This window comes from Nocardiopsis sp. KDC1DS13DA1 (assembly GCF_055632325.1).
Window position 1 is genome coordinate 1 of sequence record NZ_JBVMUY010000035.1, and the last position, 110,524, is coordinate 110,524.

Here is a 110,524-nt window from a genome sequence, read left to right on the forward strand (position 1 = left end):
GCTCGCCTCGTCGTGCACCACCCTGTCGGCGCCCGAACGACAACCCCCTGCGGTGGCCGTTCCAGAAAACCGGCCCTAGCCGTACTGACCTGAGAGGTTCGCTTCGGGCAGCGCGTGCGAGCCGCCCCACGGCGGTCCGAACCGGGTGGGAGGCGTCGTCGCGCCGGGCACGGGGGAGGACGGACGCGGTGGAGCGGGGAGCGGCGACGGCTCCGGCGGGAGCGGGCCGCTCCCGCCGCCGGTCCGGGCCCCGGAGCCGCGGGTCACCCCGAGGACGCGGTCGATCTCGGCGGGGCTGAGCGGTTCGTCAGCCGTGGCCACGGCGATGAGTACCTCGGTGTACAGCTCGATCTCGTCCAGTGCGACGCGGTCGTGGAGGTGGAGCGCCTCGTGCGGGAGGGCACCGGGGTCGTGCTCCACGTGTGCTCACCTCCCGGAGGACTGCGGTGCCGCGGAACGGGTGACGGGACGCCCGGTCCGGTTCGGCGTGGTGCGGGCGCGACGGACCCGCACCACGGGGCGTGGGACCCCCCAGGGTACGCCGGGCACGGTCGGTCGCACATGACCCGTGCGGACCAGTGCCCCGCCCACCCGGTCTAGCCAGGAGTGGCGGATCACCCGCCCCATCGGTCCTACCGGCCGGTAGTCGGTCCGGTCCGGGCCCCGGCGCCCGGCCGGGGCGCGGACGGGTGTCACCGGCGCCAGGTGACGTCCCGGTGCTGGACGGCGTAGCCCGCGTACGCGGTCGGGGTGTACTCCAGGACGGCGCGGTCGTCGTCGTTCAACTCCCGGATCACCCGGCCCGGGACCCCCGCCCAGAGCGTGTCCGGCGGCACCGTCTTGCCCGGGGGAACCAGGGAACCCGCGGCGACGAGCGCCCCCTTCCCCACGCGGGCGCCGCCGAGGACGATCGCGCCGATCCCGATGAGGGCCCCCTCCTCGACGACCGCGCCGTGCACCATCGCCTTGTGGCCGAGGCTGACGTCGTCGTGCAGGATCGCGGGCTGGCCGGGGTCGGAGTGCATCCCGCACTGGTCCTGGATGTTCACCCTCCTGCCGACCACGATGTCCTCCGTGTCGGCGCGCAGGACCGATCCGTACCAGACACTGCTCTGGGCTCCGAGCCGGACGCGGCCGACGACGACCGCTCCGGGAGCGATCCAGGCGCTGGGATCGATCTCCGGCTCCCCGAACGGAGCCCCGCCGATCATCGGCCCTGTCGGGGCGCCGTGGGTCGTGCTGTCCATGTCGGGTCCTCCATACGTCGTTCCGGTGTGCGTGGTCCCGGTTACGGTCCGAACGTGTCGCACCGGGTGAATCGAACCGGGGCGCGGGCTGCGGCGGCCGGACCGGAGTTGACCGCTGAGCCCCGCACGGGGATGATCGCGCATACCTTAGAGAGGAACGTGACCAGGGTCCACACGGTGATGTACCCGTCGGGGATATTGACGGGGCGGTGTCACCCGGGTCTACCTTGGTCGTTTGGACGGTGTCCACGACGTGACGCTCCGCGCGTGGCCGGTGCCCCCATCCGGTCGGCGCGGCGAGGCGGGACCACCCGCGGGCGCGACCCGGTTCACGGGTCCGACGGGTGCCTCGCCAACAACTGGGTACGGGGCAACTCTCACCTTCTGCGACGCGCAGTCGGACGGTGTTAAGGACATGAAAGGCACTTGAGCGAAATGTTGCCGGGCGGCGGACTGCAACAGGACAGGTTTCCGACGGTGCGCAAGGGCGGTTACGACAAGGCGCACGTCGACGACTACTTCGTACGGATGGACAACCAGTTCAAGGACCTCCGCGAGCGCTTGCAGCGGACGGACGACGAGAAGGAGCAGTACAAGCGCGATCTCGCGATCGAACGTGAGAAGAACCAGGTCAAGCCTGAGCACGAGCAGATCAGCGAGCGCATGGCCGAGATCCTGAGGATCACGGAGGAGGAGGCCGCGGAGCGTCGCGCCAAGGTCGACGCCGAGGTCAAGGAGTCCCGCAAGAAGGCCGAGGAGGAGATCGCCAAGCAGCGCAAGGACGCCGAGCAGCACGCCGAGCGGATCGTCTCCTCCGCGCGCGAGGAGGCCAACGAGATGGTCTCCAGCGCCAAGAAGGAGTCCGACCAGCTACGCGACCAGGCCAAGACCGAGGGCGACCGCCGCCTGAACGAGGCCGAGGCGCGTGCCAAGAAGATCCACGACACGGCTGACCGCAGGCTCGCGACCCTGACGGCCACGCACGCCGAGGCGCTCCGCCGCCTCAAGGACATGCACTCCACGCTGGCCGACCTGGTGGTGGCCGAGGACGAGGCGGGCGCGCTGGAGTCCGGTCTGACCCGCGAGGAGACCACCACCGCACCCGACGCCACGGCACCGGCGAAGGCCGCTCCGGCCAAGGACTCCGCGCCCAAGGACCCCGCGGTCAAGTCCGACCCGGCCGGGGGCGCCGCTCCCAAGGCCGCTCCGCCCAAGGCCGCTCCCAAGGACTCCGCTCCCAAGGACTCCGCTCCCAAGGACTCCACGGCCAGGTCCGCCCCGGGCGCGGACGCCGCCGCGACGGCCGGGCCCGCCCGGTCCGCCAGGCCGGCGGACGCGCCCAAGAGCGCGGGCACCTCCGCGCCCGCCGGCCCCGCCAGGCCCGCCCAGGGCTCGGAGGAGCCGACCACGAAGCTGCCTCCGCTCCGGCCGGAGCCGGACGAGGCGACCGTGCGCATCACGCCGGTGTCCCAGCCGGGGCAGGCGCCGCGTCCGACCGGCGGCAAGGGTGACGGGGCGGCTCCGGGGGCTCCGCAGGCCGCGGCCGCTCCGCCCACGGGGTCTCCGGTCACCGGCGTCCCCGCTCCCGGAGCGCCGGCGCCCGGTGCCCCGGCTCCGGGCGGCCACGGCGGGCCGAGCGGACCGCAGCGTCCCGCGACCCCTCCCGGCGGTACCCCGGACACGGACATCACCGGTGTCTACAGCCGTCCCCAGCCCGCCCAGCCGCAGCAGCCTCCGGCCTCGGGCGAGGAGGGCGTGCGGATCATCCGCAACCAGTAGTGGCGACCAGCGGCGACCCACGCCGCACCCGGTCCTGGCGGCCGGGGGACAGGGGGCGGGACCACCGGTCCCGCCCTTTGGCGTTTTGTGGCCAGTTGTAGGGTGAAGTCCGCCTTGTCACAGGCTGTCGGCTACGATGCCGAACAGCCATGATGATACGCGCGGCCATCCGGTCCGACCTCGGTGCGATTCTGCGTCTGCTCAGGGAACTCGGCGACACCACCGACACGCAGAGCGCGCACGTTCGCATGTCCTCCGCAGCGGTGCGCGCCTGGACGCGGATGGAGAACGACCCGGACCGCACGGTCCTGGTCGCCGAGGAGCGCGGTCAGATCATCGGCACCCTGGACCTGCTCGTCGTCGCGAACCTGACGCACGACGCCCAGCCCTGGGCCGCGGTGGACAACCTGGTGGTCGACCCGCAGCGGCGCGGAGGGGGCATCGGCCGGGCCCTGATGGAGGACGCCCTGGACCGCGCGACCCGTGCCGGGTGCTACAAGATGGAGCTGTTCGCGCACGAGAGCCGTGACCGCGCCTCCGGATTCTCCGCGGCCCTCGGCTTCGACGCCTCCGCCGAGGGCTTCCGCCGCTACCTCTGAGAGCCGCCGCGCAGCGGTACGCCCCGGATGCACAGCACCGCGACCAGCCCGATCACGGCGACGGGCACACCCGCCATGAACACACCCTGCATGGCGTGGTCGAACGCGCCCACGATCACGTCCCGCACCGGTCCGGGGAGTGAGTGGACCAGTTCCGGAGAGCCCTGCGCCGACTCCGCCGCGCGTGCCAGCCCCGCCGACATGTCCTCGGCCGCGGCGGCGTCCGCCCCGCTCTGGGCCGTCACGCCCGCCCGCGCCGCGGCCGCCGCCTCCGCCAGTTCGGTGTCGAGCCGCGCGACCATCACCGCGCCCAGCGCGGCCACACCCGTCGACCCGCCGAGGTTGCGGAAGAAGGTGACCGTCGCCGTGCCCGACGCGAGGTCGGCGTTGGGCAGGGCGCTCTGCGTGGCGAGCAGCAGGAGCTGGAGGTTGAGGCCGATCCCGAGGCCGACCAGCGCCTGCCCGACGACCACCGTGGCCAGCCCCGGCAGCACCGCGCTCAGGCTGAGGACGGCGAAGCCCGCGACGGACAGCGCCATGCCCGTCACCGTGTAGCCCTTCCAGCGGCCGTTCCCGCTCACGGCGAACCCGGAGCCGATCGAGGTGAACAGGAAGGACACCACCAGCGGCAGGGTCATCAGGCCGGAGACCGTCGGGGACATGCCGTGGACGAACTGGAGGTACTGCGGGGTGTAGATGATGAGGCCGAACATCATCACGCCGACGCAGACCGACCCCGCCGAGGCGAGGACGAACGTGCGGTCGCGGAACAGGCGGGTGGGGACGATCGGGTCGGCGGCGCGCCGTTCGACGAGGACGGCGGACACGGTCAGGAGCACCGTCGCCGCCCCCAGGACGACGGCGGTCGGCGAGGTCCAGGGGATCTGGGAGCCGCCCAGGCTCAGCAGCACGATGAGCGTGCTGGCGGCGCTGAAGACCAGCCCGGCGCCCAGCCAGTCGACGGGGGCACTGCGGCGCGGCCGGGCGGGCAGGGTGAGCATGACCTGGATGACGGCGAAGGCGACGACGGCCAGGGGCACGGTGATGAGGAAGCACCACCGCCAGCCCAGCGGACTGTCCACGAGGAAGCCGCCCACCAGCGGTCCGAGGACGGTGGACACGCCGAAGACCATCCCGATCAGCCCGCTGTAGCGTCCGCGCTCGCGCGGCGGGACGACGTCGCCGAGGATGATGTTGGGCAGCGTGGCCAGCCCGCCGACGCCCAGTCCCTGGAGGGCGCGGGCCGCGATCAGCGAGTTGACGTCCTGGGCCATTCCGGCGGCGAGCGAGGCGACGATGAAGACGCCGAGCGCGATCTGGAAGAGGAGCTTGCGCCCCCACACGTCCGAGAGCTTGCCCCACACGGGCGTGGAGGCGGTCATGGTGAGGAGGGCGGCGGTGGCGACCCAGGCCAGACGGTCCTGTCCGCCGAGTTCGCCCATGATCGTCGGCAGCGCGGTCCCGATGATCGAGTTGGTGAGCATCGAGGTGAGCATGGCCAGGACCAGCCCGACCATGATCCGGCGCACGGTGCGCGGGGACGTCGTCCCGCTGGCCTCCGGGGCGGTGGGGCCGGTGGCCGTGACCGGGGATCCGGGACCTGTGCCGGGGGACGGCCCGCCGGCTTCGCGCTCGTCTCGTACCGACTGTCCCATGGGTCCCCCGAATCCGGACGCACGAAGAGCCCCGCGGCTGACCGCCGGGGGCGAACGTCCACGGTCCGGTATATGTAAACGCTGTTGACCTGTCAAATCGATATCTGTCCGACGAATCGGTATGCGATGCGGTGTCGGAAGTGTCAACCTGGATATCCGACAGTCAGTTCGCGGCCGCCGAAGGGTGTGCACATGGTCCGTCCGGAGGAAACCGGAGGCGGCTCCGCGCCAGCGCGCGGGCGCGAGGCGACGCGTGCCCGCATCCTGGAGAGCGCGCGGGAGCTGTTCACCAGCGAGGGGTACGGCGCGGTCTCCTCGCGGATGATCGCCGCCCACGCGGGCGTCAACGTCGCGCTGATCAACCGTTACTTCGGGGCCAAACGCGGTCTCCTGACCGAGATCCTGCGCGAGGACGGCGTCTTCCCCGGGCTGATCTCGGGCGACCCCGGCACCCTCACCCGCCGTCTGGCCGAGCACGCGGTCGGCCGCCTGTACGGGGAGGGGACGGCGCTCCAGCGCGCGCTCGACCACTCCTCCGGAGACCCCGACCTCCAGGCCGTGTACGAGGGGCGGCTCAAGTCCGCCATGCTCGAACCCCTCTCCGCCTACCTCGGGGGCGGGGACGCGCCGGTCCACGCCTCGCTGGTCGCCGCCGTCATGCTGGGTCTGACCCGGGTGCGGCTGATCGAGGGGGCGACGGCGCTGCGCGCGTACGACCGGGAGCGGCTCACCGACCGGGTCGAGGCCCTGCTGGACCTGTGTCTGGCGGACCTCGGGGCCGGGGACGGGTGAACCCCCGGCCCGGTGGCCCGCCGGGGGAGGCGGTTGCGTCGGGCGCGGTGCGGTCAGGCCCGTCACGGTGAACGCGATGGCGGGAACCGGCAGGATGAAGGCCCGGTACCGCACCGGCACGAAGAAGAACGTGTGCGCGTTGCGGTGGAGCACCGGTGGTCCGGTGGCGGGGTGGAGAGCCCGCCGGGGGCGTTGGGTCCTCTTCCGAGGGGGAAGACGGCGACCGCCGCGGTGAGCAGGGTGGTTCCGGCGCCCGTCGGGTCGCCGCCCTCCCCGGCGAGGGTCAGGGCGGTGAAGGCGCCCAGGCCGCCGAGGTGCGCCGCGATGAGCAGGACGAGAATGCCCCAGCCTCACCAGACGAGCATGGTTTCCTCGTGTTGGGGCAGGTGTGGAAGTTACGGGCGGTGCGTCACGCCAGCGAAGTTGCGCCCTCAAAGATGCACTTCACGTTGTTTGCGACCGCTTGTGGCCGCGAGGGGCACGTGCATACGCTCATGCCGGAGCCCGTGCCGACTCACAGGCCCCGGCGCCGCCCAAGAATCGGAAACAAAGTTATCCGTTTTCGGTGGCGCGGCGTATCTTGGGTCACACCGGAACACGGGCGGAGGCTCGCCGAACGGGTGCGGCGCGCACCCCGAACGGAGGAACAGTGCAGTCCGAGACCGTACTCACCGGCGGACGCGTGGTCGACGGGACCGGTTCCCCCGCCCGTGCGGCCGACGTCGTCCTGGCGCGCGGCCGCGTCAGCCACATCGTCCCGCCCGGAACCGCCAGGAGCACAGGGGAGACCGTCGACGTCGGCGGTCTCGTCGTCACCCCGGGCTTCATCGACATGCACGCCCACTCCGACCTCGCCGTGCTGGCCGACCCCGCCCACGAGGCCAAGGTCCTCCAGGGCGTCACCCTGGAGGTCGTGGGGCAGGACGGACTCGGCTACGCGCCCGTCACCGACGCCACCGCCGACGAGATCAGGTCCCGGATCGCGGCGTGGAACGGTACCCCGGACCTCGACCACTCCTGGCGCGGCGTCGGTGAGTACCTGGACCTCGTCGACCGGGGAGCCCCGGTCAACGTGGCCTGCCTCGTCCCGCACGGCAACGTCCGGATGGCCGTCGTCGGGGACGAGGACCGGCCGCCCACCCGCGCCGAGACCGAGCGGATGCGCGGGATCGTCGCCCGGGGCATGGCGGAGGGCGCCCACGGCCTCTCCACCGGGCTGACCTACACCCCCGGCATGTACGCGACCGACGACGAGATCGTGGACCTGCTCGACCCCGTCCGCGCGGCGCGCGGCTACTACTGCCCCCACCACCGCAACTACGGCTCCCGTGTCGTGGAGTCCTACCAGGAGTGCCTGGACGTCGCCCGCCGCGCCCACGTCCCGCTGCACCTGGCGCACTGCCACGTCAACTACCCGCGCAACCGCGGGCGCGCCCCCGAGGTCCTGGACGCCGTCGACGAGGCCACGGTCCGGTACGGGCTCGACGTCACCCTGGACAGCTACCCGTACACGGCCAGCGCCACGTACCTGGCCGCGCCCCTGCCCAGCTGGGTCCAGGAGGGCGGTGCGGCGGCGACCCTGGAGCGGCTGCGCGACCCCGCGATCCGCGCCCGCGTCCTGCACGAGGTCGAGGTCGAGGGGACGGACGGGAACCACGGCGTGCCGCTGGACTGGGCCACCGTCGCGGTCACGGGTGTGGGTGATCCGGCGCTGTCGTGGGCGGTCGGCCCGTCGCTCGCCGCCCTCGCCGAGGCGCGCGGAGAGAAGCCCGGGGAGCTGTTCCTCGACCTCCTCGTCGCGGACGGGCTGCGGCCCGGGTGCCTGATGGAGGTCGGCAACGAGGAGAACATCCGCACCGTCATGCGGCACAGCTCGCACACCGGCGGCAGCGACGGCATCCTGGTCGGGGACCGTCCCCACCCCCGGGGGTGGGGCACCTTCCCCCGCTACCTCGGCCACTACGTCCGTGAGCTCGGCGTCCTCAGCCTGGAGGAGTGCGTCCGCCACCTCACCTCGCGTGCGGCCCGCAGGCTCGGCCTCACCGACCGGGGCGTCGTCCACGTCGGGGCGGTGGCGGACCTGGTGGTCCTCGACCCCGACACGGTCGCGGCCGGTGCCACCTACGACGAGCCCCGCCGTGCCCCGGTGGGCATCGAACACGTCCTCGTGGGCGGTGAGTTCACCGTCCGCGACGGTCGGCGCACCGCCCGGTTGCCGGGCCGGTCGGTGCGCCGACGCGTCGGATAGCCGGCACTGCGGGTCAGCCGATCACGACCGCGCCCGCCAGAACCGGGTTGCCGAACCGCACGGTGCCGTGGCCCGAGGCGAGCGCGCGGCTGCCCTGGCAGCTGGTCCCGGAGAAGAGCGCGAACCGGACGCTGGCCTCGCAGTCGATCTCCACGACGCCTCCCTGCCCGGTCTTCAGCGTGCGGCAGCCGCCGTTGCGGACCGTCTGCTCGAAGCCCGACTCGAAGGTGACCCGCACCGTGGCGGCGTCGTTCTCCCCGTTCGACAGCCCGGAGACCGCTCCGGCGATGGTGGCGGACATGGTGGCGAGGTTGGCTGGGCGGATCGGCACGGGGTTCCCCTCTTCGGCCGCGCCCCCTCGCGCGCATAGGCGCGCTTCGGGCACGGAGACGGTTACTCTGTGTCATTTAGCTACAGGTTCAGGCGAAAGGGCGGGAGCCCCTGCGGAGTGTCGGGCGATTCGTGCGGTACGCGACAGCGGCACCGATCCGGCGGGCGCCGGGCGGGTAGGATCGGTGCGTTCGGGCACCCGAACCCGGGCCGAAGCCAGGCGGAGGCCCGCAGGAACACGGCGTGAGCGGAGGAGGTGACCACGGTGACCCTTCTGATCACCGTGTTCGAATTCCTTCTCCTGGGGCTGTTCCCGACCGAACTCGTGCCCCTGCCCGGTTCCCTGGCCCTGCTCGCGGCGGTCGGCGTGGCCCTGGCCCTCTACGTCCTGTACGGACTCGGCCCCTGGCCCGTCCGCGACGCCGCGACCACGGCGGCGCGGGCGATGCGTCGCAGGTCCGACCGCCTCCCCGTGCTCACCCTGTGTGACCCGGACGCGTCGGGCAGGCCCCGGCCCAGAGCTCCGGGAGCGGTCCCTCCGGCCGCTCTCCGACCGGTCCGCTGACCGGTCCCGCGCACCTTGGACGCGCCCCGCCGTGTGCCCGGGTTCCTCCCCGTGTGCCGTCGGCGTGTCCGAGCGCACCCCTTCCGAGCGGCCAGACGTCTGTCCCCACCCACGCAGACGAAGGGCCACACCCTTGTACGGACTCGGGCCGATCGCGGCCGCCATCTCCCTGATCTCGGCGGTGCTCGCCGCCCTGACCTCGTTCCTCACCCCGCTCGCCGGAGGGCTCGCCGCCGGGGCCGCCGTCATCACCCTGACCCTCCTGGTCCGCCTGTTGATCCTTCCCCTGGGTGTCGCCCAGGTCCGCGCGGAGAAGGCGCGGGCCCGGGTCGCGCCCCAGCTCGCCGAACTCACGCGTCGGCACCGGGACGACCCGTCCCGGCTGATGGCCGAGCAGCGGCGGGTGTTCGAGGAGGCGGGCACCTCACCGCTGGCGGGCTGCCTGCCGATGCTCGCGCAGACGCCGCTGCTCATCGCCGTCTACGGCGTGTTCACCGGGGCCGCCGCCGCGGACGAGCCGCTGTTGGCGCACACCTTCGGCGGCGTCGAGCTGGGCTCGACCATGGCCGCGAGCGCGGGCGGGGGCCTGGTCGCGCCGGTCTTCGCCGTCCTGCTGCTCCTGCTCGCCGTGGTGGCCTGGGCGTCGCGCCGTTACCTGGTGCTGCCCGCGATGACCGCCGCTCCGTCGGGTCGGCCGCCCGGTACGGCGGTGATGTCGTGGCTCGGGTTCACGACCGTGGTGATCGCGGCGTTCGTGCCGCTGGCGGCGGGGCTGTACCTGCTGACCACGTCGGCGTGGACGCTCGGTGAGCGGTACCTGCTGCGGCGGCTGCTGCCGGACTAGAGGCGCCCGTCGCCTCGCGGGCCCGCCGACCGGGCCGTGCGGGCGACCAGGAACAGGAACAGGCCGCAGGCGGCCACCAGGATCCAGCCCGGACGGGACGCGTGCGCGAGTTCCGCCGGGCCGGACCCGGCGACCAGGCCACCGGCGAGGGCGATGCCGAGCGCGGAGCCGAACTGGCGCGCGGTGGACGTGATCGCTCCGGCCACGCCCGCGCGGTCGGCGGGGAGCCCGCCGACCGCGGTGGTGGTGATCGGGGCGTTGGCGAAGCCGAACCCGACGCCGATGAGCGCGTGGGCGGTCAGCAGCAGCGGGACCCCCGTGTCCCCGTCGAGACCGACGAGGCAGAGTCCGCCCGCCGCGATGAAGCCCCCGGCCAGGAGGAGCGGAGGCCGCGGCCCGACCCGGCTGACCAGGTATCCGGACAGGGGCGCGCAGACGGTCGCCCCGGCGGCCAGGGGCAGGACCGTCAACCCGGCGTCCAGCGCTGCCCACCCCCGGGCCTGTTGCAGGTGGAGGGTGTTGAGCAGCAGGGTCGCGTTCAGGGCCACGAAGACGGCGACGGCGCCGAGGACCGCGCCGCCGAACACCGGACGCCCGAGCAGGCGCGGGTCGATGAGCGGTTCGGGTCGTCGGGACTCGACCCACGTGAAGCCGACCGTCACCGCCGCGGCGCAGGCGTACGCCGCCAGCATCGGGGGCGACGCCCACCCCACGTGCGGCCCCTCGATGAGGATCCCGACCGAGACCGCGATGACAGCGGTCAGCAGGACCTGGCCCGGGACGTCCAGCCGCCGGACCCGCCGGGCGCGGGACTCCGGGACGAACACCGCGCTGAGCGCGAGGGCGGCGACCACGACGGGAGCGTTGATCCAGAACAGCGAACGCCAGCCGAACGCCTCCACGAGCGCGCCGCCCACGACGGGTCCGGCGGCCATGCTCAGCCCGAAGACCGACGCCCAGACACCGATCGCCCGCGCCCGCTCCCTCGGGTCGGGCATCGCGTTCACCACGATCGCCAGGGCCACGGGGCTGAGCATCGAGGCGCCGATCCCCTGCGCGGCGCGGGCCGCCACGAGCGCGCCCAGCGACGGGGCGAGCGCACAGGCCAGGGAGGACGCGCCGAAGACGGCCAACCCGATCTGGAACACCCGTCGGCGCCCGAAGCGGTCCGCCAGGGCTCCGGAGGAGATCAGGAGGCCGGCCAGGACGAGTGTGTAGGAGTCCACGGCCCATTCGAGGCCGCGGGTCCCGACACCCAGACCGTGCCCGATCGCGGGCAGGCCCACGTTGACGATGGTGGTGTCCAGCCCCACCAGGAACATACTCAGGCAGCAGACGGACAGGACCGTCCACCGTCGTCGTGTACTCAGGGAGGGCTGGGCTGGGCCAGTGGTCGCGGTCACGCTGTGCCTCGCAGGTCCGGGAGCGTCGGTCCGGCCATGGTCGGGGCGGACCGGGCTCCGTGGCCAGCGAGCGTGCCGCGACGGCACATCGCCGGGGTCAGAACTCCACGGTCACGCAGGCGAGGCGGTCACCGGCGGTGCCCGCCTCGCCCGGTTCGGTGCTCGTGTGGCGGTCGTGGAGCACGAACGAGTTGGCCCCGCCCTCACGGAACTCCCACGGGACGGTGGTGGCCGCGAACCCGTTGCCGGTGTCGTCGCTGGTGAAGTCGAGCCACACCTCGTTCTCGGGGTTGGCGTAGGCGGGGTCGGACGACGGCTCGCCCTCGCCCGCGGCGGGGTCCGCCTCGTTCTGGTAGTGCGGCCCCGCGTCCGCCGGGTCGTCGCCGCAGGGCCGGGTGTGCACGTGGGCGCCGAAGTCCCGGTCGGGCTCCAGACCGGTACCGGTGAACTGCACGTACGTCTCACCCCCCTCGACACGGACCTGGATGTCGGAGGTCGCGCCCTGGGGGACGGCGGTCTCGTCGTAGGTGATGGCCGCCTCGCTCTCACCGGGCGGCATGAAGATCGACGCGGTGACACTGGGGGAGGCCGTCGGCTGGATGGTCGGCGAGTCGGTGGCGGCGGTGTCGCCCTCGCCGTTCCCCCCGGTGCCGGAGCCGTCGTCGGCGCATCCGGTGGCGATGAGTGCGGTCAGTACCAGACCGGCGGTGAGCGATGTCGTGCGCATGACGGGACTCCCGGAGTTATCGCTGTGGTCGACCGCAACGTTACCCAAGGTGCCCCTCGGATAACTAGGCGTGCTGATCGTGGTGAGTCGGGGACGGGAAGGGGGACCTGAGGTCGAAGGCCTCGGGGGAGGGGCCGTTCGTCCGCAGCAGGTCGAGCCGTCGCCTGCCCTCCTCGACTGTGGGGAGCGTACCGGTAGGAATCCACCACAGCACCACGTAGGCCTCGCGCATGTGCTCGAACCACTCGCGTCGCCGCCGCAGGTAGTCCAGGTGCTCCGTCCGGTAGGTGAAGTTCCACAGCGCGTCGACGTCCTCCCACACGGAGAAGTTGAGCAGCAGGTCCTCGCCGAACGGGCGCAGGTTGGTGGCGTCCTTCTCCCCGTCCTCGGCGAACCGCCAGACGAAGCCGGGGGAGGCGTCGGCGAGGGCGTTGATCGGGTCGAGCGCGTCGGTGAAGTCCTGCATCGACGGGTCGTCGAGCGGAGCGCGCATGACGGCGATGTTCAGTTGGGCGAGCTGGTACGCGGGGGCGGGGGCGGAGGTGTCCATGGGAGGTAGGACACCACGGACGCGGCTTCTATGTCAATCCTCATTGTTTTTGGAAACGACCACGCAGCACCGCCCCGGAGCCGGCTCCATCCGGGCACGTCCGCCGTCCTCGCCCCGCGCCTCCAACGCACCGCGCAGCAGATCCAGGTTGAGCCCGCAGGCCAGGGGCGGGAAGGTCTCGGCCAGCGAGTGGAACGGGCAGTTGCGCAGCCGGAGGCCGTCCCCGGTGTCCTCCGGCTCGTACCCCCGGCCGCGCAGGAACTCGGACAGCGGGGCGTCCCGTTCCTCCGCGCCGACCCGCCTCCCCTCCGCCCTGGCCGCCGCGTGCAGCGCCTCCTCGGCCCCGTGCCGGTCCACCGCCTCCGCCAGCACGCGCGCGGCGAGTTCGTAGTCGCGGGGCGGCAGGTGCAGGGACAGTTCCCGCTCCGAACGGCGGTAGAGCTTGGCCGGGCGGCCCGACCCGGGACCCTCGCGCCCGCTCACCTTGCGGCGGGTCACCTCCAGCAGCCCCGCGTCCACCAGCCGGTCCAGGTGGTGGGCGGCGAGCGTGCGCTGGAGTCCCAGCGCCTCGGCGGCCCGGACCCGGCTGACGTCGCCGTCGGCGGCGGCGACGTACTCGTACAGCCGGCGCCGTACGGGGTCGGCGAGGGCGTGGGCGGCGTCGATCGAGGCGTGGTCCATACGTCCATTCTGCGTCCGCCGCCCGAACGGTCGCGGGGGCGAGGGGTGGCAGACTGGAGTCCGACCCCACGACCCCTGCCGAACAGGCGACATGAGAACGATCAGACGCGGCGGCGAGCACGAGACCGAGATCCGCAAGTCCCGGTTCATCTGCGCGCTGGCCAGGGTGGACAGCGAGGACGCCGCCCGTGAGTTCATCGCCGGGCGGCGCAGGGAGCACTGGAGCGCCAACCACAACTGCACCGCCTACGTCCTCGGCGAGGACGGGGGGATCCAGCGCTCCAGCGACGACGGGGAGCCCGGGGGGACCGCCGGGGTGCCCATGCTGGAGGTCCTGCGGCACCGTCGCCTCACCGACACGGTCGCCGTGGTCACCCGCTACTTCGGCGGCGTGAAGCTCGGCGCGGGCGGCCTCATCCGCGCCTACGGCAGCGCCGTGTCCGCCGCCGTGGACGAGTTCGGGGTGCTGGAGCGGCGCAGGCTCCTGGTCGTGGACGTGTTCGCCGACTACGTGCTCGGCGGGCGGCTGGAGAGCGACCTGCGCGACTCGTCCCTGCTGGTGCGCGGCGTCGCCTACGAGGACCGGGTGCGGATCGAGGTGGCCCTGCCCGAGGCCGACCTGGCCGACTTCGGCGTCCGCCTGGCCGAACTGACGGGCGGCCGGGCGGAGTACGAGGTCAGGGGCGCCACGATCGTCGAGGTGGACCCGTGATCCCGCGGCGGACGACGTTCACACCTCCGTAACGAGTCGCCGCCCGACCGTGTCGGTGCGCCCGGGCGCGGCTTAGGATTTGCCGTAAACGTCATCGTTCGTGGGGAGTCACCGTCCATGCACAGCTCACGCGTGCCCCAGGTGCTGTCCTGTGGTCTCGCGGCGCTGCTGGTCGCGGGCTGTACCACCGACGCCGAACCCGAGGAGCCGCCCGCCCCCGCGCCCACGGGCGAGCCCACGCCGGTGCCGACCGCGTTCGCCGGGCAGGCGCCGCCTGGGGTCGACGGTGAGGTCCTGCGCTTCCTCCACGGGGAGCAGGCCGACGTCCACGACATCCTGAACGACCCCCTCGGGGTGCGGATCAGCCCCGTCGGAGCGGCCTTCCTCATCAGCTCCGGCGGCGAGGACCGGCACCTGCTGCACGACGCGGCCACCGGGGACACCCTCTGGGAGGGCGAGGCGAGGTTCCGCGGCTTCGACACCGACCTGGCGGGCGCCCCCGTCATGCGGATGACCGACGACGACGGCCCCTACGTCCTCGACGCGCGCGGGGAGCGGGTGTGGGAACCCGCGGAGGAGGGCGACGCCTACCTCGACGGCGTCGCCGTGCGCTACCCCGACGAGTGGAGCTTCGACCACCCCTGGGGCGGGTACGCGGTCCTGGACGCCGACGGCGCGACCCTGTGGGAGTACGCGTTCGACGCGCCCGCGGCGGAGCCGGAGGACGGGGAGCCCCCGGCGGACCCGGGCGCGGAGGAGACCGGGGAGCCGGACGAGGAGGACACCGGCGACCGCGCGGACGAGGACGTGCCCGTGGCGGGCGTCCCCGTGACCGCGTGGGACGACGGGGTGCTGGTGGCCCCCGGCGGCCCCGTCCTGCGCGCCGCCTCGCTGGACGCGGACTCGGCCGGTGAGGAGCTGTGGTCGGTCAGCGGGGTGGACGAGGACCTGGAGCGGTCCGCCTCGGCACCGGACCCGGTGCCGAGCGTGCTCGGCCGGTACGCGCTGCCCGGGGAACCGGACGAGGGCGCCGAGGGCGGCGGTCCGGGCGGAGAGGTCCTGGTCGTGCGCTGGGCGGGCCGTGAGGAGCCGTCCACGCTGGCCGCCTACGACCTCCAGGACGGCGGACTCCTGTGGGCCCTGGAGGAACCCGGCCCCAACCCCGTCGGCGACCCCTTCGACCCAGCGGAGACGGTGGGCAGCCTCTACGACGAGACCACGGGCACGCTGCTGCTTCCCCAGGCGAGCGGTGCGGCCACCCTGGTCGCCGTCGACCTCGCGGAGGGTGAGGTCCTGTGGGGCCTGGAGGAGGACGACGTGTCGATCTCCCCCGCCTTCACCCACGACGGACTCGTCTACGCCGACTCCCGCGCCAACGACGGCACGGACGAACAGCTGGTCCTGGAGGCGGACACGATGGACGTGGTCGCCGAGGACCAGCCCGCCTACGTCGAGGCGGTGAACGAGAGCGGTCACGCCATCCTCGTGTGGGACCGGCAGCGCTTCGTCTTCGGCCCGCCGCCGGAGGAGGACCCCTCGGCGGAGCCCGGTGACGGGGCCTCGGGCGACCCCTCGCCGACGGACGCGCCCAGCTGACGACGCCCCGGCCCGATCTCCCGAGACCCGGGAGGACGGACGGCTCCCGCGCAGGTCAGTCCGGCCCGATCACGCCCGTCCCCCGCAAACGAGCCGCGTGTCGCACCCGCGCCGCCCGTTCAGCCGCTGAGCCGCGGGCCCCGGGGCCGGGTCGGCACGGCTGCCCGCGGACCGGACAGCGCGGGGCGGGCCCCGCCTCTCCCCAGGACCGGGCGCCTCGGGCTGTCGAGGAGGCGCGGGCGGTCGCGCGCCCGTTCCCCGCCCGGCTCCTCGTGGGAGGAGCCCGCCATGGTGCGGATGTGTGCGAGCTGCCCGCTGACCGTGAGCGCCCAGTGCGCGGCCTCGAACGCCTTCCGGTCGACCACCGTCCGGCCGCGCAGCGCGCGGCTCCGGAGCAGGTCGCGGATCCTCTCGGTGTAGGCCCGCCTCAGGGCGCGTCCGGCGAGCGCGAACGACCGCGCGTACACCCCGGCGGCCCTCAGGCCGTCGACGTGGTCGCGCGCGGCCTCCATCGTCCGGGGATCGCTGTGCCCGTGGGCCCGGACCGCCGCCAGGTACAGGTCCTCGCGCAGCGGCACGGCCGCGTGCGCCGCGCCGCGCCGCTCCAGCAACCCGGCGAGCACCCTCTCGTTGGCGAGCATCCCCTCGGTGCGCACACCCCGGAAGGCGTTCTCGTCGTGGGAGAGCCGGTCGTGGATCTGCCAGGCGTCCACCTCGGCCCGGACCCGGTCCCCGGCGGCCAGGTGTCGGTCGCGCTGCGCGATGAGCCGCCCGGTGCTCTGGTACGCGGGCTTGTTGACGCCGTTCACGTTCGTGCCGTCGTTGAAGAACGCGCGGTTCTCGCGTGCGCGCCGCTCCCACTCCGCCGCCACGGCGACGGCGGTGTGCTCGGCGGCCCGCGCCCGGGCCACGTCCTTCGTCGTGAGGCTGACGTCACCCAACGTGCCGCGGAGGAGGTCCGCCGCGTCCCGGCACTCCCTGGCCGACTCGGCCCGCCCCGGATCAGCCGAGAACTTCTCGTACGCGGACATGTACATCGGGTAGGCCTCATGGGGCCGGCCCGCCTGTTCCAGCAGCGCCGCCGCGGACCGCTCGATCCCCGCCGCCTCCGGCCGGGTCGCGCGGTTCAGGTAGTGGGGGTCGCGTGCGCGTTCGACCTGGACCAACGCCGCGGCCAGCGGCTCGCCCCTCTCCACCAGGACGTCGGTCAGGTCCCTCAGGGCGGTGTGATCGTCGGCGCCGTGGGGGAACATCCTCCGCAGTGCCCGACCCGCGGCGTCCTCGGCGGCGACGAAGGAGTTCCGCCAGCCGTCGAACGCCCCTCGGACGAGGTTCGGAGAGATCTCGGAGAAGGGGACGTCCAGGTGGCGTCCCCGCCGGTCGGTCAGGGCGTTGCGGAGCAGGCCGGTGACGTGCTCGGCGACGCCGTGGAGCGCCGCACGGCGCCGCACGGCGTCGGGGCGCGGGGGTCGTTCCTGCATGGGGGTCCAATCCGTCGGGGGCGTCCGGGGGCTGGGGACGGCTTCGACCACCTGTTGAGGGGATGGTAGCCGCAGGAGGGGCGCCCAGCCGCCTTCTGCGTGCCGGAGCATGTCTATCGCGATCCGGCGGGTCGCACTACCATCGCCCCGGGCGCGACGGCGCGCCCGCGGCGGCGACGGTGCCGACGATGCGTGGAAGGGAAGGCCCCATGGCGAAGAAGGATTCCGGCAGGGTCCGTCTCAGGGATGTCGCCAAGGCGTTGAAGCCAAGCAGCCTGGCGGCGGCGAACAAGAGCCAGAAGGAGGGCAGGCTCTCCACCACGAGTTTGGACGCCACCGGTCTGGGAGCGGCGATCAGCGCGGCGCGGAGTTCCACCCGCGGAGGCGACGCCGGAACCTACATGACCGGAACGGCGAAGCAGCAGAATGAGGACAGGAAGAAGTACGGCCTGCGTGCACAGGCCCGTGCGTCCCGCGCCAGCCGGAAAAAGGGCCACACGGCCTGACCCGGTCTGACCTGATCACCCCTGACCCCGGTGCGCTCGACCCCCGAGGCCGGCTTCCGTGCCCTGGCCGGGATCCGACGCGCTACGCTCCCTGGACCGGATCGGTCAGTGACGCCCCCGAGAACTTCCCCGTTCCGCCGAGCATCAGGGACGTTGGTGGAACGTCGGACGGGGACGTCCGTGTCTTCGTGCCCCGTGGGGGCCTGTGGTCAGGAGGCGCAGCATGAGGAAGTACCGCCGTCGCGGGAAATCGACGTCGCCGGTTCCGGGCACGCACTCCCTGGCGACGCTGTACTGCGGTGGCGGGTCGGTGCTCTACCGGGGGCAGCACGAGTCCGTCGGCGCTCCCGTCGTGGTCAAGGTTCTGGAGCGACGCCCGGCCGAGGGCCGACGCGGCGAGGGCGACCTGTGGGACGCGCTCTCGTTGAGCCCGGGCGTCCAGCCGCTGCTCGGATCCGGCACCACGGAGACGGGGCGGCCCTACCTGCTGATGGAGTACGCCCCCGACGGGAGTTACGAGGAGATCGTCGGACGCGGTGATCCGGTCCCCGTGGAGGAGGCCGTCCGGGTGGGCACCACCGTGGCCGGAGCCCTCGCGGCAGTGCACGAGATGGACCTGCTGCACCACGCGGTGACCCCGGCCAACATCCTTCGGACGGACGGCGGACCGACACTGATCGACTTCGGTTCGGCCCTGCCGCGGGACCACCCCTTCCCCCCCGTCTACCACTCGCGGGCGACGCTGCGGCACGCGCCTCCGGAGGAGCTGCGCGGGTCTGCCCCCAGCCCGGCCTCGGACGTCTACCGGCTCGCCTCCGCGCTGTGGACCCTCCTGGAGGGGCGCGCGCCGTTCGACGACGATGACGCCCCCGTCGCGCTGGACGTGTACCGGGAACGGCTCCTCACCGCGCCGGTGCCCGAGATCACCCGTGAGGACGTGCCCGGCTGGCTGGCGGCCGTCCTGCGCCGGGCCCTGGCCAAGGACCCCGACCAGCGCATCGGGAGCGCGGAGGAGTTCGCCCGGGTCCTGCGGGCGGAGCAGGTGCCGCCGGGTACCGAAACCGCCGCCGGTCCCGTGTCCGCCGCCGACGAGGGCGACGGGGGCGCCGCGTCCGGGGCCGGTCCTGTCGTGGTCACGCTGGCCGAGACCGCGAAGGAGGAGGACCAGACCCCGTGGTGGGAGGACCCCGAGGCCACCGAGGGCGAGGACGAGGCGCCGACCGATCCCGGTGACGGGACTGCCTGGTGGGAGGACCCGGACGCGACCGAGCCGGAGGACTCCCAGCCCACGCCGGTGATCCGGCCGGTGGAGGAGACCGGCGAGGTTTCCTGGTGGGAGGACCCCGAGGCCACCGAGCGGTTGGGCGGGCCGTCGCCGGGGGGCGGCGGGTCCACGCGGGAGGCCGAGCCTGACGGGGACGGCGGGTACGGGGCCGGTGCGGTCGACACCGGGTCCGTACCCGCGGCGGAAGCCGGGCGGGAGGGGGAGACGGACGAGGAGGTCCTCTGGTGGGAGGACCCCGAGCCCGACCCCGATCCCGCCGAGCCCGACCCCGTGTCGGGGCGGCCCCCGCGTGCGGCCGCCGCACCGGAGCCCCGGGTGGAGGAGTCCCCGGAACCCGCCCGCGCACGGAGCGAGCCGGGCACGGCGGTGCCGTCCGGCCCCGCCGTCCCCGCCCCGTCCCCGCCGCCTCCGCCGTTCCAGCGCCCGGAGATGGAGCGGCCGAGGGTTCCGTTTCCCCCGCGGGCGACATGGGAGCCCGGGGAGGAAACGCCCTTCGGCGGTGGTGACGACCACGGCGAACAGGGTGGGCGGCGGAACCGGCTGACGGGTGTGCTCACCCTGGCGGGTCTCGCGGTGCTCGTCCTCGTGACCTTGGGAGCGGGGGGCTACGTCCTGGTCGGCTCGTTCTCCTCGGCCGACACACCCGAGGCCGGTCCGACCGACGCCGCCGGGGAGGAGAGTTCCGGTCCCTCGGCCGAGGACACGGCGGACCCGCCGGCCGAGCCGGACGCGGATATCGCTCCGACCGATGTCCAGGTGAGCGACGAGTCCATCCGCGTCTCACTGACGTGGACCGACAACTCCGGAGGGTCCACCCCGCACTTCGTGGTGGGCGGGCCGGAGGGCGGCGCGTCGTCCTCCATGGCCGACGTCGAGAGCGGCGTCGACACGGTGGAGATCAGCGGGCTCAACCCCACCGTCGAGTACTGCTTCAGGGTGGTCGCCGTCCAGTCCGCCGACGTCGTCTCCCCCTCCGCGCAGGTCTGCACCGACCGGGGCTGAGGCGGTGGTGCGATGCGTGTGGAACACCCTGCGCCCCGCGTGAACTGGGGTGATACGGGAAGCACGGTCGATAGGGGGACAAGTGGCTCGACAGACCCTATGATGTATCCCACCCCGCGCTTCACCCCCTGTTCAGCAAGGCTTTTCGCGGGGCACACTTCTCACACGTTCACCGGGATTCCCTGCCCTTGGCTCTGTGACGTGGACGGTCCGCCTGCGTTCCCGGGACGCGTGGAACCGGTCCGTTGTCGTTGACCGTTCGGATTGAAGGGCCTCCACACCAATGGAACTGGGGTCTCTGGGACAGCTCGGATCGGACCTGTGGACGATGATGTCGTCCTCGCCCATTTACATGAACCTCCTGGGCGGGGCGGTCGTGGGGGCGTTCTGGAAGTCGTGGCTGGACACCGTCATGGCCAAGAACGATCTCCTGAGCCATGAGATACAGGCCTTCAACGACGAGCAGGCCAGGGAGGCCCGGAGGCAGAAGGCGAAGAACGCTCCCGTCTTCCTCAGGGTCGCGGACCTCGACAACATCTACGTCCAACGGGTCAGCAGGGTTGCCACGACGATCCGCACCGCCGTGGAGAACGTCGGCCAGCATCTCGCCAATCTGTGGGCCATACCCTTCCACAGGAAGGCGATCACCAACTACCTCTCGAAGAAGGAGGGGCAGGACCGAATGGAGTCGTTCCGGGACAGGGAGGACGTCGCCATACGCAACGGTGTCACGCTCAAGGGGCAGCTCACCGCCGCGAGCGGCGGCGCCGAGAACAGAAGGTCGAAGATCTCGTGAGCTGTTCGGGTCCCCGACCCGGGAAGTCACAGTCGGACCAGTCGAAGGTGGGCCCATGTTGTTCGTGGTCTGTGCGGTCGTCCTGCTCCTGTACGCCGCCAGGATCGTTCTGACGGAAGTCCTGGGCAGTCGGGGAGTCCACCCCAGGAGCCTGTCGGACTTCCAGGAGAGCCTCGACGAGGCCGGCTGGCGTGAGTTGAGGGAGAACCCCCTGAGCATGGGCAGGAGCGCGGTGCGGGAGAAGAGCGCCCTCCTGGACAACATGGTCGGGGTCGTCAACTACCGCACGTACGCGGACGGGGAGGACCTCGCTCCCGACCTTTCCGAGCAGGCTGAGGCGCGGATCTCGGAGTACGCCGCCATCGTCGACCAGCTCGACGAGGAGATCGCCGACTCCGTGGCGCGGGAGCAGGAGAGGGGCTCCGCCGCTGGCGGGGGGACGGCCGAGGAGCGTCGGCGGGAACCGATGCGCTACGTCCACATCGTGTGCGTGGCCTCCCTCGTCGTGCTGTTCATCGGCTCCTTGTTCGTCGGGTGACTCATCCCGCTGGAAACGACCCGGGTATGACGCGGGAGGAAGATCGTGTTTCAGTTCTTGTCAGGTCTGGGCGGCACGTTGGGGACGGCGCTCGCCACCTTCGGGGAGACGCTCTCCAGTTTGGGAGCGTTCGGCTTCGGCGTGTTCGTGGCGAGGGCGACCAGTAGGTACCTTCCCCTCAAGAAGGCGAAGTCGGATCACCACCTCCATGAGCTGAAGGAGGAGGAACGTGTCCGCATCCAGGAGATCGCCCGGCAGATCAACACCGAGGTCTGGAACAGGCTCGAACTCCCCCTGACAGCGAGCGCCCTGAGGATGGAGGGTCAGGCCATCACCCTGGAGGCCTCGACCAACCTCCTCATTCTCGAACGCCAGATGGGGGTCGTGAACGCGGTGGTGGAGAACCTCCGCGCCCACGGTCTCACCGACCAGACCTTCGAGGAGATGATGCGTCCCGGGTCCACGATCACCATCAGGCCGCTGCGGCCGAACACGCCGATCCTTGCCGAAGAGGTGATGGATCGCCTGGCGAAGCGGACGGGGCTCGCCGCGGCCGAACTCCGAGGCCTGCTGCACGAGTCCAAGCTCTCGGAGCGGACACTGACCCTCATCGCGAACGGGGAGCGGTTCTCCAGGGACGATGCCGCTACTCTGGCGCGGGAGTCACAGGCGCCGACGGCCGTCCTGAGGGGCGTGGCCGGTCTGAAGCGGGGCGGGTTCCAGCGCAACAGCGTCTCCTCGGACGACATGAGGAGCTTGATCGAGGCGTCCAGGTACCAGCCTGAGGACCTCCTCTCCGTTGAGGAGGTCAGGGTCACCGAGCGCAGCATCGCCGCCGTCCGCGACAACCTCGATCTGGTGGACAGGCACATCAGGGAGGCCTACAACATCCTCGGATTCGACCTCAAATTCGGAGCCCGGGACGCCATCGCACAGGGCAAGCTGCCCGACTTCGAGAACTGGGCGAGCAACCTCCTCGCCGACTATCCGAAGACGATCGAGGACATCGTCAGGAACAACGGCTTGGCGGCCGGTGAGAAGGTCCTCGAGAAGCTCAGGGAGACAGGCCAGCTCACCCTTTCGGGGGCGCACGCCAAGGACTTCCGGGACGAGGTCGCCGCGGCACGGGAGAGCGGTCAGGAGGCCCGAGAGGGGCGGAAGCTCAAGTCCGTACCGGACCCGAGCGGGCTCATCGAGTTCCGCCGTGAGGGCATCCTGTCCAGGATCACCAAGCGTGCGGGCCGCTGACATGGAGGCTCTGGCCCCGACCCGGTCGATACCCGGTCCGGCAGGCCCGCTGATCGGCCACGCACTCCAGCCGCCCCGCCCGAAGGAACATCCTGATGGACATTGACCAGCTCGTCTTCTACGCCTTTTTCCTCACGGCCGCGGCCATCGCGGGGAACTCCTTCCTGAGGATCCGCCAACGCCGCCTCTACGACGCCGGGCTGGGCGTCCTCAACGAGGGAATGCGGAAGAAGCAGAGCATCTCCTCGACCGCGCTGCGCACGGAGGCGAAGCTCGCCGACCGCAAGCGGGAGATCGTCGCGGCTCTGGCACGGGACCTGTCCGTACCCACCAGCACCGAGGCCATCGCGGAGGAGGGCCGCCTCCGGCGCGAACTGGAGGGGCTCAACGCTTCCTTCGAGGACCAGCGGGCCAGGGCGGACGAGGAACTCGCACGCGTCGACGCGGAGACCGAGGAGGAGCTGGCGCGCTACCGTCAACGCCGCCGCACGGCGCTGATCTTTGAGGTCGTGCTCCTCGTGCTGTCCCTCGCCGCGATGGTCGCCCTGGTGGCCGCGGCGCTCCCCCTCTTCTCCTGACGTGCCGGGCAGCCGTTCGGACGACGGGACGCCGTCCGAACAGCTACACGCGCGTCTCTCCCCGGCCCGGGCGACCGGGTCAGGCCAGCCAGCGGTTGGTGATCGGCAGCCGCCGGTCCCGCCCCAGGTTCCGCTTGGTGATCTTGGGGCCGGGCGGGTAGTGGCGGCGCCGGTGCTCGGACCGGTCGACCAGGCGCACCGCGTGCCGCACCAGGTCCCGGTCGAACCCGGCGGCGACCAGCGCCGACACGCCCTGGTCGGTGCCGATGTAGGCGTCCAGCAGGCCGTCGAGCACCTCGTACGCCGGCGGTTCCGGCACCTCGGGTGTCCCCGCCTCCCACGCGCCGACCGGCTTGCGGCTCACGGAACGCTCGGGGATCGGTGGGATGCGCCCCTCGTTCGCGTCGTGGGCGTTGCGCCAGCGGGCCAGTTCCCACACCAGGGTCTTCCAGCAGTCCTTGAGCGGGGCGTAGGCCCCCACCGCGTCGCCGTGGTGGACGCAGGTCCCGGTCGCCAGCTCGGTCTTGTTGCCCGTGGCCAGCACCAGGTGCCCCTCCTCCCGGGAGAGGGCCATGAGCATCGCCCCCCGCGCCTGGGCCAGCCGTTCCCTCCGCCCGCGGTCGTTCACGGCGGTCGCCGACTCCAGCGCCTCGAACAGGCCGTCCACCGGATGGACCCGGCGGATCGAACCCAGACGTTTGACCAGGTCCTCGGCGTCCCCCAGGACGGCGTCCCCGGTGTCGGGGCCGGGCATGAGCAGGGCGTGCACGTTCTTTGAACCGACGGCGTCGGCGGCGATGGTGGCGGTGAGCGCGGAGTCGACACCGCCGGACACGCTCACCAGGACCGAGGTGAAGCCGTTCTTGCGGACGTGGTCGCGCACGGCCGTGACGAGTGCGGTGTAGACCTCGCCGACGTCGCTGAGGGGGTCGCGTCGGGGCGTGAGCACCGGCGGCCGCGCCTCGTACGGTGCTGGCGGCTGATCCGAGACCGCGTACCGGGCGATCCGGACACCGCCCGTCCGCTCCAGCAGGTGCGCCCCGGAGCGGGCCTGGGGCAGACGCATGTCGGTGACCAGCAGCTCCTCCTCGAACTGCGCGGCCCGGGCCACGAGGTCGCCGTCGGCGTCGACGATGAGGGAGTCGCCCTCGAAGACCAGGTCGTCCTGGCCGCCGGTCATGTTGACGTAGGCGATGGCGGCGCCGATCTCGCGTGCGCGCCGCTGGCACAGCCCGAGCCGCACGTCGTCCTTGTTCCGCTCGTAGGGCGAGCCGTTGAGCGTGATGAGCATGCCGACGTCGGCGTCGGCGCAGGCGGTCACCGGCCCCCCGTCCTGCCAGAGGTCCTCGCAGATGGCGAAGGCGATGTCGACGCCGTGCAGCCGCAGTACCGGAAGCGTGTCCCCGGGTACGAAGTAGCGGAATTCGTCGAAGACGCCGTAGTTGGGCAGGTGGTGTTTGGCGGAGGCCAGTCGAATGCCGCCCTGGTGCAGGACCGCCAGCGAATTCTGCGGGGCACCCGAGGGCTGGCCGAAGCGGGGTCCGGGCCCTTCCCGGCGATTCAGAAAACCGACGACGACCGGAAGATGTCCCAAACCTTCTTCGGAAAGTCGTTCGGCGAGTCGGTGGGTGGCTTTCGTGGACGCGGAGACGAATCCGTCCCGCAGGGCGAGATCCTCGACTGAGTATCCCGTCACGACCATCTCGGGAAACACCACGAGATGGGCTCCAGCGTCACTCGCCCGGCGAGTGTGCGCGACGACGCTGTCGCAGTTGCGTTTCAGGTCACCCACGGTTGGGTTGATCTGGGCCAGAGCTATACGAAGTTGTACCACAGCGAGGACGGTAGCGAATGAGTTAATGCCCCCGCAACATGTCTCAGATTAATAACAACACTTATCCGGCTGGTTGCCGAGAGTGTGCGGTCGACCGTTTCCCGTTATCGCGGGGTCATTGTGATGGTGATGCTCGTCACACGAAAATTCCGCTCCCGTGCGATGCGCCCGCGTGTGGTACGCCGTACCCGCGTACATGGAACGCGGTCTCGTTCCGGCGGGAAGTCCAGTTCATCCCGCTCCCCGGAGTGCCGGTGCGGTGGCCCCCGGCGTGCCCGCCGCGTCCCGGGGAGGCCGGAGTGTCACGCTCCGTGCGCCTGTGGATCCAGTGGTCTGGCTCATGCCCGACCGTGATCTGTCTTGCGTTCACGCCTGATTTGCCGTTTCCTTGTCCGCGGCCCGCACACCCCCCACGGGTTACCAGGTGACGCACGCCGATGACCTCGACGGATCGGTCACCTCCTGTCCGGACGAGCCAGACCACGCACACCCGCCCTGCCCCCCGCGGGACATGAAACCGGTCGCGGAGCGAGACAACGCCGTCTCCGCCGACGACGAAGGGAAAGTCCCCCTGTGGATGCCGTGAACGCGGGCATCGTCGCCTTCAACGACGTGTTCTGGGCCTACGTGCTCATCCCCCTCCTGATTATCCTGAGCCTGTACTTCACCGTGCGCTCCGGCGCCGTGCAGTTCCGGCTGCTCCCGGAGATGTTCCGCGCGATGCGGGGCGATCCCGGACTGGCCGCCGACGGCGGCAAACCGATCTCTGCCTTCCAGGCCTTCGCCGTCTCGGCGGCCGCCCGCATCGGCACCGGCAACATCGCCGGTGTGGCCACCGCGATCGCCCTGGGCGGCCCCGGCGCGGTCTTCTGGATGTGGGCCATGGCGCTGCTGGTCGGCGCCGCCAGCTTCGTCGAGTCCACCCTCGCCCAGCTCTACAAGGCCCGGGGCCAGGAGGGCTACTACGGCGGCCCCGCCTACTACATGGAGCGCGGACTCCGGGCCAGGTGGATGGGCGTGCTCTTCGCGATCATCATCACCGTGACCTTCGGTCTGGTGTTCACGAGCGTGCAGAGCAACACCATCTCGGCCGCCGTCTCCAACACGGTCACCACCGCGACGGGTGCCGAGGCCGCCTCCTGGATCCCCTACGCGGTCGGCGCGGTCCTGGCCGCCGTCACCGGCGTGATCATCTTCGGCGGCGGGCGCCGGATCGCCCAGACCGCCACGCTGCTGGTGCCCTTCATGGCGACGGTCTACCTCGTCATGGGCCTGGCCGTGGTCGCCATGAACCTCGATCAGATCCCGGCCGTGGTCACCGAGATCGTCACGCACGCCTTCGGCCTGCGGGAGATCGCCGCGGGCGGTATCGGCACCGCGATCGTGCAGGGCATGCGGCGCGGGATGTTCTCCAACGAGGCGGGCCTGGGCTCGGCGCCCAACGCCGCCGCCAGCGCCTCGGTCAGCCACCCGGTCAAGCAGGGCCTCGTGCAGACGCTGGGCGTCTACTTCGACACCCTCATCGTCTGCTCCACCACGGCCTTCATCATCCTCGTCTCCAACCCGACCTACACCGAGGAGGCCGGTCCGACGCTGACGCAGAACGCCCTGGAGGCCAACCTGGGCCCCTGGGCGCTGCACCTGCTCACACTGATCATCCTGCTGGTGGCCTTCACCTCGGTGCTCGGCAACACCTTCTACGGTGAGGCCAACGTGGGCTACCTGACCCGCAGGCCCGCTGCCATGACCGGGTTCCGGGGGCTGGTGATCCTGGTGACCTTCCTCGGCGCGATCGGCTCCGGCGGCCTGGTCTGGACCCTCTCGGACACCACGATGGGGCTCATGGCCCTGGTCAACCTCGCCGCGCTGGCCTTCCTCGCGCCGATCGCCTGCCGTCTGCTCAGCGACTTCGTCAAGCAGCGCAAGGAAGGCAGGGACCCGGTGTTCACCAAGGCCGGCATGCCCGAACTCCACAACGTGGAGTGCTGGGAGGAGCAGGACGTGGAGCGCTTCGCGGGGAACAAGACCGCGGTCTGACCGTCCCGGACCGCAGTTCCCCCCTCCCAGGGTGTGGTGTCACCCCAGCGGCACCACACCCGCTCCCGCCCTCCCGCTCGGCTCGGGCTGGGGCGGCCGCGGCCGGTCCGGTCACAGGAGCGCCGCCACGCCCGCGGCGACGGAGCCCCCCGCGACGAGCGCGGCGGCCCCGGCGCACGCCAGGTCCCACCACCGGGCGGCGGCGCGGCCGCGTTCGGCCCGTTCACGCCGGTCCGCGAACTCCGCGCGAGCCCGCCCGATGGCCCGTCTCTCCTCAGCGTCCAGGCGTGCCAGGTCCCGGTCGAGGTCCGCCACCACCCGCACGGGGTCGGCCGGAGCGGGGCCCGCCGTCCCGGGTCCGGGGAAGGCGCACTCCCGCACGCGCACGTCGGCCGCGCGGACCAACGCGTACCGGCGCCGCAGGAAGTCGCGCCGCAGCCCGCTCACCCGCTCCCGCTCATCACGGCCGAGCAGCGCCGGCGGGTGGTCGAACCGGTGGCCCCGGAACCGCCTGACCGACTCCGCGGCGACCAGGACGCAGACCGCCAGGGCCGCGACGGCGACCAGCGGTGTGACGACCTCACCCATGCCCAGCGTTCCCATGACGCTTCCCTCCCCCACGTCTCACGGCTTCGGGCCCGGCGCGCGTCCGGCCCCGCGGCGGACCTCCGCGACGTCGATGCGCCGCGGTGCCCTCGGTGCCGTCCCCTTCTCCGCCTGCCTCCTCAGCGCCTCGCGCAGGGTCGTCGGAACCCCCGTGAGCGGGTCGGGACCGCTCCCCGGCCCTCGTGCGGCCGCGCGGTCGCGCTCCTCGTCGGCCCGGTCACGCCGGTCCGGACCCCGGGTGAGCAGATCGCGCCCGAGTGCCGCCTCGTGTGCGAGCGCACGGAAGCGGGTCTCGTCGAAGCGGTCCGGCCGGCTCAGCCGCGCGTTGGTCGCCTCGACGTCCTGTGCGGTGATCGCGACCGGTACGGACAGCGGATCGAGCAGCCCGCTCTCCTCGCAGGCGGTCCGGCGCCGTTCCAGGTCCTGGAGCAGACGACCGAGCTCGGCGACGTCCTCCCGCGCCCGCGCGGCCGGACCGACGGCGCCGACCGTCCGCTCCGCGGCCCCCTCTCCGAGCAGCCCGTCCGCGCGGAGCCGGTCGAGCAGCTCCCGGTGCTGATCGACGCCCGCGGTGAAGGACTGCGCGGACCGGTCGGCGGAGGCCTGCGCGGCCTGTTGCCGCGCCAGGATCCCCGCGGCTGTCCGGCGCAGCGTTCCCGCCCGGAAGGCGCTCTCGACGCGCACACGAAGTCCGGGCAGTCTGACCTCGGCGTCCAGGAAGCGGTCGTTGGCGCGGGCCCGGGTCTGCTCCGCCTCGACGCGGACACGTGCCACCGCGGACCGCCCGCCCTCGCGCGCCTTCCCCAGACTGCGGCGGAACACGACGAGGGCGGTCCCGAAGACCGATCCCAGAACCGTCCCGGCCGTGATCAGCCACTCCACGGGCCCGCCCCTTCCGGTGTGCTCCCGTGCCGGGCGGGGGCGGAGGAGTCGCGGGTGTCCAGGTCGGTGAGCGCGGACCGGATCCGGCTCGCGGCCTCGTCGAACGCGCGCCGTCGGTCCGCCGGGTCCGCGGACTCCCCGCCTCCGGCGGAAACCCTCGACGCCTCCTCAGCGGTGTCGGACAGCAGGTCGCGCCACGCCCACAGGTGCCCCGTGGACGCACCGAGGTCTCCGGACAGCTCCAGGGCGCGCTCGGCGTCCGCCGAGGTCTCGGAGCTGCTCCGGCCCCGCGGCGGGTACACGCGGTGGGCCGTGCGGTGGACGGTGAGCGCCCAGCGGGCCGCGGCGAGCAGCCCGACCGTGATCGCGATCGCCGTAACCGTGGTCACCTGTGCGCTCCCTTCCCCGCCCGCGGCGCGGGACCGGCCGGGCGCCCGGCTCCGGACGGCCGTGCGAGCCGCCTGCGGGCGCTCCGCAGGGCGCCGCGGATCCCCCCGGGGTGGTCGTGCGCGCGCAGCCGCTCGGCGACGCGCCGGGCGTCCCCCAAGGTCTCCAGGTACGCCTGTACGTTCCTCGCGCGGGTCTCGGCGTTGCTCTCGGCGTGGCGGACCAGTTGTTCGCGCCGCTCCAGATCCTTCTCCACGGGTTTGTGCGCGGACTCGTAGGCGTGCAGGAGGGCTTCGAGGTACCTCACCTCCTGCACCTGCGGACTCCGCGTCACCCGTGCCTCGTAGTCCTTGGCCTCGGCGCGCAGCCGGTCCGACTCGCTGCGGCCCTCCCACCGCGCGCCGAGGGCGACCGAGGCGATGAGCACGCTGGTCGCGCTGATGAAGGCGGAGCCGATGGTCAGTGCCAGTTGGAGGGGTTCCACCCGTGCGCCTTCCCGGTCCGTCGTTCCCCGCGTTCGCGGGCCGGGTCATGTCTATTGGCGCGGATCGACGGAAGCGCCCTCCACCGGGAGCCGCGCGGCGACGGCCGGGTGAACAATCGAAAACCACGCGCAAGGGGCCGGCGGTGTTCTCTCCGACCCCTCGTGTCACGTCCCTTCCGACGTGATCACCACTCGTCCTCGAACCACCCCTCGGGCGCGGGGTCGGCGGCCAGCGGCCGGGGATCCTGGTGGCGGCGCGAGGTGCACTCCCGGAACGGGCCGGTGTCGCCGAGCAGGATGCTCATCTGGAAGTCGAGGTGGTCGCGGTACCAGACCGCCATGCCCGTGCCCGCCTCCCAGCGCAGTACCTCCCACGCGTGCCACAGGGCCTGGAAGCGCGAGACCGCCTCCGCGTGCCGCCACCACTCCTTGCACCAGCGGAACTGGCCGCCCTCGGGACGGACGTAGACCGGCAGGAACCGCAGGCGGACGAACTCCTCGACGTTCTTGAAGACCGGTTCCGGAGCGGGCTCGTCCTCGCCCTCCACGGGGTCGTCGGCGCCGTCGACCGTGCCGACCGCGTCGACGACCCCCGGCGCCTCACCGGTGAGCCCGGGAGGCCCCGGAGTCAGCCGCTCCGCGTACTCCGGCTCCCCCCACGCCTCCTCGGGCAGTTCCGTCTGCCCGCTGACCTGCTGGTTCTGCTCAGTGCTCATGTCCTGCGTCGTCTCTTCCCACGGTCTTGGTCATGCTCTGGGGGACAGCGGCCGGGTCACCGCACGGCGGCGCGGCGCGTCGTGGTGGTCGTCGCGGTGCGCCGATGCTTGTTGTACTGCGCCATCAGCCGCCGTCGGGCCGCCTGGATCTGTGCGCGGCGCCGGGGGAGCCCGGCGGCGGACTCGTTCCTGACCGCCCGGACGGTCTCACCCCTCCGGTACTGGACGCCCTTGGCGCCGGTGTGCCTGTTGCCCGCCGCGACCTGCGCTTTGTCGAGCCGTCCGACGCGTACGTTGCGTCCGTCGCGGTGGGCCCCGCGCGCGGCCTCGCCCCGCGGATACCGCACGCCGGACCGGTCGGCGGTCGCACGGGCGTCCGCCAGGGCCTCACGGGGACGGGCGACTCCGGACCCGCCCGCGACCTCCGCCGCCCTCGCCAGCTCAGGGACGTTCTCGGGCAGCCGGGAGTCCATGACGCGGCGGGGGTCCGCCATCCGCTCGGCCTTGTGCGCCCGCAGGTCCGCCCCGACCGCGTTGCCCGCGGCGATCAGCTCGGCTCGATCGCGCGGCGCTCGCACCGAGGGGTGGCCGCGAAGACCGTCGTAGGCGTACAGCACCGCGTCGCCCTGCGGAAGGTCGCGGGCGCGCGCCTCGTCGTACTTCTCCGCGAACCCCGGAACGTGGCGTTTGGCGTTCTCGGTGAGGTCGATGAGGAGACTGGCGGGGGCCTTGCCGTCATAGACGGCGGCGGCCACGATCTGCGCGGAGTCCCGGAGCAGATGCAGGTTGGCCCTGCGGTCGCTCGGCAGGGCGGGGGCCCGGGTGAGGTAGTCCTCGATCGGGACGGGGTGGAGATCCGCCTGCCAGGCCGAGGCCGCCATGACCGCGTTGACGTCACCCGCGGTGCCGGCGCGGTCGAGAGAACTCACCTGCGCGATCGCGTTCGCCTCGAAGGAGAACGCGAAGGGCTCGTGTTTGCCGTCCAGCGCCAACGCGTACCCCATGAGCGCGTCCCTGGCTCCGGGATCGGTCGAGTTGCCCGCGCTCAGCAGGTGCCGGGCCACCTCGCGGTGGTTCATCCGGTCGACGGCGCCCTCGTCCAACCCTCGGGCCCAGAGGTCCCCCGAGGCCGATCGCGGGGTCGTTCCCGATCCGTCGACGGCGGTGCGCGCCGCGTCTCCGATCCGCCCGGTCTTGTAGTCGGCGCGCAGGGCCGCGTCCACGTCCCGAGCGGTCAGGTTCTTCTGCGCCTCCTGGACGTGTCGGACCTCGGCTCCGATCGCCTGGGCGAGCGTGCGCGGGCTGCTCCTCTGGACCGTGCTGACGATCCCCAGGCTGACGTCCGGGGAGAACCTGACCTGGTCGTCGGGGAAGAACGCCTCGCCCCGACCCGCCATGGCGCGCTTGTCCAGCACATGGCGAGCGGACTCATGGACGAGGAATTCGGCGCTGCTGATGCCGCGGCGCCCGACCGGGGTGCGCATCGCCGCGATCAGCAGGGCCTCGGTGAAGTCCTTCCTCCCCGAGCCCCCACCGCCGCCGCTGCCGCCGTTTCCCCCGCCGCTGCCGCCGTCCCCGGACTCCGAACCCGCGGACTGCCGGGACGCGTCGAGATGGGCGGCGACGCGCTTGCGGGTCCGTGCCTCCTCGTCGTTGAGCCGACCGCGCGCCGACCCGTGTTCACTCATGTGTTCCTCCCTCTGCTCCGCGCGGACGCGAACCCACCGTCACGTGGTACGGCGACCGGCGCCCGACCTGCGCTGTCCGGCACGACGCAATCGCGCGATCCGGCCGCCGTTCGCGGTCTGCCCGGACGTGGTCTGGTTGGCGCGCTGCCGCGCCGCCCGCTGGGCTTGGCGGACCGTGTGCGCGTTGCCCGAAGTCACCGGTGCCGCGGTGGCGGGTGCCGTCGGGGTCGTCGAGGGGGTCCCCGCGGGCGTGGCCGAGGGTGCGGTGGCCGGGGACATGTTCACGGGATGGGCCTGGCCCATGTCTTCGCGGAGCCGCCTGTTCTGCGCCCGGGCCGTCCTGTGTTCCGTACGCATGATCGTTCGCACGTTGCGCGGTTCTGTTTCGAGCAGTCCGACCGTCATGTCCAGTCGATCGCCGACGGCGGCCACGTAGTCGGTGTACGCCTTGTCCGCGGCGGCTGTGGCGAGTCGGCTCCGTTCCCGTGCCTCCTGTTGGATGCGGTCCCGATCCCGCCCGGCCGAGCCCACCGCGGCGTCTCCTCGCCTCCGGGCGTCGTCGATCCGGTCACGGCCCGTCTGCTCAGCCGCCCCGACTTCGGCGTCTCCCCTGCGCACAGCGGTGTCCAGCGTCCTCCTGGCGGCGATGCGGGCCCGCTCCACGCGTGCCGTTCCCCGGTCCCTCGCCCTGTCCACCCCGGCGTCTCCCCGGGCACGGGCGTCCCGCTCGGCGACGGGCCCCTTGCCCTCCGCCCCACGGATCAGCCGTTCCCGTTCACGCTCGGCGCGCTCGATGTTCTTCCGGCCGGTCCGTCGCGCCTGTTCCACGAGGCGCTGACCGCGTTCCCGCACGGCCGCGACGCGGGCCGCGCTCCTGCGTTCGGCCACTTGAACGTCGGAAGCGGCCCGAGCGGTGGCTTGGCCGACCATCGTGTCGCGTCGGCGTTCCGCCGCCGTCACCAGGTCCTCGCCGCGTGCCGTCTCGCTTCTCAGGTACGCGTTGGCGCGTGCCCTGGCTTCGCCGCGAAGCCTTCCCGCCCTCTTCTCCGCCCGCTGGAGTTTCTTCTCTTTCCAGCGCGCGCGGGTCCGGCGCGTCGTCCTGAACCACCGGACACCCCGTCGCGCCAGTCCCGTGATGGAGCGCAGGACGGGACGCACGACCATCATGGCCAGGCCCATCAGGAAGTTGAGGGCCATCTGGAAGAGGCCCGACACGAAGTCCAGGACCTTCGAGGCGATGCTGGCGATCGTGGTCATGGCGCCGACGGTCTCCGAGGCGACGTCGCCGTTCCCACCCGCGGTCTGGGCCGGTGCCCCACCGCTCAGCGAACCCCGCCGGTGCGCGACGGCGGCGTTGGCGCTGTTGGCGGAGGTACCGGAGGGCTTCACCTCCTCGCCCCCCACCTGCGGGTCGGGCGGGGCGGGGGGAGCGGCGGTGGATGGAGGGGTGGCCATGGTCAGACTCCCTGGAGTTCGGGTCGGGTGTGTGCCGACGGCTGTGGCTCGTGTGCGGGAGGGTGCGGTGTCACGCTCGCGGTTCCTGTCCGCGTCGGTGATGCGCGCCCGGATGTCCGGCTCACGACTGAGTCCTGCCCCTGCGCTGCTGCTGTCTCCGCTGGGCCGACCTCGCCGCGCTGACGGTGGTCCGCGCGTGACCGCGCGCCTTCGGGCGAGGCGGCCCGTACAGGGTGGGCGTCGTGTGTGCCCGTGAGGCGTCCGGCACCGGTCGCGTGGTCGGCTCAGGCAGGGGGACACGCGCGATGTCCATGGCCTTCCCGATCGCCTGGGCGAACTCCTCCCTGTTCAGGGCCTCCTGACGCTGGTCCTTGACGAGGATGCCGCGAAGGAGCGTGTCCGTCCACTCCGGCCCCGGCCATCTGCCCCGGGCGTATTGGAGATCGTACTGACGCGACTCGATCTTCTTGCCGAAGGCCTTCACCGCCCGCTGCGCGTGTTCCACGGCCCGCTCACCACGCGACCGGACGGCGTCCAGGTGTTCCGGATGGTTGTTCCGCGCGTGTTCCTCGGATTCCCGAGCGGCCTTGTGAACGTCCAGGACCTTCGCATCTGCCGATGACCAGTCGGTCACAGTGTTGTTCCACTGCTGTTCGATCGCGTCGACAACCTCGGCGGATGGTTGCGGGGCCGGGGGTCGCGACCCCCGCTGTGATGGAGGAGTGGCCATGGTCAGGCTCCCTGGCGTTCGGGTCGGACGTGTGCTGACGGCTGTGGCTCGTCTGCGGGAGGGTGCGGTGTCACGCTCGCGGTCCCCTCTGCGTGCGGCTGTCGGAGACCTCCGGCCGGTGCGCCGCGGGTCCGATGGTCGATGGCCCGCGGGTGCGCGTGCGCGTTCCCTGACGCGGCGGCCGATCGTGCAACTCGGCACGCACTTCCGCCGTGCTCGCCGCCGGGTCCACGAGCGGATCCAGGGCGGGGTGCGCGTGCCCCTGCGCGGTGGACATGCGTCGCTCGAAGTCGTCCCGGGAGGTCCGCTCCCTGCGGGTGTCCTCTCCGATCGCCTTCTCGAGCCCGGCCACCGATGCCCGGTGTTCCCCCCGGCCCATGGCGTCGCGGAGTGACGTCGCGCGTTCATCGAGGACGGAGACGAAGTCGGCGTGCGCGCCGTCCGCGGCCGTGAGCGCCTTCTCCTTGTTCTCCTCCGCGACGGACACGTGATCCGGAACGGACAGACGCGCGATTCTCAGGTACCCGACAGCCAGGGCGCCGACCTCGGCGCGTTCCCTGTCCGCCGTCGTCCTGGCGAGGTCGATCGCGGCCAGTCGCTGCCTGGCATCCTTCATGAGCTCGTCGAGCCGCCGCGGTCGCAGCACGGCGTCCCGCACCCGAGCCAGGAAACCTGGTTCCGCCATGGTCTACTCCTCACCGGTCGGACAGGACACGTTCAGGGTGGTCGGCGTACTCACACACGCGGCGCCTGCCCGCTTCGACGGCCGGGGGCGCCGTCCCGACGGGGCACGGGTCTGGTCGCGTCCTGCCCGACGGCGCTCGTGGGGCTCTGGCCGGTCCCGTCGTGCGTGGGAGTGCGGGGCCGCGGAGTGGCGGCGGACACGGCCCGGTTCCCCGGACCGTCCGTCGCCTGGGACGCGAGGGCTTCGAGGGCCTTGTGGGCGTCGTTCATCTTCCCTCCGAACACCTGCGCGCGATCCGACGCCCTGGCCTGCTCCTGAAGCACGGTTGCCACACCGGTCCTCTTGTCACGGGCGAACGCGGTGAGGCGCGAGTGAAGGTCGTCGATCCCGCTGAGGTAGGTCTCGTAGTCGCGTGTCGCCCTGTCGAGTACCTTCTGGCCGTTAGCGGTCCCCAGAGCCGCGGCGCGTTCGCGGACGCTCCTGTGCTGCTTGCCGGCGATCTCACCGTCCGACATCGCCTGACGCCGAACAGTGTCGATCAGGGTGCGCACCAGCCCCCGTTCGTAGATCCAGGGAAGGACGCGGAGCCAGGAGGGAGGGTACTTCGGGTCTGCCATCGTCTACTCCTGGGGTCTTGTCGAACGGCTGCCGTCGGCTGCGGGCCGCGCACTCGCGGTCGGGTCGTCAGACACCTCTGCCCCCACCTTGCTCCGGACCCCGTCGGTGCTGGTGCGGCCTCTGTGGGGACCGCCTTGAAGGACTGCCGGCGCTGGAGCCCGGTCGCGCCGTGGGCGGTCGGCCCTCTCCGCGGATGAGGTCCCAAGCGTTAGGGGGTCCCTGAGGGCGCGTCGGAGCTGTTCGTGGGGCCCGTGCCCCCGCTCCGGTGTTCACGGGGTTGGCGAGACCCGGATAGGCGTCTTCCCGGGCCTGTGTGAACGCCCGTTCGGCGTTCTTCGCCCGTTCGGTCCGTTCGTTGTCGCGATCGAGGACCTCGCCGAGCCGCTGCGCTCCCTCAGCCGCGGTCTCTCTCCCCGGAGGCCGTTCCAGAGCTGAGGCGAGTGCCTTGGCGCGATCGTCGAGGATACTCACGTAGGCGTTGCGGGCGGTTTGCACCGACTTGACAGCCCTGTCGTAGGCCGCCGGGTTGACCGAGTTCGCTCCCTGTATCGGTCTGTTGAATTGCTTGAAGTGTTGGACGAGGTCATCGGCTGCCCCCCGCGCGGTTGCGATGCCGCGGAGTCGTTCCCTTGCTTCTCTGCGGAGTCCGGGTAGGCGGAACCGGGCCGTCAGGGAGCCCGCGGGCCTCCGAGACGGTGTGCGGCGCTCCTCGGGATTCGGTTCGGCCATGGTCCTGCTCCTTCACCGGTCGAATCGGACGGATGTCGGCGGGCGCCGATCACCTGCCGGTGGGTCTGTCGAAGCGCGCACGCGCACCGACGGTGATCTGCTCCTCCGCGTCCTTGATCGCGGCGCTGACGAGCTTGGCCTTCGGGGTCTTGTACCAGGGGCGCATCCGCAGCAGCGTGGGCTTGGCCGCCGTGGCGAAGAGCAGGCACTCGCCCTTGCCGATCTGCCGGATGTCGGAGCCCTGCATGATCTCCTGCCGCCTCAGCTGCACCGAGAAGTTCCCCCTGTTCTCGCCGTAGCTGAACGACGAGGTGGACACGTCGTGCTGGCCGATCAGCTTGGACAGCGCGTCCACGATCTTGTGGTCGTCCAGCCCGGCGCCGAACACCTTCACGGTCGCGGCGGACCACATGGCCTCCATGCCGTTCTCGGTCCACACGCGCACCCCCTGGCGGTAGCTCTGGAGGATGGTGACCGGGACGATGCCGCGCGAGCCCAGGTGGGAGTACATGTCGGGCAGGTCGGCGATCTTGCAGATGTTGGCGGCCTCGTCCAGCACGGCCACCAGTGGCGGGTCGAGCCTGCCGCCCTGCCCTTCCGACGCCTCCTCCCCGGCCAGGAAGATCGCGTCGGTGAGGGCGGCGATCAGCGGCGCGGAAGCGGCGCGCGACTTGCTGAGCAGGTGCAGTGTCTGCCGGGTGGTGACGAACTGGCGGGGGTCGAACTCCGGCACCGTGGGGTCCCTGGGCGGGGTCACCCACGCCATGATCGCGGGGTCGTCCAGGCACCGGGCGGCGGTCCGGGCCGTGGTGTAGATGCCGTCGCGGGTCTCGGCGACGATGTTCTGGGTCTCGCGCAGCGCCTCGGCGTAGGCCGTGAAGCCGTGGTCGAAGAGGAGGTCCACCGGTTGGGGCAGCTTGGTGTCGTGCAGCCACTCGCCGACCTTGGCCAGGTCCTGGCGTCCGAGGGCGGCGGCGAGCATGAGTTGGGAGAGCAGTGCCCGGGCCGCCGGGCCCCACATGTCCTTCTTGGAGTCGTCGTCGATGGTGAGCACGAAGTGCCCGGCGAGGCGGTAGGCGTCCTCGACGTTGCGGACGTTGGACAGCGGGTTCCACCACAGGTCCTGGCCCTGGTGGGTGATGTGCTGGGGGTCGAAGAGCCAGACCCGCTCGCCCGTCGTCCGCTCGCGGATCTTGGCCGTGGCCGCCCAGACGTCGCCCTTGTTGCTGGTCGCGAGCGCCGGTCCGGGCGCGTCCAGGACGTAGGGGATGGCCATCGCGGTCGTCTTGCCCGCGCGGGGTGCCATGTAGGCGAGGATCGTGTCCTCCCACGACGCGAACAGCCGCTGCCCCGTTCCCCGGCCCGACGGGTTCTTCAGGTCGCCGAGCACGAGCCCGACCTGGGACTCGGGCAGGAGCCGGCCCTTGGCGCCGCGCAGCGAGTGCTTGCGCAGCCGCACCGCCTTGTCGGCGGCCTCGGGGCGGGCCAGTTCGTCGACCGTCTTGTTGTCCTTGTTCAGCGCGGTGACGGCGTCGGGTTGCCCGTACAGCTTGTTCCTCAGCCACCGCAGGATCAGCCACACACCGGTGACGGCCACCGTGGACAGGACCGCGAACACCACGACGACCGCCGTGCTGGGCGTACCGGGCCACGCCGTGCCGGTGTCCCACGTGAGCAGCGCGACCACCCACCCCCCGCCGAACGTGCCGACGGTCCCCCCGGTGAAGGCCGCCACCAGCCGGGCCGACGACCAGAAGAGGAAGAGCAGGCCCACCGTGCCCCACAGGGCCAGCAGGATGAGCAGGGGCGGCGCGCCCGCGGCGGCCGCACCGCCGCGCACCTGGTACTTGGGTTTCTCACCCGCCATCGTCGGCCTCACTCTCCCCGAATCGCCTGGTCGGTGTCGTACAGGACGAGCTCGTCGCCCGTGAGCGTCATCTGGACCGGGATGCCGAGCCGCTCGGCCCCCGTCTTGATCAGGTACTTGCCGCGCCCGGGGTGGCGTGCGCCGGGCTGCCAGGAGTCCGGCGACGACCACGACGCCACCAGGCCCTGCTCGGGGGCGGTCATCGGGGTGATCCGGTTGACCGCGGCGAGCTCACGCGGGGGGAGTCCGGCCAGGACGGTGATGGCGGAGCGGTCGACGAACCCCCGGGCCTTGGCCCGGTCCTCCTCGGTGGCCAGCGCCTCCAGGTCGCTGAGCGAGTGCGTGACCATGATCGAGGCCATGCCCTTGGACCGGTTGAGCCGGGTGAGCGAGTCGGCGAACTCCACGAGTCCGGGGGCGCCGCGCAGGGCGCGCCACAGCTCGTCCATCACGCCGATGTAGGACCTGCGGCGGATGAGGCCGAGTTCGGAGAGCACGGCCGCCGCGTCGACCATGCCGAACCCGTAGCTCCACGTGCACAGCATGGCGGCGGTCAGCAGTTTGTCGCCCGCGGCGCCCACCCGCGAGATGTCGACGCTGATCCCCGGCGCCTCCATGTCGAGGGGCCGGGTGGTCTCGCCGTCGAAGACGCCCGCCAGGGAACCGGTGCACAGCAGGCGGAGGGTGAAGACGAGGTCGTCCACACGCTTGTCGTACTGTTCCCGGTCGTCGGCGCGGGCGAAGGACCGCAGCGACGCGGGACCCTCCTCGACGACGTCGAGCACGTCGATGACGGTCGGCTGCCGTCCCGCGAGCCGTTCGTCGAGCAGGTCCACCGCCGCGCCGAGCACGACCTCCTCGGCGTTGCTGATCCGGTCCTCGCGGATCAGGGTGCACAACGCCATCAGCAACGAGATCCGCCGCGAGCGGACCTCCCAGCGGAGCTTCTCCCGCTCCACCTCCGAGAGCCGGTCCATCACCGTGCCCAGGGGGCCCGCGTCCAGCGGGTTGATCCGGTCCAGACCCCGTCCGATCCGGATGACCTGGCCGCCCAGGTGTTGGATCAGCTCGGTGTAGTCCGGCTTGGTGTCGCCCAGGATGATGGCCTGGGATCCGAAGGAGACCGACCCGGTGACCAGGCGCTTCACGAACGTCGACTTCCCCGTGCCCGGCTGCCCCAGGACGAAGCAGCCGGGGTTGGTGATCAGCCCCGCGCGCAGCCAGGCCATCGGGTCGAGGCAGACGGCCTCCCCGGAGAGGAGGTCGCGGCCGATCGGGGTGCCGATCGCCGGTGGTTTGCTGCTCGTGACGAACGGGAACAGCCCGCACGCCTGGGCGGTGGTCGCCTGGTACTCGACCGCGTTGGGGATGTTCGGCGAAGCCCCGCCACCCCTGTGCTTCCAGCCGAGCAGGGGGGCGATGACCTCCCGGTCCCGCTCTTTCGAACGGTCGGTCCGACTCTCCTGGACCCGCAGCGCCTCCTTCTGCTTGAGGCGCTTGCGCTCAGCGCTCTGTTGGCGGCGTTCCTCCCGCCGACTCTGTCGATCGATGATCGCCACGTTTCCTTCTCCCTAGCCCATGCCGCGCTGGATGAGGAACGGCGGGCAGACTCCGAGGGGCAGGGTCGTGGCGAACGCGACGTCCTGGCTGCCCCAGGCCCTGCGCAACCGGATGCGGGACGTCTCCGCCGCCGACTCCGTGTGCGTGATCGCCTGCTTCAGCCTCTCCTCGTCGTCCACGGTCGCGGACGTGTACAGGCTCACCTGCACGAGGCCCGCGCCGCGCGTCTCCTCCTGGGCCGCCTGCCGTGCGTAGGCCAGGTCCTGGTTGTCCCGGGCGCTCACCCTGCGCCGCACCCGGAAGGACAGTTCGCTCTTGTACTGGGCCGCGGAGTTCTGCTGTTCCAGGGCGCGCGCCGCGGCGGCCGCGGGCCAGGGGCGGAACAGCAGTGTGGTCCGCTTGACCCAGCGGGTGGGGGAGAGCAGTTCGGCGAGCACGGTGCTCGTGACGTGGGTGCGCGGCGCCTCCTGCCAGATCCAGGAGACGCTCGTGCCGCCGTCGTGGGTGTAGCGGTCGTGGTGCACCTCGGCCTCGACGGGTGTGGCGTCCGTCCAGTCGAGGGTCCCGATGTCCTGGGGCTTCTCGTTCAGCACCGAACTGAGGTCGTTGACGACCGTCGGGTCGTAGGCACTGCGCACCATGGCGACGAGCTGCTCGGGGGTGGCCCGGCCCAGGACGGACACGCCCGTGCTGGCGAGGCTGGTCTCGAGCTGGTTGAGGTAGCCGTTGACCTCCACCGCCGCCTGCATGCGGTCCTTGGGAGCCACCGGGAACCTGCGCGGATCGAAGGTGACGCTGATGCGGGTCTCGACCTGGGCGTTGACGGTGGGGGCGTTCACCACGAGGTCGCGCATGATTCTGCGGGCGGCCGCGGGGGACTGCGGGTCGATGTCCGCCTCGACGTTGCTGCGCAGCGCGCTCCCGGGGGCGGGCCGGGACTCGACGGTCACCGTGACCCACTGGACCCACGGCATGTACCCGAGGGAGGCCAGCCACTGGTGCCAGTTCGACACCCATGTGTCGACGTCGGACGGCTCCGCCAGCCACACGGAGTTGGACGAGACCAGGATCGTCGCGGTCATGTGGCCCAGTCGGCGGTTCCAGGCCAGACCGAACCGGCCGCCCCTGCCGTTCTCACAGGAGAGCAGGGAGACGGGGGCGAGGACGCCGGGGAGCTGGAAGGCGCGCGGGTGCTCCACCATGACACCCGCCCGGTAGCGGGTGTGCCCGAGAACCTTGGCCCACCACCACCGGAGCCGCGCGAGCAGGAAGCTCAGCAGGGACTCACCCCGCACCGGCACCGCCGCGAACAGGAAGGCCACCGTCATGCCGGGAAGCAGGTAGAGGGCGAGGCCGGGGGCGAACATGCCGGTCAGCATGAGCAGGATCAGGCCGCCGAGCAGGAAGAGGGTGGCGTTGAGCCCCAGCCCGAACAACCCGATGCTGCGTCGGCGGCGCCACCCTCCGTACGTGCGAACCACCTAGACCATCCTTCCGTCTGCTCCGTCGGGGAGCGATGGCGGCGCCGCTCCCGTCGAGGGTGCTGATCCGCCTCCGCTCGGGAGGGCTCCGCCCCCGTCCGAGGCCGTGGCCGCTCCGCCGGGGGCGCCCCCGGCCGAGACGGCTCCGCCGGGCACGTCCGCGCCCGGGGCGGCTCCGCTGGCGGCGTCCCCGCCCGAGTAGGCTCCGCCCGTGTCCGGGAGGGACCCGCCCCCGTCCGTGGCCGCTCCGCTGGGGGTGTCCGCGCCCGGGGCGGCTCCGCCTGAGACGGAGCCGCTGGCGCCGTCCGCGCTGCCCGTGGCCGCCTGGCTGTACGGCTGCCCCGCACCGCCGCCCGCGGAGTTCGAGGACTCCGTCGCACCGGAGGCCGTCGCCTCCGCGCCGTCGCCGGTACCGCTGGCGGTCCCGCCTCCGGCGCCGCCGACACCTCCGCCGCCCGTCCCGGTCCCGGTCAGGCCCAAGGCCTGACCGCCCTGCGTTCCCAGGGACGAGGCGGTCGCGGCTCCCGTTCCCGAACCTGACACACCCGCCAGCGCGCCAGCGGTCCCGCCACCGGTTCCCGAGCCGCCTCCGTCGAGGTTGCGCGCGACGCCCGCGGCGCGTTCGTTCGCTCCGGCCGCGGACACCTGGGCGATGCCGGCCTCACCGCCGGTTTGGCTCCCGATTGGGGAACCGTTGATCTGGTGGTTGCTGGGGGAGGGGTCACCTCCGCCGCCACCGCCCCCTCCCCCGGTGATGGAGTTGAGGCCGCCCGCCATGAAGGCCATGGCCCACACACCTCCCGAACTCATGAGTCGCATCAGCACGGGGAGGGAGCCGGTGGCCAGCAGCATGATCGCCGCCCCCAGGAGGTACCTGAGCAGACCGTCGCTCTCGTAGTCGTCGACGGTTCCGAGGATGACGAGGCCGACCAGGTAGATCATCATCAGAAGGGGCTTGTACAGCAGGCAGGCGAACAGCCAGCCGATGACCTTCGGGAAGATCTTCAGGCCGGGGATCATGGTGCTGGCCGCGGCCAGTGGCAGCAGGCAGGCGATGAGGTAGAGGACCGCGTCCAGCAGGGTGAGGACGATCATCTGCGCGATCAGACCGAGGATCACCGCGAGGCCGACCATGGAGCTCAGGGCCCCACGGGCGGTCTCGTTCATGAACCCCAGGTCGTTGCCGTCGGCACCCACCCGCATGATGCTCGGGTAGACGCTCTTCGCGGCGCTGAGGAAGGTCTCCTGTGCCTCCGCGCCCTCCGACGCGGACGTACCCAGGGTGAGGACCATCGTGGTGAGTCCGCTGCCGAACCTCATCAGGACGAGGATGAGGAAGAGCCCGCCGAACGTGGCGACGATGACCGTCAGCAGACCGCGGATCATGTCCATCATCGGATCGAGCCGACGGGACCACAGGAGGCGGATGGCCGCCAGCAGGATGCCCAACGTGGTCAGGAACAGGACCAGGGGGTTGAAGATGTCCTGGATCGCCAGGACGCCCTGGTCGGCACCCGGCCCCTCCACGTAGAAGCCTGGGGCGTAGGGATCATTGGAAGGTCCCAGGATCTGGTCCAAGCTGGGAGGCGGCGGGCGTTCGGAGGCGTCCCAGACGGGCCCCCTGTTTTCGCTTTCGATGAGGAGATCGAACATTCGCCCAATAATTCCCTGAAGGCTCTCCACGACCCAGCCTTCGACGTTTTCCTCAGCCATGTGTTCCACCTCCTTCGTTTCTCGCTCGGATCGGGATCAGATGTCTACGAGGCCCGAGTCATCGTCGTCCGTGCCGTCTTCACCTGTGGTTTCCTCGCTCGGGAAGCCCGCGCAGTATTCTTCGGGCGTCATCCTGTCAGCGGCCGCGATGACGCTGTCCACCCAGTCCCGGTAATACCTACAGCTGTACTCCCTGCGCTCCTCGGAATATATTTCCATGTGCATGTTGGAGTCGAATTCAAACGGCCAGGGCATAGCATTCTCGGGAGGTTCGGGATAGTCGCCTCGGCAGTCCGCGATCGCTCCCCACCAGTACGGGCTGAGATTGGGGCAGTGGTAGTCGGCCCAGATCCATGAACCCTGCGTCATGGCCTGCATGGGTTCGGCGCTGCACGGGCTGTCGCTCGCCTTGCCCCGGAACGGGTAGAACCCGGTCATGTTGCAGAACTGGTAGCAGTCCGACGCGAAGTCTCCCACGGTGCACCGTGGGTCGTAGGGGCCGTCGACAGGGGCGGTCCTCGCGAGCTCGTCCCATCCGTCGTCGTCGGGGCAGAGGTACCTGCCGTTGTCGGGGTCCTGGAGCGCGCCTCCGTCCTCACAGTCGGCGGCGCCCTCCTCGACACCGTCCTGCCCCTCCTCGACGTTCTCGAGGATGGCCGCGAGGTCGCCGCCGTTCCCGTGGACGGAACCCTGGAGGAGGTTCGCGGAGAGGCTGCCGGACGCGATGAGCAGGACCACGCCGAGGACGACCCAGGGGAGGTCGGCCATGCCGCGAGCGGCGATCCAGGGATCACCGGTGAAGTTCGCGTGGATCATGCGCCCGCCGACGACGATGAGCGCGAGGACGCCCAACACCACGCCCAGACCGGCCACGTACCCCAGAAGGTCGTTTCCGGAGTTCTCGAAATCCGTCAGGGCCAGCGAGAGCCGTCCCGCGTCCCCTACCCGTTCCACTGTCAACTCGCCCTCCGCTGACCTCTCCGACCCGTTCAGACCCCGGCGAGTGTGGTGACGACGGAAATGGCGACCAGCATGAGGGAGACCCCCATGACGGTCCACACCACACCGCCGACACCGTCCGCGGCGATCTCGGACCTGCCCAGCTTTCCGATCGCCATCTTTCCCGCCGAGTAGAGGATGCCGAGGACGCCGAGCACGACGATGACCCCTTGGGCGTACCCGAGGAACCGTTGGATCGGGTCCGCCCCGGGGTCCTGGCCGTCGCCGAGACCCCACCTCGGTATTTTCGGCTCCGGGCTCCACCGCACCTCGGTCGGAGGCGCCATGCCCAGGTGGACGGCGTCCGGGAGCAGGGGCAGGATCTCCCCCAGCGTCATTCGCCCCCGTCCTCGACGTCGAACGAGTCGCTCATGTTCTCGTCCGCCTCTTCCGCGGCATCTGCGCCCCCGCCCCCGACATCGGCGACCGTCGTGATGACCGGGATGGCGACAAGCATGAGTGAGATCCCCATGATCGTCCAGACGAGCCCGCCGACACCGTCGGCGGCGAGGTCGGACCGGCCGAACTTGCCGATGGCCATCTTGCCCGCGGCGAAGAGGATGCCGATGATGCCGATGACGACGATGATGCCCTGGCCCCAACTGATGATCTGCTGGATCGGGTTGCGGGAGTTACTGAAGCTGGGCAGGTCTGGGTCGTTGGTCCAGTTGAAGCCTCCCGCGACGGTCACGGTGTTCGTGGGGGGCGCGGTCAGATAGGTGACCACGTCACTCGCGTGCAGAAGGGTGTCCATGGGTATCCGTTCTCCTCACCCCGTGCCCTGTTGCTCCAGGGTCTCGGTTGCCGCAGCGTGGCAGGCGTTCCTGGTCTCGTCCAAGGCCCGTTCGGCCTTCTTCGGCAGCTTCACCCGGTCCGCGTCGGCGGCGTCGACGTAGCGCAGTGACGGGACGAAGGGGAACCGGACGAGGTGTCCGACCCTGTCCCGCACCAGACGTAGCCGCGCCGTGGACTCCGGTGGTTCCGGTCCGGCGCCGTCCGCCACGACCACCAGGGCCGCGGGGCGCAGGTCGTTCCGCTCGATGACGTTGAGGACCGCCGCCGCCCGCGCCGTCGAGGCGACGCTGTTGCGGCAGGTGACGACCAGCGGGCGGCCGAAGGTGTCGATCTCCCCCCGCTCGGCCGCGTAGGCGCCGAGCTCCCAGGGAGTGTTCAGCAGGACCCGAAGTGTGGTGGTGCCGGCGCCGCCGTGACAGCCGAGTACGACCATCTCCCCGGCCCAGGGCGGCAGTGCGTCGGCCGGGGTCTCCCATGGCTCGGACGCGTCGGTCCCGCGTTTGGCCATGGCTCCGGCTCCCCTCGTCCGTGTCGTGGAAATATCGTCTCCGTCCTGGCCGACGTGAGGATCGGGCACGTCGACACCGGCGGTACCGTGAGCCGGGTTCGGGTCCGGACGGCAGGCAAGATATACCGGTTTGGGGTGAAGGTAATCAAGTGGCCGTCGGAGTCGAAATTACTTTGCGTGGCCGATGGTGTTCGAATGTGAAATGAAATGCGAATAAATCATGGATAAATTCGCGAACCGAAGGAGGTCGTCCGACTCGCCTGAGTGATCATCCGTGGTCAGGCCGGTGAATCCTCCTGGTCAACCCTGCCAGAACGCGTCCACCGTGTGAACGTCCGTGCGTACCCTTTGATCGAATCGTTAGGAAACATCGCTCTTCGTGGTGTTTTTGGGTCCGAATACCCTTTGCATTTTGGATTTCCTTCCGGTATGGATGGTGCGTTCTTGTCCGAATTCTCGACGAATGGGTGCCCATGATCAGAGCGGTTGGTCCGGCATGAGCGACTTCGCCGGGGGCTCGCGGGAGAAGACGGTCGTGTTCGGGATCCTGGCGGCCCTGGTCGTCGCCCTCGTTTTCCTGGGTTCGCGGATCGTCTCGGGGCCGGGCGGCGAGGAGTCCGCCGCCTCCTCCGCACCGGGTGCGAACGGGGAGCCCGCCGCGCCCGGTGGCCGGAGCGTCGACGACGTCATGTCGCTGCTGCCCTTCCCGGAGGCCGAACTCGCGGCCGGGGCCGAGACGGCGCGCCTGTTCGTCGAGGTCTACGGCGAGGTCATCCCCGACGAGAGCGACGACGAGCGCCTCGCCCGCCTCGCCCCGATGGTCTCCGAGGAGTTCTTCGGCGCCCTGGAGGACACCATCCTCAGCACGCCCAACAGCGGGAGCAACCATGATCCGCAGCGGACCAGCGCGTCGGCGACGGTCACGGGAATCCGCAACATCGGAACCGAGTCGGTCATCGTCGACGTGGAGGCGCGGTTCCTGACGGACACCGGGGACGATGGCGGCAACGATCCCGTGTCGTACGCGGTCACCATGGTGCCCGAGGACGGCGCCTGGGCCGTCTACGCCTTCCAGGGGGCGGCCGTCGGAGACGCGGCGTGAGCACGTGGAGCGGGCTGTGGCCGAGGGTGCGCGGGTTCCTGTTGCCCGGGGTTGGGCGCGACGCCGACCGGGGCGCCGCGCCCGCCGCGCGCGTGGGCGGCGGTGCCACGGCACTCGCGGTCATGGCGGGAATCGCCTACGCCTCGACCATGTGCGGCCCGGGCGGTGGCGCCACGGACAGCGGATTCGACACGGCCGGGGGCGGGAACACGGGGGGCATCGTCCAGGCGTCCGCGTCGACGTCGTCGGGCAGGACGGTCATCACCATCGACTCGCACGGGGAGTCGGGCTCCTCCCGGAAGACCATCCGTGTGGACATCCCCGAGAACATCCTGCGGGCACACCGCACCGCGGCCGAGGCGTACGACCTCCCCTGGGAGCTCGTCGCCGCGGTCGGCGCGATCGAGACCCAGAACGGCCAGTACGTCTCCACGGACCCGAACTGGCACTCCGGTCTGCTCGAGGGACAGCGCAACCCCTACGGCGCGGCCGGGATCGTCCAGTTCGGTGTGCTGGACCCGGAGACCGAGGAGGCCGGCGGCCGACTGGGCAGCGCTGGCAACGCGTGGGGGGGATTGCCGAAGGAACCGGTTTCGGACCGAGCCTGGCACTACGAGGTCGGTGATATGCCGACCAGTGATCCGTTCTACTTCGGCATCGACGGCAACGGCGACGGGATGGTCAACGTCTGGGACCCGGCGGACAACATCACCTCCGGGGCGTTCCGTCTCGCCTACTACAAGAATCAGGCCGAGAGGAACGGCGGCTGCAGTAGACGGGCGGGTCTGAGTCCCACCGAGTGCACGGTCTTCATCCACAACAACGCCATGTGGTACGTCCGGCAGGTCTTGGACGTGGCCCGGTACTACAGCGACTCCGGGATCGCTCCGACGTCGCCCTCGCTCAACATCCAGACCGTCGCCGCGTCCGACTCGGACCGGGACTGCCCCCAGGGCGGTGGCGGCGTCGACCAGGCCGCCTTCCAGGGCAACGCGGGTGAGGCGCACCGGAGGGTGGTGGCGTTCGCGAGGGAGCAACTGTGGGAGCCCTACGTCTGGGGCGGTACCGGTCCGGACAGCTGGGACTGCTCGGGGCTCATGCAGCAGGCATACGGGTCGGTGGGGATGCAAATACCCAGGGTGACGACGACCCAGTGGGACCTGGACGACGCGGGCTACGGGAACACGACGGCCCACCGCGTCCTGAACCGCGGCGACGCACTGGACGTCAGCGCCCTCCAGGTCGGCGACCTCGTCTTCTTCCACACGATCCAGTCCCACCCCAGCCCGTCGCACGTGGGGATCTACGCCGGCGGCGGTCGACTGGTCCACGCCGGGGACCCGGTGAAGGATGTCCCGCTCGACACCGAGTACTGGCGGACGAGGTTCGTCGGCGCGGTCCGGATCTTTCCGGAATCCGCCGACGGCGGTGGAAACGAGACCATCGACGCATGACGGGCGCTCACCGCGCACCGGAACACGACCGAAAGGATGGCGCACCATGCCTGTACCCCTCGCTGCTGTCGCGGCTCCCGCGCTGGCCACCGCGGGCCGTTTCCTCCTCCAGAGGGCCGCCGTGCCCGCGCTTCGCTGGCTCGGCCAGCGCGGCGCGTCGTGGCTCGCCGCCCGCGGAGGGTGGAAGGGCCTGGCGAAGGGCGTGGCCGGCGGGCTCCTCAAGGGCGGCCTCAACCTCATGGGCAAGGGCCTCGGCGCCCTCGGAGGCGCCGCCCGCAACACGGCCACGGCGGTCGCCGGTGCGGCGGGGACGGCGCTCGGGAACGCCGCCCAGGGAGGCATCCTCGGGTGGCTGGCTTCGATCACTGCGGACGCCTCAGGAGCAGCACAGCCAGTCGGGATGCATAGTTACGGCTCCCTGCACATGAAGAAGGCCGCGATGGCCAGATAGGCCGAACCCCGCCTCAGGGGCGGGCCGATGATGCCCGGGGTCGCTCCCACGGGGCCGCCCCGTCCGGCTCCCGCTCTTTCCCAGCTCATGACGGACGCGGTACCCTCACGTCGGTGAGCGCCTGCCCCGCGCGCTCCCGACGCCCCTCCTCCTTACCCGCCGGAGACGACGGGGCCCTCTCTCCTCACCCTTCCTCCGGAAAGACCCACCCTCTGTGAACACCCCTGCTCTCCCGGATCAGACGACCCCGGTGACGGCGGACGAGGCCGTGCTCCTCGCGGACGAGTTCGACGACATGGTCTCCTCCGTCGGGTCGGCGGTCCTCGGCAAGACCGACGTCGTGCGGCTGGCCCTGGTCGCGATGCTCTCCCAGGGCCACATCCTGTTGGAGGACGTGCCCGGCACCGGCAAGACCACGCTCGCGCGCGCCATCGCCGCCAGTGTGGACGGCCGTTGGCGCCGGATCCAGTTCACCCCCGACCTGCTGCCCTCCGACGTCACCGGCGTCACCGTCTTCAACCAGGCCACCCGCGAATTCGAGTTCCACCCCGGCCCGGTCTTCGCCAACGTCGTCATCGCCGACGAGATCAACCGGGCCTCGCCCAAGACCCAGTCGGCGCTGCTGGAGGTCATGGAGGAGCACACGGTCACCGTGGACGGCAGCGCCTACGCGGTGCCCTCGCCCTTCCTCGTCGTGGCCACCCAGAACCCGGTCGAGATGTCGGGTACCTACCGGTTGCCCGAGGCCCAGCTCGACCGCTTCCTCATGCGGCTGTCCCTGGGCTACGCCGACACCGCCGCCGAACTGGCGATCATCCGGGGCGACCGGCTGACCTCGCCGGACGACCTCAAGCCCACCTGCGGCGCGGAGCGGATGGCGTGGATGCGCGAGGCCGCCGGACGCGTCCACGTCCACGACGCGATCTACGAGTACGTGCTGCGCGTCGCGCACGCCACGCGCACGCACCCCCTGCTCAGCGTGGGGCTGTCCACCCGGTCGACGGTGGCCATGGCGAACGTGATGCGGATGCTCGCGCTCACCTCGGGGCGTCCGCACGTCGAGCCCGAGGACGTCAAGCTGCTGGCCCGGCCGGTGTGGGGACACCGGCTGGTGCTCTCGCCGGAGGCCTCGGTCGGCGGGCGCACCGGAGCCGACGTTCTGGACGAGGTCCTGCGGGAGACCCCGGCGCCCTCGCCGCGGGACTCGGGAGCGCCGGCGGACCGGTGATGCCGACGACTCGGGGCTGGCTCGTCGCGGGGGTCGGTGCGCTCCTGCTCGGTGTCGGAGTGCTCTCCCAGTACCAGGAGATCGCGCTGCTCGGCGGCGTGGCGGTGACCGCTGTGGCGGTCGCGGCGCTGGCGGTCGGACGTCCCGCCGCCGTGGTGGTGCGGCGCTCGGTCCCGGTGCTGCGGACCGCTCCCGGCGCGGCCGTGCGCGTCTCGCTCCACGTACGCAACACCGGACGACGGGCCCTCAGGATCACGGAGCGCGTGCTCTCCCCCGGCGGTGGGCGGCCGGTGGCGCTGCGCCCCCTGCCCGGCCGCGCGTCGGCTGACGCGGAGTACCGGATCACGGCGTCCCGCCGGGGCGTCGTCGAACTCGGCCCCCTCCGGGCCGGTCGCTCCGACCCGCTCGGCCTGGCCGCCGCGCGCCGCGACTGCGGGGAGACCGACCGCCTCTGGGTCCACCCGCGCTGGGAGTACCTGCGCGCCGTCCCCGTCGGCCGTGTGTCCGACCCCGACGGCGCGGACGACGGCTCCCCGGCGGGAACGCTCACCTTCCACACCCTGAGGGACTACGTCCCCGGCGACGACCTCCGCCACGTCCACTGGCGCAGCTCCGCCCGGCTGGACAAGCTGGTCGTGCGGGAGTACATCGACACCTCCAGGACACGGGTGTGCGTCATCGTCGACGACCGGACCACGCCGGGCGGCGAGGAGCGCCTGGACGAGGTCGCGGGCGTGGCCGCCTCGATCCTGGCCACCGGTGTCCGCTCGTCGCTGCACTGCGAACTCCGGCTCGCCAGCGGCCGGGCCCGGGAGAGCACGGGCGGGCTGCCGCCGCTGCTCGACCTCCTCGCCGAGGCGCGGGCGACCCCGGACGCCGACCTCGACGCCGCCCTCACGCTCGCCCGGACCCGTCCCGCCGGGGACACCGCGATCCTCGTCAGCGGCGCGCTCGGCGCCGCTGACCTGCGGTCGTTCGCACGGCTCGGGGACCGCTACGCGGGGCTCATCGGGGCCGTCGTCGGCGCGGAGGAACATCCCGTCGCCCCCGCCGGCATCACGCTTCTCACCGCCGGTGACGCGGCCGGGCTCGCCGACCGCTGGAACGGAGCGCCATGGTCACGGTGACCCCACCGCGTGCTTTCGAGGAGGAGCGGCGCACGGCGGGGCCCGCTCGGGGTTCCGCCCCCGCTCCCGCCCCCGGAGCCGGACCGCTCGTCGTGGCGGCCCTGTTCCTGGCCGCGGCCGCGGGCGGCGCGGTGATCGCCCCCGGGTACGCGGTGCCCGCCCACGTCTACGCGGTGGTGGCCGCCTCCGCGCTCCTCGGCGTCGTGGCGACCCTGGCCCTGCGGCGCCGGATGCCGGCGTCCCTGAGCCTGGTCGCGGGGCTCCCCCTGCCGCTGGCGTCGGTGGTGGTGTACGCGGTGTGGCTGCCCGGTGAGGGGGGCGGCGTGTGGCGTTCGGCCGGGGAGGCGCTCCTGCACTCGGGGGCGCGGATCCTCACGAGCACCGCGCCGACCCCGGTCAGCGTGGACACCCTCACCCTGCCGTCACTGGCCACCTGGCTCGCCGCCACCGCCTCCGCCCTGGCCTGGTACGGGCGCCGTCGGGCGCTCGCCCTGCTGCCGGGACTGGTCCTGCTGCTGGGCGCGGCCGTGCTCAACGGCCCCGTCGCACCACCCGGGTTCCTCGCGATCGGCATGCTCACGGTCGCCGCCGCGGTCGTCATGGCGGTCCCGGGCGATGAGCCCGAACGCGACGGCCCGTCGGATCCGGCGGGGCTGAGGATCGAGGTCGACACCCCCGCGGGAACCTCTCCCGGGCGGGTGGGACGGGCCGTGCTGACCGGGGCCGTCGCGACGCTGACGGCCGCGGCCACGGTGTTCGCGGGTCCGCTCCTGCTCGCCGGATGGGACGCCCAACCCGGTGACCCGCGCGAGGCGATGACCCCTCCCATGGCCCCCGAGGCGGCGCTCAACCCGCTCGGCTACCTCGCCGGATGGGCCGCCGACGCCGACGAGCCGCTGTTCACGGTCACGTCCGACGCCCCGGTCAGTCTGCGGTGGGCCGTCATGTCCGACTTCACGGGCACCACCTGGCTGCCCGAGGCGGGCTACCGCGCGGCGGGCCGGACACTCCCCGAACCCGTGCCGCCGCCGCCCCACGCCACCGAGGTCGGGGCGGAGGTCGCCGTGGGGGAGGAGCTGCCGGGAAGCTGGGTGCCGGTCGTCGGCGCCCCCCGGAGCGTCGACCTGCCGTCTCCGGGATACGACGCGTTCACGGGCACCGTGGTGAACATGGACGGTCCGGTCGCGGGCACCAGGTACCAGGTGGTCGGAGACGTTCCCGACTGGCGGGCGGACGAGCTGGCGCGGGCCACGACCCCTGCCGGGGGGATCTTCGACGCGTACCGCGAACTCCCCGCGGGCGCGCCTCCGGTCCTCAACGAGGTGGTCGCCTCCGTCGCCAGCGAGGGGGCGCCCTACCAGCGCGCCAGCGCTCTGGCGGAGTACGTTCGGGAGTCGCACACCTTCGACCCCCAGACCCCCGGCGGTCACGGCTACGCCAACGTCGCCGCCGTGCTGGCCGGTCCCGGCGAGTCCGGGGGCGGGGGCACCTCCGAGCAGTTCGCGAGCGCCTTCGCCATGCTGGCGCGTGCCGCCGGGCTGCCCAGCCGCGTCGTCGTCGGCTTCGGTCCGGGCACGGACGAGGGCGGCGGCAGGCACGAGGTCCGCACGGGCGACGCCGTCGCCTGGGGCGAGGTGTACTTCGAGGGCGTGGGGTGGGTGCCGTTCTCCGTCACACCCGGCGAGGAGGGCGCGGACACGCCGGAGGAGACGCCCCAGGACACCTCCGAGCCCGAGGAGGCGGAGGCGGCGGAGGACGCGGACGACCCGCGGGACGACGACGACGACGCGTCCGCGCGCCGCGACGAGGGCGGCCGGACCCCCTGGTGGGCGGCGGCCTCGGTCGCGGGCGGTCTGCTCGCGGCCGTGCTCGCCGTTCCCGTCCTGCGGCTCCTGCGTACCCGGCGCCGGTTGTGGTCGGGCACCCCCGAGCGGCGTGTTCTCGGGGCCTGGCGGGAGTTGCGCGACGCCCTGCGCCTGTGCGCGGTCACGCCGCCCCCGGGGAGCACGGTCAGTGACACGGTGTCCCTCGTCATGGACCAGTTGCCGGAGAGCGCCCGCGGATGGGCCGAGGTGGACCTCGGGTGGCTCGGCCGCGCGGTCAACAGCGTCGCGTTCGCCCCCGGGGCCTCGGTCACCGGGGCGCACGCGTCGTCCATCGCGGAGGGCGTTCGCCGCCAGGTACGGACCCTCCGCCTCAGCAGGGGGCGCAGGAGGGCGCTCACCTGGTGGTTCGATCCCCGCCCGCTGCTGTGGCGGGACAGGTGAGTTCCCGGCCCGGCCACCCGTCGGAGTCCGGTGGAATGAGAAGGGAAGGGTCCTGGTGAGCGGTGGGGCGCGCGGGAGCAGTCTGGTGCCCGGTTTCCACTCCCTGGAGGTCGTGCACCGCGGTGCGGCCTCGACCGTCTACCGTGCGCTGAGCGACGGCGGGGACGACCCGGTCGTCCTGAAGGTGATGCGCGACGAGGGCGGTGCGGCCGAGGTCGAGCGGCTGCGGGCGCTGTCCGGCCTCCCCGGTGTGGTGCCGGTGGTCGGCGACGGGCGCACGACCTCGGGCAGGCCCTTCGTCGCCATGGCGTGCGTCGACGGCGGGGACTACGGGGCGGTCGCCCGCCGCGGCGGTCCGCTGCCGGTCGACGAGGTCACGGCGGTGGGGCTGGCCGTCGCCCGGGCACTGGAGGCCGTCCATGCCCTGGGCCTGCTGCACCACGGCGTCGAACCGGGCAACCTGCTGGCGTCGGGCGAGGCGACCGTGCTCATCGACGCCGGAGCGGTCCTGCCGGCGGACACCGTTCCGCCCGCCGCGGGGCTCGACGTCGACGTCGCGCGGTACGCCCCTCCGGAGGCGCTGAGGGGCGAGCCGCACTCGGCGGCCTCCGACGTCTACCGGCTGGCGGCCACGCTGTGGACGCTGCTGGCCGGGCATCCGCCCTTCGACGACGGCTCGGCGGCGGCGTCCGACCCCTTCGCCCACCGCGAGCGCGTGCTCGGTGACGATCCGCCGCGCCTTCCCCGGGAGGACGTGCCCGCCGCTCTGGAGGCCGTGCTGGTCCGGGCACTGGCCAAGGACCCGGCCGGGCGCTTCGCCGACGCCGCCGGGTTCGCCGGTGCGCTGCGCGAGGCGGCCGAGGACGTGCCGGTCCCGCCCCTCGCGGAGCCGGTCGTCGGGGAGCCCTCCCCTCCGGAGGAGACCGCCGTTCCGGAAGCACAGCCCGCCGGGGACGCGGAGACGGCCGCCCCCGCCGCTGCGGCGGATCCCCCCGTTGCCGCGGTGGAGCCCTCCCCCGTCGGTCGGCGGGAGCCGGAGGCCGGGGAGGAGCGGCGGGAGCACCGCGACCCCGCGACCCCCGAGGGCGATCCCGACGGAGCCGCTTCACCCCCCTGCGCGCAGGACGGTACCGCAGGTGGTCCCGTCCGCGACGGGGCGGAGGACACGGCGTGGTGGGAGGACGAGGGCGCTCCGCCGGGGGGCGGGACCGTAGACGGCGTCCCCGACCCCCTTCCGCGGGCGGACCGGTCGGCGGACGGTTCCGCGGACAGCGCCCCGGGGACGCCCGGGAACGGCCGGGACGGGGTGGACCGGACCCCTCGGGGCGGGCGGGACGACCCGCCGCCGTCGGACGCCGTACCCGAACCCGAGCCCTCCGACGACCCCTGGGCCGGACTGGACGTCTGGTCCGGGCCTCCGCCGACGAGCCAGGTGCTCCCGGCCGTCTCCTCCGCCGAGCTCCGGGCCTCCGCTCCCCCTCCCCCGGAGGGCTGGACGCCGTCCCCGTCGGCGCGGGTCCCGGCCACCCCGATGCCGGGTCGGCGGTGGCCCCGCTACGCCGCCGTGGCCGGGGCGGGCCTCGTGCTCGCCGCCGTGGTGGCGGGTGCCGCGGCCCTGCTGCTGAGGACCGGCGCCGCACCTTCCGACCAGCCCGAGGCGGAGCCCTCCGCCGACGCCTCCGCCGCGCCACCCGCCAGCGTGGTCGAGGAGGCGGCGCCCACCGGTGTCTCCCTGGACGACTCCGGGGACACAGCCCTGCTGACGTGGGAGGACAACACCGACGGGCAGGCCGCGCACCACGTCGTCGGAGGCGTGATCGGCAGTGTCCCCGCCGCACTCGCCAGTGTGGCGCCGGGGCGGGCCGCGGCCACGGTGGACGGCCTTGACGCCGACCGGGAGTACTGCTTCACCGTCATCGCCGTCGTCAGCGTGGACGAGGTCGCCTACTCCGACGAGGTGTGCACCGCCCGCGGCTGAGCAGCCGCGGGCGGCGCACCTCAGGCGCTGCAGTTCTGGTTGGTCACGAGCGCGGACTGGTCCCGCACGGCTCCGGTGAAGTCCACGCAGATGCCCCTGGCCGAGACGTACACGGGACCGGCGTACTGTCCGTACTGACCGTGGTCCCACGCCTGGGTGCCGGAGTTGCCCGCCTGCCGCAGACCCACGTCCATGTACGTGACGCCCACGCCGGAGTTGATCGTCACCGCGCAGTTGTAGGTGTCGTCGTAGAGCAGGTACACGGTCCCCCCGCCCCCCGGGACCCCCACGCTGTTGACCACCCTGAACGGTCCGGCCCCGGACGGGAGGCTGCCGCCCTCGCCCGAGTTGCACACCGTCACCGGGTCGGCCGCCTGCGCGGTGGTCGCCGAGGTCATGACCAGGGCCGAGACCGCCACGGCGACGGCGCCGACCGTGCTCGTCCAGACGCGTCTGCGGGACTTTCCTCGCGGCATCGCCGCCTCCTCGGGTGTGTGTGCCGACATCAGGCGAACTCCCGTACGCAGACGCTGGAGCTGGAGGCCGATCCGTCGCTCTCGGTGCCGTCCGCGCCGATCGCCCGCACGGTGAAGGAGTAGCAGCGTCCGCCGCCCCGGGTGAACGTGTGCGACGTGCCCGTGACGGTGGCCGGGCTCATGTTCTGGCCGCCGCCGCCCGAGGGCGTGACCCGGTACTGGGCCGCGTTCTCCGCCGCCGTCCAGGTGACCGTGACCTGGTTGCCGCTGACGCTGTGGCTGACGTTGCCCGGATTGCCGACGGTCAGGGCGCTCACGGTGAGCGGGGCGCTGGTGGCCGAGCCGCCGGCGACGCCGCCCTCACCCCGCGCCGTGACGGTGAAGGTGTAGGTCTGTCCCGGGGTCAGCCCGGTGATCTCCACCGAGGCGTTCGTGGACGTGCGGTTGCTGGGCGCGGCCCCGCCACCGGTGTTGGTGGTGGTGATCAGGTAGTCCACGGCGTTCTCGGCGGCCTCCCAGGTGACGGTCGCCGTGTCGTTTCCGGACGTCTGCGCGGTGACGTTGCCGGGGTCGCCGGGCGTGGCCGCGTTCGGGGTGACCTGTGTGGTCTGCGCCGCCGGTCCGGTGCCGTACTCGTTCGTCGCGGTCACCCGGAAGCGGTAGGCGGTGCCGTTGGCCAGGCCGTCGATCCGCGCCTCCAGCTCCGTGCCGGGCACGGAGGTGGACCCGCCGTCCCAGGTGATGGAGTACTCCTCCACGGGCGCTTCCGGAGAGTAGGCCTCGGGCCAGGTCAGGGTCACCGACCCGTCCCCGGACGTGGCGGTCACGGGTGCCGGTGCGCCCGGGGGCACACCGGGGTCGGGCTCGTCCGTCGGAGGATCGGTCCGCGGCGGGTCCGCCTCGCCCTCCCGGGGGTCGGGAGAGGGCGTGCCGGTGGGAAGGGGAGCGCCGGTGGGAGTGTCGGGCGCGTCCGGCTGCGGCGCGTCCGGCTGCGGGACGTCGGGCCGGGGGAGGTCGGGCTGCGGCACGTCCGGCTGCGGGACCTCGGGCGAGGGCGCCGGGACGTCACCCGGCCGGGGCGTCCGGGGATCGTCCTCCTCGTCCCCGTCCTTGTCCTTGTCGAGGCCGGGGGGCCGGGCGGTCTTGTCGATGACGATCGCCTGCCCGTCGGGGTCGACGACCGCCGCCGTCCCGGAGTCGGGCGCGTTGATGTACAGGTTCCCCTCGCGTGTCTCCAGCTCCAGCGGTCCCTCTGCCCCGGCCAGGGAGATCGGGTTGAGCTCCTCACCGGCGGAGTCGAAGACGCGCACCGTGCCCTCGCCCTGGTAGGGCACGTACAGCCGACCCTCGTGGGGGACCCCGGTACCGCCGCCCTCGTGGCCGGTGGCGAACCTGGCGACGCGGGCCGCACCGTGGGGGTCGTCCACCGTGACGACCTCGCCGGAGCCGGGCAGCGTCACGGCGGTCAGGCCGCCCCGGGTGCGCTCGGGGAGCTCGGCTCCCTCCAGCGGAACCGGCGCGTCGATCACCCGTGACTCGCCGTTGCCGTTCACGGCGACCATGCTCTCCCCGGACCGGTCGACCGCGAGCACCCCGCTGTCGAGGACCGTGACGGCGATGTCGGCACCGGGGTCGGCCACCGACACCGTCTGGTCGATGATGGCCTCCTCGTCCTCGACCGTGACACCGACGACGGTTCCCTGGCTGGGCACGCCCAGCCAGAGGGTGTCGGAGTCGTCGAACGCGCCTCCCGCGAGCGGCGCCGGGATTTGCAGCGTGGGCCCGGTCGGCTGGAGGGTCGCCGGGTCGACCGCCCGGATCTCACCGCCCTCGTGGTCGATGACCACGGCGGTCTCCTCGCCGAGCGCCAGGCTGAAGTCCCCTCCCGCGCCCAGTTCGAGCACGCCGGAGAACCCCATCTCCCGCAGGTCCACCGAGGTCACCCTGCCGGTGGCGGGGTCGAACAGCAGAAGGTAGTCGTCGTTCTGCGAGACCCGGACCCGGCTGCCGGAGGACTCCGGCAGCGCGGCGACGAGGTCGATCTGCGCGTTGTTGCCGTTGACGCGGACGGCCTCTCCCGTCGGGCCGCTCCAGAGCCACACGGAGCCGTCGGACATCTCGTCCGCGAGTCCCATGGCCCCGGCGCCGAAGACGGTGCTCAGGAGGGCCGCGCCCAGGGCGGAGACCAGGAGCCCGGGCGAACTCGCCCTGGCGCGGCGCCCGAGGCCGGCGATCACCCCGCGCGGGGAACGGGTGTCGGAGGGGGAGGGGGAATCCGGTAGGGGGGCGGTGGGGCGATCCACCATTCTTGGCTCCCTTGGGCGAGTGTCCCGTCGGGTCCGTCCGCGGGAGGGCACGCGCCGTGCGGCGGACCGGCGGGGGCAGGGACCGGAGGAGGACAGAGGCTTGAGATGTGTACCAGGGTTGAGGCGCGTCCGTCAATATCTGTTTCTATGGTCCGAAAGTGCTGATTCGGCAGCCGGAGACCGTCCGGTAGGACGCTCCGAATCCCTGCCCGGTTCACAGAACCCGGGACACCGACGGGGCGTCTACTGACCTGTGGGACGTGACGCCGTCTTCGTGTCGTGATGCGCGATCTGCGACTATTGGCCTCCTCGAACTCCCCGCCAGTATCCGTATCCGAACCAGGATCCCCTCCCCGTGAGTCCAAGCCTTCCCACCGTCAACCTCCCCGCCACCGCCACTGACCTGACACCCTCCGACCCCGCGCGGATCGGCCCCTACCGGCCGCTCAAGCGCTTGGGTGCGGGTGGCATGGGCGTCGTGTACGCGGCCCACGGGCCCGACGGCGCGCTGGTCGCCCTCAAGCTCATCCACTCCGAGTACGCGGCGGACGAGGAGTTCCGGGCCCGGTTCCGGCGTGAGGTCGATCTGCTGCGCAAGGTCGGCGGCGCCTGCGCGGTTCCCCTCCTGGCCTCCGACACCGACGCCGAACGCCCCTGGCTGGTCACCCCGCTCGTTCGCGGACTGACGCTCAACGCCTACATGCGCGAGCACGGCCCCCTGGACGAGGGGCTGCTCATCGGCCTGGCCGCGGGCCTGGCCGAGGCGCTCACGCAGATCCACTCCGCGGGGATCGTCCACCGCGACCTCAAGCCCTCCAACGTCATCCTCTCGCCGGACGGCCCCAGGGTGCTGGACTTCGGTGTCGCCCGCGCCCTCGACCAGACGGCGCTCACCCGTACCGGCGGCCTGATGGGCTCCCCGGGATGGATCAGCCCCGCCCACTACCAGGGCAAGGCGCCCGTCACCGCCGACGACGTCTTCGCGTGGGGCGCGCTCGTCGCCTACGCCGCGACCGGACGCCTTCCCTTCGGTGGCGGCGACCCCTCCGCCGTCGCGCACAGGGTGATCAGCGGCGCGCCCGACACCGCGGGGTTCGACGGGCCGCTCGCGGCCCTGGCCCACCGCGCCCTCGCCAAGGACGCGTCCTACCGTCCGACCGCGCTCGAACTGGTCAACGGTGTGGCCGCGATCGGTCGGGCCGGGCGGGACGTCGCGCCCGTGACCTCGGCCGAGGCGGCGGGCGGCGCCATGGCGGCCCTGGTCGACGACCACTGGGACGGAGTGGGGACGGTTCCCGAGCGCACGTTCACCGTGCCGCCGGAGAGGGGACCCGGGAGGGGGCGGATCGTCCTGGCCGTCGTCGGCGCGGCCGTCGCGGCCTTGGTGGTGCTGGCCGGAGTGGGCCTGGGCGGTGTGGCCCTCGCCCGGAACTGGGACTCGCTGCCCGTCGCGGCCTGGTTCGAGGACGGCGCCGACCGGCAGGACGAGGAGGACGGCGGCGGAGGGGAGGCGGATCCGACCCCGTCCGAGGAGCCCTCCGAGGAGGCCTCGCCCTCCGAGGACCCGTCCGCCTCCCCCTCGGCCTCCCCGTCCGACGACCCCTCCGAGGGCGAGGAGGACGACTCCGCCGGCGACGGGGAGACGACCACCGCGATGGCCACGGTCGGCTCCGGGGTGAGCGCCGGCGGTGACCGCCCCTCCGGCGACCACGTGGTGGCCTTCCGGCCGGAGGGCGGTTCCGCCCGGTACGCGCTGCTCGACGGGGCGACCGTGACGTGCGCCTGGAGTTTCTGTCAGAGCCAGGGCGGAGGGGTCGCCAACGGGGCCTCCGGGACGGTCTCGTCCAGCCCCCAGGAGCTGACCGGCTACGTCAACAGCGGGGGCCGCACCATCGAGGCACATGTCACCTACACCACGGCCGGGGACGGCACGATCACCATCACCCACCTGGTCGAGCAGCACCGCACCAGCGGCAGCGGGACTCCGCCGTGGTAGGCGGGGGAGCGCGCACGGACGGGACCGACAGGACGCACAGGAGAGCAATGCACAGGACCCTCGTACGCGGAGCCGCCGCCGCGCTGGCCCTGGCCGCGGCCGCGGCGGTCGCCGCCCCGGCCCCCGCCACCGCCGCGAGCTACGGAGGCCAGTGCGGCGACGGGTACGGCGTGCTCGGCAGCGCCGACGTCTCCGGCGGCACGGTGTTCATCACCTACAACTCCTCGGCGGGCAAGAACTGCGTCGTCACCGTCCGGAACAGCACGGGCAGCGCGATCAGCATGGACGCCGCGCTCAAGCTCAGTTCGGGCACGTCGTGGCAGACCGACCCGGGGCAGTGGCAGACCTACGCCGGGCCGGTGTACCTCTCGGCGGCCGGCCAGTGCGTGGACTGGGGCGGCGCGATCCAGGACCAGTGGGTCGTCCGCAACGGGACGTTCTGCAGCTGAGCCCCGCTCGCGTCGGTCCTCCGCCTCACCCCGGACCGTGTTCGGGCGTCCGCGAGGCCGGGGCGCCCTCATCCTCGGCGGCGCCCGCCGCTCGTTCCCCGCTCGCGGCCCGCCTCGTCCGCGCAACCCGGGCGGCGTCCCGACGGCACCCCCGGGGGCGACCGTCCGCGCGCCGCACGCCCGGACCTTCGCCCGACCGGCCGCGACTCACTGTGTCCAGGGCGTTGCCCATCGTGTCAACTCTGGTTAGTGTCGGGCAGGCGCACGTGACGGACCACTGAGGAGACGTCGGTGCCGGGAGCGCGGGGCCGCCCGGCGGAAACGGCCTGCGGGGGGTACGGGGACATGGCGGACACGCCCGACGGGGAGCCGGAGAGGACCGCGCCGCGGCGCGGCGGCACCCGGTGGCGCCGGTTCGCGCTGATCTCCCTTCCCGCCCTCACCGCTGCGGGACTGCTCGCCGGGATGGGGTACCAGGGTCTGCTCGCCGCCGCCTTCGCCGTGTCGGGGGACACGATCAAGGTCTCCGCCGACGTCCTGGACGCCCGGGGCTTCACCCAGTTCGGCTCCTTCGACCAGACCATCGACGGCACCAGCATCCCCGTCGCGGTCACCACCATGCAGTCGATGGAGCTGCACGGCCTGTGCCAGTCCACACTGCTCGACACGCCGCTCGGCCCGGTCACGGTCCGCATCACCGCGGGCCACGACGAGCCGGTCACGGGCCGTTCGGTGGTGTTCGACGCGGAGGACTTCACCGCCGACGTGGAGTTCACGGAGGTCGAGATCGGCCGGGACGCCAGCACCCTGGACCGGGCGGTCGGCGGACAGGGGCCGCCCGGCGGTTTCGGCCAGCAGTCCGAGACCCTGCGCCTCATCGACCTGCGGTCGAGGCTCGCGGCGATCACGGCCGCGCGTCTGCGGCTGCCCGACACCCACTTCTCCGTCGGGTTCGACGTACCGGAGTGCTTCTGACCATGCCCCGCCCCATGGCCGTCCCCCGGGCCGCCGCCCGCGGCCTTCGCCGCTGCTTCCGGGCGGCCGTGCTCGGATTCCGGCACTGGCGGTGGAGCCGCCCCTTCTGGGGCGGCCTGTTCCTCGTCATGGCGGGAGCCGAGATCCTCGCCGCCCCCACCGCGCAGACGCTGGCGCTCCCCGCCGACCTGCTCCTCCTCGCGGCGCTCGCCGGTTCCTCGCACTACCTCATCGGTGCCCTGCTGGCCGTCGACGGTCTGCTGAGCTGGGCGCGCCCCGACCACCACGCCTTCCACGGCGTCGTCGGAACCCTGCTCGCCCTGGCCTCGTTCACGACCTCGAACTTCGGCGGCTTCCTCCTCGGGATGCTGCTCGGCGTCGTCGGCGGATCACTGGTCTTCGCCTGGTCGGCGGCCCCGCGCCGGGGCGGCGCCGACGCGCCCGCGGGTCCGGCCCGGCGCGGCCGGTTCGCGCGCCTCAGGCCAGTCGCCCGTCGATCCAGTCGAGGACGCGCTGCTCGAACACGGCGCGACCGGCCGGCTCACAGTGCAGACTGGCTCCTTCGTCCTCGGTGAACCGCACCACCTCGCTGGATCCGGGCAGCGCGGCGTGGAGCTCCTCGGACTGGCCCGGCCAGAAGACCTCGCCGTCGGGGGCGGTGAGCAGCAGGGGCGTGGTGATCCGGTCCACGACCGGTGCGAGCGTGTACCGGGAGAGCTCCGTGAACAGGTCGAACGGGGAGAGGCCGCCGTAGGGCTTGGACCGCCACCGCCAGATCGCGGCGCTGGCGGGGTCGGCGGCGACGCCCTCCCGTACGTAGCGGTCGAAGACGTCGCGCTCACCCGCCTCCCACAGCGCACGCATCTCTCCTGGCATGTGCCGCCACCACGAGGCCGACACGTCCGTGACGCCCGGGTCCGCCACCGCGGCGGCGATCCGGTGCTCGAACGCCAGCGCCCGGGGCACCCAGTACCCGCCCTGGCTGATGCCGACCAGGGTGATCCGCTCCGGGTCGACGTCGGGCCGGTCCAGGAGGAAGTCCACGACCGGGGTGATGACGTGCTCCCAGTCGTGGCGGAACGGAATTCCCCGCAGGAACAGCATCGACTGCTGCCCCGGTCCGTCGAACAGCAGCACGCGGTGGCCGCGCGCGACGGCGCCCGCGCCCACGAGCGACCACACGTCGGTGAGCGCCCCGTCGCTGCCGTTGTTGACGATGACCGTCGGCAGGGGCCCGGAACGGTCGGGCGGCCCGAACAGGAACCCGGGCATGACGTCGTCTCCGTAGGGGATGGCGACGCGTTCGGCGGGCGGCGCCGAGGCGGCGCCGAACCGCTCGAAGCAGTCCCGGTGCTCGTGGAACACCGGGACGAGCCGTCCGGGGTCCCCGGTCGCGTCGATGCCGACCAGCGCGGTGGCGAAGTACCGGGCGGCCCGGAGGTAGCCCTCTCCGGCGCTGGCCCGCCGCCCCCGGGCGTCGGACCGTTCGGCCTCCCCGCGGACCCGCCGGGCCAGGTCGGTCCACGCGGTGAACCACGCCTCGGCGTCACCGCCCGGCGTGATCCGGTCGGCCGTGGCGAGGACCTCCCCGACGTCCGCGGCGCGGCGGTAGGCCGCCCCGAGCGCCAGCAGCGCCTCGTAGTTGAACTGGTCGTCGTCGAAGAGCCGGAGCCGCATCCGCCCACCCACCGTCGGTACCGGCGGCCGTCTGCCCTGGCCGCCGGGTGCGTCCGACCGTCAGGTTAGTTCCGGGAACCGCCCTGACCAGGACAGGCGCGCCGTCGTCGGGCCGGGGGCCGGGCCGGGGCGGACGGGATCGCGGCCGGGGGGCGCGCCCGCGTCGCCGCCCGGCGTCCGGTGTGACCCGTGTCATACAGTGGGTGGCCAGGGGGGAAGCCCCCTGGCCACGGCCCATATGCGACGCACCACACCCCGGCGCGGCCGGGCCGAACGTCGTTCTCTAACATTTTCTATTATGGACGTTGCTGACAGAGGGGGCAGTGAACCTGCCCCCAACCTGGCCGAGGGGTTCCCCGAAGCCACCCGCGAGCGGTGGCGTGAACTCGTCTCGGGAGTGCTGCGCAAGAGCGGTGTCGCCGAGGAACGGCTCGTCGACACCCCCGAGGGGGTGCTCGCCACCCCCACCTACGACGGGTTCGACATCGACCCGCTCTACACCGGGGACCCGGCCCGCACAGGCCAGGGCTACCCCGGGCAGCCGCCCTTCACCCGGGGCTACCGCCCCGAGGGGGCGGCCACGGACGGCTGGGACATCCGCGCCCGCCACACCGACACCGACCCCAAGACCCTCGCGCGGCGTCTGCACGCCGACCTGATGAACGGTGTCGCCTCGCTGTGGGTCGGCGTCGGCGGCGACGCCCTGCCGACCGCGTCGCTCGGTGAGGCCCTCGCCGACGTCTACCTCGACCTGGCCCCCGTGGTCCTCGACCCCGGAGCCGACTACGCCGACGCCGCCCGGGCCCTGCTGGAGGCGCACTCCGACGCCGGAGTCCCCGACGGACGGGTCATCTCGCACCTGGGCATCGACCCGCTGACCACCGCCGCCCGCGCGGGGGAGCGGCCCGACCTCGCCGGCCCCGTCCGGTTCGCTGTCGAGTGCGCCGCCGACCGTCCCGGACTCGGTCTGCTCGTCGCCGACGGCACGCTCGTGCACGAGGCGGGCGGATCCGAGGCCCAGGAGCTCGGCGCCGCGATCGCCGCGGGCACCGCCTACCTGCGCGCCCTGGACGAGGCCGGGATGGACCCCGCCGACGCCGTGCGACGGATCGAGTTCCGCCTGGCCGCCAACGCCGACCAGTTCACGGTCATCGCCAAGCTCCGGGCCGTGCGCGCCATGTGGAACCAGGTCCTGGCCGCCTGCGGCCTGCCCGCCGACCAGCGCGCCATGCGCCTGCACGCCACCACGTCCGAGGCGATGACCACCCGGCGCGACCCGCACGTCAACATGCTGCGCACCACCGTCGCGTGCTTCGCCGCCGGGGTCGGGGGCGCCGACGCGGTCACCGTGGCCCCCTTCGACTCGGCCGTGGGCCTGCCCGACGACTTCGCCCGCCGGATCGCCCGCAACACCCAGTCGCTGCTCATCGAGGAGTCCCACCTGGCCCAGGTCATCGACCCGGCGGGCGGCTCCTTCTACGTCGAGGCGCTCACCCGCGACCTCTACCGCGCCGGCTGGGCGTTCTTCCAGGAGCTGGAGGCCGCGGGCGGCGCCGCCGACGCCCTCGCCGACGGTCTGCTGCGCGAGCGCGTCGACCAGGTGTGGGAACGCCGCCGGACCGACATCGCGCACCGGCGCGCGCCGCTGACCGGGGTCAGCGAGTTCCCCGACCTCGACGAGACCCCGCTGGTCCGCCCGGCCGACCCCGTGCGCCGGACCGCCGCCCCGCACCCGCCGCAGGGGTTCCCCGTCCGGCGCTACGCCCAGGAGTTCGAGGCCCTGCGCGACCGCAGCGACGCCCAGACCGGGGACACCGGCCACCGGCCCACCGCCTTCCTGGCCACGCTGGGCCCGGTCGCGGCGCACACCGCCCGCGCCTCGTTCACCGCCAACCTGCTGGCGGCGGGCGGCGTCGCCGTCGAGCAGCCCGGACCGCTCGACGACGCCGACGCGGCCGCGCGCGCCTTCGCCGCCTCCGGGTCCCGGGTCGCCGTCATCTGCTCGTCGGACAAGGTCTACGCCGAGCACGCCGAGGCCGCCGCCCGCGCGCTGAGGGGGGCGGGCGCCCGCCGCGTCCTGCTCGCCGGGGCACCGCGCGACACCTACCGCGAGGCCGGGGTGGACGTCTTCGCCCACCGGGGCTGCGACGCGGTCGCCCTGCTCACCGACCTGCTGGACGTCCTGCTCACCGACCCGCCGGCCCCGACCCGACCCGCGACCTCCGAGGGGGAGAACGCATGATCCCCGACTTCTCCCGGGTGGCCCCCGAGCCGCCCGAGTTCACCGGCGACGGCGCCGACGCCTGGCGGGAGGCGGTCCAGGAGCGCAGCGGCAAGGCGGTCGACGCCCTGGAGTGGGAGACCCCCGAGGGCATCGCGGTCAAGCCGCTGTACACCCCCGCCGACCGGGCGGGCCTGGACTTCGTCGGCGGGCTCCCGGGCATGCCCCCGTACCTGCGCGGGCCGTACCCGACCATGTACGTCAACCAGCCCTGGACCATCCGCCAGTACGCGGGCTTCTCCACCGCGGAGGCGTCCAACGCCTTCTACCGGCGCAACCTGGCGGCCGGACAGAAGGGCCTGTCCGTCGCCTTCGACCTGGCCACCCACCGCGGCTACGACTCCGACCACCCCCGCGTGGCGGGGGACGTCGGCATGGCCGGGGTGGCGATCGACTCCATCTACGACATGCGCCAGCTGTTCGACGGCATCCCGCTGGACCGCATGAGCGTGTCCATGACCATGAACGGCGCGGTGCTGCCCGTCCTGGCGCTCTACATCGTCGCCGCCGAGGAGCAGGGGGTGTCCCCCGAGCAGCTGTCGGGGACCATCCAGAACGACATCCTCAAGGAGTTCATGGTCCGCAACACCTACATCTACCCGCCGCGGCCGTCGATGCGGATCATCTCCGACATCTTCGCCTACACGTCGCAGCGGATGCCGCGGTTCAACTCCATCTCGATCTCCGGCTACCACATGCAGGAGGCCGGCGCCACGGCCGACCTGGAGCTGGCCTACACCCTCGCCGACGGCGTGGAGTACATCCGCGCCGGTCAGCGTTCCGGCCTGGACGTCGACCGGTTCGCGCCGCGCCTGTCGTTCTTCTGGGCGATCGGCATGAACTTCTTCATGGAGGTCGCCAAGCTGCGCGCCGCCCGCCTGCTGTGGGCGCGCCTGGTCAGGGACCTGGGGGCGGTCAAGGACAAGTCGCTGAGCCTGCGCACCCACTCCCAGACCTCGGGGTGGTCGCTCACCGCGCAGGACGTGTTCAACAACGTCGCCCGCACCTGCGTGGAGGCGATGGCCGCGACCCAGGGGCACACCCAGTCGCTGCACACCAACGCCCTCGACGAGGCACTCGCCCTGCCCACCGACTTCTCCGCGCGCATCGCCCGCAACACGCAGCTTCTGTTGCAGCAGGAGTCCGGCACCACGCGCGTGGTCGACCCGTGGGGCGGCAGCTACTACGTCGAACGGCTCACCCAGGAGCTCGCCGCCAAGGCGTGGACGCACATCCAGGAGGTCGAGAGGGCGGGGGGCATGGCCGCGGCCATCGACGCCGGTCTGCCCAAGATGCGCATCGAGGAGGCCGCCGCGCGCACCCAGGCGCGGATCGACTCGGGGCGCCAGCCGGTGATCGGGGTCAACAAGTACCGGCCCGACACCCACGACGAGATCGACGTGCTCAAGGTGGACAACGCCCAGGTGCGCGCCCAGCAGCTCGACAAGCTCCGCCGCCTGCGGGAGGAGCGCGACGAGGACGTCGTGCGCGCCGCCCTGGACGCGCTCACCGAGGCCGCCGGGCGCGAGTCGGTCGCGGACGAGTCGCTCACCAACAACCTGCTGGCCGCCGCCGTGGACGCGGCCCGCGCCAAGGCCACCGTGGGGGAGATCTCCGACGCGATGGAGAGGGTGTTCAGCCGCCACTCGGGTCAGATCCGTACCATCCAGGGTGTGTACAGGGACGAGGCCGCCGGAAGCGACGACGCGGCGGGGCTGATGGACCGGGTCAACGCCCGGGTCGACGAGTTCGCCGAGGCGGAGGGGCGGCGGCCCCGCATCCTGGTCGCCAAGATGGGCCAGGACGGGCACGACCGGGGGCAGAAGGTCATCGCGACCGCCTTCGCGGACCTGGGTTTCGATGTCGACGTCGGCCCGCTGTTCCAGACCCCCGCCGAGGTGGCGGTCCAGGCCGTGGAGGCCGACGTCCACGTGGTCGGCGTGTCCTCCCTGGCGGCCGGGCACCTCACCCTGGTCCCGGCGCTGCGGGAGGAGCTGGCCGGGCTCGACCGCGAGGACATCATGATCGTCGTCGGCGGCGTGATCCCCCCGGCGGACTTCGAGCCGCTGCGGGAGGCGGGCGCGTCCGCGATCTTCCCGCCCGGGACGGTGATCGCGGAGGCCGCGATCGACCTGCTCGACCAACTGGAGGAGCGGCTCGACCAGCGGGAAGGGGAGTGAGCGTGGCCGACGACGGCACGGCCGCCAGGGCACCCCGCCGCGGTCGCCGACCGGTGGACGTGGACGCCCTCGCCGAGGGGGTGCTGGCCGGGCACCGGCCCACCCTGGCCAGGGCGATCACCCTCGTGGAGTCCCGCCGCCCCGACCACGCCCGGGCCGCGCAGGAGCTGCTGGTGCGGCTGCTCCCGCACACCGGCGGGGCGCGGCGGGTCGGGATCACGGGGGTGCCCGGGGTCGGGAAGTCGACCTTCATCGACGCGCTCGGCGGGCGGCTCACCGCCGCCGGGCACCGGGTGGCGGTGCTGGCGGTCGACCCCTCCTCCACCCGGACCGGCGGCAGCATCCTGGGCGACAAGACGCGGATGGCCCGGCTGTCGGTGGACCCCGACGCGTTCATCCGCCCCTCGCCGACGGCGGGCACGCTGGGCGGGGTCGCCCGGGCCACCCGGGAGACCATGCTGCTCATGGAGGCCGCCGGGTTCGACGTGGTGCTGGTGGAGACGGTCGGCGTCGGCCAGTCCGAGGTCACCGTGGCCGCCATGGTCGACTGCTTCCTCTTCCTCACCCTGGCGCGCACGGGTGACCAGTTGCAGGGCATCAAGAAGGGGGTCCTGGAACTGGTCGACGTGGTCGCGGTGAACAAGGCCGACGGCCCGCACGCCGACGACGCGCGCCGGGCCGCCCGGGAGCTGTCCCGCGCGATGCGCCTGCTCCAGCCGGTGCACCCGGACTGGCGTCCGCCCGTGCTGACGTGCAGCGCCCTGACCGGGGACGGGCTGGACGAGGTGTGGGAGACCGTGGTCGAGCACCGCGCGGTCCTGGAGCGCGGCGGCGGCCTGGCCGAGCGCCGCAGCGGCCAGCGGGTCAGCTGGATGTGGGACCAGGTGCGCGACCAGGTGATGGACACCTTCCTGCACGACCCCGAGGTGAGCGCGCTCATCCCGCGGTTGGAGGAGGAGGTACGCTCCGGGGAGACCACGGCGACCCTCGCGGCGCGTGGTCTGGTGGAGTCCTTCACGCGAACGATCACACGGAGTGATCGTTCCTCAGGCGAGTGAACCGAAAGTGACCATGGGTAGTGTGACGCCGGACACGGGCTTTCCGTGGGCGGAAAAACCGGCTCCCATGTCGTGAAATAACACGGTGTCAACGGGCGAAAACGGGCCTGCCGGGCCGGGTTCGTGCCCAAGAGGCGAAAATTTCTTCCTCGATGGCATTCCCGAACGGCCCGTTCGCCTATACCGTGTGTGTCCAACGACTTACCAGACTCGCGGACGCGCCAGCTTCGTCCCCTCGGTGGTCGGCTCTGTGGGAGTGGGGCCGATCCCCGACGGCGCGGTCCGCCGGTCTGCGTATGGTGAGACGAAGGGACCCCCGCCATCTCGACGTGGGGCCGGGAGGAGTGATCGTGCACAGGCTTGGACTGAGCACGCGTGTAGACAGCCGCAGCGTCATCGTCGCGATCGAGGGTGAGCTCGACATCGCGACCGCCGCCGACCTCCAGCAGCACATCGAGTCCGCGATCGACGACCACGGGTCGTTCCTGATCCTGGACCTGTCCGCCCTGGACTTCATGGACTCCAGCGGACTCAACGTCATCATCAACGCCTACCGAACCGTCCGTGAGCAGGGCGGATCCCTGGCGCTCGCCGCGTTGAACGAGCGCGTCACCAAGGTCGTCCGCCTGGTCGGCCTGCACCGCCAGGTCCCGGTCCACCAGACCGTGGCCACCGCCGTCGCCGCCATGGACGCCCTGGAGGCCAAGCGCCAGGCGGGGTAGCCTCCGGGGCCATGACCCGAATCCTGCCCCCCAGTCCCATCGACGTCTCCTGGGACCACAACAGCCACTACCACGGTCATCTCCTCCGCCAGGTGCCCTCTGGCCGGAGCCGCGCCCTCGACGTGGGGTGCGGTGACGGGCGGTTCGCCCGGGCGCTGGCCCAGCGCGGTCTGACCGTCGACGCCGTGGACGCGTCGGCGGACATGGTCGCACTCGCCCGCGAACGGACGCCGCCCCGACTGCCCGTGCGCTACCAGCACGCCCGTCTGGAGGACGCCGAACTCGCCCCCGAGGGGTACGGGTTCGTCAGCGCCATCGCCAGCGTGCACCACATGCCCTTCGGCCCGACCCTCGAACGCCTCGCCTCCGTCCTCGAACCCGGCGGGACCCTGGCCGTCCTCGGCCTCTACCGCGAGGAGGGGTGGGCCGACCTCGCCTCCGGTCTGGCCGCGCTCGGACCGCAGTGGGCCATCGGCGCGGGGCTGCGCGCGGCCCGGCTCGCGACGGGCACACCCGATCTGGCGCGGATCCGCGACGGCGCCGCGAGGATGCCCATGCGCGACCCGGAGATGAGCCTGCGGGAGATCGGCGCCGCCGCCGCACGGCACCTGCCCGGGGCCCGCCTGCGCCGTCTGCTCATGTGGCGGTACTCGCTGGTGTACACGCGCCCCGAGTGAGGGACACCGGGGACGCGCGCACCCCGACGGGACGGGCGGATCGTCGGTGCCCGCTTCCAGACTGGGTGCGACCGGCTCCCTACCGAGAGGACGACGACCGTGCTCATCATCGCCGGAAGCATCAGTGTGGACCCGTCGGACCGCGACGCCTACCTCCGGGGCTGCTCCGCGATCGTGGAACAGGCCCGTTCCGCTCCGGGGTGCCTGGACTTCGCGCTCTCCCCGGACCTGCTCGACCCCGCGAGGATCAACGTCCACGAACGCTGGGAGTCCGAGGCGGACCTGGAGCGCTTCCGGGGGTCCGGCCCCGACGCGGACCAGGAGGGGGAGATCGTGTCGGCCTCGGTGGCCCGGTACGTCATCTCCTCCGTCGGAGCACCCTGACGGGAGACCGGGACGGGCCGCGTCGGTCCGGACGGTTCGATCAGCCGCTCGTCCGGGCGGCGCGTCGGGCCAGCTCTCTGGCCTCCTGGGTGTCCCCCTGACTCCTCAGGAGCGTGTACAGCGCGGCGACGGCGGCCGGGTCGTCGAGCGGTGCTCCGGACCTGTCCCCAGCACCGGCGTCGTGTTCGCCGGGTGCGTCCCGACCAGCGGCCGGACCCTGCCCGTAGTAGTGGTGGTGCTCGACGCTTGTGCCGACGACCTTCCCGTGGAACTCGCCTCGGGAGAAGTCGATGTGGTCTCCGCCGTAGGAGGACCCGCCCATCATGAGTCCCGGCCGGACGCGCATACGGTTCCGGGGCCGGAAACCGTCGCGGACCCCGGGTGCTTCGGCTCGTCGGTGGTCCTCGTTCGGACAGGCGATGTGTCGGTCCGTTCCGGCAACGGGGATGTGTCGTTCATCGTTCGCGTCGACCCCTCGCTCGTCAGGGATGTGCCGCACCCGGCTCGGGGCGCTCACCGGTAGGACACACCAACGGTCGGGACGGTTCCCCGGTCCTGGGCCGTGCCGGGGCATCCGCCCGTCTGCGTACCCGGATCACCGGTCTCGACTCCCGCGGAAGGGCGTGGTGCGTCCGCCGGTCGCGGTCAGTCGGAGCGGTCGGCCGGTTCGGTGACGCGTTCGGTCAGCGCACCGGTCACCTGCCCGTTCCCGCGCTCGGCCCGGGTGCGGTCGAGTTCGGCCCTCAGGTCGACGACCAGCGTCCGCAGTTCGCGCACCTCGTCCGCGCTGAGCGCGTCCCGCTCCCGGGTCTCCCTCTCCTTCTCCTGCTCGCCCTCGATGGTCTTGACGAACCAGGAGGCCAGGACACCGGTGATGACGCCGAGCAGGGCGATGCCCACGATGAACAGGCAGATCGCGATCAGCCGTCCCGTGTCCGTCACCGGATAGTGGTCGCCGTAGCCCACCGTGGAGATCGTGACCAGCGTCCACCAGGAGGCGTCCCCGATGGTGGTGATGTTGGCGCCCGGGGCGTCGCGCTCGGCCTTGAGCACGGCGAGCGAGGCCACGAGCAGGATGATCACGGTGAGCGTGGCGGTGTAGAGCACCACGTTCCCGCGCGCGGACACCGACAGCTTCCGGTGCAGGATCGACACCACGCTGAGCAGCCGCACCAGCCGCAGGGGGCGCAGCATCGGCAGCAGGCAGACGGCCAGGTCGAGGAGGTTCGTGCGGACGAACGCCCACCGGTCCGGAGCCAGGTACAGGCGGACCAGGTAGTCGACGGTGAACGCGAACCAGACCACCCACGCGGCGGCGGAGCACAGGTCCACCCACTGTTCGGACAGTTCGGGGTCGAGGATCGGCCAGGCGTAGGCGGCCAGGAAGCCCAGGGCGAGGGCGAGCAGGGGCCAGTCGGTGGCGTGCTGCCACTGTTCCAGGCGCTTGGGGTCACGTCGGGCGGTGCTGGTCTGGGGTTCGTCCACGGTCATGATCAGATCAACCTCGGATGGACTCGGAGAAACGCGCAGGTCGCGATGGGGTTTCTCTTACCGTTGCCCCGGCTGGGGGCCTTGTGGCGGCTGGGGCATCTGGGGGCCTGAGATCCCTTGGGGCTGCTGGGGGCCGGTCGGTGCCTGCGGCGGTTGGAACGGCGGCTGGGGAGCGCCCGGGGTCCGGTGGCCGTACGGCTGACCGGGGTGACGGGGGTGGTGCGGTGGGACGTGGTGTCCCGGGACGGGCGGGTGCTGCGGGAACCCCTGCGCCGCCGGTGCCGCGGCCCGCGTCGTGCCGCGCGCGCTGAGGACGGCGAACAGCAGCAGGGCGATCGCGACGGCCACCAGCGCGGGGCGAGCGATCGCGTAGGCGTTGACCAGCTCCATGTGCGGCAACGGCCCCCCGGCGACCGTGTCCCCGAACGGGCCCAGGACGGCGTACTGGTACCAGACCTGGTATCCGATGCTGATCAGGCCGCACAGGACGAGCAGCCCGCCGCCCGCGAGGACGAGCCCCCTGCCGCTGGGTGACCCGGCGGCGCGGACCAGCGCGATGACGCCGGGGACGAGGAGCGCCGCGATGGCGAACAGGATGTGGAGAACGAGGTAGATCATGATCGGCTCCGCTGTCGTCGGGGGTCAGCGCTGGGCTGCGGGACCGGGCTGGTAGGGACCCTGGGGCGGTCGGGGGACGCCCGGTACCGGACCGACGGCGGGCTTCGCGGGTCGGCGCGTGGCGGCCGACACCAGGAGGACGGCCCCGATGCCGAACAGGAGGTAGGCCAGGAAGAAGACGGTGTCGATGACGATTCTCGACGCGTCGAAACCGATGCGTGTTCCGACGGACAGGTGGATCGACATGTACGCGAAGTTCATGATCAGGTCGATGACCCCGCTGACCAGGAGCAGCGCACCGCCGGTCAGGGTGAGGCCCCTGCGGCCGGCGGTGGCGGCCAGCCCGCACACGATGGCGCCGACACCCAGGAGGAGGTACAGGATCGGACCGACCAGTATCGGCAGGCTGGGGGAGGTCATGGTGTTCCTCGGGTGACGGTGACACGGGCGGCACGGGGGCGTGGTGCCCAACCGAGGGTAGTCGCCCTCCCCGACCAGGGTCGATAGTCAGGCCGGATGCGGCCGGGCGCGGAAGTGTGATCCGGGGTCGAATATGTTCACGGAAACGGTATCGCTTCTTCTCCGTGAATTTTTCTTTCTCCGATATGATGGTGAGCGCTTATGGCGATCCGGCGGTAGTTTCACTGCCGTGTTGAATTCACCGAGCCGCACCGCGCTGATGTCCGCCGCCGCCCGAGCGGCCCACCTCGTCGTCGACGACGCTCCCGTGATCTTCGCCGACACCCTCGCCCGTCGGCTCCTCGGCGACCACGCCGACGCGCTGATCTCCTACCACCGCGCCCAGGGGGCGCATCCGGTCCTGGCCGGTGCGCGGGTGTCCGCGACCACGCGCGCCCGCTTCGCCGAGGAGCGCCTGGCCCGGGCGGTCGCGCGGGGGACCGGTCAGTACGTCGTCCTGGGGGCGGGGCTGGACACCTTCGCCTGCCGTTCCGAGAACCGTTCCCTCCGGGTTTTCGAGGTCGACGCGGCTCCGACGCAGGAATGGAAGCGCCGGGCCCTGCGTGACGCCGGTGTCGCCGTTCCCGACACTGCGGCCTTCGTGCCCGCCGACCTCTCGGACGGGTTTCTCACGGCGCGGTTGGCCGACGCCGGATTCGACCCGGACGTCCCGGCGTTCGTCTCCTGCCTGGGGGTGGGTATGTACCTCACCCCCGACACCGTCGACGGTGTGCTGGCGATGGTCGCCGGTTGGGCGCCCGGTTCCGAACTGGTGATGGACCACCTGCTTCCCGAGGGCGGACGCGACGCCGCCGGACAGGCGTACGCCGACGCGGTCCAGGCCGCGGCGGCCGGGAGCGGCGAGGTCTGGCGCACCTTCCTCACCCCCGAGGAGTCCGCCCGTCTGCTCACCGCGCACGGTTTCACCGTCCTGGAACAGGCCGGGACACGTGACTCGGTCGACCGCGGCCTGTGGTCCCGCACCGACCAGCTGCGCCCCTTCGACCTTCCGGTCCTGGTCCACGCGCGGACATGACGGGGGCGGGTCCGGGGCCTGCCCGGACCCGCACCGCGGGCCCGTCCGTCAGCGGGTGAAGACGAACGGGCGCAGCCCCGCCGGGGCCGTGCCGGGCTCGACCGCGAAGGTGGCCCAGACGTGCGTGCCCAGGTCGGCCCACGGTGCCAGGCGGAAGTGTCCCCAGGCTGTGCACAGGTGCTCGACCAGCAGCAGCCCGCGCTGGCCCTCGGCCCAGTCCCACTCCTGCTCGCTCCGCTCCACCGGGACGCGCGGGACGCCGCCGCCCCCGCCCCAGTCGCTCAGGAAGACGCGCAGTTCGTCCGGCCCCGGCATCGACAGCCCCCGGATCACCTCGCCGTTCTCCCGGCCCGAGTCGGTGTACTTGACGCAGTTGGCGAAGAGTTCGCTGGTCACGAGTTCGACGGTCGCCGCCAGCTCCGGATCGAACCCGGCCAGGTCGCGCGCGAGGTCGGCGCGGACGTCGCGGAGCCGGGCGAGGTCGCCGGGGTAGGTGCGGTGCTCCCAGAACACGAGCGGGCGGGGTTGCCTGGTGGCGGTGCGCATCAGACGGCCACCGCCTCTCGCCGCGCTCCGGCGGGCTCGACCGGGCACAGGCCGGGCGGGGGCGTCGGGGCGAGGAGGTCGCCCTCGGGGATCGGCCGGGGTGCGGGAACCACCGGGGCGGGGACGGCTCCCCGGGAGCGCGGGCGGTCGGCGGCGTGCCCGGCGCGGGAGAGGGCGCGTTCGTGGGCGGTGTAGTAGGGGCGCACGAGCGCGACGTCGTCGGCGATCGGCGCGGGCTGCGCGGGCGGCGGGGTCGTCCCGGGCTCGGGGCGGGGCGTCCGGGCGCTGCCCCGCGGCTCGGGTGCGGGCATCGGCGCGTAGCGGCGGACCCGGGTGGAACGGCGGCGGCGGGCGGCGGCCGCGGAGTGGCGTCCGTGCGCGGGGGTGAGGAGCGCCCGCAGGATCCGCAGGGTTGGGCGCAGGAGGGCAGGGATAGAATAACCCATGTCGGCAATCCTTTGGTTAAAGGGATGAGTTGCTGGCCACGACCCCGGGCGGTAGTTGAATCGCCGCGGGGTCTTCGTGTGTTCGGGTGTGGTCGGGACAAAGATTAGGGGAGCTGCGGGGGAAGAGGCGAGCATTTCTGGGAAAAGGGTGCTTGGGAGAACCAGGTTTTTCGTTATTGCAGCTCAGGGTGGTTGGGGAGAAGAACCAGCCCTTTTTGTCCCAGTAGTGTGGGTGGTCCTTTTGGTCGGAATTGACTTCCGGCGCCGGGTCCGGCCGGTGGACAGCACGACGGCCGCGGCCCGCGCGGAAACGCGGGTCGCGGCCGTCAGGGGAACCGTACCTACCGCGCCGTCATGTCCTGGATCCTGGCGAGGGTCAGCACGTCGCCCGCCACCCCCCAGCCGCCGTCGGCGACCTCGTCCACGAGGACGACGGTGGTCGACCGGGCGTGGTCGCCGTAGATCTCCGCGTACAGGTCGGTGGTACGGGTGATGATCTTCTCCTTCTGCTCGTCGGTGAGCGTTCCGGCGGGAACCTTGAAGTTGGCGAAGGGCATGCGCTTCGTCCTTCCGTGGGTGGGTGTGGGGTGTTGACCGCGTGTGGCGGTCGGTGCGAACCGCCCGGGGCGGGCAGGTCCGCCGGGCACGACGGCGGCGGTGCCGACGCCCGAGCCGGTGAGTCCGCCCGCGTGGCCGAGGGCGGGCGCGCCCGTCAGACGATGCCTCCGTTCGCGCGGACGGTCTGGCCGTTGACCCAGTGCCCGCCGGGGGAGGCCAGGAAGGAGACGACCGCGGCGATGTCGGCGGGCGTCCCCAGGCGCTCCATCGGCGGCTGGGCGGCCAGACGGGCGATCGTCTCCTCGTCCTTGCCGTCGAGGAACATCTCGGTGGCCGTGGGCCCGGGCGCCACGCTGTTGACGGTGATCCTCCGGCCGCGCAGCTCCCTGGCCAGGATCAGGGTCAGCGCCTCCACGGCTCCCTTGGTGGCGCTGTAGGGGCCGTAGCCGGGGAAGGCGAGGCCGACGACCGAGGAGGAGAAGGTGATGACGGCGCCCCCGTCGCGGACACGGCGGGCCGCCTGCTGGGCGATCACGAACGTCCCGCGGATGTTGGTGCGGTGCAGGGCGTCCAGGTCGGCCAGGTCGACCTCGGCGATCGGCGCGAGGAACATCCGCGCCGCCGAGTGGACGACCGCGTCGACGCCGCCGAACTCCTCCTCGGCGGCGTCGAACAGTGCGGCCGCGGCGGTCTCGTCGGCCACGTCGGCCCGGACCGCGATCGCCCGTCCGCCCGCGGCGGTGATCTCGCCGACGACGGACTCGGCGGTCTCCTGACCGTTCGCGTAGTTCACGACGACGGCGAAACCGTCGCGGGCCAGGCGGGTCGCGGTCGCGCGCCCGATGCCGCGCGAACCGCCGGTGACCACGGCGACCCGGGGCCGGTCGGCGGCCCCGCCGTCGCGGGGACCGGAGGTGGGGTGAGAGGACATGGAAGCTCCTTGGTGTGCCGGGCGGCGCCCGCCCGGGTGTCGTCGCCGCGCGGTCCCGGCCCGGGTCCGGCGGCTCCCCCTCACCCTCGAACCACGGCGGCGGGGTAGCCAGGCGGGTGCTCACCCTGGGGTCGACACCCCCTGTCTGGGGAGCGCTCGGTGCCCGAGAATGAGGGCATGGACCTCGCAGAACTCGGCGCCTTCCTGAAGTCCCGACGTGACCGGATCCGGCCCGCGGACGTCGGTCTGACCCCGGGGCCCCGCCGCCGTGTGCCCGGTCTGCGGCGTGACGAGGTCGCCCTGATCGCCGGTGCGTCGGTGGACTACTACACGGAGTTGGAGCGGGGGCGCGGTACGCAGCCCTCCGCGCAGATGCTCGCCGCGCTGGCCCGCGCCCTGCGGCTGACCCACGACGAGCGCGACCACGTCTTCCATCTCGCCGGTCGCCCCGTACCCGCCGAACACGGGTCCACCGCGCACGTGGAGCCCGCCATGCTGCGCCTGCTGGACCGGCTGGAGACCACACCCGCCATGGTCATCACCGACCTGCACGAGGTCCTCGTGCAGAACCGGTTGGCCAGGGCCCTCCTCGGTGAGACGCCCGTGGGGTACGGCCCGAGGGCCGGTATCGCCTACCGGTGGTTCACCGATCCGGGCAGCCGGGCGATCCACCCCGAGGAGGACCACGCCCACCACTCCCGGGTGTTCGCCGCCGACCTGCGCGCGGCGTCCGCCCGCCGCGGCCGGGACCCGGAGACGGCGCGGATGATCGCGTCGCTGCGTCGGAGCAGCGCGGAGTTCGCGGCCCTGTGGGACACCGGGGACGTGGCCGTGCGCCGGATGGACCGCAAGCGCATCGTGCACCCGGGTCTGGGGGTGATCGAACTCGACTGCCAGAACCTGCAGAGCGAGGACGGGCGCCAGCGGCTGCTGTGGTTCAGCGCGACGCCCGGCACCCCGGCGGTCGAACAGTTGGAGCTGCTCTCGGTCGTGGGGGCGCAGGAGTTCTCCGCCCACGGCGTGGCGGTCAGCGCGTCGGAGGGCGGTGAGGGGTTCCCGCAGGGGTGAACGCGGGGCAGGGGCGGCGCTTCCGGCGAAGCGCCGCCCCTGGGCGGTCGGGGGTCAGCCGTGCCGCCTGAGGGAGTCCACGAGGGAGGTCCACTCGCCGGTGCCGAAGGCGAGGTGGCCCAGGTCCCTGTTCTGGGTGTCACGGACCAGGACGGTCCGGGGGGTCTCGTTGACCTCCACGCAGCTCTGGTCGCGCATGCTGTAGCTCGACTTGTGCCAGCTGTTCACAGTGCCTGCCTCATCTCTTTCAGCTTCCGCGCCGAGGCGTCCGGAGGGAGCGCCCACGCTTGGAGCTTGCCGAAGACCGTTTCCAGGTTGCGCATCTCTTGGGCATCGTCGGAGAGGAGTTCTCCGAGCGTGTGTTCCACGCACAGGACGCCCCGCTCATTCTCGATGTATATCAACCTGAATGGCCCATTGATCCAGGCGAGGTCGGGTACGCCGACCGGGAGGACCTGGACGGTGATGTTGGCCTGTTCGGATTCCTGGACGAGCCGGTCGAGCTGCTCACGCATCGTTTCGGCCGGCATCGGCAGCGCGAGGGCGGTCTCGGCCAGGATGACGTTGAGGAGCAGACCGGCCTCGGTCCTCAGGTCCGCGCGCCACGATGCCCGGGTGCGGATGACGTTCTGGACGTGGTCCTCCGACGCGCCCGGGACCGACTGGGAGATGAGCGTCCGCGCGTACTCGCAGGTCTGGAAGAACCCCGGCACCACCAGGGGATGGAAGAACCGGATCTCCCGGGCGCGCTTCTCGTAGTCACGCGACTGCCGGTACCACTCGGGCTCGGTCCCCGCCTTGAGCACGTCTCCCCACTCGCGCAGCAGGGCGCCGTTCGTACGCAGCGCACGGTCCAGCGCGGTCACCACGTCCCCGTTCGGGGCCCGTGTCGCGTTCTCGATCTTGCCGAGGTAGGACGCCGACCAGTCCGTGCTCCTGGCGAGCGCGTTGAGTGAGAGCCCCTGCTGTCTGCGCAGCCGCTTCACCCGCTGCCCGAACCTGACCCACTCCGGCTTCCGGGGTTCGTCCATGCGTACAGCCTGTCAGCGCACGCGTACGCGCACCTACGGAAGTCCCCAGATCGCGGCCATCCCGTAGAACCGCTTCCCCCGGGTTCGGGCCGCGGCGCAGCCTGGGGAGCGAGGAAGTCCCGGCGATCGCGTCAACGGCCCCGGGACCCGGTTCACACCCGCGCTCTCACGACAGGTACGAACATGAACGAGGCTACTCCCCGACGCGAGCCCGCAACGGGCGTACCCCGCCCACGCACCGCGACCGTCCCACCGCCCCGGCGGCTGGCACTGGCCGACCCCCGCCGGTGCGGGATCGTGCTCGGCCACGACCCGGGCCACGTCCGCATCGCCCGCGTGTGGGCGCACCAGGTCGCCCGCACCACGCCCCACGCGGCCTTCCCCCTGGTCGCGGTGGTCAGCGAACTCGTGACCAACGCCCACCGGCACACCCGGTCCGGCGACCCCGGCGGGACCGTGACGGTCGTGGTCGAACGCCGCCGCCACACCTTCGTCCTCACCGTCACCGACAGCGGGCCGCGTCCCGGCCCCACCGTGCCGGTACCCCGGATCGAGGAGGGCGGCGATCCGCCCAGCGGCGGCTTCGGACTCCGCATCGTCGACGCCCTCGCCGTGTACTGGGACTGGAGCGGATCGGCGGGCGGCCCGCTGACGGTGCGCGTCTGTCTGGAGCGGGACCCGGCGCCCGGTAAGGACATCCCGCCGCAGGACGGTCGGTGCGGGTCACCATAATGACGGCATGAGCGAACACGCGGACCTCCCCGAAGCAGTCGACGCGAAGGCACTCCTGGCCCTGTCCGAAGAGCACCACGAACGCACCGTGCGGTTCCTGGGCACCAGTGAGATCAGCGGACACCTGGTCAAGGCCTACGCCCTGGAGGCGCCCGGGCGCACCGTGACGGACGGGGACGAGGACGAGGCGCTGCGGATCGCGGAGGGCCACCTGTCGCTCGGCGAGGCCCGCGGCTCGCTGGGGCTGGCCGTGGTCATCGCGCACGCGGGCGGCGACGGCGACTACGTCCTCGTGCACAGCTGGATCGAGGGCCACATGTCCGACCTGGCGGTCTTCACCGGTCCGGCCGGACGGCCCGACCTGCTCCGGCCGGGGCGCGCGGGCCTGGCCCCCTGCGTGTGGGAGGCCGAGATCCTGGCGCACGAACGCGACGTGTTCGCCTGGCACGTCCTCGACGGCGAGGGGGACGTGTCCGACCGGCTCACCACGTGGTCCGAGGACGTCATCGAGGGCGTCTCCCGGTGAGCGCGGCGCACGTGCGGCGCGCCCGGCCGGCGGACCTGCCGCACGTCGCCGCGCTGGCGGCCGAGCACGCCGCCTACGAGAAGGCCCCGCCGCCCGCACCGGACCTGGCCGAACGGCTCGGCGCCCTCCTCTTCGGCCGGGCCGAACCCCGTCTGCACTGCCTCGTGGCGGAGAACGCCGACGGCGAGGTCGTCGGGTACGCGACCTGCTCCCCGGAGGTCTCCACCTGGGACGGGTGCGAGTACCTGCACATGGACTGCCTCTTCCTGCGCGACGGGACCCGGGGGCAGGGGCTCGGCGCGCGGATCATGGCCGCGGTCGCGGACACGGCACGCGGGCTCGGCCTCACCGAGGTGCAGTGGCAGACCCCGGTCTGGAACCAGGACGCGGTCCGTTTCTACGACCGGCTCGGAGCGCGGGCGAAGGAGAAGCTGCGCTACACGCTGCCGGTCGACGCGTCTCCCGCCGCGGGGAACCTGACCGGCTGACCGCGGTCCCGGTCGGGCGCGGGTCACGCGCCCGACCGGGACCTCACGCCAGCGGCGGGAGCGCGCGTTCGAGGGCGTCCCGGGACCCGCTCCTGGCCGCGATCGCGGCCAGGACCTCCCGCGTGGCCGCGACGTGTCCGGGACCGATCCGCTCGGTCAGCTCCCGCTCGAACGCCAGGTGGAACTCGTGCGCGCTGGCCATCAGCGCGCGGCACCGCTCGGTCGGGACCAGGCGCCTGACCCGGCCGTCCGACGGGTCCGGCACCCGCTCCACGTACCCCGCGGCCACCATCTCCTCGACCGCCTTCGCCGCTCCCTGGTGGGTGACGCCCATCCGCGCGGCCAACTGGCTCGTGGTCAGGCTCTCCCTGGCGAGCAGTTTGAACGCGAACCCGAAGTTCTGCCGGACGTCGGTGAACCCGGCCTCCGCCAGGTGGGCGTGCAGCTCGCCCACCATCTGCTGGAAGGCCAGCCCGAGCCGGGCGCCGAGGTCGTCGCTGAGATCCATCCGTACTCCAGGGGTTGACGCGGTCGTGCGCCCTATTCTACAACTTCATTTGTACAACCGAAGTTGAGGAGTTTTCATGGCCATCGTCCACGGGGCCACCGCCCCCACGTTCACCACCCCGCACGCGACGTTCACCGGCCTGGCCGCACCGAGCCGGGGAGCCGAGGAGACGTGCGTCTGGCGCACGACCATCGCTCCGGGAGCGCCGGGGCACGAGCACTCCCTGGACCGGGAGGAGGTGCTCTACGTCCTCTCCGGCGCGGCCGTCGCCACCCTGGGCGGCACCGAGCACCGGATCGCCGCCGGGGACGCGCTGATCGTGCCCGCGCGCACGTCCCTGATGCTGGCCAACCCGCACGACGCGCCGTTGGAGCTCGTGGCCGTACTGCCCGTCGGCGGCAGGGCGATCGTGCCCGGAGACGGGCCCTTCGTCCCGCCCTGGGCGCGCTGACCCGTCCCGGGCGAGCGTGACCGGCGCCCGGCCGCGGGTCAGGCCGGGGTCGCCTCCGGTGCGTCCGGCAGCGGGCACTGCGCCTCCACGTGCTCCCGGAAGTGCGGGAACTCCTCCCGGGCCAGCCTGAGGATCTCCTCCGGGGCGCGACGCGCGCCGGAGGCGTGCCGCTCGGCCACCGCGACGACCTCGGGGCTGGTGCCGGTGGGGCAGGGCTGCTCCCCGAGGGCCACGAAGGGGTGGACCCCGTGCGCCAGCAGCCACAGGTAGGAACCGAGGTCGGGGGCCATGACCGCCAGCTCCCCCTCGGACCCGACGAAGACCACCGGCTGCTCGGTCGGGGGCCGCCCCTCCCGCACCGACCACAGACCGACGAACCCTCCCCCGCCCTCCATGGCGAACAGGCGGAACTCACCCCCGTCGGCCTCCTCGTCGCCGGTCCACGCGCGGAACCACAGCGTGGTCTGGTCCGGGTGCTCGAACCGCTCGAACAGTTCGAGGTCGGCCACCAGGCGGCCGGTGGCCCGCACGAGGTCGGCCAGCATCGGGGGAAACTCCAGTGCGTCCATGCCGGAAAGATAGCCCCCCACGCCGACACCCCCACGTTGTGATCCTTCCGTGATCAGTTGGCGGGCAATCCGGCCCCGGCGTTCGCTCCGAATACCCCACGCCCCACGAGAGGACGAGCGGAGAGGACGCATGGTCACCGGCCAGAACACATCCGAGCGCAGGCGGGTCGCGGTCATCGGAGCGGGCGTCGCCGGGCTCACGGCGGCGCACGTACTGCGCGACGAGTTCCGGGTCACTCTGCTGGAGGCGGACGACCGCCTGGGCGGACACGCGCACACCCACCAGGTCGGGTCCGGCCCCGGAACCCGGGTCGACAGCGGCTTCATCGTGCACAACCGCCGCACCTACCCCCGGCTGCTGCGGCTGTTCGACGAACTCGGCGTGGCCACCCAGCCCACCGAGATGAGCATGTCGGTCAGCTGCGAGGGCTGCGGTTTGGAGTACGCGGGCGCGCGCGGACCGCTCGCCCTGCTGCCCGGCCGGTCCGGGCGCGGCCCCGCCTTCGCGCACATGCTCACCGAGATCCCCCGCTTCCACCGCGCCGCCCGGCGCGTCCTGCGCGTACGGCACCACGCCGGTCTCCGGGAGCCCACCCTCGGCGACTTCGTCCGCGCCCACCGCTTCCGCCCCTACTTCGTCGCCCACTTCCTGCTGCCGCTGGTGTCGGCGGTCTGGTCGTGCCCGTCGGGCACCGCGCTGGACTACCCGGCCCGCTACCTCTTCGCCTTCCTCGCCAACCACGGGATGCTCAGCGTGTGGGGCTCGCCCGAGTGGCGCACGGTCACGGGGGGCTCGGGCGTCTACGTGCAGCGGGTGGCCGAGAACCTGGACAGCGTCCGCACCGGAGCGCGGGTCACCGCACTGGCGCGGACCCGCTCGGGGGTCCGGCTGCGGGTGAACGACCAGGAGGAGCACTACGACGCGGCGGTCGTGGCCACCCACGCCGACCAGGCCCTGGAACTGCTGGAGGCGCCCACCTCCACCGAGCGCGAGGTCCTCGGCGCCTTCCGCTACTCCCGCAACCGCACCCTGCTGCACACCGACACCTCCGTGCTCCCGCGTGACGACGGCACGTGGTCGAGCTGGAACCACCGCCTGGCCTCGTGCGACCCCGACGGCGACCCGGTGCGGGTCAGCTACCACATGAACCGGCTCCAGCGCCTGGGCGCCGAGGAGCAGTACGTCGTCACGCTCAACGACGAGGGGTCGGTCAAGCCGGACGCGGTCATCGCCGAGATGGACTACGCCCACCCCGTCTACACCCCGGAGTCCGTCGCCGCGCAGCGCCGGCTGGGCGAGCTGAACGACGGCCTCGTGGCCTTCGCGGGCGCCCACCACGGCTGGGGTTTCCACGAGGACGGGTGCCGGTCGGGCGTCGTGGCCGCCGCGAGCCTGGGGGTGCGTTGGTGAGCACGGTCCCGGTCCCGGGGCTGTACGAGGCCACCGTCCGCCACGTACGCGCCGAACCGGTGCGCAACGCCTTCGCGTACGGCACCTACTACTGGCTCGTCGACCTCGACGACGTCCCGCGTCCCCCCTGGCCCCTGCGGCTGTGGTGCGACTTCCGCGCCGCCGACCACGGCACCGGCACGGCGCCGACCCTGCGCGCCGACCTCGACGCGTTCCTCGCCGACCACGGTGTCGACCTGGACGGCGGCCGGATCCTGATGCTCGCCCACGCGCGGGTGCTCGGCCACGTCTTCAACCCGCTCACGGTCCACTGGTGCCACGACCGCGACGGCTCCCTCCGGTGCGTGGTCGCCGAGGTGCACAACACCTACGGAGGCCGCCACCGCTACCTCCTGGAGACCGACCCGCGGGGGCGCGCGGAGGTGGACAAGGTCTTCCACGTGTCCCCCTTCAACCGGGTCGAGGGCCACTACCGCCTCAGCCTCCCGCCTCCGGGGGAGCGGCTCGCGCTCACCGTCGCCCTGCACCGCGAGGGGCGGCCCCCCTTCACCGCCTCCGTGCACGGCACGCACCGGCCCGCGAACGCCGCGACGCTGGCGCGGCTGGCCCTGCGCCACCCCGTCGCCCCCCTGGCCGACGCGCTGCGGATCAGGATCCAGGGGATCGGCCTCTACCTCCGAGGCCTCCCGGTCCAGCCCCACGAGTCCCGCGTGTCCGACGACCACGCATCCCACGAGCAGGCAGGACACACACGATGAACACGATCAGCACACCGACGACCCCCACCGTGGACACCCGGCGCTGGCCCGACGTGGCGAGGGTTCCCGCCGCCGGGGTCCGCTCCCGCCTGGCCCGGCTGCTCACCCGGCGGGTGGCCGAGCGGTTCGGCGTCCACGTGCACGTCGGCGACGGCGAGCCCACCGGTACCGGCCAGGCCCCCGTCCTCCTCCTGCACGACCCGGACGCCTTCCACCGCAGGCTGGCCACCGGCGGTCTGATCGGCCTCGGCGAGTCCTACATGGCGGGCGAGTGGGACTCCCCCGACCTGGTCGGGCTGCTCACCGCGCTCGCCAACGTCTACGAGGACCTCGTCCCGCGCCCCCTCCAGCCGCTCCGGCACGTCACCCTCCCCCGGCGGCCCGCCTCCGAGCGCAACACGCGCAGCGGCGCCAAGCGGCACGTCAGCCACCACTACGACCTGTCGAACGACCTGTTCGCCACCTTCCTCGACCCGACCATGACCTACTCCAGCGCCCTGTTCGCCCCCGGCGAGCCGCGCACCCGCGCCACGCTCGCCGGGGCCCAGGGGCGCAAGATCGACCGCCTCCTCGACGGCGCCGGGGTCACGTCGGGCACCGAACTCCTGGAGATCGGCACCGGCTGGGGCGAACTCGCCCTGCGCGCGGCCCGCCGCGGGGCGCGCGTCACCTCGGTCACGCTCTCGGCCGAGCAGCGCGACCTGGCCCGCGAACGCGTCGCCGCCGCGGGCCTGTCCGACCTGGTCACCATCGAGCTGTGCGACTACCGGGACGTCACCGGCGCCTACGACGCGGTGGTCAGCGTGGAGATGATCGAGGCCGTCGGCGACCTCTACTGGCCCGTCTACTTCACCGCGCTCGGCCGCCTGACCCGCCCCGGCGGGCGGGTCGGCCTCCAGAGCATCACCATGGGGCACGCCATGATGCGCGCCTCACGCGGGTCCTACACCTGGATGCACAAGTACGTCTTCCCGGGCGGGCTGATCCCCTCGGCGACGGTGATCGAACGCGAACTGCGGGAGCGCACCGAACTGGAGATCGTCGACCGGACGGCGTTCGGCGCCGACTACGCCGACACGCTCCTCCTGTGGCGCGAGGCCTTCGAGGGCGCGGCCGACCGGGTCGCCGCACTCGGCTTCGACGACGTCTTCCACCGCATGTGGACCTTCTACCTCTCCTACTGCGAGGCGGGCTTCCGGGCGGGGATGATCGACGTCGAGCAGTTCGTCATGGAACGGAGGGCGTGACCGCCGTGACCGCGCTCGGTGTGAACCTGGCCGCCACCGCGGCCGCCCTGCTGGCCCTGGTCCTGGTCACCTTCGTCATCGGCAGGAGGGTGGGGCGGCACAGCGTCATCGACGTGGCCTGGGGGATCGGCTTCGTCGTGGTCGCGGGGCTCAGCGCCCTGCTGGCGACCGCCGACCCCGCCCGCGCCTGGCTGCTGTTCGCCCTCACGGCGGTGTGGGGCGTCCGGCTCGCGCTCCACATCGGTACGCGCGCCCTCGGCCACGGGGAGGACCCCCGCTACGACCGTCTCCTGTCCCGCGCGCCCGGCAGCCGCGACGCCTACGCCCTGCGCATGGTCTACCTCCTCCAGGGCGGCCTGATCTGGCTGATCTCCCTGCCGGTCCAGGTCTCCGCGCACGTGTCGCCGCAGCTCGGCCCGGTCGCGTTCGCGGGGGTGGCCCTGTGGCTGTTCGGGTTCGCCTTCGAGGCGGTCGGCGACGCCCAGCTGCGCCGGTTCAAGGCCGATCCCGCCAACCGGGGGCGGATCATGGACCGGGGCCTGTGGGCGTGGACCCGCCACCCCAACTACTTCGGGGACGCCTGCGTGTGGTGGGGGCTGTTCCTGGTCGCCTGCGGGTCCTGGTGGGTGCTGCTGACGCTGCCCTCCCTGGCGGTGATGACCTACCTGCTCACCCGGGGGTCGGGGCAGCGGCTGCTGGACGAGTACATGTCCGACCGGCCCGGCTGGGCCGAGTACGCCGACCGGACCAGCGCCTTCCTGCCCCGGCCGCCCCGGGGGAGGTGAGCGCCGCCCGGGTGGTGGGCACCGAGGTGCACCACCACGCCGGGCCGACCCCGACCGCACTGCGCGGACCGCCCGCCCCGGTCACATGTCGCGGAGGTGCTCCTCGACGGCCGCCACCTTCCCGTCGAGCGCTCCCTCCACGCCCGGCCGGATGTCCGCCTTGAGTACGAGCGAGGTCCGGGCGGCGCCCTCACCGGCCGCCTCCACCGCCCGCCTGACGACGTCCATTACCTCGTCCCACTCGCCCTCCACGGTGGTGAACATCGCGTCGGTGCGGTTGGGGAGACCGCTGTCGCGGACGACCCTCACCGCCCTGGCGACGGCCTCCGCCACGGACTCCCCCTCACCCAGGGGGCTCACTGAGAACGCGACGAGCATGGGTACTCCTTGTGGCTGTGGGAACGTCTTCGGCCGGGCCTCGCGGCCGCGGAACCGTTCGGCGCCGCCCGCGTGCCACCGGTACGTTAACCGAGTCCGCTCCGGCGCATCCAGAGCGGTCCCGCCGCGTCGGGAAACCCTTCTCCGGTGGCGCGGCACCGGAGGAAAACCGGTTGGTCCGGACCCCGTTCACGTGGTTGGATCCCGGGCATGGTGCCCTCCGACGTCTTCCGCGACCAGCCCGCCCTCATCGGGGAGCGGATCAGGCTCGAACCCCTCGACGAGCGGACGGGCGAACACCTCGTCCCGGTCCTCACCGACCCGGACCCCGACGTGCGCCGTCTGACCGGCACCCACGCCACGTTCACCGAGCGGCAGGTCCGCGACTGGGCCCGTTCGCGCCCGTCCCAGGTCGACCGCGCCGACTGGGTGATCCTGCGCAACGAGGACGACCGCTGCGTCGGCGACTGCGCACTCATCGACCTCGACGCCGACAACGGCGGCGTGGACTACCGCATCGCCCTCAACGACATGACCCTCACCGGCAACGGCTACGGCACCGAGGCCACCGACCTCGTCCTGGAGTACGCCTTCACCGTGGCGGGCCTGCACCGGGTGGCCCTCCAGGTGTTCGACTTCAACACCAACGCCCTGAGGTCCTACGCCCGCTCCGGTTTCGTCCGCGAGGGCGTCTGGCGCGACCACCTGTACTGGGACGGCGAGTGGCACGACGCCGTCCTCATGTCGGTCCTCGCCCACGAGTACGCCGAACTCCGCGCGGCGCGGTCCCGCTGACACCCGGCCGCGGCTCCCGCGTTCACGCCCCGTCACCGATAGGCTGCCGAGCATGCCCGTCCCGGACTTCATCCTGGAACTGCGCCGCCACGTCGGCCACGGACTCCTGCCGCTCACCGGGGTGACGGCGGTGGTGCTCCTCGACGGCCACGTGCTCCTGCACCAGCGTCTCGACGACGGCCGCTGGTGCACGCCCGGCGGCATCCTCGAACCGGGCGAACAGCCCGCCGTGACCGCCGTCCGCGAGGTGTGGGAGGAGACGGGGCTGACGGTCGGGGTCGAGCGGATGACCAGCGTCGTCGCCCAGGAGCCCTACACCTACCCCAACGGCGACGTCGTGCAGATGCTCGACATCGCCTTCCGCTGCCGCTACGTCGGCGGGGAACCGGACGCCTCCGGGGACGAGTCGTCGGACGTGCGGTGGTTCCCGCTGGCCGACCTGCCGGAGATGCCCCAGCGCATCCTGGACCGCATCGCCTGGGCCCGCGAGGACCGGGCCGAGCCCCACTTCCACCTCGACCCGACCGGTGCGCGGGGGCGGTAACCCCGTTGCGCGGTCGGACGCCGGGGCGGTAGGAACGCTCCCATGACCACACTCGGTGCTGTCTTCCGTCCCCAACTGCCCCCCGAGCGCCTGCGCCCCGTGGTCCGAGCCGCGGACGAGGCCGGACTGGACGAACTCTGGCTGTGGGAGGACTGCTTCCTGGAGAGCGGCGTCGCCACGGCGGCAGCCGCGCTGGCCTGGACCGAACGCCTGCGGATCGGCGTCGGCCTGCTCCCCGTGCCGCTGCGCAACGTGGCGCTGACCGCGATGGAGGCGGCCACCCTGTACCGCCTGTTCCCGGACCGGGTCCACCTGGCCGTCGGACACGGCGTCCAGGGCTGGATGGCGCAGGTCGGCGCGAGGGCGGACTCGCCGCTGACCCTGCTGGAGGAGCACCTCACGGCGCTGCGGGCACTGCTGCGGGGCGAGCGCGTCACGACGGAGGGCCGCTACGTCCGCCTCGACGACGTCGCCCTGGACTGGCCGCCGCCGACCCCGCCCCGGCTGCTGGCCGGTGCGCGCGGGCCGCGCACGCTCCGACTGACGGGGCGGGCCGCGGACGGGACCGTCCTCGACGCGGGGGTGGGGACCGACGGTGTGCGGCGGGCCCGCCGGCTCATCGACGAGGGCCGTGCGCAGGCGGGACGGACCGTTGACCACCCGGTGGTGTCCTACCTGCTCGCGGCGACCGGGCCGGGCGCGGCCGAGCGGTTGGCCGCGGAGCTGGAACGGGAGGGGGTCGCCTCGGTGCCGGACATCGCGGTGGCCGGGGACGCGCATGCCGTGGCGGAGGCCGTCCGGCGCCGCGCGGAGGCCGGGGCCGACACGGTGGTCCTCCAACCGACCGCCGACGAACCGGCCCCCGAGGGCTTCGTGCGGTTCGCCGCTGAGGAGGTCCGACCGCTGGTCCCCTGACCGCTCCCGTGCCGGAACCGCGTGAGCGCCCGGGCGGGGACCTCCCGGGCCTGCCCCGGTGGTCCCCACCCGTGGTGCCCCGCTCCCCGAACGTGTGACCGCCCTTCCCCCGGACGGCGGGAAGGGCGGTCACACGTTCGGGCCCGGGCCGTGCTTCTTGGAACGGTCACCTCCCGGGCGGGTGTTGTTCGGGGCGCCCGGACACGGTCCGAAGCGCGGCCAAGGACCCGAGAACTCCGCCCTAGTGCCACCTGCGGCGCATCGTCCAGTGGTCGGAGGACACGTCGCGGGTGATGTCGATGATGTTGGGCTCACCGGACTCCGACTCCGCCGAGACCCGCAGCAGGTGGGTCTGCGTGGCGGGGATGCCGGGCCGCTCCGCCCGCGCGGGCCAGTCGCCGATGATCCTGCGCACCCGGAAGGTGTGGCCGCGCCAGGTGAACCTGGCGGGGTGCCCACCGCTGGTGGAGCGGACGTCGATCTGTTCGTTCAGAAGACTCACGCGTACAGTTTATCGAACATGCGTTCGAATGCGTCAAGTCCTCCGAGGCTGAACCCGTCGGTGCCGGACTCCGTCACGCCGCCGCGGGGACGCGGTCCGCACACCCCCGCCCCGGCCGGGGCGGGGGTCACAGGAACACCCGGCCGCGCCTCCGCCGGTCACGCAGCGCCGCCATCCGCCGGGTGTTGCTCGGGCGCCGGGTCAACAGGTGGTACAGCAGCAGCGACCCCCCGCGGTCCGTCCGCGCCCGGTCCGCCATCTCGCCCATGTTCACCCGCGGGTACAGGTCGGGCCCCGCGGCGGAGAGCCGGACGGCGTGCGCGCCCTCCGGGTGGTGCGTGTACGCGTGGTTGTCGGCGGTGTACTCCATGGTCCGGGCCAGGGCCGCGCCCAGGCCCGGCACGAGGTCCGCGGCCAGCGTCGCCACCCTCCGCCAGAACGACGTGTGCCCGGCGGCCAGGTGCCCGATCTGGTGCGCCGCGAGGAACGCCAGCACGTCCGGATCGCGCGGACGTCCGTCCGGGCCGAACAGCTCCATCGGCAGGACGAGGTACCGCCGCAGTCCGTGCGCGGCGGCGTCGGCGCCGACGCCGCCGCGCACGGGCCGGACGTAGGCCTCCGGGGTCCGGGCCAGCCCCATCGCGGAGGACAGCGTCACCACCGACCGGTAGGCCTCGGGGAACTGCGTCGGTGAGATCTTGACCGACTCGGCGCGTTCGCGGGCGTACCGCAGGCCCCGCGCCGTCCAGCAGGCGGCGGGTACCGCGACCGCCGCGAGAGCCGCCCAGGTCCACGTGCCCGTCACCGTCCACAGGGTGTGGACGGCGGCCGCGCTCAGCGCCGCCCCCACCAGGACGCACACCGCCAGCAGCGGGGCCTCCCACGGGTGCGCCCTGGCCGGGACGAGCTCCTCGTCCGGCTCCCCGGCTCCGTGTCCGCACGCACCGGCCGACCGGACGCCGCCCGCGCACGCGTGCGCGAACCCCGGGGCCACCGTCGGTGAGCAGTACGGTGCCCCGTGGTGCGCGCGGGCGGGCGCCCCGCCCGGGGGTGTCGCGTGTGGCATCCCGCCTCCCCTCGGGCCGCGGATCCGTGTACAGCGGAAGCTCGCTACTCCCTGTAACGGAATATTACTTTTCGCTGCCCTGGGTATGGGGTTGCCCGGGGACGGCGTGTCCGGTCACGGACGGCGTCTCAGCGTCCCTCGTACTGCCTGAGCTCCTCGGCGAGGACGTCCAGGAACCGGTCCACCTGCGCCGGGTCGTACCCCGGGCGGGCGCGGGTCGTGGCGAACTGCACCCGTTCGACCTCCGTGGACGTGAGCGTGGCCCGGTCCGGGCGGCCCTGCTGGAGGACGTCCATCGTGAACTCGGCCCGGTCCAGGAAGTCGTCGACCTCCTGCTCGTTGTAGCCGGTGGTCAGGCGGGTCGTGGCGAACTGCTGTTCCCTGATGTGGGCGGCGGTGAGCCGTGGCCGGTGCTCATGCCGGTCCCCGTACGGGGCGGCCGGTTCGTGCCCGCCGCGGTCGTGCGCCGTGCCGGGGGAGGGGTGGGTCGGCAGCGGAGGCGGCCCCCCGTGGCCGCCGGGACCGCCGAGCCCGCGTCCGGCCAGGTCCGCGGCGACGACGTCGAGGAAGTCGTCCACCTCGTCCTCCCGGTACCCGGGGCTCAGCCGGGTGGTCCGGAACTGCGAGTTGCGCACGTCGTCCGCGGTCAGCAGGGGTGCGGTCCGGGGCCCGCCCTCCAGGGCCACCAGGGTGGCCTCGATCCGGTCGAGCAGGTCGTCGACGTCCTCCTCGTGGTACCCCGGGCGCAGACGCACCGTGTGGAACTTCTTGTTGCGGATGTCCGCCGGTGTCAGAGGCATGGTCCCCATTGTGCAGTTCAGGAGGTTCTCAGGAGGGTCATCCCCGGGCATTGAGTGATTCGGCCTCGGCGAGGTGGTCCACCAGGGAGCGCAGGAGGTCGTCCACCTGCGCGCGGTCGAAGCCGCGCAGGACGACGTCGATCCGCGCGTCGCGCAGCTCCTCGGCGGTGATCGGGGTGACGCCGTCCGCTCCGAGGACGTAGTGGGGGGAGAAGGTGCCCGCGGGGAAGGCTCCGTCGGAGAGCGTCGCGTACGCCCGTCTGACGAGCGCGTCGACCGTGCGCTGGTCGTAGCCGCGCAGGACGACGTCGAACGGCGGTGCGGGATAGGGCAGGGGTGCGAGGGAGCTCATCCCCGCATTATGGCGACAGGCCCGTCCCGTTCACCAGGCCGCTCCGCGCGCGTGGCCGGTAGCGGACGCCGTCGGCCGGAGGGGTGCCCCGGCCGGTCAGCTCCGCAGGAGGTACATGGCCACTCCGCGGGCGATCGCGTCCGCCGCGGCCTCCCGCCACCCGGGGTCGGCGAGGAGGTCGGCGTCCTCGGGGTTGCGCAGGTTTCCGGCCTCCAGGAAGACCTTGGGAACGTCGGACATGTTCAGGCCGCCGAGGTCCGTCCGCTCGTCCAGACCCTCGTCGGCGAGGTAGTCGGCGTAGGGCATGCCGGTGCCGTCCCGGTACTCGCGGCGCAGGTCGTGGGCCAGGAGGAGGGACGGCTCCACGATGTCGTCGGTGAAGCCGGCGACCTCGCCGGGCGCGATCACGTGGAAGCCGCGCCCGGACTCCGGTCCGCCGTCGGCGTGGATGGACACGGCGGCGTCCGCGTCGACCTGGTTGCCGATCCGCGCCCGCTCGTCGATGCAGGGCCCGACGCCCTCGTTGTCGTCCCGGGTGAGGACGACCGTGGCGCCGTCGGCCTCCAGCCGGTCGCGTACGAGCAGGGACAGCTCCCAGTTGAACTCGTGCTCGGCGTAGCCGTCGGCGGTCTCCGACCCCACCGTGTCGCAGGACTTCTCCCCGGGGCCCGCCGGGACCTGGGTGTTGATCTCGTCGGGGGCCGCCGCGTTGCCACCGTTGTGGCCGGGGTCGATGACGACCACCCGGCTGCTCAACGGGCCTCCCCCCGCCGAAGCGTCCTCGGGGCGGTCGGAGCCGTCGTTCCCGCCGCCGTTGCCGTCGCCGTCCTCGGGTGCGGGAAGCGGGGGTGCGGCGGTGGGGCCGTCACCCGACGCGGCGTCGGAGGAGGCGGAGCAGGCGGGGGCGAGGAGCAGGGCCAGGGCGGTCAGGGACAGCACGAGGCGGTGTCGGCCGACGGGCCCAGCCGAGGCGGAGACGGGCATGCCCCACAACGTAGCGGTTCGGCGGGGTGCGGAGGCCGGGCCGCGGGTCCGGGAGGCCCGGAACGGAGCGGTTCACGAGCGACGCGCCCATTGTTGGGACGCGCGTCACGGCACCAGGTTTACGCATTCCACAAAGAATCCGAAAATACGCCATGAATGGTTACCCAGGGTGTTAAAGTGCTTGATGTGACCATTCTGTAATGGTTTTTCGGGTGAATCGGGCTATTCGGTCGAAGTATGCTCAAGATGAAGGAACGGGATGTGGTCCCCGTCCGGGCGGTTCGTGTCCGCGCACGTCGAAGCCGCCGCGACCCCCTGTTCCTGCGGAGGCGCCCGTCCAGGTCGCCTCCCGTCCCCCATTAGCCCCTGGTTCCGTTTCGCGGTCCGATTCCCTCTGCCCCCAGGGCGCCGGAGCGCGCGGCCAGGCCAACCCGACAGTGCGGGTTGGGCCGATCCGAAGAGGATTGACTTGAAGAACACTGCCCGTTTCGCGGCGCGCCGTATCATCCAGGGTGGCGCCACCTTCGCCGCCCTCGGCGCGCTCACCGTCGCCACCGCCGTTCCCGCGGCCGCCGACACCAGCTACGGCTGGGGCTACGCCACCGCCTCGGGCGGCGCCGCCGAGGTGATGACCGACGTCACCACCTCGCAGAGCGTCTCCGACTCCTTCTCCGGGCAGATCGAGGACTGCTTCACCCTCGACACCGAGACCACCGCGACGGTGGGCGCCAACGGTGTGACCGCCACGACCGTGATCAACAGCGCGCGTGTCCAGCTCACCCAGGAGTGCTTCGACGAGATCCCCGAGGAGGAGCCGCCCACGGAGAAGCCCTCCGAGGAGCCCTCCGACGCGGACGAGCAGCCGACCGAGGAGCCCTCCGACACGGACGAGGAGCCCTCCGAGGAGCCCTCCGACGCGGATGAGCAGCCGACCGAGGAGCCCACGACGGAGCCCGAGGTCGAGGAGCCCGCCGCGGAGGAGCCCGCGACGGAGGCTGAGGTCGAGGAGCCCGCGGCCGAGGAGCCCGCGGCCGAGCAGGCCCCGGCTTCGGAGCCCGCGACCTCCGAGGAGCCCGCCAACGAGGTCATCGAGCTGGACGAGTCCAACTCCACCCTGACCAGTGCGGGCGACGGGATCATCGCCGACGTCAGCGTCACCGGTGCGAGCGTGACCACCACGCAGAACTGGAACGGCGACATCTCCTACTCGCTCAACCAGGGCAGCTCCACCGGGAACGCCTGGGTCTCCGCCGACCACTACACGGACTCGTTCATGTCCGACGGTGTCACCTGGAACGACGGCGTCACCGACCTCTACGTGTCGTTCGACGTCGAGGAGTTCCAGGTCACCTACTTCCTGGGCAGCACCACCGCGGCCGTGGCCACCGTCGAGGACGGCGGCGACGACGGCAACGACGGTGGTGACGACGGCCAGGACGACTCGGGCGACAAGGGTGACGACAAGAACCCGCCGGCCCGTGAGGACGAGGCCCCCGAGTCCGCGCCCGAGCCCAAGACGGCCGCGCCGCTCGCCCAGACCGGTTCGCCGGTCGCCGGCCTGATCGCGGCGGGTGCCGCGATCGCCGCCGGTGGTGGCCTGGCCGCCTTCTTCGCGCGCCGCAGGAAGACCGCGACCGCCGCCGACGAGTCCAGCGAGGGCTGATCGCAGCGACGAGAGCCGACGAGGCGCCGGATCGGCTGATCCGGGCCTGAGGGCCCCGGGGCGACGCCCCCGGGGCCCTTGCGCGTTGTACGGTCGGCGGTGTGGAACTTCCCGTGGACGTCCACCGTTGTCTGGTCGTTGAGGAAGTGAGGACGACGAGTCGGCCCTCCGACCGAACCGACCCCCGTCCCTCGCCTTCTCCCCCCGGCCGACCGGCCCCCATCCACCACCGCACCGGCGGTGGCCCCGGGAGGGAGTCGGGACCGGCATCCCCCTGAGACGACAGGAGTGTCGTGGTGACTCCCCCCAAGTTGACCGCTCGCCGACTCCTCGGAGCCGGTGCCCTGTTCTCCGCGTTGGGCGTGTTCGGCGCCGTGTTCGCCACCCCCGCGGGAGCGGACGCGCTCGTCTGGGGCACGGCCCAGGCGAGGGCGGCCGGCGGCGACCTCCTCGCCGCGCACGCGACGGCCACCAGCTTCGGCGACGACATCGAGGACACCGCCGCCGCGGGGGTCCTGCTCGGGCCCCTCGCCGACTACGCGGCGGTCAGCGGTGCGGCGGAGGCGTCGGTCGACTCCGACGGAGCCCACGCCACGACCACCCTGGAGTCGGCCACCGTCCGCCTCGGCGCGGCCGACCTCGTCGACCTCGGGCTGGTCGAGGCTCCTGAGGGATGGGCGCCGGTGAGCACGGCCGCCGCACCCGGCGGCGACACGGAGGAGGACTCCGACACCGCTGGGGAACCGGACGCCACTGCCTCCCCCTCCGCCCCTGAGGCCACACCCACGGCGGCCGACCCCTCGGCGGGTTCCTCGGACGACCCCTCCGGGCCCCCGAGCGGGGCGCGCAGCGGCGACGGGACGTCGCCGGAGGCCGGGTCCCCCTCCGCCGGTTCGGAGCCGTCCGCGAGCCCCTCGGCGGCCGGCGACGGTGTGGTGTACCTGGACGAGAACAACTCCGCATCCCGGTCCGGCTCGGCCGACACGGTCGGCTTCAGCCTCTCCGACGTGGTGTCGACCGCCTCCGCGGATTTCGACGGCCGCACGGAGGCGTCCCTGGAGTACGGGCGGCTGTCCGCCTCCGGTGTCGACCTCCGGGACGTGGAGGACAGCGAGAACGGTTACGTGGTGGACGACAGCGTCGCCTTCCTGGACGCCGACGGCGCGGTGATCGAGGAGGTCGGGGTCAGCGTCGGCATCTCGGTCAACCGGAGCACCTTCGAGGACGAGGACGAGGGCTGGGACGGCCGGGGCGTCAGGTCGTGGCTGACCGCCTGGGTGCAGGTCGGCGACGAGGACGGCGAGGACGGCGGCCGCCTGGTCGTGGACCTCGCGGAGGCGCGGGTCCTGGGGTCGGCCCACGACCCGGACGCCTCCCCGGACCCGGGTGACGGGGACCCCACGGCGAGCCCCGACCCGGACCCCACGGCCGACGCCACCCCGAACCCCTCCCCGGAGCCCACCCGGACCGAGGACCCCTCGGACCGACGGCTGGCGACGACGGGCGGCTCGCTCGCCGCGCTCGTGGTCGCGGCGGTGGTCGCCGTCGGCGGCGGTACGACCGCGACCTTCCTCGCCCGGAAACGGACCACGGCGATGGACGACCGGATCGGGGACTGACCGGGGAGCCTGGAGCACGGGGCGGCCGCGGCGGAGCACCGCCGCGGCCGCCCCGTCTCACACCCGGACCCGCTCCGGGGCGAGGCGCTCCGGTCGCACGCCGATGCCGACGAGGCGGCCCGTCACGCGGCTCAGGGCCGGGAACCACCGGAAGAGGCGTACGAACGCGGGAACGCGCGCTCCGTCGTTCCCGCGGGGCACGTTGAGCACCTTGTGCCCGTCCGGGCGGAACAGCCGGCGGCCGATCGCGATCTGGAGCGTCTGGGTGACCCGGGTCGGCCACATCCGCCGCGCCTGTACCCGGGCGAGGTCGTCCTCCTCCAGCGTGCCCGCCGCCAGCCTCGGGCCCGCGATGTTGGCGGTCGCGACGGCGTCCTGCACCGCCAGGTTGATCCCCACCCCGCCGGCGGGGGACATCGCGTGCGCGCTGTCGCCGATGCACAGCAGCCCCGGCCGGTGCCAGCGGCGCAGCCGGTCGACGCGGACCGCGAGGTGGTGCACGTCGTCCCAGTCGGCGATCTCCTCCACCCGGTCCGCCAGGGCGGGCGCGAGTTCGGTGATCCCCTCCCGCAGGGCGGTCAGCCCCTCGCGGCGCACGTCGGCGAAACCGCCGGGGCGGATCAGGTACGCCAACTGCCAGTAGTCGCCCCGGTCGATGGACACGAGCCCGCGGCCGCTCGCGGTGAAGAAGGGCACGGAGTCGGCGGGGTCGCGTGAGACGCGCAGCCACAGGACGTCCATCGGCGGTGCGAAGGTGACGGAGGCGAGCCCGGCCTGCTCACGCAGGGCCGAGTGCCGTCCGTCGGCGGCGACCACGAGGTCGGCGCAGATCTCCAGGTCGCCGTCCGCGTCCGAGGCGCGCACTCCGGTGACCCTGCCGTCGGACATCACGAGCCCGGTGCCCGCCGTGGACATCAGCAGCCGGAAGGACGGCAGTTCCCGGCCCTTCGCGGCGAGGAAGTCGAGGAAGTCCCACTGGGGCATGAACGCCACGTAGGGGTGGTGCACGCGCAGCCGCCGGAAGTCGGCGAAGGTCACCGGCCGCCCCTGGAGGTCGACCGTGATCCGCTCCAGCCGCGCGTGGGGGAGGCGGTGGAACTCCTCGTCCCAGCCGAGCTGGTGGATCAGTTCCTGGGTGGAGGGGTGGATGGTGTCGCCGCGGAAGTCGCGCAGGAAGTCGGCGTGCTTCTCCAGGACGACCACGTCCACCCCCTGCCGGGCGAGCAGGAGGCCGAGGGTCATCCCGGCCGGGCCGCCGCCGACGACACAGCACCGGGTGCTCAGCTCACGCATGTCCCTCACTCCTCGTCTGGGGGATACCCGCTGGCGGGCCGGGCGACGACCCCGGTGAGCACCGCGTCCACGAGGGCCCCGACATCGAGCGGTGCGCGGGTGTGGTGGGCGAGGGCGACGGCGGAGAACAGGGCCGCGCCGACGGCGGCGGTGTCGTGCGGCCGGAGTTCGCCCGCCTCGACGCGGGCCTCCAGGCGCTCCCGCAGCAGCCCCCGACCGACCTCGGTGAACTCGTGCAGCGCGTCGCGCACGGCCGGACGGGAGTGGGCGGCGGCGAAGAACAGGCGCATGAGGGGGGTGTTGTCGGAGAGGACCTCGCGCAAGCGGGTGAGGACCTCGACGAGGGCCTCGGCGGCGGGTCGGTGGTTCCCGGGGGCCGGGAGGGCGCGCAGGCGGGGCAGGAAGCCGCGTTCGGCGAGGAGGGCGGTCACGACCGCCTCCTTGCCCTCGAAGTAGTGGTAGACGAGCCCGGGCGCGACACCGGCCGCCCTGCCCAGCTCCTTCATCGGCGTTCCGTCGATCCCGTGCTCCGCGAAGACCTCCAGTGCCGCGTCGAGGATGCGTTCGCGCCGCCAGGCCGCCTGTGCGTCGCGTGTGCCCACGGGCTCCCCTTTGTTGATTGAACGTTCTGTCAACGAAAAGGCCGGGAGCGCGGGAGGGGGAGAGCGAGGGTGGGATCCGCGCCGGGGGCGTCGTTCGAGGGTGTCCCGCGCCGCCGTGCAGCGGCCGCCGGGCGGTGGTGGGGGACGGGCGGGCCCGTCCCCCGGAAACCCGCCCGTCGCCTGTGTCAGTGTCAGTAGCCGGAGCCCGTCCGACCGTTCCCCCCGGAATCGGCACAGACCGGGGAGATCACTCCGTACGCTGGTTGGGGATTCCGGCCAGCAGGGCGCGGACCTCAGTCTCGCGGTAGCGGCGGTGTCCGCCCAAGGTGCGGATCGAGGTCAGCTTGCCCGCCTTGGCCCAGCGTGTCACGGTTTTGGGGTCCACGCGGAACATGGTGGCAACCTCGGCGGGGGTCAACAGGGGCTCCGCCTCGGGCGTGCGAGTTGACATGTGTACGGCCTCTCCTCCTGGATCTGTGTGCCGATCCTTGAGCCTTATTCCTGGCGCTTGGCCCGGATGTCCAATATTTCCACTGGGTCCATATTGGCATCACCCGAGGTGATAGCGCGACCACTCCAAGCAACTTTGCACGTGGGAGGCCAAGAAAGCCGCCCGTGGCCGCGTCACGCTAAGTGATTCTAGCGACACGTTTAGTGGCATGTGGCGTATTCGGTCAAAACTTCGTTCTCCGGCCTCGTTTTTCTCGATCCGGAGCGTCCGAACTGCTACGTGGTCCTGACCGAAAACAGTGGTTCGGGCTGGGGGGAGGTGGGCTGACGCCCTGGTCAGCCGCTGGGCGGGCGGGCGTCGGCCGCTGGAGTGGAGCGGTCCTCCGTCCGCCCCGGTCGACGGGCGGATCGCGGGGATCTCCCGCGTGGCAGGGGTTTCGTCGTTACTCAGAGTGCGTTCAGTGATGGAACGGCTACAGTCTACGCTGATCCCTAACGGGCGTTATGCCCAGTTTCACCAGACTTGGTGCCGTGCGGGGATGACGTCCGGGCTCGCACCGTTGTCACGTGCGGAAAGTCGGTCCGTGCTCGCGAAGAAACCTGGCGTACCAGGTTGCCGTACGGCGTGGCGTGGCGAGCGTCACGGTCTGGGGTCGCGACATTCCGGGGGTCGGTGTCCACGAAAAGCTGGGCAACCCGTGACCCTCAGTTGGCGTGCTGCAGGGCGCGCACCGACCTCCAGCGCCGGAGGAGCCGCCCGCGGAGCTTCATCACGCGCTCCGTGTCGCCGCTGGAGAGGGCCTCCACCGCCTCGGAGACCTCCCCGACCGAGCGGTCCCCGCCCAGGGCCTCGTCGTCCAGCAGGTGCGGCAGGCCCCCGTAGTCCAGCTCCAGCAGCGCGTCCGGGTGCGCGGTCAGCGCCAGCCAGTCCACCAGCCGCTCCGTCGACGACGACACCGCGTGATCGCCGATCCGCTCGCGCAGCACCGCCACCGTGTGCTCCAGCCGCCGCCTGGCCTGTGACACGCGCGTCAGGTAGAGCAGGGCGCGGGTGGTGTCGGTCGACAGGACCAGGCACCGCTCCGCGTCCTCGAAGGGCACGAACCACGGCACCGGGATCGTCCAGTTGCTCGACAGGATGCCCGGACGCGCCGCGGCGCCCGACTCCCGCCACTCCCGGTAGCCCTCCTCGGCGCGGTCCGCCTCGTGTTCGGGGACGAACGCCGCGCTCACCAGGAGCGGGGTCGAGTTCGTGAACTCCGTGAACGCCCGCCACGAACGCAGCCGGGTCTGCCACGGGCACACGTACAGCCGCCCGTCCACCCGGCGCAGGTAGGCGTCCCGGCTCTCCTCGGCCGGGGCCACCACCGGGGGAGTGGTGACGAGCCTGTTCAGGCTCTCGGCGTGCTCGGCGGCCAGCGCGTCGACCCGCCGGGGCCGGTCGGGGGAGGCGGCGTACTCCTCCCAGTACCGTCGGTCACGCGGAGAGAACGCGTCGATCGGCTGATAGACCCGTAGGTAAGCGGTGTAGGGCAGCACGAACGCATCGTGGCACACATCGCTGTGGGTGACACCCACCGCGGAAGTCCTCGTCAGAACCGCCGTTCGGACGCGGACCACACCCGTCACACCCGGGTGGCGTAGGCAGGGTGGGGTGCGACCAGGTACGGTTGTACGTGTACGTACGCTGACGCTGGTCGTCAGTCGCGTTTGACGGCCGTCAGCCCGTTACCGCGGGTTAGTAAGTGATCTGGGGTTCGTCGGAACCCAATCGTTGAGGGGGTCGAGCCAATGGGGCGCGGCCGAGCCAAGGCCAAGCAGCAGAAGGTCGCCCGGAAGCTCAAGTACAGCACCGGCGGGACCGATCTTGATCGGCTGCGGTCGGAGCTGGGTGTCGCTGAGGACGAGGGGTCTCCCTCCGGATCGTCTGGTCCGGACGACCACTACGCGGATCCTCACGACGAGCTGATCGACCGTTACGCGGATCTTGCCGACAAGTACTCGGACTCCGACAAGTAGTAGTCGCCGTTTCCGGGTCCAGCAGGTCGCTCGGACAACAACCGCAGGCCTGTGCCACCCGGCGGTCCCCCAGGCGGGGGCCACGGTGGACAGGTGGATATAGCCGGTGCGAACCACGCTCGTGGTTCGCACCGGCTATGTTCGGAGCCGGTGTGAACCCCGTCTCACGCGCTCCGGTACTCGCCGCCCAGGCGGGCCCGACCGGAACCGGCCGTCACCTCGCCCAGCCGCCAGGCCGGGACGTCGCGCTCGGCCAGGACACCGAGGGCGCGTTCGGCGTCCCGCGCCGCGACGATCGCCACCATGCCCACGCCCATGTTGAACGTGGCCTCCATGTCGTCCCGCGCCACGTCCCCCTTGTCGGCCAGGTAGCCGAACACGGGCGCGGGCGCCCAGGTGGAGCGGTCCAGTTCCGCGTCCAGGTGGTCGGGCAGTGACCGGGACAGGTTCGCGGCCAGTCCGCCACCGGTGATGTGCGAGTACGCGTGCACCTCGACGGCCTCCGTGAGCGCGACGCAGTCCTTGGCGTACACCCGGGTCGGGGTGAGCAGGATCTCACCCAGGACGCCGTCCAGCTCCGGGACACGCGCGTGCAGGTCGAGCCCGGCGCGGTGCACGATGTCGCGGACCAGCGAGTACCCGTTGGAGTGCGGTCCGGACGAGGCCATCGCGATGACCGCGTCGCCCTCGCGCACCCGGTCCGGGCCGAGGATGGCCGCACCCTCGACCACACCCGTCCCGGCACCGGCGAGGTCGTACTCGTCGGGCTCCATCGCACCGGGGTGTTCGGCGGTCTCCCCGCCGATCAGGGCGCACCCGGCCTGGTGGCAGCCCTCCGCGATACCGCCGACGATCTCGGCGATGCGCTCGGGGACGACCGCTCCGCAGGCGATGTAGTCGGTCATGAACAGGGGCTCGGCGCCGCTGACCACCAGGTCGTCGACGACCATGGCCACCAGGTCGATGCCGATGGTGTCGTGCTTGTCGAACTGCTGGGCGAGCATCACCTTGGTGCCCACGCCGTCGGTGGAGGTCGCCAGGACCGGGTCCTCGTACCTGCCCGTGTCCAGGCGGAACAGACCCGCGAAGCCGCTCGCGTCGGTGACCTGCTCGGGCCGGCGGGTCCGTGCCACGTGACTCTTCATCAGGTCGACGGCGCGCTCACCCGCGGCGATGTCGACGCCCGCGGCCGCGTACGCGCCCGTCGCCCCTGTGCTGCTGTCTGGCCGGGCCACGTAGCCCTCCTCGTGCTGTGTTCGGTGGTGGTGCGGGCACGGCGAACCCCGTCAGGGCACGCCGGAACCCGGGCACGGCGAACCCCCCGTCCGCCGTGCCCCGATCAGGTGTTGTTCGTGGCGAGGCCGGTGCCCTCGGGCGTCCCGCAGGACTTCTCCAGCAGGTACTTGCCCCGCGCGTCGTCGGCGACCTCGATCGGGTAGACACCGTCGAAGCAGGCGCGGCACAGCTCGTTCTTGGGTACCTCTGAGGCGGCGACGAGCTCGTCGAGGTCGACGTAGGCCAGGGAGTCGGCACCGACCGACTCCGCGATCTCGTCCACCGTCAGGTTCGCGGCGATGAGTTCGGCGCGTGTGGCGAAGTCGACACCGTAGTAGCACGGCCACAGCACGGGCGGGCTGGAGATGCGCACGTGCACCTCGGCGGCGCCGGCGTCGCGCAGCATCCGCACCAGGGCGCGCTGGGTGTTGCCGCGGACGATGGAGTCGTCCACGACCACGAGGCGGCGGCCCTCGATGACCTCGCGCAGCGGGTTGAGCTTGAGGCGGATGCCGAGCTGGCGCAGGGTCTGGCTGGGCTGGATGAAGGTACGCCCGACGTAGGAGTTCTTCACCAGGCCCTGGGCGAAGGGGATACCGCTCGCCTCGGCGTAGCCCACGGCTGCGGGCGTACCGGACTCGGGCACCGGGATGACCAGGTCGGCGTCGACCGGGTGCTCCTTGGCCAGGCGTCGGCCCACCTCCACGCGGGTGGAGTTGACGTTGCGCCCGGCGATCGTGGTGTCGGGGCGGGCGAGGTAGACGTACTCGAACAGGCAGCCCTTGCGGCGGGCGGGCGCGAAGCGGCGGGATCGGACCCCGCGTTCGTCGATGGTCAGGAACTCGCCGGGCTCGATCTCGCGGACCAGGGTGGCGCCGACGATGTCCAGGGCGGCGGTCTCACTCGCCACGACCCAGCCCCCGGCGTTGGACGACTCGCCCAGGCGGCCGAGCACGAACGGGCGGATGCCCTGCGGGTCGCGCGCCGCGTAGAGGGTGTGCTCGTCCATGAAGACCAGGGAGAAGGCACCCTGCACCTTGGGCAGGAGGGACAGCGCGGCGTCCTCGATGGTGCGCTCGGGGTCGCTGTTGGCGTGGTCGGCCAACAGGTTGGTGAGCACCTCGGTGTCCGTCGTGGCGCCCCGCCGGGAGTCCGGCAGCATCGCCGACAGCTCCGGCGTGTTGATGAGGTTGCCGTTGTGACCGAGCGCCAGGCCGCCCTCACGCGCCGAGTAGAAGGTCGGCTGTGCGTTCTCCCACACCGGGGAGCCGGTGGTGGAGTAGCGGCAGTGGCCGATCGCGAGGTGGCCGTTCAGGGATTCGAGCGTCGCCTCGTTGAAGACCTGGGAGACGAGCCCCATGTCCTTGTAGACGACGATCCGCTCCCCGTCGCTCAGCGCGATGCCCGCGGATTCCTGTCCGCGGTGCTGCAGAGCGTAGAGACCGAAGTAGGTGAGCTTGCTGACTTCTTCGCCGGGTGCCCAGACCCCGAAGACACCGCAGGCGTCCTGCGGGCCGCGTTCGAGCGGATCGAGGTCCATGGAGAGCCGGCCGTCGGAGTACGACACACCCACAGCTTAGTGCCTGCCCGTCGGCCCGGTGCCACCCGGGGGATGGTCGGACCACAGGGGGAGCCACGGGGAGAGGTCGGACCGGGCGCCGCTGGCCTGCACGGAGCGGTCCGAGACCGCCCCGTCCCAGGCGGTGCCGCCGGTCGCGAGGCGCAGCCAGGTGAGGGGGTCGGTCTCCACGACACCGGGCGGGGTGCCCCTCGTGTGCCGGGGGCCCTCGACCGCCTGGACGGCCCCGTGCGGGGGGACGCGCACCTCCAGGCTGTTGCCCGGGGCGCGGTCGGCGAGCACGGCCAGGGTGGCGCGCACGGCGGCCTTGACCGCCGCGCGCTGGGGGCTGTCGGCGCGCAGGACGGCGCGGGCGCAGGCCGCGGCGGCCTCCTCGTCGGATCCCGTGAAGGGGGGGTCCCCCAGGGCGCGGAGTTGGTCGTCCAGGGCCGCGCGGAGCCGCCGTACGGCGCTCGCGGTCAGAGCGGAAGGCATGGACAGCAGCCTAGGGAAGGCATCGCGCCGGCGGCACCGGTCGGGGGCGGTGGCGGGTGACGGGCGGGCGGGCCACAGGGGGGTATCGGATCGGTGAACCACAGGGATACTTGCCATGTCCGGGGTATGGACCGATGGTGGACATCGGGGAACTCCGGTGCCTCTGTACCCCGGTCTCCGCACGCTTGGGTGATTCCTGTCTCAGCGCACCGCTGGCCAGCAGGGGCGTGACACGGTAGCGTCCCGAACCGTCCCGATGTCACTGAGACTGGGAGGAATGCGATGGAACGCCCGCAGGTTGGAGTTCCGCGCACCGACACTGAACAGGTGAACGAGGGGTGAACCGGCCCGGCCGCCTCCCCAGCCGCCGGACTCCGGACCCGTATCACGCGGGGCCGCCGCGCCAACCGGCTGGCCAGCACACTTACCATCCACGAAGGAAGACCACCGCACCATCGGGAGAACGACGTGCGCCTGCGCTTGCGCCCGCGTGATGACAGTTACTACGAGATGTTCACCGACTCGGCGAACAACCTGGTCATCGCGGCCCGCCTGCTGGTGGAGCTGATGAGTGACGGGGCCGATCGGGAGGCCATCGGCGAGAAGATGCGTGCCTGCGAGCACGCCGGCGACGACGCCACCCACGCGATCATGCGGCGGCTCAACAAGAGCTCGGCACCGCCGATCCACCGGGAGGACATCTACCGCCTCGCCTCGAACCTGGACGACGTCATGGACTCGATGGAGGCCGCGGTCGACCTGATCGGACTCTACGGACTGGAGCGGCTTCCCAAGGGGATCATCGACCAGATCGAGGTCCTGGAGCGCGCCGCCGAGCTGACCGCGGAGGCGATGCCGCGGCTGCGGACCCTGGAGGACCTCACCCGGTACTGGATCGAGATCAACCAGTTGGAGAACCAGGCCGACCGGATCTACCGCAAGCTGCTCGCCAAGCTGTTCAGCGGCGAGTACGACGCGCTGACGGTGCTCAAGCTCAAGGACGTGATCGAGGAGCTGGAGACCGCCGCGGACGCGTTCGAACACGTGGCGAACACGGTCGAGACGATCGTCGTCAAGAACGGCTGACCCCCGGGGCGCCGACGCGGCGCCCCGGGACCGGTGTTCTCCGGGTGCCGGTCACCCGGCGCGGGTGATCTCCCGGGCCGGGGTGGTCCCGGTGGCCAGCACGCCGCTGAGATAGGTGTAGAAGCCCTCGGCGTCGATCTCCTCCACCACCGTGGCGTTCGGTGCCAGGCCGTGCACGCCCCAGGACATGGCCGAGTAGCCCCGGGTCAGCTCGCCCGCCGTCTCCACGTCCACGTGGTAGCGCGCGGAGCCGCGGACCAGCTCCGGGTGGAGCAGCACGGCGGCGGTGAGGGAGTCGGGGTGCGTGGTGCCGTCGATGCCCACGCTGCGGTCGAAGTCCAGGGTCGCCGCGCACACGTCCGTGAAGAAACCGGAGAGCGGAGTACCGAGGGCGGCGATCCGGTCCAGGCGCTCCTGCCCGAAGACGGCCTGGCGCAGCGTCAGCGGGTCCCAGGGGACGACCGTCACCTCGAACCCGGCCGCGAACACGGCCTTGGCCGCCTCGGGGTCCACGTAGAAGTTGAACTCCGCGGCGGCGGTGATGTTGCCGCGCCCGTTGTTGGACCCGCCCATCACGTACAGCGAGCCGACGTTGCGGGCGAAGTCGGGGTCCTTGGCCGCGGCCATGGCGATGTTGGTCAGGGGACCGATCGCCACGATCGACAGCTCACCGGGGTGCTGCGCGGCCAGTCGGACCAGGGCGTCCACGGCGTGCTCGGACTCCGGCTCCAGGCCGGACTGGTCCATGCGCAGACCGCCGGAACCGTCGCCGTGCACGTTCTCCGCGCTGACCCACGCGCGGGTCAGCGGCGCCCGGCAGCCCAGGTGCACGGGCACCTCGCCGAGCCGACCGGCGACGTTGAGCGTGAGGAAGGCGTTGCGCACCTGCTGGTCGAAGCCGACGTTGCCCGCGACCATGGTGATCGCCCGCAGGTCGGCGGCCGGGTCGAGCAGCCCCACGAGGAGGGCGACGCAGTCGTCCTGCGCCGTGTCGGTGTCGATCACCAAAGGTGTGGGCACGGGTTCTCCCTTGTCCGAGGTCAGAGGGGAAATCTACCCGAACCGGGCCACCCGCCGACCACCGGCCGCGGGAGGGCGGAGGCTCCGCCCGCCCGAACCGGGCCACCCGCCGACCACCGGCCGCGCCGGAGCGGGGAGGGCCCGTCTACCCGAACCGGCCGGTGATGTAGTTCTCCGTCTCCTTCTTCTCCGGCCGGGTGAACATCTGGTTGGTCTCGCCCATCTCGATGAGCTTGCCGGGCTTGCCCGGACCGGCCAGGTTGAAGAACGCCGTCCGGTCGGACACGCGCGCCGCCTGCTGCATGTTGTGGGTGACGATCACGATCGTGTAGTCCTCCTTCAGCTTGTGAATGAGGTCCTCGATCGCCAGCGTCGAGATCGGGTCCAGCGCGGAGCACGGCTCGTCCATGAGCAGCACGGACGGCTTGACCGCCGTGGCGCGCGCGATGCACAGGCGCTGCTGCTGGCCGCCGGAGAGGCCCGAACCGGGCTTGTTCAGCCGGTCCTTGACCTCCTCCCACAGGTTGGCGCCGCGCAGCGACTCCTCCACCAGGTCGTCCGCCTCGGAGCGGCTCATCCGCCTGTTGTTCAGCCTGGCGCCCGCGATGACGTTGTCGTAGATCGACATCGTCGGGAACGGGTTGGCCTTCTGGAAGACCATGCCGACCTCGCTGCGGACCAGCACCGGGTCCACGTCGGGGCCGTAGACGTCCAGGTCGTCCAGGAGTACCTTGCCCCGCGCGTACGCGCCCGGGGTCACCTCGTGCATCCGGTTGAGGGTGCGCAGGAAGGTGGACTTGCCGCAGCCGGACGACCCGATGAACGCCGTCACCGACCGCGGTTCGATGGTCATGGACACGTCCTCCACGGCGAGGAAGTCGCCGTAGTAGACGTGGAGTCCGGAGACGTCGATTCGTTTGGCCACTGGATGTTCCTCGTGAGTGAGCTCGACGCGCGGTGCGCGGGGCGGTTGGTACGGGTCAGCGGGAGGACTTCGGTGCGAACGCGCGGCCGATCATCCGGGCCAGGAAGAACAGCAGCATCACCGTCAGGATCAGCGTCAGCGCCGCGGCCCAGGCCCGCTCGTAGTTGACGGCACCGCCCATGCGGACCTGCGAGTAGATGAAGACCGGGAGGCTCATCATCTGGCCGTCGAACAGGTTCCAGTTGATCGACACGGCCGAGGACCCCGCGGTGAGGATCAGCGGCGCGGTCTCCCCGATAACGCGCGCGATGGCGAGCATGATCCCGGTGGTCAGACCGGCGGCCGAGGTGGGCAGGACCACCTTGGTGATCGTCCGCCACTTGGGCACGCCCAGCGCGTAGGAGGCCTCGCGCAGGTCGCGGGGGACCAGGCGCAGCATCTCCTCGCTGGAGCGGACCACGACGGGGATCATCAGCACGGCCAGGGAGATCGCACCGGCGGCTCCGTTGGTGCGGCCGGGGCCGAACAGCACCATCCACAGGGCGACGACGAACAGGCCGGCGACGATCGACGGGATGCCCGTCATGACGTCCACGAAGAAGGTGATGACCCGCTTGATCCGGCCCTCGGCGTACTCCACCAGGTACACGGCGGTCATGACGCCGATCGGCACGGAGATCAGCGTGGCCATCCCGGTGATCGCCAGCGTGCCGACGATCGCGTGGTAGGCGCCGCCCGCGTCCATGCTCGGCAGGACGCCGTTCATCGACACCGACAGGAAGTACCCGTCGAAGCGCGCGAAGCCGTTCTGGAGCACGGTCCACAGGACCGACACCAGGGGCGCCAGCGCGAGCAGGAAGCAGCCGTACACCAGTGACGTGACGAACCGGTCCGTGGCCTTGCGGCCGCCCTCGACGCGCGCGGCGGCGGTCACGGTGATCACCACGTAGGACACCGCGGTCAGCAGCGCCCACAGCACGGCGCCGAACGAGGAGAAGGCCAGGAGGACCCCGGCCACCACGGCGGCACAGGAGGCGAGCAGCGCGGCGGGGAAGTAGCGGGGCAGGGACGCCTGCCGGAGCGCGTCCCCGGTCGAGCCGGTCCCGGGGCCGGGGGGCTGCGTGGTCGTCGTGCTCATCAGGACTCCTTGCTGCCCCGCGCCACGATGTAGCGGGCGCCCATGTTGACGGCGAGGGTGATCGCGAACAGGACCAGACCGGCGGCGATCAGCGCGGACACGCCGTACCCGGTGGCCTCCGGGTACTGGAGCGCGATGTGGGCGGCGATGGTCTGGTTGCCGCTCTGGAGCAGGTCGAAGGAGATCGCGAGCGACGGCGACAGGATCATCGCGACGGCCATGGTCTCGCCCAGGGCGCGGCCCAGGCCGAGCATCGAGCCGCCGACGACGCCGGAGCGGCCGAAGGGCAGCACGGCCAGTCGGATCATCTCCCAGCGGGTGGCGCCCATGGCCAGCGCGGCCTCGCGGTGCCCCTGCGGCACCTGCCTGAACACGTCGCGCGACATCGCGGTGATGATCGGCAGGATCATGACCGCCAGGACGACGGAGGCGGTGAGGATCGTACGACCGGAGGTGGAGGCGGGGCCGGCGAACAGCGGGATCCAGCCCAGGTACTCCGTCAGGCCGCGGAAGACCGGGACCAGTTGCGGGGCGAGGAACCCGATCCCCCACAGGCCGTAGACCACGCTGGGGATGGCGGCGAGCAGGTCGACCAGGTAGCCGAGCACGGAGGCGAGGCGGCGGGGCGCGTAGTAGACGATGAACAGCGCGATACCGACCGCGATCGGGGTGGCCAGCAGCAGCGCGATGGCCGCCGCGAGGACGGTGCCGAAGGCCAGTGCCGCGACACCGAACGCGGGGCTCTCCCGGACGTTGGCGTCCCACTCCTGCGTGGTGAGGAAGCCCGCCGTGTTGGCGGCGAGCGAGGGCCAGGCCTGGATGACCAGGAAGGCGGCGACCCCGGCGAGGATCAGCAGGATGAGGAGGCCCGAGCCTCGGGCGAGCCCGGCGAAGACGGCGTCGCCGATCCGGCGCTTGCCCGCGGGCGGTGGTGCCGCCTGGGGCGCGTCCGTGGTCGTCATGGATTGGCTCCGGTTCGGAAAGGGTGTCAGGGCTGGTCACCTGGGCCGTGCCGGGTCGGCCCGCGCGGGTGGCGCGGCGGCTCCGGGTGCCGTGGATCCGGGTCGGGTGGCCGCGGTGCTTCGATGCGGTCCGCCACGCCCCAGAGGTAGCCGGTCGGTGGCCGTGTTGTCACGGTCACCACGCGCGGTTTGGCCCTTCCGCGCCGAGTGCGAAGGTAGGCGTGGCAGGTGACCAGTTGTCCCAGAGAAGGTGAACGGGAGGTGAACGGCACGTCGCACTCCCGTGGCGCCAAGGGGTTCGGGTGGTGAATGTGATGTCCCGCACCCCACGCACGTCAGACGGACACGGGACCGTCACCCTCCGACGGCGGCGCGTACATCACGTCCGTGTCCCACACCTCGAACCCGAGGGAGGCGTAGAGCCGTACGGCGGCCTCGTTGTCACCGTCCACGTACAGGTGCACCCACGGCAGCCCGGCGTCGCGCAGGTGGTGCAGGCCCGCCAGGGTGAGCGTGCGGCCCAGCCCCGTCCCCTGCCAGTCGGGGTCCACGCCCACGACGTAGACCTCGCCGACCGGTTCGCCGTCGGTGAGCCCGGCCCCGTCGGCGTGCGTCTTGGTCCAGTGGAACGCGGCGACCGAACCGTCGGAGGCGGTCGCGAGGAAGAAGCCCTGGGGGTCGAACCAGTCCTCCACCTCGCGCTGGAGCAGGTCGTCGAGGGTGAGCTGGCCCTGCTCGGGGTGGTCGGCGAAGGCGCGGGCGTTGGCGCGCAGCCACGCCTCCTCGTCCTGGCCCACGACGAAGGCGCGCACCCGGACCCGGTCGGCGACCTCGGGCCGGAGCGCGGCCTCGGGCAGTTCCGGTGCGGTGCGGGGGCCGCCCGGGACGTCGGCGGGAAGGTCGCGCAGCGGCATGCGCATCTTGTGCAGTTCACGGACGGCGCGCCAACCGTCCCCCTCGGCCACCGACACCGCCTGGGGGGTGCGGCCGTGCGCCCAGACGCGCACCCCGTCGGGCCCGGCGTCGTCGCGGACCGAGCGCAGGAGCGCGGTGCCGTGGCCGCGGCCGCGGTGGGCCGGGTCCACCACGAGCTCACCGGAGTCGGGTTCGCCCTCGACGCGTTCGACGAACGCGAAGCCCACGACCCGGTCGTCCCGGGTGACCACGTGGAAGCGGCTGCTGCCCGCGGGGGCGCCGTGCCGGACACGCAGGATGGTGTGTTCCGACAGGGGGGCGACGCCGTCCTCGCGGCGGGCGGCCTCGGCGAGGGCCAGAACCTGGTCGGCCGGGTCCGCGCCGAGGTCGTCGGTGACGTGCGGGGTACTCATGATCGAAAGCCTACGACGGCGGGGGCGCGGTCGGTGGAAGCGGCCCGGCGTGACCGGCGTGACCGGTCAGGAGCGGCGGCGCCTGCCCTGGTAACCGGAGCCGGTCCGGACGCGGCGGGCCGGTGCCAGGGGGGTGGCGAGCAGCAGGGCCAGGAGGATGGCGGCCAGCAGGATCGACGGTGCCATCGACGGGCGCAGGTCGGAGTGGTCGGCGGCCACCTCGGTCGCCCCCATGTCGTCGTCGGACGGGGTGACCAACGGCAGGTCGGCGAGGTCCTCACCGCCAGGGGAGAGGTCGGGCAGGTCCGCCGCACCGTCGGGGATGGTGGGGACGTCGCCGCCGGTGGTGGGCGGAGAGCCCACACCGGGGCGGGGGGCCTGGGGCGGGGACGTGTCCCGCGAGGTGGGGGTGGAGGCCGGGTTCCCCTCCCGGCCGTCGTCGGTGGCCGTGGGGGCGGGGCTTTCGTCGTCGGTCGGTTCGGAGCCGAGCCCCTCGCTGGGGGTGCCCGTGGGCGAGGGCCGCTCCGTGGGGCTCGGGGAGGGTCTCTCCGTGGGGCTCGGGCTCGGCGTCGGGCTCGGGCTGGGAGTGGGTGAGGGAGTCGGGGAGGGGGACCCGGTCGGGTCGGGGCTGGGCGACGGGGACCCGGTCGGGTCCGGGCTCGGGGAGGGGCTCTCCGTGGGCCGGGGGTCGAGCACGGTGATCGACCATGCCCCGGTGACGACGCTGGTGGGTGTGCCGGGGGCCGTGCAGCCGCCCTGCTCGTCGGGGAGGGCGTAGGTGAGGGTGGCGACGACGTCGACCGATTCCCTGGGGGCGCCGTTGACCTCTCCCGCGGGGACGCGGTCGCCGGGTTCCAGGCGCCGGGGTTCGAACCCGTCGACGCGGAAGTCCGGGGCCCCGGCGGACAGGCTGATCAGGCAGACGGCGAGGTCGCCCGTGTTGGCGGCGGTCACGGGGTTGGCCGGGGCGGTTGACCCGAGTTCCACCTCGCTGGAGGTGTGGTGGAACGCGACGGCGACCGAGGGGGTGTCGGTGCCGGGCTCCGCCGAGGGGGAGGGCTCGGCATAGGCCGGAGCCACCACGGCGACCAGGCTGGATCCGACGAAGGTGGTGCCGATCGCCAGGCCCAGGCGTCGGGGATGCGCGGTGAACGGGGATCTCGCGGCGGGGGTGGGCATCGGTGCGATTCACTCCTACGTGGCGCGCCGGGACGAGGGTACGCACCCGGCTCGGGGAGTGGCACCGCGCCAGCCCTCACCCGGCTCGGGGTACTCCACGAATCCTAGAGCGTGTGAGCCCGGAAGACGAGTGCCCCAAGCACACGAATTCACACGGGTGGTTACTCCGGGTGACCGTTCTTGCCTGGGTCCT

111 protein-coding genes are annotated in these 110,524 nt (G+C 72.4%); 49 read left to right on the forward strand and 62 right to left on the reverse strand.

Annotated elements, in window-relative coordinates:
• Positions 1–75 precede the first annotated feature (75 nt).
• Positions 76–420, reverse strand: coding sequence for a hypothetical protein (locus ACTVAJ_RS22750; RefSeq protein WP_470390263.1), 345 nt, complete (start codon positions 418–420; stop codon positions 76–78).
• A 272-nt stretch (positions 421–692) separates the two neighbouring features.
• Positions 693–1,247, reverse strand: coding sequence for a gamma carbonic anhydrase family protein (locus tag ACTVAJ_RS22755; protein WP_470390264.1), 555 nt, complete (start codon positions 1,245–1,247; stop codon positions 693–695).
• A gap of 435 nt (positions 1,248–1,682) precedes the next feature.
• Here ACTVAJ_RS22755 and ACTVAJ_RS22760 point away from each other — a divergent pair, with 435 nt between their 5' ends.
• A complete protein-coding gene (locus ACTVAJ_RS22760; RefSeq protein WP_470390527.1) occupies positions 1,683–3,026 on the forward strand; it encodes an ATP synthase F0 subunit B in 1,344 nt (447 codons plus the stop codon).
• Between the two features lie 149 nt (positions 3,027–3,175).
• Entirely contained in the window at positions 3,176–3,625 is a 450-nt protein-coding gene (locus ACTVAJ_RS22765) for a GNAT family N-acetyltransferase (protein ID WP_470390265.1), read from the forward strand.
• On the opposite strand, the gene ACTVAJ_RS22770 is transcribed toward ACTVAJ_RS22765, so the two are convergent.
• Entirely contained in the window at positions 3,616–5,280 is a 1,665-nt protein-coding gene (locus ACTVAJ_RS22770) for an MDR family MFS transporter (RefSeq protein ID WP_470390266.1), read from the reverse strand. The genes ACTVAJ_RS22765 and ACTVAJ_RS22770 overlap by 10 nt on opposite strands.
• Positions 5,281–5,472: 192 nt before the next feature.
• Between ACTVAJ_RS22770 and ACTVAJ_RS22775 the strand changes: the two genes are divergently transcribed.
• Positions 5,473–6,072, forward strand: coding sequence for a TetR/AcrR family transcriptional regulator (locus tag ACTVAJ_RS22775; RefSeq protein WP_470390267.1), 600 nt, complete (start codon positions 5,473–5,475; stop codon positions 6,070–6,072).
• A 649-nt stretch (positions 6,073–6,721) separates the two neighbouring features.
• Positions 6,722–8,320: an N-acyl-D-amino-acid deacylase family protein gene (locus ACTVAJ_RS22780; protein WP_470390268.1), complete on the forward strand. Its 1,599-nt coding sequence runs from the start codon at positions 6,722–6,724 to the stop codon at positions 8,318–8,320.
• Between the two features lie 13 nt (positions 8,321–8,333).
• Here the strand turns inward: ACTVAJ_RS22780 and ACTVAJ_RS22785 are convergent, their stop codons facing one another.
• Complete coding sequence (locus ACTVAJ_RS22785; RefSeq protein WP_470390269.1) at positions 8,334–8,651, reverse strand: hypothetical protein; 318 nt, start codon at positions 8,649–8,651, stop codon at positions 8,334–8,336.
• 264 nt (positions 8,652–8,915) lie between these two features.
• On the opposite strand from ACTVAJ_RS22785, the gene ACTVAJ_RS22790 reads away from it, so the two are divergent.
• Both ACTVAJ_RS22790 and ACTVAJ_RS22795 read left to right on the forward strand, forming a co-directional pair.
• Complete coding sequence (locus ACTVAJ_RS22790; RefSeq protein WP_470390270.1) at positions 8,916–9,215, forward strand: DUF6412 domain-containing protein; 300 nt, start codon at positions 8,916–8,918, stop codon at positions 9,213–9,215.
• A 133-nt stretch (positions 9,216–9,348) separates the two neighbouring features.
• A complete protein-coding gene (locus ACTVAJ_RS22795; protein WP_470390271.1) occupies positions 9,349–10,059 on the forward strand; it encodes a YidC/Oxa1 family membrane protein insertase in 711 nt (236 codons plus the stop codon).
• On the opposite strand, the gene ACTVAJ_RS22800 is transcribed toward ACTVAJ_RS22795, so the two are convergent.
• From ACTVAJ_RS22800 to ACTVAJ_RS22815, 4 genes are all read right to left on the reverse strand, one after another.
• Positions 10,056–11,462 (reverse strand): MFS transporter, encoded by a 1,407-nt coding sequence (locus ACTVAJ_RS22800; protein ID WP_470390272.1) that lies wholly within the window; start codon positions 11,460–11,462, stop codon positions 10,056–10,058. The genes ACTVAJ_RS22795 and ACTVAJ_RS22800 overlap by 4 nt on opposite strands.
• 97 nt (positions 11,463–11,559) lie before the next feature.
• A complete protein-coding gene (locus ACTVAJ_RS22805; RefSeq protein ID WP_470390273.1) occupies positions 11,560–12,189 on the reverse strand; it encodes a superoxide dismutase family protein in 630 nt (209 codons plus the stop codon).
• Between the two features lie 64 nt (positions 12,190–12,253).
• Entirely contained in the window at positions 12,254–12,739 is a 486-nt protein-coding gene (locus tag ACTVAJ_RS22810) for a DUF3291 domain-containing protein (RefSeq protein WP_470390274.1), read from the reverse strand.
• A 33-nt stretch (positions 12,740–12,772) separates the two neighbouring features.
• Complete coding sequence (locus tag ACTVAJ_RS22815) at positions 12,773–13,420, reverse strand: helix-turn-helix transcriptional regulator (protein ID WP_470390275.1); 648 nt, start codon at positions 13,418–13,420, stop codon at positions 12,773–12,775.
• Between the two features lie 91 nt (positions 13,421–13,511).
• Here ACTVAJ_RS22815 and ACTVAJ_RS22820 point away from each other — a divergent pair, with 91 nt between their 5' ends.
• Together ACTVAJ_RS22820 and ACTVAJ_RS22825 are read left to right on the forward strand one after the other, a co-directional pair.
• Entirely contained in the window at positions 13,512–14,132 is a 621-nt protein-coding gene (locus tag ACTVAJ_RS22820; RefSeq protein WP_470390276.1) for a YigZ family protein, read from the forward strand.
• Positions 14,133–14,249: 117 nt separating this feature from the next.
• A complete protein-coding gene (locus tag ACTVAJ_RS22825; protein ID WP_470390277.1) occupies positions 14,250–15,728 on the forward strand; it encodes an outer membrane protein assembly factor BamB family protein in 1,479 nt (492 codons plus the stop codon).
• Positions 15,729–15,847: 119 nt separating this feature from the next.
• Here the strand turns inward: ACTVAJ_RS22825 and ACTVAJ_RS22830 are convergent, their stop codons facing one another.
• The gene (locus tag ACTVAJ_RS22830; protein ID WP_470390278.1) at positions 15,848–17,209 is read right to left on the reverse strand and encodes a hypothetical protein; all 1,362 of its coding nucleotides are present in this window, start codon (positions 17,207–17,209) and stop codon (positions 15,848–15,850) included.
• Between the two features lie 209 nt (positions 17,210–17,418).
• On the opposite strand from ACTVAJ_RS22830, the gene ACTVAJ_RS22835 reads away from it, so the two are divergent.
• The 6 genes from ACTVAJ_RS22835 (at position 17,419) to ACTVAJ_RS22860 (ending at position 23,162) form a co-directional block, all read left to right on the forward strand.
• A complete protein-coding gene (locus ACTVAJ_RS22835) occupies positions 17,419–17,715 on the forward strand; it encodes a hypothetical protein (protein WP_470390279.1) in 297 nt (98 codons plus the stop codon).
• Between the two features lie 223 nt (positions 17,716–17,938).
• Positions 17,939–20,002 carry a protein kinase domain-containing protein gene (locus ACTVAJ_RS22840; protein ID WP_470390280.1) on the forward strand — a complete coding sequence of 688 codons (2,064 nt, stop codon included), beginning with the start codon at positions 17,939–17,941 and terminating at the stop codon, positions 20,000–20,002.
• 352 nt (positions 20,003–20,354) lie between these two features.
• Positions 20,355–20,798, forward strand: a complete 444-nt coding sequence (locus ACTVAJ_RS22845; RefSeq protein WP_470390281.1) for a hypothetical protein — start codon at positions 20,355–20,357, stop codon at positions 20,796–20,798.
• A gap of 55 nt (positions 20,799–20,853) precedes the next feature.
• On the forward strand, positions 20,854–21,336 hold the full coding sequence (locus tag ACTVAJ_RS22850; protein WP_470390282.1) for a hypothetical protein: 483 nt from the start codon (positions 20,854–20,856) through the stop codon (positions 21,334–21,336).
• Positions 21,337–21,381: 45 nt separating this feature from the next.
• On the forward strand, positions 21,382–22,584 hold the full coding sequence (locus ACTVAJ_RS22855) for a hypothetical protein (protein ID WP_470390283.1): 1,203 nt from the start codon (positions 21,382–21,384) through the stop codon (positions 22,582–22,584).
• Positions 22,585–22,679: 95 nt separating this feature from the next.
• The gene (locus ACTVAJ_RS22860) at positions 22,680–23,162 is read left to right on the forward strand and encodes a hypothetical protein (protein ID WP_470390284.1); all 483 of its coding nucleotides are present in this window, start codon (positions 22,680–22,682) and stop codon (positions 23,160–23,162) included.
• A gap of 79 nt (positions 23,163–23,241) precedes the next feature.
• Here the strand turns inward: ACTVAJ_RS22860 and ACTVAJ_RS22865 are convergent, their stop codons facing one another.
• Positions 23,242–24,996: an NAD+ synthase gene (locus ACTVAJ_RS22865; protein WP_470390285.1), complete on the reverse strand. Its 1,755-nt coding sequence runs from the start codon at positions 24,994–24,996 to the stop codon at positions 23,242–23,244.
• 573 nt (positions 24,997–25,569) lie between these two features.
• Between ACTVAJ_RS22865 and ACTVAJ_RS22870 the strand changes: the two genes are divergently transcribed.
• On the forward strand, positions 25,570–27,033 hold the full coding sequence (locus ACTVAJ_RS22870; RefSeq protein ID WP_470390286.1) for an alanine/glycine:cation symporter family protein: 1,464 nt from the start codon (positions 25,570–25,572) through the stop codon (positions 27,031–27,033).
• A gap of 111 nt (positions 27,034–27,144) precedes the next feature.
• Here ACTVAJ_RS22870 and ACTVAJ_RS22875 read toward each other — a convergent pair whose 3' ends face one another.
• The 18 genes from ACTVAJ_RS22875 to ACTVAJ_RS22960 all read right to left on the reverse strand — a co-directional run bounded on the left by ACTVAJ_RS22875 (position 27,145) and on the right by ACTVAJ_RS22960 (position 44,936).
• Positions 27,145–27,636: a hypothetical protein gene (locus ACTVAJ_RS22875; protein WP_470390287.1), complete on the reverse strand. Its 492-nt coding sequence runs from the start codon at positions 27,634–27,636 to the stop codon at positions 27,145–27,147.
• Between the two features lie 21 nt (positions 27,637–27,657).
• Entirely contained in the window at positions 27,658–28,521 is an 864-nt protein-coding gene (locus ACTVAJ_RS22880) for a hypothetical protein (RefSeq protein WP_470390288.1), read from the reverse strand.
• A complete protein-coding gene (locus ACTVAJ_RS22885) occupies positions 28,509–28,910 on the reverse strand; it encodes a hypothetical protein (protein ID WP_470390289.1) in 402 nt (133 codons plus the stop codon). Before ACTVAJ_RS22885 ends, ACTVAJ_RS22880 begins: the two co-directional genes overlap by 13 nt.
• Complete coding sequence (locus ACTVAJ_RS22890; RefSeq protein ID WP_470390290.1) at positions 28,907–29,392, reverse strand: hypothetical protein; 486 nt, start codon at positions 29,390–29,392, stop codon at positions 28,907–28,909. Before ACTVAJ_RS22890 ends, ACTVAJ_RS22885 begins: the two co-directional genes overlap by 4 nt.
• A 185-nt stretch (positions 29,393–29,577) precedes the next feature.
• The gene (locus ACTVAJ_RS22895) at positions 29,578–30,108 is read right to left on the reverse strand and encodes a DUF4913 domain-containing protein (RefSeq protein ID WP_470390291.1); all 531 of its coding nucleotides are present in this window, start codon (positions 30,106–30,108) and stop codon (positions 29,578–29,580) included.
• A 56-nt stretch (positions 30,109–30,164) separates the two neighbouring features.
• Entirely contained in the window at positions 30,165–31,796 is a 1,632-nt protein-coding gene (locus tag ACTVAJ_RS22900) for a hypothetical protein (RefSeq protein ID WP_470390292.1), read from the reverse strand.
• Positions 31,797–31,835: 39 nt separating this feature from the next.
• Positions 31,836–33,251: a hypothetical protein gene (locus ACTVAJ_RS22905; RefSeq protein WP_470390293.1), complete on the reverse strand. Its 1,416-nt coding sequence runs from the start codon at positions 33,249–33,251 to the stop codon at positions 31,836–31,838.
• A gap of 121 nt (positions 33,252–33,372) precedes the next feature.
• The gene (locus tag ACTVAJ_RS22910; protein ID WP_470390294.1) at positions 33,373–33,756 is read right to left on the reverse strand and encodes a hypothetical protein; all 384 of its coding nucleotides are present in this window, start codon (positions 33,754–33,756) and stop codon (positions 33,373–33,375) included.
• 295 nt (positions 33,757–34,051) lie between these two features.
• Positions 34,052–34,666 carry a hypothetical protein gene (locus tag ACTVAJ_RS22915; protein ID WP_470390295.1) on the reverse strand — a complete coding sequence of 205 codons (615 nt, stop codon included), beginning with the start codon at positions 34,664–34,666 and terminating at the stop codon, positions 34,052–34,054.
• A gap of 50 nt (positions 34,667–34,716) precedes the next feature.
• Positions 34,717–35,283: a hypothetical protein gene (locus tag ACTVAJ_RS22920; RefSeq protein WP_470390296.1), complete on the reverse strand. Its 567-nt coding sequence runs from the start codon at positions 35,281–35,283 to the stop codon at positions 34,717–34,719.
• 779 nt (positions 35,284–36,062) lie between these two features.
• Entirely contained in the window at positions 36,063–37,880 is a 1,818-nt protein-coding gene (locus ACTVAJ_RS22925; RefSeq protein ID WP_470390297.1) for a type IV secretory system conjugative DNA transfer family protein, read from the reverse strand.
• An 8-nt stretch (positions 37,881–37,888) separates the two neighbouring features.
• Complete coding sequence (locus ACTVAJ_RS22930) at positions 37,889–39,439, reverse strand: hypothetical protein (protein WP_470390298.1); 1,551 nt, start codon at positions 39,437–39,439, stop codon at positions 37,889–37,891.
• Positions 39,440–39,451: 12 nt separating this feature from the next.
• Complete coding sequence (locus tag ACTVAJ_RS22935; protein WP_470390299.1) at positions 39,452–40,921, reverse strand: SCO6880 family protein; 1,470 nt, start codon at positions 40,919–40,921, stop codon at positions 39,452–39,454.
• The gene (locus tag ACTVAJ_RS22940) at positions 40,922–42,499 is read right to left on the reverse strand and encodes a hypothetical protein (RefSeq protein ID WP_470390300.1); all 1,578 of its coding nucleotides are present in this window, start codon (positions 42,497–42,499) and stop codon (positions 40,922–40,924) included.
• 171 nt (positions 42,500–42,670) lie between these two features.
• On the reverse strand, positions 42,671–43,588 hold the full coding sequence (locus ACTVAJ_RS22945; RefSeq protein ID WP_470390528.1) for a hypothetical protein: 918 nt from the start codon (positions 43,586–43,588) through the stop codon (positions 42,671–42,673).
• 35 nt (positions 43,589–43,623) lie between these two features.
• Positions 43,624–43,971 carry a hypothetical protein gene (locus tag ACTVAJ_RS22950; protein ID WP_470390301.1) on the reverse strand — a complete coding sequence of 116 codons (348 nt, stop codon included), beginning with the start codon at positions 43,969–43,971 and terminating at the stop codon, positions 43,624–43,626.
• Positions 43,968–44,387 carry a hypothetical protein gene (locus tag ACTVAJ_RS22955; protein WP_470390302.1) on the reverse strand — a complete coding sequence of 140 codons (420 nt, stop codon included), beginning with the start codon at positions 44,385–44,387 and terminating at the stop codon, positions 43,968–43,970. The genes ACTVAJ_RS22950 and ACTVAJ_RS22955 overlap by 4 nt, the downstream gene beginning before the upstream one ends.
• A gap of 15 nt (positions 44,388–44,402) precedes the next feature.
• A complete protein-coding gene (locus ACTVAJ_RS22960) occupies positions 44,403–44,936 on the reverse strand; it encodes a hypothetical protein (protein ID WP_470390303.1) in 534 nt (177 codons plus the stop codon).
• A gap of 496 nt (positions 44,937–45,432) precedes the next feature.
• On the opposite strand from ACTVAJ_RS22960, the gene ACTVAJ_RS22965 reads away from it, so the two are divergent.
• The 7 genes from ACTVAJ_RS22965 to ACTVAJ_RS22995 all read left to right on the forward strand — a co-directional run bounded on the left by ACTVAJ_RS22965 (position 45,433) and on the right by ACTVAJ_RS22995 (position 54,543).
• Positions 45,433–46,038: a hypothetical protein gene (locus ACTVAJ_RS22965; protein ID WP_470390304.1), complete on the forward strand. Its 606-nt coding sequence runs from the start codon at positions 45,433–45,435 to the stop codon at positions 46,036–46,038.
• Positions 46,035–47,492: a C40 family peptidase gene (locus ACTVAJ_RS22970; protein WP_470390305.1), complete on the forward strand. Its 1,458-nt coding sequence runs from the start codon at positions 46,035–46,037 to the stop codon at positions 47,490–47,492. Before ACTVAJ_RS22965 ends, ACTVAJ_RS22970 begins: the two co-directional genes overlap by 4 nt.
• Positions 47,493–47,538: 46 nt before the next feature.
• Complete coding sequence (locus tag ACTVAJ_RS22975; RefSeq protein ID WP_470390306.1) at positions 47,539–47,943, forward strand: hypothetical protein; 405 nt, start codon at positions 47,539–47,541, stop codon at positions 47,941–47,943.
• Between the two features lie 268 nt (positions 47,944–48,211).
• The gene (locus tag ACTVAJ_RS22980; protein ID WP_470390529.1) at positions 48,212–49,171 is read left to right on the forward strand and encodes an AAA family ATPase; all 960 of its coding nucleotides are present in this window, start codon (positions 48,212–48,214) and stop codon (positions 49,169–49,171) included.
• Positions 49,171–50,298 (forward strand): DUF58 domain-containing protein, encoded by a 1,128-nt coding sequence (locus ACTVAJ_RS22985; protein ID WP_470390307.1) that lies wholly within the window; start codon positions 49,171–49,173, stop codon positions 50,296–50,298. Before ACTVAJ_RS22980 ends, ACTVAJ_RS22985 begins: the two co-directional genes overlap by 1 nt.
• On the forward strand, positions 50,286–52,565 hold the full coding sequence (locus tag ACTVAJ_RS22990; RefSeq protein WP_470390308.1) for a transglutaminase TgpA family protein: 2,280 nt from the start codon (positions 50,286–50,288) through the stop codon (positions 52,563–52,565). Before ACTVAJ_RS22985 ends, ACTVAJ_RS22990 begins: the two co-directional genes overlap by 13 nt.
• A 55-nt stretch (positions 52,566–52,620) precedes the next feature.
• Positions 52,621–54,543 carry a protein kinase domain-containing protein gene (locus ACTVAJ_RS22995; protein WP_470390309.1) on the forward strand — a complete coding sequence of 641 codons (1,923 nt, stop codon included), beginning with the start codon at positions 52,621–52,623 and terminating at the stop codon, positions 54,541–54,543.
• A gap of 20 nt (positions 54,544–54,563) precedes the next feature.
• Here the strand turns inward: ACTVAJ_RS22995 and ACTVAJ_RS23000 are convergent, their stop codons facing one another.
• Positions 54,564–55,049, reverse strand: coding sequence for a spore-associated protein (locus ACTVAJ_RS23000; RefSeq protein WP_470390310.1), 486 nt, complete (start codon positions 55,047–55,049; stop codon positions 54,564–54,566).
• On the reverse strand, positions 55,049–57,325 hold the full coding sequence (locus ACTVAJ_RS23005; protein WP_470390311.1) for a fibronectin type III domain-containing protein: 2,277 nt from the start codon (positions 57,323–57,325) through the stop codon (positions 55,049–55,051). The genes ACTVAJ_RS23000 and ACTVAJ_RS23005 overlap by 1 nt, the downstream gene beginning before the upstream one ends.
• Positions 57,326–57,680: 355 nt before the next feature.
• Between ACTVAJ_RS23005 and ACTVAJ_RS23010 the strand changes: the two genes are divergently transcribed.
• The 4 genes from ACTVAJ_RS23010 to ACTVAJ_RS23025 all read left to right on the forward strand — a co-directional run bounded on the left by ACTVAJ_RS23010 (position 57,681) and on the right by ACTVAJ_RS23025 (position 61,320).
• Positions 57,681–59,321: a protein kinase domain-containing protein gene (locus ACTVAJ_RS23010; protein WP_470390312.1), complete on the forward strand. Its 1,641-nt coding sequence runs from the start codon at positions 57,681–57,683 to the stop codon at positions 59,319–59,321.
• Between the two features lie 47 nt (positions 59,322–59,368).
• Positions 59,369–59,770, forward strand: a complete 402-nt coding sequence (locus tag ACTVAJ_RS23015; RefSeq protein WP_470390313.1) for a spore-associated protein A — start codon at positions 59,369–59,371, stop codon at positions 59,768–59,770.
• Positions 59,771–60,115: 345 nt separating this feature from the next.
• A complete protein-coding gene (locus ACTVAJ_RS23020; protein WP_470390314.1) occupies positions 60,116–60,745 on the forward strand; it encodes a DUF6230 family protein in 630 nt (209 codons plus the stop codon).
• Positions 60,746–60,747: 2 nt separating this feature from the next.
• Positions 60,748–61,320, forward strand: a complete 573-nt coding sequence (locus ACTVAJ_RS23025) for a DUF6114 domain-containing protein (protein ID WP_470390315.1) — start codon at positions 60,748–60,750, stop codon at positions 61,318–61,320.
• Here the strand turns inward: ACTVAJ_RS23025 and ACTVAJ_RS23030 are convergent.
• Positions 61,223–62,422: an alpha/beta hydrolase family protein gene (locus ACTVAJ_RS23030; protein WP_470390316.1), complete on the reverse strand. Its 1,200-nt coding sequence runs from the start codon at positions 62,420–62,422 to the stop codon at positions 61,223–61,225. The genes ACTVAJ_RS23025 and ACTVAJ_RS23030 overlap by 98 nt on opposite strands.
• A 298-nt stretch (positions 62,423–62,720) precedes the next feature.
• Here ACTVAJ_RS23030 and ACTVAJ_RS23035 point away from each other — a divergent pair, with 298 nt between their 5' ends.
• The 6 genes from ACTVAJ_RS23035 (at position 62,721) to ACTVAJ_RS23060 (ending at position 69,724) form a co-directional block, all read left to right on the forward strand.
• Entirely contained in the window at positions 62,721–64,664 is a 1,944-nt protein-coding gene (locus ACTVAJ_RS23035; RefSeq protein ID WP_470390317.1) for a methylmalonyl-CoA mutase family protein, read from the forward strand.
• Entirely contained in the window at positions 64,661–66,883 is a 2,223-nt protein-coding gene (gene scpA, locus ACTVAJ_RS23040; protein WP_470390318.1) for a methylmalonyl-CoA mutase, read from the forward strand. The genes ACTVAJ_RS23035 and scpA overlap by 4 nt, the downstream gene beginning before the upstream one ends.
• Before the next feature lie 2 nt (positions 66,884–66,885).
• On the forward strand, positions 66,886–67,941 hold the full coding sequence (gene meaB, locus ACTVAJ_RS23045) for a methylmalonyl Co-A mutase-associated GTPase MeaB (protein ID WP_470390319.1): 1,056 nt from the start codon (positions 66,886–66,888) through the stop codon (positions 67,939–67,941).
• Positions 67,942–68,291: 350 nt separating this feature from the next.
• Positions 68,292–68,663 carry an STAS domain-containing protein gene (locus ACTVAJ_RS23050; RefSeq protein ID WP_470390320.1) on the forward strand — a complete coding sequence of 124 codons (372 nt, stop codon included), beginning with the start codon at positions 68,292–68,294 and terminating at the stop codon, positions 68,661–68,663.
• 11 nt (positions 68,664–68,674) lie between these two features.
• The gene (locus tag ACTVAJ_RS23055; RefSeq protein ID WP_470390321.1) at positions 68,675–69,340 is read left to right on the forward strand and encodes a class I SAM-dependent methyltransferase; all 666 of its coding nucleotides are present in this window, start codon (positions 68,675–68,677) and stop codon (positions 69,338–69,340) included.
• A gap of 99 nt (positions 69,341–69,439) precedes the next feature.
• Positions 69,440–69,724 carry a putative quinol monooxygenase gene (locus ACTVAJ_RS23060; RefSeq protein ID WP_470390322.1) on the forward strand — a complete coding sequence of 95 codons (285 nt, stop codon included), beginning with the start codon at positions 69,440–69,442 and terminating at the stop codon, positions 69,722–69,724.
• A 40-nt stretch (positions 69,725–69,764) separates the two neighbouring features.
• Here ACTVAJ_RS23060 and ACTVAJ_RS23065 read toward each other — a convergent pair whose 3' ends face one another.
• The 4 genes from ACTVAJ_RS23065 to ACTVAJ_RS23080 form a co-directional block, all read right to left on the reverse strand.
• Positions 69,765–70,070 carry a hypothetical protein gene (locus ACTVAJ_RS23065; protein ID WP_470390323.1) on the reverse strand — a complete coding sequence of 102 codons (306 nt, stop codon included), beginning with the start codon at positions 70,068–70,070 and terminating at the stop codon, positions 69,765–69,767.
• 299 nt (positions 70,071–70,369) lie between these two features.
• Positions 70,370–71,215: a potassium channel family protein gene (locus ACTVAJ_RS23070; protein ID WP_470390324.1), complete on the reverse strand. Its 846-nt coding sequence runs from the start codon at positions 71,213–71,215 to the stop codon at positions 70,370–70,372.
• 57 nt (positions 71,216–71,272) lie between these two features.
• Positions 71,273–71,833 (reverse strand): hypothetical protein, encoded by a 561-nt coding sequence (locus ACTVAJ_RS23075; RefSeq protein WP_470390325.1) that lies wholly within the window; start codon positions 71,831–71,833, stop codon positions 71,273–71,275.
• Positions 71,834–71,857: 24 nt separating this feature from the next.
• Entirely contained in the window at positions 71,858–72,253 is a 396-nt protein-coding gene (locus tag ACTVAJ_RS23080) for a hypothetical protein (protein WP_470390326.1), read from the reverse strand.
• Between the two features lie 229 nt (positions 72,254–72,482).
• Between ACTVAJ_RS23080 and ACTVAJ_RS23085 the strand changes: the two genes are divergently transcribed.
• Entirely contained in the window at positions 72,483–73,328 is an 846-nt protein-coding gene (locus tag ACTVAJ_RS23085; RefSeq protein WP_470390327.1) for a class I SAM-dependent methyltransferase, read from the forward strand.
• Between the two features lie 48 nt (positions 73,329–73,376).
• On the opposite strand, the gene ACTVAJ_RS23090 is transcribed toward ACTVAJ_RS23085, so the two are convergent.
• The 4 genes from ACTVAJ_RS23090 to ACTVAJ_RS23105 all read right to left on the reverse strand — a co-directional run bounded on the left by ACTVAJ_RS23090 (position 73,377) and on the right by ACTVAJ_RS23105 (position 75,809).
• The gene (locus ACTVAJ_RS23090; RefSeq protein WP_470390328.1) at positions 73,377–73,874 is read right to left on the reverse strand and encodes an ATP-binding protein; all 498 of its coding nucleotides are present in this window, start codon (positions 73,872–73,874) and stop codon (positions 73,377–73,379) included.
• Positions 73,874–74,320: a hypothetical protein gene (locus ACTVAJ_RS23095; RefSeq protein ID WP_470390329.1), complete on the reverse strand. Its 447-nt coding sequence runs from the start codon at positions 74,318–74,320 to the stop codon at positions 73,874–73,876. The genes ACTVAJ_RS23090 and ACTVAJ_RS23095 overlap by 1 nt, the downstream gene beginning before the upstream one ends.
• A 341-nt stretch (positions 74,321–74,661) precedes the next feature.
• On the reverse strand, positions 74,662–74,877 hold the full coding sequence (locus ACTVAJ_RS23100; protein WP_470390330.1) for a 4-oxalocrotonate tautomerase family protein: 216 nt from the start codon (positions 74,875–74,877) through the stop codon (positions 74,662–74,664).
• Between the two features lie 155 nt (positions 74,878–75,032).
• Positions 75,033–75,809 carry an SDR family oxidoreductase gene (locus tag ACTVAJ_RS23105; RefSeq protein WP_470390331.1) on the reverse strand — a complete coding sequence of 259 codons (777 nt, stop codon included), beginning with the start codon at positions 75,807–75,809 and terminating at the stop codon, positions 75,033–75,035.
• Positions 75,810–75,986: 177 nt separating this feature from the next.
• On the opposite strand from ACTVAJ_RS23105, the gene ACTVAJ_RS23110 reads away from it, so the two are divergent.
• Entirely contained in the window at positions 75,987–76,877 is an 891-nt protein-coding gene (locus ACTVAJ_RS23110; RefSeq protein ID WP_470390332.1) for an MmyB family transcriptional regulator, read from the forward strand.
• Positions 76,878–76,931: 54 nt separating this feature from the next.
• On the opposite strand, the gene ACTVAJ_RS23115 is transcribed toward ACTVAJ_RS23110, so the two are convergent.
• Positions 76,932–77,105 carry a DUF397 domain-containing protein gene (locus ACTVAJ_RS23115; RefSeq protein WP_470390333.1) on the reverse strand — a complete coding sequence of 58 codons (174 nt, stop codon included), beginning with the start codon at positions 77,103–77,105 and terminating at the stop codon, positions 76,932–76,934.
• The gene (locus tag ACTVAJ_RS23120) at positions 77,102–77,908 is read right to left on the reverse strand and encodes a helix-turn-helix domain-containing protein (RefSeq protein ID WP_470390334.1); all 807 of its coding nucleotides are present in this window, start codon (positions 77,906–77,908) and stop codon (positions 77,102–77,104) included. The genes ACTVAJ_RS23115 and ACTVAJ_RS23120 overlap by 4 nt, the downstream gene beginning before the upstream one ends.
• Before the next feature lie 183 nt (positions 77,909–78,091).
• Here ACTVAJ_RS23120 and ACTVAJ_RS23125 point away from each other — a divergent pair, with 183 nt between their 5' ends.
• Genes ACTVAJ_RS23125 through ACTVAJ_RS23135 form a run of 3 tightly spaced genes read left to right on the forward strand, consistent with a single transcriptional unit; the run spans position 78,092 to position 79,654 of the window.
• On the forward strand, positions 78,092–78,640 hold the full coding sequence (locus ACTVAJ_RS23125; protein WP_470390335.1) for an ATP-binding protein: 549 nt from the start codon (positions 78,092–78,094) through the stop codon (positions 78,638–78,640).
• 7 nt (positions 78,641–78,647) lie between these two features.
• Positions 78,648–79,166 (forward strand): hypothetical protein, encoded by a 519-nt coding sequence (locus tag ACTVAJ_RS23130; protein ID WP_470390336.1) that lies wholly within the window; start codon positions 78,648–78,650, stop codon positions 79,164–79,166.
• Positions 79,163–79,654, forward strand: a complete 492-nt coding sequence (locus ACTVAJ_RS23135; RefSeq protein WP_470390337.1) for a GNAT family N-acetyltransferase — start codon at positions 79,163–79,165, stop codon at positions 79,652–79,654. Before ACTVAJ_RS23130 ends, ACTVAJ_RS23135 begins: the two co-directional genes overlap by 4 nt.
• A 43-nt stretch (positions 79,655–79,697) precedes the next feature.
• Here ACTVAJ_RS23135 and ACTVAJ_RS23140 read toward each other — a convergent pair whose 3' ends face one another.
• The gene (locus tag ACTVAJ_RS23140) at positions 79,698–80,162 is read right to left on the reverse strand and encodes a MarR family winged helix-turn-helix transcriptional regulator (protein ID WP_470390338.1); all 465 of its coding nucleotides are present in this window, start codon (positions 80,160–80,162) and stop codon (positions 79,698–79,700) included.
• A 76-nt stretch (positions 80,163–80,238) separates the two neighbouring features.
• Between ACTVAJ_RS23140 and ACTVAJ_RS23145 the strand changes: the two genes are divergently transcribed.
• Complete coding sequence (locus tag ACTVAJ_RS23145; protein WP_470390339.1) at positions 80,239–80,613, forward strand: cupin domain-containing protein; 375 nt, start codon at positions 80,239–80,241, stop codon at positions 80,611–80,613.
• A 38-nt stretch (positions 80,614–80,651) separates the two neighbouring features.
• On the opposite strand, the gene ACTVAJ_RS23150 is transcribed toward ACTVAJ_RS23145, so the two are convergent.
• The gene (locus tag ACTVAJ_RS23150; protein WP_470390340.1) at positions 80,652–81,182 is read right to left on the reverse strand and encodes an SMI1/KNR4 family protein; all 531 of its coding nucleotides are present in this window, start codon (positions 81,180–81,182) and stop codon (positions 80,652–80,654) included.
• A gap of 130 nt (positions 81,183–81,312) precedes the next feature.
• Between ACTVAJ_RS23150 and ACTVAJ_RS23155 the strand changes: the two genes are divergently transcribed.
• The 4 genes from ACTVAJ_RS23155 to ACTVAJ_RS23170 are packed head-to-tail and all read left to right on the forward strand — an operon-like array spanning position 81,313 to position 85,383.
• Positions 81,313–82,593 carry an NAD(P)/FAD-dependent oxidoreductase gene (locus ACTVAJ_RS23155; RefSeq protein WP_470390341.1) on the forward strand — a complete coding sequence of 427 codons (1,281 nt, stop codon included), beginning with the start codon at positions 81,313–81,315 and terminating at the stop codon, positions 82,591–82,593.
• On the forward strand, positions 82,590–83,351 hold the full coding sequence (locus ACTVAJ_RS23160; RefSeq protein WP_470390342.1) for a DUF1365 domain-containing protein: 762 nt from the start codon (positions 82,590–82,592) through the stop codon (positions 83,349–83,351). The genes ACTVAJ_RS23155 and ACTVAJ_RS23160 overlap by 4 nt, the downstream gene beginning before the upstream one ends.
• On the forward strand, positions 83,348–84,598 hold the full coding sequence (locus ACTVAJ_RS23165; RefSeq protein WP_470390343.1) for a class I SAM-dependent methyltransferase: 1,251 nt from the start codon (positions 83,348–83,350) through the stop codon (positions 84,596–84,598). The genes ACTVAJ_RS23160 and ACTVAJ_RS23165 overlap by 4 nt, the downstream gene beginning before the upstream one ends.
• The gene (locus ACTVAJ_RS23170; RefSeq protein WP_470390344.1) at positions 84,595–85,383 is read left to right on the forward strand and encodes a DUF1295 domain-containing protein; all 789 of its coding nucleotides are present in this window, start codon (positions 84,595–84,597) and stop codon (positions 85,381–85,383) included. Before ACTVAJ_RS23165 ends, ACTVAJ_RS23170 begins: the two co-directional genes overlap by 4 nt.
• 81 nt (positions 85,384–85,464) lie before the next feature.
• Here ACTVAJ_RS23170 and ACTVAJ_RS23175 read toward each other — a convergent pair whose 3' ends face one another.
• Positions 85,465–85,761 (reverse strand): MTH1187 family thiamine-binding protein, encoded by a 297-nt coding sequence (locus tag ACTVAJ_RS23175; RefSeq protein ID WP_470390345.1) that lies wholly within the window; start codon positions 85,759–85,761, stop codon positions 85,465–85,467.
• 210 nt (positions 85,762–85,971) lie between these two features.
• Between ACTVAJ_RS23175 and ACTVAJ_RS23180 the strand changes: the two genes are divergently transcribed.
• Genes ACTVAJ_RS23180 through ACTVAJ_RS23190 form a run of 3 tightly spaced genes read left to right on the forward strand, consistent with a single transcriptional unit; the run spans position 85,972 to position 88,015 of the window.
• The gene (locus tag ACTVAJ_RS23180) at positions 85,972–86,556 is read left to right on the forward strand and encodes a GNAT family N-acetyltransferase (RefSeq protein WP_470390346.1); all 585 of its coding nucleotides are present in this window, start codon (positions 85,972–85,974) and stop codon (positions 86,554–86,556) included.
• 52 nt (positions 86,557–86,608) lie between these two features.
• On the forward strand, positions 86,609–87,100 hold the full coding sequence (locus ACTVAJ_RS23185; RefSeq protein WP_470390347.1) for an NUDIX hydrolase: 492 nt from the start codon (positions 86,609–86,611) through the stop codon (positions 87,098–87,100).
• A 42-nt stretch (positions 87,101–87,142) separates the two neighbouring features.
• Positions 87,143–88,015 carry an LLM class flavin-dependent oxidoreductase gene (locus tag ACTVAJ_RS23190; RefSeq protein WP_470390348.1) on the forward strand — a complete coding sequence of 291 codons (873 nt, stop codon included), beginning with the start codon at positions 87,143–87,145 and terminating at the stop codon, positions 88,013–88,015.
• Positions 88,016–88,256: 241 nt separating this feature from the next.
• Here the strand turns inward: ACTVAJ_RS23190 and ACTVAJ_RS23195 are convergent, their stop codons facing one another.
• From ACTVAJ_RS23195 to ACTVAJ_RS23215, 5 genes are all read right to left on the reverse strand, one after another.
• On the reverse strand, positions 88,257–88,517 hold the full coding sequence (locus ACTVAJ_RS23195; RefSeq protein ID WP_470390349.1) for a DUF6504 family protein: 261 nt from the start codon (positions 88,515–88,517) through the stop codon (positions 88,257–88,259).
• Between the two features lie 127 nt (positions 88,518–88,644).
• Positions 88,645–89,583 (reverse strand): M48 family metalloprotease, encoded by a 939-nt coding sequence (locus ACTVAJ_RS23200; protein WP_470390350.1) that lies wholly within the window; start codon positions 89,581–89,583, stop codon positions 88,645–88,647.
• Between the two features lie 128 nt (positions 89,584–89,711).
• Positions 89,712–90,392, reverse strand: a complete 681-nt coding sequence (locus ACTVAJ_RS23205; protein WP_470390351.1) for a DivIVA domain-containing protein — start codon at positions 90,390–90,392, stop codon at positions 89,712–89,714.
• 28 nt (positions 90,393–90,420) lie between these two features.
• Positions 90,421–90,735, reverse strand: a complete 315-nt coding sequence (locus tag ACTVAJ_RS23210) for a DivIVA domain-containing protein (RefSeq protein WP_470390352.1) — start codon at positions 90,733–90,735, stop codon at positions 90,421–90,423.
• 96 nt (positions 90,736–90,831) lie between these two features.
• A complete protein-coding gene (locus tag ACTVAJ_RS23215; protein WP_470390353.1) occupies positions 90,832–91,719 on the reverse strand; it encodes an N-acetylmuramoyl-L-alanine amidase in 888 nt (295 codons plus the stop codon).
• Between the two features lie 469 nt (positions 91,720–92,188).
• Here ACTVAJ_RS23215 and ACTVAJ_RS23220 point away from each other — a divergent pair, with 469 nt between their 5' ends.
• Positions 92,189–93,382, forward strand: a complete 1,194-nt coding sequence (locus ACTVAJ_RS23220; RefSeq protein WP_470390354.1) for an LPXTG cell wall anchor domain-containing protein — start codon at positions 92,189–92,191, stop codon at positions 93,380–93,382.
• A 296-nt stretch (positions 93,383–93,678) separates the two neighbouring features.
• Entirely contained in the window at positions 93,679–95,001 is a 1,323-nt protein-coding gene (locus tag ACTVAJ_RS23225) for a hypothetical protein (RefSeq protein WP_470390355.1), read from the forward strand.
• A gap of 57 nt (positions 95,002–95,058) precedes the next feature.
• Here ACTVAJ_RS23225 and ACTVAJ_RS23230 read toward each other — a convergent pair whose 3' ends face one another.
• The 4 genes from ACTVAJ_RS23230 to ACTVAJ_RS23245 all read right to left on the reverse strand — a co-directional run bounded on the left by ACTVAJ_RS23230 (position 95,059) and on the right by ACTVAJ_RS23245 (position 98,885).
• Positions 95,059–96,294: an FAD-dependent oxidoreductase gene (locus ACTVAJ_RS23230; RefSeq protein ID WP_470390356.1), complete on the reverse strand. Its 1,236-nt coding sequence runs from the start codon at positions 96,292–96,294 to the stop codon at positions 95,059–95,061.
• A gap of 5 nt (positions 96,295–96,299) precedes the next feature.
• On the reverse strand, positions 96,300–96,896 hold the full coding sequence (locus ACTVAJ_RS23235; protein WP_470390357.1) for a TetR/AcrR family transcriptional regulator: 597 nt from the start codon (positions 96,894–96,896) through the stop codon (positions 96,300–96,302).
• A gap of 247 nt (positions 96,897–97,143) precedes the next feature.
• Positions 97,144–97,347: a developmental transcriptional regulator BldC gene (gene bldC, locus ACTVAJ_RS23240; RefSeq protein WP_017600591.1), complete on the reverse strand. Its 204-nt coding sequence runs from the start codon at positions 97,345–97,347 to the stop codon at positions 97,144–97,146.
• Positions 97,348–98,051: 704 nt separating this feature from the next.
• Entirely contained in the window at positions 98,052–98,885 is an 834-nt protein-coding gene (locus ACTVAJ_RS23245) for a DUF8083 family protein (RefSeq protein WP_470390530.1), read from the reverse strand.
• A 252-nt stretch (positions 98,886–99,137) separates the two neighbouring features.
• On the opposite strand from ACTVAJ_RS23245, the gene ACTVAJ_RS23250 reads away from it, so the two are divergent.
• Positions 99,138–99,365: a DUF3073 domain-containing protein gene (locus tag ACTVAJ_RS23250; protein ID WP_470390358.1), complete on the forward strand. Its 228-nt coding sequence runs from the start codon at positions 99,138–99,140 to the stop codon at positions 99,363–99,365.
• Between the two features lie 164 nt (positions 99,366–99,529).
• Here the strand turns inward: ACTVAJ_RS23250 and purM are convergent, their stop codons facing one another.
• The 3 genes from purM to ACTVAJ_RS23265 all read right to left on the reverse strand — a co-directional run bounded on the left by purM (position 99,530) and on the right by ACTVAJ_RS23265 (position 102,693).
• On the reverse strand, positions 99,530–100,600 hold the full coding sequence (gene purM / locus ACTVAJ_RS23255) for a phosphoribosylformylglycinamidine cyclo-ligase (protein ID WP_470390359.1): 1,071 nt from the start codon (positions 100,598–100,600) through the stop codon (positions 99,530–99,532).
• Positions 100,601–100,704: 104 nt separating this feature from the next.
• A complete protein-coding gene (gene purF / locus ACTVAJ_RS23260; RefSeq protein WP_470390360.1) occupies positions 100,705–102,207 on the reverse strand; it encodes an amidophosphoribosyltransferase in 1,503 nt (500 codons plus the stop codon).
• 9 nt (positions 102,208–102,216) lie between these two features.
• On the reverse strand, positions 102,217–102,693 hold the full coding sequence (locus ACTVAJ_RS23265; protein WP_470390361.1) for a sterol carrier family protein: 477 nt from the start codon (positions 102,691–102,693) through the stop codon (positions 102,217–102,219).
• 468 nt (positions 102,694–103,161) lie between these two features.
• Here ACTVAJ_RS23265 and ACTVAJ_RS23270 point away from each other — a divergent pair, with 468 nt between their 5' ends.
• A complete protein-coding gene (locus ACTVAJ_RS23270; RefSeq protein WP_470390362.1) occupies positions 103,162–103,779 on the forward strand; it encodes a DUF47 domain-containing protein in 618 nt (205 codons plus the stop codon).
• Between the two features lie 51 nt (positions 103,780–103,830).
• Here the strand turns inward: ACTVAJ_RS23270 and ACTVAJ_RS23275 are convergent, their stop codons facing one another.
• The 6 genes from ACTVAJ_RS23275 to ACTVAJ_RS23300 form a co-directional block, all read right to left on the reverse strand.
• Positions 103,831–104,799 (reverse strand): nucleoside hydrolase, encoded by a 969-nt coding sequence (locus ACTVAJ_RS23275; RefSeq protein WP_470390363.1) that lies wholly within the window; start codon positions 104,797–104,799, stop codon positions 103,831–103,833.
• A 145-nt stretch (positions 104,800–104,944) separates the two neighbouring features.
• A complete protein-coding gene (gene pstB / locus ACTVAJ_RS23280; protein ID WP_470390364.1) occupies positions 104,945–105,724 on the reverse strand; it encodes a phosphate ABC transporter ATP-binding protein PstB in 780 nt (259 codons plus the stop codon).
• Positions 105,725–105,779: 55 nt separating this feature from the next.
• Complete coding sequence (gene pstA / locus ACTVAJ_RS23285) at positions 105,780–106,862, reverse strand: phosphate ABC transporter permease PstA (RefSeq protein ID WP_470390365.1); 1,083 nt, start codon at positions 106,860–106,862, stop codon at positions 105,780–105,782.
• A complete protein-coding gene (gene pstC / locus ACTVAJ_RS23290) occupies positions 106,862–107,824 on the reverse strand; it encodes a phosphate ABC transporter permease subunit PstC (RefSeq protein WP_470390366.1) in 963 nt (320 codons plus the stop codon). The genes pstA and pstC overlap by 1 nt, the downstream gene beginning before the upstream one ends.
• A 335-nt stretch (positions 107,825–108,159) precedes the next feature.
• Positions 108,160–109,152, reverse strand: coding sequence for a mycothiol synthase (gene mshD / locus ACTVAJ_RS23295; RefSeq protein WP_470390367.1), 993 nt, complete (start codon positions 109,150–109,152; stop codon positions 108,160–108,162).
• 66 nt (positions 109,153–109,218) lie between these two features.
• Positions 109,219–110,331, reverse strand: a complete 1,113-nt coding sequence (locus ACTVAJ_RS23300; RefSeq protein WP_470390368.1) for a hypothetical protein — start codon at positions 110,329–110,331, stop codon at positions 109,219–109,221.
• Between the last annotated feature and the right edge of the window lie 193 nt (positions 110,332–110,524).

Coding starts and splice junctions, on each gene's coding strand:
- ACTVAJ_RS22895 (WP_470390291.1), bottom strand. CDS start 30,108: ATGAGCACTGAGCAGAACCAGCAGGTCAGCGGGCAGACGGAACTGCCC.
- ACTVAJ_RS22830 (WP_470390278.1), bottom strand. CDS start 17,209: ATGCAGGAACGACCCCCGCGCCCCGACGCCGTGCGGCGCCGTGCGGCG.
- ACTVAJ_RS23095 (WP_470390329.1), bottom strand. CDS start 74,320: ATGGGTTATTCTATCCCTGCCCTCCTGCGCCCAACCCTGCGGATCCTG.
- ACTVAJ_RS23035 (WP_470390317.1), top strand. CDS start 62,721: ATGGACGTTGCTGACAGAGGGGGCAGTGAACCTGCCCCCAACCTGGCC.
- ACTVAJ_RS23150 (WP_470390340.1), bottom strand. CDS start 81,182: ATGGACGCACTGGAGTTTCCCCCGATGCTGGCCGACCTCGTGCGGGCC.
- ACTVAJ_RS23025 (WP_470390315.1), top strand. CDS start 60,748: ATGCCCCGCCCCATGGCCGTCCCCCGGGCCGCCGCCCGCGGCCTTCGC.
- ACTVAJ_RS23145 (WP_470390339.1), top strand. CDS start 80,239: ATGGCCATCGTCCACGGGGCCACCGCCCCCACGTTCACCACCCCGCAC.
- pstC (WP_470390366.1), bottom strand. CDS start 107,824: ATGACGACCACGGACGCGCCCCAGGCGGCACCACCGCCCGCGGGCAAG.
- ACTVAJ_RS22850 (WP_470390282.1), top strand. CDS start 20,854: ATGTTGTTCGTGGTCTGTGCGGTCGTCCTGCTCCTGTACGCCGCCAGG.
- ACTVAJ_RS23080 (WP_470390326.1), bottom strand. CDS start 72,253: ATGACCTCCCCCAGCCTGCCGATACTGGTCGGTCCGATCCTGTACCTC.
- ACTVAJ_RS22925 (WP_470390297.1), bottom strand. CDS start 37,880: ATGGCGGGTGAGAAACCCAAGTACCAGGTGCGCGGCGGTGCGGCCGCC.
- ACTVAJ_RS22965 (WP_470390304.1), top strand. CDS start 45,433: ATGAGCGACTTCGCCGGGGGCTCGCGGGAGAAGACGGTCGTGTTCGGG.
- ACTVAJ_RS23180 (WP_470390346.1), top strand. CDS start 85,972: ATGGTGCCCTCCGACGTCTTCCGCGACCAGCCCGCCCTCATCGGGGAG.
- ACTVAJ_RS23065 (WP_470390323.1), bottom strand. CDS start 70,070: ATGCGCGTCCGGCCGGGACTCATGATGGGCGGGTCCTCCTACGGCGGA.
- ACTVAJ_RS22990 (WP_470390308.1), top strand. CDS start 50,286: ATGGTCACGGTGACCCCACCGCGTGCTTTCGAGGAGGAGCGGCGCACG.
- ACTVAJ_RS23175 (WP_470390345.1), bottom strand. CDS start 85,761: ATGCTCGTCGCGTTCTCAGTGAGCCCCCTGGGTGAGGGGGAGTCCGTG.
- ACTVAJ_RS23130 (WP_470390336.1), top strand. CDS start 78,648: ATGAGCGAACACGCGGACCTCCCCGAAGCAGTCGACGCGAAGGCACTC.
- ACTVAJ_RS22955 (WP_470390302.1), bottom strand. CDS start 44,387: ATGGACACCCTTCTGCACGCGAGTGACGTGGTCACCTATCTGACCGCG.
- ACTVAJ_RS23020 (WP_470390314.1), top strand. CDS start 60,116: ATGGCGGACACGCCCGACGGGGAGCCGGAGAGGACCGCGCCGCGGCGC.
- ACTVAJ_RS22845 (WP_470390281.1), top strand. CDS start 20,355: ATGAACCTCCTGGGCGGGGCGGTCGTGGGGGCGTTCTGGAAGTCGTGG.
- ACTVAJ_RS23300 (WP_470390368.1), bottom strand. CDS start 110,331: ATGCCCACCCCCGCCGCGAGATCCCCGTTCACCGCGCATCCCCGACGC.
- bldC (WP_017600591.1), bottom strand. CDS start 97,347: ATGTCAACTCGCACGCCCGAGGCGGAGCCCCTGTTGACCCCCGCCGAG.
- ACTVAJ_RS22860 (WP_470390284.1), top strand. CDS start 22,680: ATGGACATTGACCAGCTCGTCTTCTACGCCTTTTTCCTCACGGCCGCG.
- ACTVAJ_RS23155 (WP_470390341.1), top strand. CDS start 81,313: ATGGTCACCGGCCAGAACACATCCGAGCGCAGGCGGGTCGCGGTCATC.
- ACTVAJ_RS22875 (WP_470390287.1), bottom strand. CDS start 27,636: ATGGGAACGCTGGGCATGGGTGAGGTCGTCACACCGCTGGTCGCCGTC.
- ACTVAJ_RS23100 (WP_470390330.1), bottom strand. CDS start 74,877: ATGCCCTTCGCCAACTTCAAGGTTCCCGCCGGAACGCTCACCGACGAG.
- ACTVAJ_RS23075 (WP_470390325.1), bottom strand. CDS start 71,833: ATGATCTACCTCGTTCTCCACATCCTGTTCGCCATCGCGGCGCTCCTC.
- ACTVAJ_RS23110 (WP_470390332.1), top strand. CDS start 75,987: ATGGACCTCGCAGAACTCGGCGCCTTCCTGAAGTCCCGACGTGACCGG.
- ACTVAJ_RS23030 (WP_470390316.1), bottom strand. CDS start 62,422: ATGCGGCTCCGGCTCTTCGACGACGACCAGTTCAACTACGAGGCGCTG.
- ACTVAJ_RS22920 (WP_470390296.1), bottom strand. CDS start 35,283: ATGGCAGACCCGAAGTACCCTCCCTCCTGGCTCCGCGTCCTTCCCTGG.
- ACTVAJ_RS22765 (WP_470390265.1), top strand. CDS start 3,176: ATGATGATACGCGCGGCCATCCGGTCCGACCTCGGTGCGATTCTGCGT.
- ACTVAJ_RS23015 (WP_470390313.1), top strand. CDS start 59,369: ATGCACAGGACCCTCGTACGCGGAGCCGCCGCCGCGCTGGCCCTGGCC.
- ACTVAJ_RS22840 (WP_470390280.1), top strand. CDS start 17,939: ATGAGGAAGTACCGCCGTCGCGGGAAATCGACGTCGCCGGTTCCGGGC.
- ACTVAJ_RS22760 (WP_470390527.1), top strand. CDS start 1,683: ATGTTGCCGGGCGGCGGACTGCAACAGGACAGGTTTCCGACGGTGCGC.
- ACTVAJ_RS22915 (WP_470390295.1), bottom strand. CDS start 34,666: ATGGCGGAACCAGGTTTCCTGGCTCGGGTGCGGGACGCCGTGCTGCGA.
- ACTVAJ_RS22835 (WP_470390279.1), top strand. CDS start 17,419: ATGGCGAAGAAGGATTCCGGCAGGGTCCGTCTCAGGGATGTCGCCAAG.
- ACTVAJ_RS23210 (WP_470390352.1), bottom strand. CDS start 90,735: ATGAGCTCCCTCGCACCCCTGCCCTATCCCGCACCGCCGTTCGACGTC.
- ACTVAJ_RS23200 (WP_470390350.1), bottom strand. CDS start 89,583: ATGCCACACGCGACACCCCCGGGCGGGGCGCCCGCCCGCGCGCACCAC.
- ACTVAJ_RS23105 (WP_470390331.1), bottom strand. CDS start 75,809: ATGTCCTCTCACCCCACCTCCGGTCCCCGCGACGGCGGGGCCGCCGAC.
- ACTVAJ_RS22810 (WP_470390274.1), bottom strand. CDS start 12,739: ATGGACACCTCCGCCCCCGCCCCCGCGTACCAGCTCGCCCAACTGAAC.
- ACTVAJ_RS22755 (WP_470390264.1), bottom strand. CDS start 1,247: ATGGACAGCACGACCCACGGCGCCCCGACAGGGCCGATGATCGGCGGG.
- ACTVAJ_RS23005 (WP_470390311.1), bottom strand. CDS start 57,325: ATGGTGGATCGCCCCACCGCCCCCCTACCGGATTCCCCCTCCCCCTCC.
- ACTVAJ_RS23140 (WP_470390338.1), bottom strand. CDS start 80,162: ATGGATCTCAGCGACGACCTCGGCGCCCGGCTCGGGCTGGCCTTCCAG.
- ACTVAJ_RS23165 (WP_470390343.1), top strand. CDS start 83,348: ATGAACACGATCAGCACACCGACGACCCCCACCGTGGACACCCGGCGC.
- ACTVAJ_RS23000 (WP_470390310.1), bottom strand. CDS start 55,049: ATGTCGGCACACACACCCGAGGAGGCGGCGATGCCGCGAGGAAAGTCC.
- ACTVAJ_RS23190 (WP_470390348.1), top strand. CDS start 87,143: ATGACCACACTCGGTGCTGTCTTCCGTCCCCAACTGCCCCCCGAGCGC.
- scpA (WP_470390318.1), top strand. CDS start 64,661: ATGATCCCCGACTTCTCCCGGGTGGCCCCCGAGCCGCCCGAGTTCACC.
- ACTVAJ_RS23125 (WP_470390335.1), top strand. CDS start 78,092: ATGAACGAGGCTACTCCCCGACGCGAGCCCGCAACGGGCGTACCCCGC.
- ACTVAJ_RS22825 (WP_470390277.1), top strand. CDS start 14,250: ATGCACAGCTCACGCGTGCCCCAGGTGCTGTCCTGTGGTCTCGCGGCG.
- ACTVAJ_RS23070 (WP_470390324.1), bottom strand. CDS start 71,215: ATGACCGTGGACGAACCCCAGACCAGCACCGCCCGACGTGACCCCAAG.
- ACTVAJ_RS23185 (WP_470390347.1), top strand. CDS start 86,609: ATGCCCGTCCCGGACTTCATCCTGGAACTGCGCCGCCACGTCGGCCAC.
- ACTVAJ_RS23120 (WP_470390334.1), bottom strand. CDS start 77,908: ATGGACGAACCCCGGAAGCCGGAGTGGGTCAGGTTCGGGCAGCGGGTG.
- ACTVAJ_RS22820 (WP_470390276.1), top strand. CDS start 13,512: ATGAGAACGATCAGACGCGGCGGCGAGCACGAGACCGAGATCCGCAAG.
- ACTVAJ_RS23090 (WP_470390328.1), bottom strand. CDS start 73,874: ATGCGCACCGCCACCAGGCAACCCCGCCCGCTCGTGTTCTGGGAGCAC.
- ACTVAJ_RS23055 (WP_470390321.1), top strand. CDS start 68,675: ATGACCCGAATCCTGCCCCCCAGTCCCATCGACGTCTCCTGGGACCAC.
- mshD (WP_470390367.1), bottom strand. CDS start 109,152: ATGAGTACCCCGCACGTCACCGACGACCTCGGCGCGGACCCGGCCGAC.
- ACTVAJ_RS22960 (WP_470390303.1), bottom strand. CDS start 44,936: ATGGCCAAACGCGGGACCGACGCGTCCGAGCCATGGGAGACCCCGGCC.
- ACTVAJ_RS22805 (WP_470390273.1), bottom strand. CDS start 12,189: ATGCGCACGACATCGCTCACCGCCGGTCTGGTACTGACCGCACTCATC.
- ACTVAJ_RS23215 (WP_470390353.1), bottom strand. CDS start 91,719: ATGCCCGTCTCCGCCTCGGCTGGGCCCGTCGGCCGACACCGCCTCGTG.
- ACTVAJ_RS22975 (WP_470390306.1), top strand. CDS start 47,539: ATGCCTGTACCCCTCGCTGCTGTCGCGGCTCCCGCGCTGGCCACCGCG.
- ACTVAJ_RS22905 (WP_470390293.1), bottom strand. CDS start 33,251: ATGGCCACCCCTCCATCCACCGCCGCTCCCCCCGCCCCGCCCGACCCG.
- ACTVAJ_RS23250 (WP_470390358.1), top strand. CDS start 99,138: ATGGGGCGCGGCCGAGCCAAGGCCAAGCAGCAGAAGGTCGCCCGGAAG.
- ACTVAJ_RS23230 (WP_470390356.1), bottom strand. CDS start 96,294: ATGCGTGAGCTGAGCACCCGGTGCTGTGTCGTCGGCGGCGGCCCGGCC.
- pstA (WP_470390365.1), bottom strand. CDS start 106,862: ATGAGCACGACGACCACGCAGCCCCCCGGCCCCGGGACCGGCTCGACC.
- ACTVAJ_RS22815 (WP_470390275.1), bottom strand. CDS start 13,420: ATGGACCACGCCTCGATCGACGCCGCCCACGCCCTCGCCGACCCCGTA.
- ACTVAJ_RS22950 (WP_470390301.1), bottom strand. CDS start 43,971: ATGACGCTGGGGGAGATCCTGCCCCTGCTCCCGGACGCCGTCCACCTG.
- ACTVAJ_RS23265 (WP_470390361.1), bottom strand. CDS start 102,693: ATGCCTTCCGCTCTGACCGCGAGCGCCGTACGGCGGCTCCGCGCGGCC.
- ACTVAJ_RS22775 (WP_470390267.1), top strand. CDS start 5,473: ATGGTCCGTCCGGAGGAAACCGGAGGCGGCTCCGCGCCAGCGCGCGGG.
- ACTVAJ_RS23205 (WP_470390351.1), bottom strand. CDS start 90,392: ATGGGGACCATGCCTCTGACACCGGCGGACATCCGCAACAAGAAGTTC.
- ACTVAJ_RS22900 (WP_470390292.1), bottom strand. CDS start 31,796: ATGAGTGAACACGGGTCGGCGCGCGGTCGGCTCAACGACGAGGAGGCA.
- ACTVAJ_RS22985 (WP_470390307.1), top strand. CDS start 49,171: ATGCCGACGACTCGGGGCTGGCTCGTCGCGGGGGTCGGTGCGCTCCTG.
- ACTVAJ_RS22770 (WP_470390266.1), bottom strand. CDS start 5,280: ATGGGACAGTCGGTACGAGACGAGCGCGAAGCCGGCGGGCCGTCCCCC.